Here is a 112,089-nt window from a genome sequence, read left to right as displayed (position 1 = left end):
GGAAGATCCGCTCGGCGATCTGACAGCTCTCCCCAGAAAGGCCGCAACCCCGACACCGGGGTTGCGGCCTTTCTGCGTGAGGCCAGTGGCGGGAGCTCCGGCCCCCGCACTTCCCCGGCGACCGCAACCCCGGCCGATCCCGCCACCGCACCACGGCCGGGCTCGCCGCCGCGCGTCCCAGAGGACCGCAACCCCGGGCGACGGGAGGGACCCTCTCCCGCCGTCCGGGGTTGCGGTCCTTTCGGGGAAAAGGAGCGCGAATGGCCGCGCCCCAGGCGGTCCTTTCGGGGGAAAGGAGCGCGAATGGCCGCGCCTCAGGCGGTCCTTCGGGGAAACGGGCGCGCGTGAGCCGCACCTCAAGCTGTCCCTCGGAGGGACGGACGTGCCGCTCAGGTGGGGCGGTGGGCTCGCCGGGCCGGGAGGGCGGCGGTCAGCCGAGGGCCTTGAGGTAGCGGCGCATGCGGCGCTTGGCCCGGTAGCCGGCCCGCAGCATCGAGGGATGCACCTCCACCCGCAGCCTGGCCCGCCGCCGCGCCGCCGCGTGCTCCGGCCCGTCCAGCAGCGATCGAGCCGGTACGCGCGACCCGCCCGCCACCAGCCCGGCCAGCCGCCCGGCCCAGTCGTTGTGCGCCGGCGGGTGGAAGTAGTTGGCCTCGCACCACCCGGGAGAGGCCGCCCGGAAGCCGCCCTTCGCCAGGTCGTCGAGCGTGCCCAGCAGCCCGCTGCCCTCGAACACCAGGTTGATCATCTCGGCGCTGACGCCGAAGTCCTCCAGCACCAGCGACGGCACGCCCAGCGCGATCGCCTCCAGCGCCGCCGTCGAGCTCACCGTGACGAACCCGGCCGCCCGTTCGAGCTGGTCGTGCATCGACCCCGCCGCGAACTCCACCCGCCCCGGCTCGCCCATCTCCCGCCACAGCCGCTGGTAGTGGTGGCGCTCGTTGTGCGTCTGCCGCTCGTCCTCAAGGGCCCGCAGCTTGACCACCACGTCCAGCTCGGGCCGCAGCCGGGCCAGCTCGGCCAGCGCCAGCAGGATCCGCTCGCGGTCCTGGCGCTCCCGCGGCACCTTGGCCTGGGTGGCGAACACGACCCGGTTCCCGCCCCCGGCGACCACGTCGGAGCGCAGGAACGGCAGCCTGGCCAGCCCCACCGCCCCTCCCCCGCCGAGCCGGCCGGCGATCTCCGAGAACTCGGCCACCTCACGCTCGCTGTGCACCACGAACAGGTCGCACCCGCTGCGGAACAACCACGCCTTCTCCGTCGCCGGCACCGAGATGCCCGGCAGCCCGCTCACGAACACCGGCCGCGGCCGCAGGTCGCCGAGCACGTCGGCCACCAGCACGTCCACCACCGGGCCCGTGCAGGCCACCAGCACCACGTCCGGGCGCATGCGCTCGGCCAGCCGCCGCACGGACCGCGCCGACACCACCGGCGGCGGCTCCAGACCGCCCACGGCGGCGGCGATCTGCTCCGGCGAGGGCGCGATCGGCGTGCGCACCACCACGAGCTCCGCCGTGCCACCGGGGGGAAGGTCGCCGAGCAGGCAGGCCGCCCACTTCAGATACGAGTCGGAGTCGGCGACCGCCAACACTTTCAACCGGACACTCCTGTCAGATGCGAGCGAAGGGCGGGGGCCGCCCTGCTGGTCCACCAGTCGTCTGGAACGTCCACGGGCTCCACGGCGACACCGCGCGGGCTGAGCAGCACCCGCAGCGAGGTGATCGCGGTCGAGGGCAGGCTGAGCACGCGCTGGCCCGCGTCCAGGCCGCGCAGCGTCAGCTCGGCCGGCGCGCCCACGTCGTGCACGGTGATGCCGGGGCGCTCCCTGATCAGGGCCACGTCCACGGGGTCCTCGCGGCGGTGCGGGTAGTACGCGAGCGGCTCCTGGGCCGCCAGGTCCGTCAGCCAGCGCAGGTAGTGGTCGCGGTGCACGAGCCCGTTCCGGACGAGCGAGGTGCCGAGGACGACCGTGCGCTCCGCGGGCCCCTCCGCGCTGGGCGGCTGGGCACGCAGCCAGTCGAACTGGTGGCGTACCAGGTTGATCCCGGCCTGCCGTACGCCGTCCGCCAGAGCCTCGTCCACGGGCAGGGCGGTGAAGACCGACACGTCGCTCAGGCGCAGCCGCAGCGCGGCCGCCAGGCCCAGCACGGAGCGCAGCTTGGTCGGCTGGGCCCTGGCCCGCAGCAGCGGCCGGTACGGCCCCGCGGCCAGCAGCTCCAGCAGCCGGAGCGTGGCCAGCCCGTCGTCCACGATGACGATGCGTCCGGGACGCGAGGTGAGCCAGCGCACCTGCACCCTGCCGGAGAAGGCGTCACCGACGGCCTGCACGCGCCTGGGCATGCGCTCACGCGGCTCCGCCAGCTCCAGGCCGTCGGGCAGCCCAAGCGACCTCAGCTCCCGACGCGTGGCCTTCAACGGCCTCAGACCGGCGCGCGGCACGACCACAGTCTCGGGGCCGAGCACGCCCGCGTAATGGGCCTCGACGGCGCACAGCATCTGGAGCGGTGACTCCACCCAGGCCGACGCCTGTTCGACCACTCCTGTCCTCCCAGCCGGGTGATGGCCCGTTCACGACCGCTTCAAGCTAGCCCCGCCGCCTTAAGCCACCAGAAACGCGACGTGAACAATGGAGAGTATGAACTCGCTCATGCTCAACACCGACGGCGTGCAGATCCCGCAGCTCGGCTACGGCGTCTGGCAGGTCCCCGCCGACGAGGCCGCGCAGGCCGTCACGACCGCGCTCAAGGCCGGTTACCGGCACGTGGACACCGCCGCCGCGTACGACAACGAGGAAGGCGTGGGGCAGGCCGTACGCGAAAGTGAGCTGCCGCGCCGGAAGCTGTTCGTGACCACCAAGCTGTGGAACGCCAACCACGGCCGCGCGGAGGCGGCCTTCGACGAGTCCCTGGCCCGGCTCGGCCTCGACTACATCGACCTTTTCCTCATCCACTGGCCGGTGCCGCAGCAGGACAAGTACGTGCAGGCGTGGAAGGCGATCGAGAAGATCTACCGTGACGGGCGCGCCAAGGCCATCGGCACCTCCAACTTCAGCATCGCCCACCTCACCCGCCTCATGAACGAGACCGACCTCGTGCCCTCCATCAACCAGATCGAGCTGCACCCGTATCTCCAGCAGCGCGAGCTGCGCGCCTTCCACGAGGCCAACGGCATCCTCACCGAGGCGTGGAGCCCGCTCGGCCAGGGCCAGGGCCTGCTGAACGACCCCGCGCTGGCCAAGCTGTCGGACAAGTGCGGCAAGACGCCCGCGCAGATCGTGCTCCGCTGGCACCTGCAGCTGGGCCACGTCGCGATCCCCAAGTCGGTCACCCCGGCGCGCATCGCCGAGAACATCGGCGTCTTCGACTTCATCCTCGACGCCGAGGACATGGCCGCCATCGGCGCGATGAACAGGGGCCAGCGGATCGGACCCGACCCCGACACGTTCAACATGACCTGACTCGTCTACGATCTCCCGCGTGCGGGAATTTGCGTGGGGCATAGCGGCGACAGGGAATATTGCGCGGACCGTCGGGGCGGCCATCGCGGCCGAACCGGGCATGCGGGTGGCCGCCGTCGGATCGAGGAACCTGGGGCGGGCGCAGGCACTGGCCGCCACGCTGGGGGCGGAGTCCGCGTACGACTCCTATGAGCGGCTCTGCGCCGACCCGGCCGTGGACGCGATCTACGTGGCGACGCCGCACGCCCAGCACCTGGAGGTGGCCGAGGTCGCCATCGCCGCGGGCAAGGCCGTGCTGTGCGAGAAGCCGCTGGCCGCCACCGTGGACGACGCGGAGAAGATGGTACGCCTGGCGCGCGAGGCGGGCGTGTTCCTGATGGAAGCGATGTGGATGCGGTTCAACCCGCTCGTCCAGAAGATCGCGGCCGACGAGCGCTTCGGCGACCTCCGCTCGGTGCACGCCTCCTTCGGCTTCGCCAAGCCCTACGACCCGGAGCACCGGCTGTGGGCGCCGGAGCTCGGTGGCGGGGCGCTCCTGGACCTGGGGATCTACCCGTTCGGGCTGGCCCAGCTGATCCTCGGCATGCCCTCCGACCTGCGGATCACCGGCAGTCTGGCGCCCAACGGCGTCGACGCGGAGGCCGGCGGCGTGCTGCTCTACCCCGGTGGCAGGAAGGCTCTCGTGGAGACTTCGTTGCTCGGGAATTACCCGAACCATGCCAGTGTTGTAGGGACTCAGATGCGGGCGGACCTCCAGGCACCGTTCTGGGCTACGCCGCGGATTCTGCTCTCCGGGCCCTCCATGGAGCCGGAGGAGTACATCCTCGATCCGGCCGACAACGGGTACGCCGGGGAGCTCCGCGAGGTCCGGGCCGCGACGGCCGAAGGCAGGACCGAAAGTTCGATCATGCCGCTCGACGAATCCCTTGCCATGATGGGGCTTCTGGCCGAGGCTCGCAGGCAGGTCGCCTAGCTGGGCCTTTATCGATTTGTAACGCTCTTGCCTTATGCATTACGTTTGAGGCATTCTTGAGACATACGTCCGGTTTGTCCGGACTTGTCCGACCATCGCAAGACACATCACAGGAACGTCCTGTGACCGCTGAATCCGCCCTCGGGCGGAACCGGGGACCCACGTCCTTTGGGGTGAATCGGCACTTCGGTGCCGTAGGGCAGCTTCCACGTCCGAACCCGTCAGCTAACCCGGTAAGCGGCATGGAAGCAAGGAGTAAACCCCCTCGATGGCCAACATCCGCTTTACCTCTGCTGCGAAGACCAACATCGCCCGCGCCCTTCTCGGCGCCACCATCCTCGGGACCGCGTTCGGCGCCCACATGACCAGCGCCACCGCAGCGGACAAGCAGCCGATCGACACCGTCGCCGGCACCGCCACCGTCGCCGACCACGCCGAGCGCTCGCGCGAGGCCAAGGTCAGCGCCACCGCCGGCGAGGTCCTGGCCCTCGCCAAGTCCCAGGTCGGCATCACCGAGAACGCGGCCGGCGGCGGCACCAAGTTCCAGCGCTGGTACGCCAACTCGCAGCGCGCCGCGGAGACCATCGCCCGTGACGGCGGCAGCCGCGCCGACTACCTGAACGCCGCCTGGTGCGCGATGTTCGTCTCCTGGGTGGGCGAGCAGACCGGCGCCCGCTCGCAGATCGGCTGGGACGCCTGGACCGTCGCCCACGCCAAGTGGTTCCAGGCCAACCACCGCTTCGGCACCGAGGCCAAGCCCGGCGCCATCGTGTACTTCTCGTGGAGCGGCAGCAAGAACCTCGACGACATCAAGCACGTCGGGTTCGTCGAGAAGGACAACGGCGACGGCACCATCTCGACCGTCGAGGGCAACACCGGCAACGGCAAGGTCGAGGAGCGCGTCCGTCCCAAGTCCCAGGTCGTCGGCTACGGCTACCCCCAGTACCGTTCCTGACCGGGCCGTCCCCCTCCAGGCTGGACTTCCCCCAGGCGCCTACTGACCGGACTCCCCCAGGCACCTCCTGGCCGGCCTTCCCCCGGCGCCGAACGAGCGCGCGTCCCGCAACGGGACGCGCGCTCGTCGCGTTTCACCCCCGCGAGCGCGGCGGGGTGCCGAGCGGAACCCGGCGATCGGTGCCGTTCGGCCGTCGCGTTTCACCCCCGCGAGTGCGGCGGCCCGTCACCGGGGAAGACCCCAGGCGAACCGCCCGCGACCTCGCCAAGGAGCCGCCCACCATGCCAGCCGCGCGCAGACGCCCCGGAAGGCTGGTGCGGAGTGGGCTGCGACGGGTCGCCGACGGGCTCTTCCCGCGCGGCGCCAACCCGCACGGCGTCCTGCCCGCCCTGCTGATCCTCCTGGCCTTCGTCACCGGCCTCGTCGACGCCGTCAGCTTCCTCGGCCTGGGCCGCGTCTTCGTCGCCAACATGACCGGCAACATCGTCTTCCTCAGCTTCGCCCTGGCCGGGGAGGCCGAGATGTCCAGATGGGCCTCCCCGGCGGCCCTCGTCGCCTTCGGAGCCGGCGCCTGGAGCGCTGGCCGGGCGATCAGGCGGACCGCGAACCCGCGACGGGCGTTTGTTGCCGCCACCGCCGTACACGCGCTCCTCGTCGCCGCCGCCCTCACCGTCGCCCTCACGGCCGGACACCGCACGACCTGGTCCCAGGCGGCCCTCATCGTGCTGCTCGCCTGCGGCATGGGCCTGCAGAACGCGTCCGTACGCGCGCTCGGCGTACCCGACCTGGTCACCAACGTCCTCACCACGACCCTCACGAGCCTGGCCGCCGACACGCCGGGCCGGGCCGCCCTGCGTCGATCCGCCTCCATCGCCGCGATGTTCCTCGGCGCCCTGACCGGCGCCCTCCTCCACCTCACGACCGGCCCCGCACCCGCCCTGGCGGCCGCCCTGGCCCTGCTCACCACCGTCGCCCTCGTCGCCCGCGGTGGTCTCAGCCGAGAAAGAACTCCGCCAGCGCCCGGGTGACCCCGGCCGGATCGTTCTCCATCGGGATGTGCCCCGCCCCGGGAACGCGCACCAGCGTCGTGTCCGGCACCTCGGCGGCGAAGCGCTCGGCGTACCGGACCTCCTGGAACGTGTCGTCCTCCCCCCACACCAGCAGCTTCGGCGTCCCATCGGCCTTGAGTGCGGGCACCAGGTCCAGCGTGTAACGGCTGTCGGCCGCGCCCGCCAGCGCCATCCACGACCGGCCCACCCGCGGGTCGTTCCACGGATCAAGGTAATCGGCCAGCTCCGCCTCGGTGGCCGGCCGGGCGAGCGCGGTGGTGACCGCCTTGCGGCGGGCGGCCAGCAGTTCCTCCACGGTCGTGGCCGCCACCACGGCCGGATCCCGGTAACGGGCCACGCCGGGTACCGGCCAGGAGTCGTATGTGACCGAGTTGACCAGCGCCAGCCGCCGCACCTCCGGCTTCCCCTCCACCAGCAGGTGCTGGGCGACCGCACCGCCGATGTCGTGCCCCGCCACCGAGAGCCGCTCCCCCGCGCCGACCGCGGCCGCGAACCGGGCCACCCACGCCGCCAGCGCCGGAACCGCCGCCGTCTCCGCCGTCAGCTCCCCGCCGGAACGCCCCAGCCCCGGCAGATCCACCGCCACAGGACGCAGCCCCGCCGCCGCCAGCCCGTCGATCACCGGCGCCCAGACCCGGCTCCAGTACGTGCCGTGCAACAGCAACACCACCGGGCCCCGCTCGCCCGCCGTCAGATAACTGGCCACGCGGCCGTCGACTTCGATCGTCATTCGCTCGGACATGGACATAACCATCATGTTCTGGAAGCGTCCCGGTCAAATACCAATTAAGGTATGCCGGTATGACATTGGCGCAGCTTAGGGCCCTGGTCGCGGTCGCCGAACACGGCGGCTTCACCGCCGCCGCCGAGCACACCGGCATGTCCCAGCCCGCAGTCAGCCGCGCCATCGCCGCCCTCGAACGCGAGCTCGGCGCCGCCCTGTTCGTCCGCCACCGCGACGGCATCGCCCTCACCGAGGCCGGCCGGCGAGCCCTCGCCCGCGCCCGCGAGACCCTGCGCCACTTCGACCTCATCCGCGCCGACGTGGCCGCCGCCGGCGGCCAGATCACCGGCGAACTCCGCCTGGCCAGTCTCCCCAGCGCCACCGGCACGCTCGTCGCCAAGCTGCTGCGCGCGTTCACCGACCGCTACCCGCAGGTCCGCGTACGCCTCTTCGAGGGCATGGACGACGACATCCGCGAATGGCTGCACCGCGGCGCCGCCGAGGTCGGCGTCGTCACCCTCCCCGCGCCCGGCCTGCACACCGTCCACCTGAGCACCCACGACATGGTCGCCGTGCTGCCCGCCGATCACCCCCTGGCCGCCCGCCCGGCCGTCACTCTCGCCGATCTGGAGGACAGGCCGTTCATCCTGACCACCGCCGGCTGCCGTCCCCTCATCATGGGTGCGGCGCTGACGGCCCAGGTAAAGCTCGACGTCGCCTTCGAGGCCAGCGGACCCGCCGCCATCCTGGAGATGGTGGCCGCGGGGCTGGGCGTCAGCATCGTCCCGACCCTCGGCCTCCCCGCCGACCTGGGCACCGTCGCCACCCGGCCCCTGGAGCCGAAGATGACCCGTTCGCTGGCCCTGGCCGTTCCGTCGGCGGACGACTGCGCCCCGACCGCACGCGCATTTCTCGACCAGCTCGGCTCCTTTACATTGTAGATCAGCGTGTACGTCGTCTACTTTTGATACGTTGTACACCGACGCGTCGAGAGGAGGGCGATCCATGGCTGCCCCGCGCAAGCCCAATGACAGGCCCCCGCTGTGGTCCCGCCTCGAGCGGCCGGCGCCCGCCCCCCGCCAGACCCTGACCCCGCACCGCATCGCCACCGCCGCCGTGGGCGTCGCGGACGCGGAGGGCCTCGACGCCATCACCATGCGGCGGCTGGCCACCGAGCTGGGCGTCGCCCCGATGGCCGCGTACCGTTACGTGTCGGGCAAGGACGAGCTGCTGGAGCTGATGGCCGACCACGCCTACGGCGAGCTGGAGCTGCCCGGCGAGACGGCGGGATGGCGGGAGACGCTGCGGGAGATCGCCGTCAGGACGCGCGAGCTGATGCTGAAGCACCTCTGGCTCGCCCAGCTCCCGCCGAGCGCGATGCTCGCCGTCACCCCCAACCGCCTGGCGGTGGCGGAACGCTCGCTGCGCGCCGTCGACGGCCTGGGCCTGGACGCCGACACCAAGATGGCCGTCGTCAACACCGTCGGCTCCTACACGCAGGGAGTCACCGGCGCCGAGATCGCGATGCGCCGGCTCATGGCGGGTCAGGGCTGGTCCAGCGAGCAGCAGGTCTACCTCAGCATGGCCCCGCAGCTCACGTACCTCCTCGACACCGGCCGCTACCCCGGCTTCCGGCAGTACATCTACGAGGGCAGGCACAAGGACCGGCCGGGCTGGCAGTTCGAGACCGGGCTCGAGTACGTTCTGGACGGCATCGCGGCCCGGCTGTTCGCGAATTGAATCTCTCGCGTATGTGTCGATCCCGCCTGTCGCCGTTCGACGCGTTCGACGAGAGCTCGAACCGGACGAAAGAGAGACACCACCCATGAAATTCATGATCGTCGGCAAGGCCAACGCGGAGACCGAGGCCGGGGCGCTGCCCAGCCAGGAGGTCGTGGACAACATGCACGCCTACAACGAGGCGCTGACCAAGGCGGGCGTGCTGCTGGCGGCCGAAGGGCTCTACCCGAGCTCGCAGGGGGCCCAGATCGCCTACAGCGGCGGCAAGGCGACCGTGATCGACGGCCCCTTCGCCGAGGCCAAGGAGCTCATCGCCGGCTTCTGGCTGATCCAGGTCAAGTCCCGGGAAGAGGCGATCGAATGGGCGATGCGCGTGCCGGTGCCGCCGGGGTACGACGGGATCGGGCTGGACGTGTGGCGGGTGTTCGACGCTTCGGACGTACCGGACGATTCGCTGCCCGCGAGCGAGCGGGAACGCGAACAAGCACTGCGCGACCGCCTCGGCGCCCACACGCCCAACCCCTGACCCACCCGCACGCGCCCGCCCCGGCACTGTCAGGCACGCGCTCAGGGGACGGGACGCGGGTTGCCAGCGGCGCCTTCGGGCTGCTCTCATGGGCCGGTGACGGCTTCCGACACCGACGACCAGGCCACCTCCCGCCGTGGGACGGAGACCCATCGGGCCATCGAGGCGGTGTGGCGGATCGAGGCGGCCCGGCTCATCGCCGGGCTCGCGCGACTGGTGCGCGACGTCGGCCTGGCCGAGGAACTGGCCCAGGACGCGCTGGTCGCCGCCCTGGAGCAGTGGCCGGAGTCCGGCGTGCCCCGCAACCCCGGCGCCTGGCTGATGACGGTGTCGAAGCGCCGCGCCATCGACCTGATCCGCAGGAACGAACGCCTCGAACGTAACCTGATCGAGCTCGGCCACCGGCTCGACACGGACGAGGACCTGCCCGAGGTGGACGAGATCGAGGACGACCTCCTGCGGCTGGTGTTCACGGCGTGCCACCCGGCGCTCTCCGTGGAGGCCCGGGTGGCCCTCACGCTCCGCGTGCTCGGCGGCCTGACCACCGACGAGATCGCCCGCGCGTTCCTGGTCCCGGAGTCCACGGTGGCGCAGCGGATCGTCCGCGCCAAACGGACCCTGGCCGACAAGGAGATCCCCTTCGAGGTCCCCCAAGCCACCGAGCTGTCGGCGCGCCTGGAATCGGTCCTGGAGGTCATCTATCTGATCTTCAACGAGGGCTATTCGGCGACGGCCGGCGACGACTGGATGCGTCCCGCCCTGTGCGAGGACGCGCTCCGGCTGGGCCGGGTCCTGGCCGGCCTGATGCCCAAGGAGCCGGAGGTGCACGGCCTGGTCGCCCTCATGGAGATCCAGGCCTCCAGATCGGCGGCCCGCGTGAGCCCGTCCGGCGAGCCCATCCTCCTCCTCGACCAGAACCGCGCCCGCTGGGACCGGCTCCTCATCCACCGCGGCCTCACCGCCCTGGACCAGGCCGAGAAGCTGGGGGACGGCATGCTCGGCCCGTACACCCTCCAGGCCGCCATCGCCGCCTGCCACGCGCGCGCTCTCAACCCGGAGGACACCGACTGGGTACGCATCGCGAGCCTGTACGAGGCGCTGGCCAAGCTGTCCCGCTCCCCCATCGTCGAGCTCAACCGGGCCGTCGCCCTCTCCATGGCCTACGGCCCGGCGGTCGGCCTCCAGCTCCTCGACCAGATCGCCGACGAGCCGTCCCTCAAGGACTACCACCTGCTGCCGAGCGTACGAGGAGACCTGCTCTTCAAGCTGGGCCGGAAGGAGGAGGCCCGCACCGAGTTCGAGAGGGCGGCGGACATGACCCGCAATGCCCGCGAACGCACCCTCCTCCGGGAACGCGCCACCGCCTGCCGCACATGATCCATCCCGGCGGCCGGCCCTCGGCCACCCACTGGCGCCTCACGCGCAGCGGCGGTCCGGAAGACGAGAGGCGGGTCAGTGGAGCTCGACCTCGACACCACGATCGGAGAAGATCTCCAGGAGGTCGTCCAGTTCGACGTTCGGTCTCCAACACCGCGGGTTGTGGGTGGGCCGATCGTAACCCGGGACCAGATGCCGGCGAGCCACGTCGGAGTGGTGCCAGACCAGCCGGAATGGCCCGGCGGCGCCCCATCCGCCGAAGAGGCAGTCATACAGGCCATCGAGGTTCGAGCCGAAATAGCCGCCGGGACCGTTGATCGCCTCTCCGACGGCGCAGTAGAAGGCGTCGATGTCGGTGACGAAACGGCCGTCGAGGTGACATGTCGTGCCGGCCGGCTTGTCAGGCAGGCCCCGAGGGCGATGGCAGGCCGCCACGCCCAGCCATTCGCGCCGCAGCAGTCGGTCGTAACGTGCCCACAGGTTGGGCTCGGCCGGGCCGCCGTCGTACCACATCTGGAAGATCTCACGGGCGCCGCTCAGCCACGGCTCCTCCACCCCGCCGTCCAAGGCGATGTCCAGCAGACCGTCGCATAACCTCGACGGCCGGGCGGAGACGACAGCGGCTGACAGCAGCCCGCCCCCTCCGGCGATGCGTCCGTCGCGCTGGATGGCCAGGATGGACGCCGTGATCCTGCGTCCCTCGACGGCCCCCACCAGCGGCGCTTCGGGACGGAAGCCGATCAGCGTCACCGGCCGGACGGGCGCGGCGGGGCGCACGCGGAAGACTCCGGCGACGTCCAGGCACTCGCCGAGCTTCTCGTTGTCAAGCGCGGACAGCCGGAACCCCGCCACGTCGGGCTTCACCTCCGGCAACCCGTGCTCCGGAAACAGCCGGATATATCCGCGTAAGTCGAGGTCCACCAGGCCATCCCGCTCCGCCGACGGGCGTCGGCCGACCACGGTGACGTCGATGAGCTCCTCCTCGCACGTGCACCCGTGCTCGTACGTCCAGCACTTGGCGGGCCGGTGCTCCGGCCGGTGGACGGGCGTCAGGGCGACGCTGGGCAGCCACGCCCGCTCGGTCCCCAAATGCCGCAGCGCCTCCAGCAGCGGACCCGCGGGATCGCAACCGAGCAGGGTGAAGGTCTCAGGCGGAGGGACGGGCTCGGGATCCGCGAAGAGGCCGTCGATGTCGTGGCACACGCCCAGCGTGACGTCCGGCTCACCCACCTCTCCGGTGTACTCGTCCAGCAGCAACCACCGCGCGCCCGATAAGGCAGAAGTCATCATCACAACGGACCCTAACGGCTGGGCGGTACCGGCGTTCCGGGGCCCCGTCGTACGATCCACCGGCGTCCCCGTTTCAGCGAGATCGCACCGCCGGAGGCGGCTCGGGGGGCTTACGCTTCCGACTGGGGTTCTCACTGGTGGGGTGACCGGGAGAAAGCGTGGTGGGTGCGGGTGACATGCCCTTGATGCGACACAAAAGATGCCTCTTGAGGTGGGAGCGCTCCCAAGCCGCCCTTTGCGAGGTATAACGCGAAAAATCCGGTTCTAGAGTGACAAACCGCCTCATTGGTAACGGTTGCGTTTCGGTGGATTGACGTGCAGACCACGTAAGTGCACCCTTTGTGGGAGCGCTCCCAAAGACTCCCACCGCGGCGGAGCGCGAGCCGCGGTGCACTCCCCCAACATTCACCCGAGAAGGGGTCCACCCATGATGATCAGCAAGCGTCGCGGCGGTCTCGCCGCGGCCTCTGCCCTGGCCGTGGCGGCGCTGACCGTCGCGTCCTGCAGCTCCGGCGGCGGCACCGCCACGGGGTCCAGCAGCGCTCCCGCCTCCTCCGCGGCGGCTGAGCCGGTCACCATCCGCGTTCAGACCTTTGGCGGCGGCACCAACTTCGGCTACAAGAACGCCATCACGAAGTGGAACGCCGAGCACAAGGACATCCAGATCAAGGAAGAGCACCTGACCGACCAGTTCGAGCAGCAGTACTGGCCGCAGATGATCCAGTGGTTGCAGGCCGGCAACGGCGCTGGCGACGTGGTCGGCATCGACGAGGGCGGCATGGGCCTGGCCAAGGCGCACCCCGAATGGTGGGCCGACCTCAAGGAGTACGGCCTGGAGTCCCGCAAGGCGGACTTCCCGGCGTGGAAGTGGGAGAACGGCGTCACGGCCGACGGCAAGCTGTTCGGCCTGGGCACCGACATCGGCGGCATGAGCCTCTGCTACCGCACGGACCTGTTCAAGAAGGCCGGGCTGCCGACCGAGCGTGACAAGGTCAGCGCGCTCTGGCCGACCTGGGACGAGTTCATGAACGTCGCCAAGACGTTCCAGTCGAAGGTCAAGGGCACCAAGTTCGCCGACGGCACGAACACGCTCTACCAGGTCGTCCTCTACCAGGAGGCGGCCAAGAACGGCAACGTGACGTACTTCGACAAGGACAACAACCTCATCGTCGACAAGAACCCGGCGGTGAAGGCGGGCTTCGACTTCGCCACGAAGATGAGCCAGCAGGGCCTGACCGCCAAGCTGCGCAACTTCACCGACGAGTGGGCGGCGGGCACCCAGAAGGGCGCGTTCGCCACGGTCGGCTGCCCGTCCTGGATGCTCGGCGTGGTCAGCGGCAACGCCGGCGACGGCGGCAAGGGCAAGTGGGACGTGGCCGGCGTGCCGGGCGGCGGCGGCAACTGGGGCGGCTCCTGGCTGGCCGTGCCCAAGCAGTCGAAGCACCCGAAGGAAGCCGCGATGGTCGCCGACTTCCTGACCAACGCGCAGACCGAGGCGAGCATCTTCACGGACTTCGGCAACATGCCGAGCAACACGAAGGCCCAGCAGGACCCGGCCGTGCAGGGCGCGAAGAACGAGTTCTTCGACGACGCCCCCATCGGTGAGATCTTCGCCAAGTCCGCGTCGAGCCTTCAGCCGGTCTTCCTCGGCGTGAAGCACGCCCAGGTCAAGAACGCCATCGAGTCCGTCATCCAGGGCATGGACGACGGCTCCGTCCCGTACGACAAGGCCTGGCAGCAGCTGGTCGACGACGCGGTGAAGGCCGCGGGCTAGTCTCCCCGCCCGGCCCGCGAGCAGCGGGCCGGGCGTGTTGCCGACGACAAGCTGCCGAAAGGTTCCGTTATGAGCCTCGACACCCTTCCGCGGGCGGCGCGGAACAACCATCGCCGCGCCCGTCCGCCCGGCCACCGCTGGCGTTCACGATTCGACGTCAAAGCGATGCCGTACGCCCTGGTGTCCCCTTATTTCCTGCTGTTCGCCGCCTTCGGGCTGTTCCCGTTGGCCTTCACCCTGTACTACTCGCTCTACGACTACGACCTGGCCGGGACCGTGGAGTGGACCGGGCTGGGCAACTACACCGCCCTGCTCGGGGACGAGGACTTCTGGAACGCCGTGGTCAACACGGTGGGCATGTTCCTCCTCGCCACCGTCCCCCAGATGATCCTCGCGCTGCTCCTGGCCAACGCGCTGAACAAGCGCCTGAAGCTCCGCCTGGCCATCCGCATGAGCGTGCTGCTGCCGCTGGTCACGTCGGTGGTCGCGGTCGCGGTGGTGTTCACGCAGCTGTACGCCCGCGACTGGGGCCTGGTCAACTGGATCCTGAGCGGGTTCGGCGTGGACAAGACGAACTGGCGGGCCGAGCGCATCCCGTCGTGGATCGCCATCGCCACCATGGTCGACTGGCGCTGGACCGGCTACAACGCGATCATCTTCCTGGCCGGCATGCAGACGATCCCCCGCGACCTGTACGAGGCCGCCGCGATCGACGGCGCGTCGCGGCGCAGGCAGTTCTGGCAGATCACGCTGCCGATGCTGCGCCCGACGATGATCTTCGTGGTGCTCAACTCCACGATCGGCGGCCTGACGCTGTTCTCCGAGCCGACCACGTTCTACAACGGCAACGTCGACGGCGGCTCGCAGGGACAGTTCCAGACGGTGGCCATGTTCATCGTCAAGCAGGGCTTCCGCGAGTTCGACTACGGCTACGCCGCGGCGGCCGCCTGGCTGCTGTTCCTGCTCATCCTCATAGGAGCGGCGATCAACTTCCTGTTCGTGCGCAGGCTCGGGGGCACCCGATGAACAACTTCTCCCCGACCCTCGCCACCCGGCTCATGCTGGCCCTGGCCGTCCTGCTGTCGGCGTTCCCTCTGTACTGGATGCTCGTCATCGCCTCCCGTACGAACGCCGACGCCGTCGCGATGCCGCCGCCGTTCCTGCCGGGCGGGAACCTGGGCGAGAACATCGTCGCGGTGCTCAACAACGAGGACGCCAAGTTCCTGCTGGGCCTGACGAACTCGTTCATCGTGTCGAGCATCGTCACCGTCTCCGTGGTGATCATCTCCACGCTGGCCGGCTTCGCCTTCGCGAACCTGAGCTTCAAGGGCAGGAACCTGCTGCTGGTGCTCGTGCTGCTGACGATGGCGGTGCCGTTGCAGCAGATGGGCGTGGTGCCCCTCTACCGGCTCATGGTGAGCCTGGAGTGGACCGGCACGCTCAAGGCGGTCATCCTCCCGTACCTGCTCAACGGGTTCGGCGTGTTCCTGATGACGCAGTACACTCGCCAGGCCGTGCCGATGGAGCTGGTCGAGGCCGCCCGGGTGGACGGCGCCGCCACGCTGCGGATCTGGTGGAACGTCGTCCTGCCCGCCGTACGTCCGGGCATGGCGGTGCTCGGCATCAACACGTTCATGCTCATGTGGAACGACTTCATGTGGCCGCTGATCGTGCTGACCCCGGACAACCCGACCGTGCAGATCGCGATCACCTCGCTCAACGCCAGGTTCTCCACGAACTACACGTTGATCTTCGCGGGAACGGCGTTGTCCATCATTCCGCTCATCGCAGTATTCGTCGCATTCGGCCGCCAGATCGTCGGCGGCCTCATGGAAGGTGCGGTCAAGGCGTGACGACACAAGAGGAACAGACGCGTGCCGGGCTGCGCTTCCCTACGGGCTTCACGTGGGGCGCGGCGACCTCGGCGTACCAGATCGAGGGCGCGGTCGACGAGGACGGGCGCGGCGTCTCCATCTGGGACACCTTCACCAAGACGCCGGGCCGGATTCTCAACGGCCACAACGCGGACGTGGCCATCGACCACTACCACCGGTACCGGGAAGACGTCCGGATCATGGCGGAGCTGGGCCTGGCGGCCTATCGCTTCTCGGTCTCCTGGCCCCGCATCCAGCCCACCGGCTCCGGCCAGACCAACCAGAAGGGTCTGGACTTCTACAAGCGGCTCGCCGACGAGCTCCGCCGGCACTCCATCGACCCCTGGCTCACGCTCTACCACTGGGACCTGCCCCAGGAGCTGGAGGACAAGGGCGGCTGGCCCAACCGCGACACGGCCTACCGCTTCGCCGACTACGCCGCGGTCGTGCACGAGGCGCTGAAGGACCACATCCACACCTTCAGCACCGTCAACGAGCCGTGGTGCGCCGCGTTCCTCGGCTACGCCTCGGGGGAGCACGCCCCCGGCAGGCGTGAGCCGCAGAACGCGATCAGGGGCGCGCACCACCTCAACCTGGCGCACGGGCTGGCCGTCCAGGCGATGGACGCCCGGCGCGTCGGCGGCTGCGTGAACCTGTACGCGGTCACCCCCGCCACCGACAGCGCGGAGGACCTGGAGGCCGCCCGGCGCATCGACGGGCTGCAGAACAGGTTCTTCCTGGACGCGCTGCTCACCGGCCGCTATCCGGAGGACGTGCTGGCCGACCTGCCGCTCGAGATCGACTTCATCGAGCCCGGCGACATGAAGACCATCAACGCACCCATCGACCTGCTGCTCGTCAACTACTACAGCCGCTTCACGGTCTCGGGAGCACCAGGCGGCAGGCAGTCGGCGGCGGCGGCCCCCACGGACTCGGCCTCGCCGTGGGTGGGCAGCGAGCACGTGTCGTTCGTCAGCGCCGGCTACCCGGTCACCGCGATGGGCTGGGAGATCGACGAGAGCGGCCTGGTGGAGGTGCTCACGAGGATCGCGCGGGAGTACCCGCCGATCCCCATGGTGGTCTCCGAGAACGGCGCCGCCTTCGAGGACGTGCTCGAGGACGGCCGGATCCACGACCGGGAGCGGCAGGCGTACGTGGAGGCGCACCTCGGCGCCTGCAAGGCGGCCATCGAGGCCGGCGTGCCCCTGGAGGGCTATTTCGCCTGGTCACTGATGGACAACTTCGAGTGGGCCTGGGGCTACGGCAAGCGGTTCGGCCTGGTGCGCGTGGACTTCGAGACGCAGGAACGGCTGATCAAGGACAGCGCGCTCTGGTACTCGGAGATCATCCGGCAGAATAGGCGCCATGAACCGACCGACTCTTGAGGCAGTCGCGGCTCGGGCCGGGGTGGGCCGGGGCACGGTGTCTAGAGTCATCAACGGCTCGCCGAACGTCAGCGCCAAGGCCCGCGAGGCCGTGGAGCTGGCCATCCGCGAGCTGGGCTACGTGCCCAACCGTGCGGCGCGCGCCCTGGTGACGCGCCGCACCGACGCGGTGGCCCTGGTGGTGTCCGAGTCGCAGCTGCGGGTGTTCGACGACCCGTTCTTCGCGGGCACCATCCGCGGCATCGGCTCGGCGCTGTCGGAGACCGGGCTGCAGCTCATCCTGGCGATGGCCCGCACCACCGAGGAGTACGACCGGCTGGAGCACTACCTGACCGGGCAGCACGTCGACGGCGTGCTGCTCCTGTCGCTGCACGGCGCCGACCCGCTGCCGGGGCGGCTCGAGGAGATGGGCGTGCCGACCGTGCTCGGCGGCCGGCCCGTCGGGCTCGACCCCTACAGCTACGTCGACATGGACAACCGGGCGGGGGCCCGGCAGGCGGTCAAACACCTGCTGGGCCTCGGCCGCACGCGCATCGCCGCCATCGCCGGTCATCAGGACATGGGCGTGGGCGTCGACCGTCTGGCCGGCTATCGCGACGCGCTGTTGCCCGCCGGGCTGCCGGAGCTGGTGGTGTACGGCGACTTCTCGGAGGAGAGCGGCTCGGCGGCGATGACCCAGCTGCTGGCGAGCCATCCCGATCTCGACGCGGTCTTCGCCGCGTCCGACCCGATGGCCCTGGGCGCGATGCGCGTGCTCAAGGCGGCGGGGCGGGCGATCCCGGAGGACGTGGCGGTGATCGGGTTCGACGACTCCAAGGCCGCGCTGCACGCCGACCCGCCGCTGACCACCGTCCACCAGCCGACCGAGCAGATGGGCCGGCAGATGGCGCAGCTGCTGGTGGCCCGGATCAACGGCGAGGAACTGCGCCAGCCGGTCGTGATCCTCGACACCCACCTGGTACGCCGGCAGTCAGCGTGAAAGGCTCCCGTGGACAGTAGAACCAAGCGCCGCTTATCCGACGCCGAGCTCGACGCCCTGCTCCGCCGCGCGCTGGGCACGGGCGTCGTGGCCGTCACCGAGCTCACCGACGGCTACGCCAACGCCGTCTGGCGGCTCAAGCTGGACGACGGACGCGAGGTGGTGCTCAAGCTGTCCCCGCCGCCCGACCTCGACCAGCTCAGCTACGAGCGCAACCTGCTGCGTATGGAGGCCGCCGCGTACGAGCTGGCGGCGCAGGCGGGCGTGCCGGTGGCGACGCTGCTGCGCGCCGAGTTCGACGACCCGGTGCTGGGCGGCGACTACCTGCTGCTCGACGCGCTCGACGGGGTCTCGTGGAACGACGTCAAGCCGGAGGGCGAGGAGGCGCTGCGCCGGGAGCTGGGCCGCCACCTGGCCAGGTTCAACGCGGTGAGCGGCGAGGTCTTCGGTTACCCGCACGCCGGGATCGTCGGCGCCACCTGGCGGCAGGCGTTCCTGGCGATGGTGGGGGCGCTGGTCGGCGACACCGAGCGCTATCCGACGCCGCTGCCGCGCTCCCCCGGGGAGATCATGGCGCTGATCGAGGCGGCGTCGCCGGTGCTGGACGAGGTGACGACGCCGCGGCTGGTGCACTTCGACGTCTGGCCGGGCAACGTCTTCCTCGACGTCAGCGGCCCGCCCCGGATCCAGGCCATCATCGACCACGAACGGGCCTTCTGGGGCGACCCGCTCGCCGAGTTCGTCACGCCGACGATCTTCGGCGAGCTGGCGGAGGACGACCCGCTGCTGGCGGGCTACCGTGAGGTGACGCCGCTGGAGCTCACCCCGGCGGCGCGCACCCGCATCGACCTCTACCGCGCCTATCTCTACCTGATCCTGCTGGTGGAGAACGGACCCCGGCAGTATCCGGAGGAGGAGTACGCCAGGCTCCGCGAGGCCTCGTTCGGCTCACTTACCGCGGTGCTCGACCGCCTCGTAGGCGCCTCCCCTGGCGGCCGCGGCTAGCCGGATGCACGCTCTGGCGCCCTTGTTGGGCACGCCGAGGTCGACGGGTTTGTCACCTGTGCACAGCAGCGCGCCGCTGATCGTGCTGCCCGACAGGATCGGCGCGGTGTTGCCGGTCAGCAGGACGGCGCCGCGCAGGTCGGCGCCCACGATGGTCAGCGCCTTGGCGCCGCTGACGTTGAGCGCGCCGGTGAGGGAGGCCTTGAGCAGGTGTACGGCGGCGGGCTGCGCCGCGGTCAGCGTGCCGGCGATCCGGCCGCCCTTGACCACGAGCGAGGCTCCGGGCTTCACCGTGATGGGCCCGCTGATCTGGGCGCCGTCCAGGCAGGTGACGCCGTCGGCGGCGACGAGGGCGCCCTGGTAGACGCCGGTGATCGTGCGGGTGCAGGCGGGCGGCGGGGCGATCGTGGTGACGGTGAAGCTCTTCGGCGTGCCCTGGTTGCCCGCGGCGTCGATCGAGCGGTATTCGATCGTGTGCCGGCCGCGCGGCAGCTTCCCGTACACGAGGGAGTCGATGACCGTGCCCTCCTCGCTGAACGTCCACGGCAGCTCCGAGGAGGTGGGCCAGCCGAAGTAGTTGAACCAGCCGTCCCCGTCCACCCGGGACTCCGAGACCACGTAGCCGCCGCGGTCGTCCTCGCTCGCCAGCCGCATGGAGAAGGGGCCGTTGTAGACGTAGGCGTCGCCGACCGCGGCCAGCGGCTCGGACAGCTCGTAGCGGGTGGCGGGCAGGCTCGCGTCGATCTGCCAGTTGAGGGTCTGGCCGCCGAGGGCGGCGGTGAGGGCGTGCGTGCCCGGTTGCAGGTTCAGCCTGCCCAGGTCGAGGTCGGTGCCGGTGCCCGCCGGGCGGCCGTCCACGGTCCACGTCACCTCGGGCACGGTCGCGGCCGGATGGGCGGTCTCCACGTACACGACGTCGGCGCGGCCCAGCGGCCGGTCGGTGGGGGTGGAGGAGACGAACGCGGGCTCGGCGCCGTCCGGCGGGGTGGTCAGCGACGTGTCCACCGTCCAGGTGCGGGACTTGGTGATGGCCGCCCTGATCGCCGGGTCCCTGACGAACGCGGTCGGGTCCGAGACGGTGGCCGTGACCGTGTGCGTGCCCGGGGTGAGGCCGAGGGTGCGCAGGTCGAGGGCGTCCTCGTGGCTCGCGAGGTCCTTGCCGTCCACGTTCCAGGTGGTCGTCAGCGAGTGGCCGACGGGGCGCATCGGCTCGACCCACAGCACCCGGTCGGCGCCGACGGGCTGCTGGTTGGGCGTGGCGTCCTGGATGACCATGGTCTTGGCGGTGATGCGCTGGACCATGACCTCGCGGCTGACCTGGTCGTAGGCGTAGCCGAGGGTCTTCATCATCGAGTGCCGGCTGGGCCGCCAGACGCCGGTCGTGTAGTACAGGCCGCCCTCGTAGCGGCCGATGGGGCCGCCCGACTCGCTGGGCTCGCCCAGCCAGCGCCACCACTTCTTCTGCTGGTCCTTCATCTGCTGCTCGGTCAGCAGCGTGTGGTGGGGGCTGGACGGCTCGGCTCCCGGGTAGGCGCCGCCGGGGACGCCGCGCTGGTAGTAGTCGTACTCGTCCTGGAGGCCGCCCAGGGAGTGGCCCAGCTCGTGCGGGCTGATCAGGGCGGACATGCTGTTGCTGCCCGAGGCGGTGGCGTACGAGCCGCCGGCGCCGCCGTACGTGCCGCTGTTGCCGAGCGCGAGGATCTGCCGGTTGCCGGAGGAGGTGCCGGTGACCATGTCGGCGTAGCGGGTGGCGGCGGTGTTGTCCATGGTGATCAGGCGCTGGACGCTGCCGGGGTTGCAGCGGCCCCAGAAGCCCATGCCGAGCGGGGTGACCTTCTTCGGCGAGTCCAGTCCGGGGTCGCAGCTGATGCCCGACTCGCCGGAGACGATGTCCACGCGGTAGACGTTGATGTAGTTGCGATACGTCTTGAACGGCTCGATCGACCACATCACGTTGAGGTGCCGGTCCACGTCGGCCCGGAATTTGGCCTGTTCCGGCTCGGTGTAGCCGTCCCCCATGATGATCAGGTTGAATCGCCTGGCCGGGGAGCCCGTGACCTGGACGGGCACCACGGTGGCCGCGCCCGCCTCGGCGGCCGCCGCGGGCACGGGTAACACGGGTAACAGTGCGGCGGCCAGCGCCAGGGCCGCGAAGATACGCATGCCCTGCACTATCTACGATCAAACGCGCGTGACCAAGTCCCTAACTGCGTGTCAGGCCTCAGGGAGCTCGGCCAGCAGGATCGGCTGGGTCGTGGGCCTGCCGGAACCGGCCGCCGGCTCGACCGTGAGCGCCACGCGGTCGTCCCCCCGCTCCGGCGTGATCAGCAGGGGTGCGGTCAGGCCGCCCTCGGCCCGGTCGAGCATCCCGGCGGGGCGGGGGCCGTCCGGGCCCATCAGCCACAATTCGTATCCCTTGGAGCGGGGCAGTTCGGCCAGGCCGGACGAGGCGAACACCATGCGTCCCCTGGCGCGGGAGATCACGACCGTGCCGGTGCCGCCGGAGGTGGCGGGCTGACGTACCGTCTCGGCGTCGGGCGCGGCCAGCACGGCGATCACCTCGTCATTCCTGGCGGTCAGGTCGCTCAGGTCGCGGCGGGCGTCCAGGGCGACGGCTCCGAGCGCGACCGCGGCCGCCGCGGCCACGGCCGCCAGGCCCGCCGTCACCTTGGCCCGGCGGCGCCTGAGGAGCACGACGCGGCCGCCCTCGCGAGCCGCCGGGAGCTCCGGCGCGGTCCTGAACGCGGGGGGCCGCTCGGGCTCGGGCGGGATCCTGAGCGTCGGCGAGTCCTCCGGCGCGGACGGGATCCTGAGCGTCGGCGAGTCCTCCGGCTCGGACGGGGGCGCGGACGGGGACGCGGATGAGGGTACGTGCGGGGCCACAGGCGGGGCTGCGGGCGTGCGTGACGCCGGGGGCCGCCAGATGGTCGGGCTGTCGTCGGGCACCGCTCCTGACCCCCGCTCCGGGCGTTCCTCGGGCCGCCGCAGCTCGTGGGCGGCATCGAGCAGGCGCTGCCGGAGCGTGGCGGGCGGCGGCTCGGCCACCGCCTCGGCGAGCCTGGCCGCCGTCTCCCGCAGCCGCCGGACCTCCATCCAGCAGGCCGAGCACGCCAGCAGGTGCTCCTCGTACAGCACCCACTCGGCGTACGGCAGTGCGTGCACGGCGTAGGCGCCCGAGAGGGTGTGGAGTTCGTCCGTCATCATCCACTCCCTTTGTGAGAGGCGGCTCACGCATGTACTTCGGCGGCTCGGGCATGTCGGATGGCTGCGAGGGCTTGCTCTTTTCTCATGACGTGAGACAATCTCATCGGGTGATGAATTATGAGCTGTGTAGTAGCAGGGGGCGGACCGGCCGGCGCGATGCTGGCGCTGCTCCTGGCCAGGGCAGGAGTCGAGGTCACGCTGCTGGAGAAGCACGGCGACTTCCTGCGTGACTTCCGGGGCGACACGATCCATCCGTCCACGCTGCAGGTCCTCGACGAGCTGGGGCTGGCCGAGGAGTTCCTGAAGATCCCCCATCGCAAGGCGTACGGGCTCAGCATGGTGACCGACCGCGGCGACGCCAGGCTGGCGAGCCTGCGCGGGCTGCCCGGCAAGTACGACTACATCGCGTTCGTACCGCAATGGGATTTCCTCAACCTCATCACGTCGGCCGCCACCCGGTATCCGAGTTTCCGGCTGCTGATGAACGCGGAGGCGTACGACCTGATCCGCGACGGCCAGACCGTGCGCGGCCTGCGCTATCGGGACGAGTCGGGCGAGCACGAGATCAGGGCCGACCTCACCGTCGCCGCCGACGGGCGGCACTCGACCCTGCGCGAGCGCGCCGGGCTCGTGCCGGAGGAGCTCGGCGCGCCGATGGACGTGGTGTGGTTCCGGCTGCCCCGGCACCCGTCCGACCGTGACGACTCGTTCCTGCGGATCTCCGGCGGACGCATGATGGTGTCCATCAACCGGCAAAGTTATTGGCAACTCGCGTACGCGATCCCCAAGGGCGGGTTCGACGAGCTGGTGCGCGCTGGGATCGACGCGCTCCGCGAGCCGGTCGCGGAGCTGCTGCCGTGGCTGGCCGACCGGATCGGGCAGATCGGGAGCTACGACGACGTCAGCGTGCTCACCGTCGCGCTCAACCGGCTGCACCGCTGGCACCGGCCCGGATTCCTGTGCATCGGGGACGCCGCGCACGCCATGTCGCCGGTGTTCGGGGTGGGGATCAACCTGGCCGTCCAGGACGCGGTCGCCACCGCCAACCTGCTGGCCGGCTCGCTCAGGTCCGGCGCGCCGATCCCCGAATCCACCCTGCGCCTGGTGCAGAAGCGGCGGATGCCGCCCACGCGCGTCACGCAGGCGGCCCAGCGGGTGGTCCAGAATCTGGTGATCAAGCGGGCACTCAGTAACAGGCTCGACCCGTCCAGGATGCCCCGCGACCTGACGCGGATCCCCCTGCTCAGGCGGGTGGCCCGGCGTTTCATCGGGCTGGGGGTGCGGCCCGAGCACGTGTCCGTAAAGGAAGTTTGACCGCCTCTGAGTCCTCAGGGGTACAACTGCATTCTCACAACGTGGACAACGAGGTCCGTGGGCCCGTAGCCAGTGGATTACCCTCGTATCTCGTGAGCAGCAATCTCGTGGATCTCGATTCCTGGCGAGCCCTCCCCGCGGCGCAGCAACCTGACTGGCCCGACCGCGGCGAGCTCGACAAGGTCGTCGCCGAGCTCGGCGGCCTGCCCCCACTGGTCTTCGCCGGCGAGTGCGACCAGCTCAAGGAGCAGCTGGCCGCAGTCGCCCGGGGCGAGGCCTTCGTCCTGCAGGGCGGCGACTGCGCGGAGACCTTCTCCGGCGCGACCGCCGACAACGTGCGCAACAAGCTCAAGACGCTGCTGCAGATGGCGATCGTGCTGACGTACGCGGGCAAGGTGCCGGTCGTGAAGATCGGCCGGGTCGCGGGCCAGTTCGCCAAGCCGCGTTCCAAGGGCAGCGAGACCCGTGACGGGATCGAGCTGCCCGCCTACCGGGGCGACATGGTCAACGGGTTCGACTTCACCGCCGAGTCTCGCCGGCCCGATCCGTGGCGGCTGCTCAAGGCGTACCACTCCTCGGCCGTGACCCTCAACCTCGCCCGCGCGTTCACCAAGGGCGGCTACGCCGACCTGCGCCAGGTGCACGCGTGGAACCAGGACTTCGTGGCCGAGTCGCCCGCCGGGCGCCGCTACGAGCAGCTGGCCAGGGAGATCGACCAGGCGCTCGCGTTCATGCGGGCCTGCGGGGCCGATCCCGAGGAGTTCCACACCGTGGAGTTCTACTCCTCGCACGAGGCGCTCATCCTCGACTACGACCGCGCACTCACGCGCATCGACTCGCGTACGGGGCTGCCGTACGACGTGTCGGCGCACATGGTCTGGATCGGCGAGCGCACCCGCCAGCTCGAAGGGGCGCACGTCGACTTCTTCGCCCGCATCCGCAACCCGATCGGCGTCAAGCTCGGGCCCACCACGTCGCCCGACGAGGCCCTGGGCCTCATCGAGAAGCTCAACCCGGGCAACGAGGCGGGGCGGCTCACGTTCATCACCCGCATGGGCGCCTCCAAGATCCGCGAGCACCTGCCGGCCCTGGTCAAGGAGGTCACGGCCACGGGGGCGCGGGTCGCGTGGATCTGCGACCCGATGCACGGCAACACCTTCGAGGCGCCCAGCGGGCACAAGACCCGCCGGCTCGACGACGTGCTGGACGAGGTGGCGGGCTTCTTCGAGGTGCACCGGTCGCTGGGCACGCATCCCGGCGGGATCCACATCGAGTTCACCGGTGACGACGTGACGGAGTGCGTGGGCGGCGGGCACGAGATCGCCGAGGACGACCTCGCGACCCGCTACGAGACGGCCTGCGACCCGCGGCTCAACCGCGGCCAGTCCCTCGACCTCGCCTTCCGCGTCGCCGAGCTCTACCGCGGCTGACCTCACCGCGCCTTCAAGGGGACGCGCCCGCCTTCCAGGCCCGCGTCCCCTTTCTGCTGCCCGCCCCACTTCGACGCCTGCCTTGCCGCCCGCCTCACTTCGACGTGCCGCCCCTGCGCGAGCGGCGCCGGCGCCAGAGGGTCCAGCGCACGGCGGCAGCGCGGCGGCGGTCGGGTGAAACGCGGGGGCCCCTCCCACGACGGCACCCGTCCGATGGCGGCGGCTCACCCACGGCGGCGCGGTCGGGGGTGCGGTGGCGGGTGGGTCTCAGGGGGCCCGCCGGGGGGCTGTGTCACGGGGTGCGAGGGGTGTGGGGCGGGGGGTGATGGTGATACGTGATGTACGTCTCATTGGTGCCGCGAGTAGAACCAAATTCCGGGGAAACCGGGTAAACCGCGGCTATGATCGCCCGCAAATAGGGCGATATTTCAGGAGAAATCGTGGACAGTGCCCCGGAGGGGGTGGACCCTAACGTCCCCAACGTCGCGCGGATGTACGACTACTTCCTCGACGGCAAGGACAACTTCGCGGCCGACCGGGCAGCCGCCGAGCAGATCCTGCAGACGTTCCCCAACACCAGGGAGGGTGCCCGGGCGAACAGGGCGTTCCTGCGCCGCGCCGTGCGGCACCTGGTCGATTCGGGGGTGCGGCAGATCGTCGACCTCGGCGCGGGCCTGCCGACCCAGGGGAACACGCACGAGATCGCCCCTGAGGCGCGGATCGTCTACGTGGACAACGACCCCGTGGTCTGCGTGCACGGCAGGGCGCTGCTGGCCAGGACAGAGGACGTGCACTTCCTGCAGGCGGACGTACGCGAGACCGACACGCTGCTGCACAAGCTGGGCGACGTGATCGACTTCGATCGGCCGGTGGCGTTCCTGATGCTGGCCATCCTGCACTTCATCCCGGACTACGTCGCGTACGACATGGTGGCCAAGCTGCGGGCGGCGAGCGCGCCCGGGAGCCGGCTGGTGATCAGCCATGCCATCGACACCACGCCGGACACCACCCCGCAGGCCATCGAGATCTACCGGAGGGCCACGGCCGCGCTGAGCCTGCGGACGGGTGAGGAGATCCTGCGCTTCTTCGAGGGGTACGAGCTGGAGGAGCCCGGGCTGACGTACCCGAACGGCTGGAGGCCCGACGACCCGGACGCGCCCGGCAACGGGATCACATTCGGGTACGTCGGGGTCGCCCGCAAGCCCTGAGACCCCTGGGAAGGGTCAGTTCTGCTTCATCTCCTCGGCGAGCTCGGCCCTGATGGCGTCCATGTCGAGCGCCCGCACCTGCCTGATCAGGTCCTCCAGTGCGGGCCCCGGGATGGCGCCAGCCTGGGCGAAGACCACGATGCCGTCGCGGATGGCCATGAGCGTCGGGATCGAGGTGATGTCGAAGCCCTGGGCGAGCCCCTGCTCGGCATCGGTGTCGATCTTGCCGAACGTGATGTCCTCGTGCAGGCCCGAGGCCTGCTCGAAGATCGGACCGAACTTCTTGCACGGCGGGCACCACTCCGCCCAGAAGTCGAGCAGCACGATCCCCTTGTCGGCGATGTCGTTGAAGTTCTGCTCTGTTACTTCGATGGTCGCCACAAGTGGCTCCTCGTCCCTCGCTGAAAACTGTCCATCGTTATGAACCCCTACCCTCTCACCGGCATTCCAGCGTCCATGCGGACGGCCGCGGAAGGCCGGGGTCGGGCAGGACCGCGCGCCTGACGTCGTGCATCGGGGATCGGGTGCCGTCGAAGACGACCTCCCGCGGGGCCGGCTCCTCGATCAGCCGCGCCACCTCGCGCGTGCCCGATTGATCGCCACCGTCGTAGGTCCCGACGCGCGCCGCGCGCGTCCGGGGTCGATCAACGTGCGCCAATGCAGGCTCACCCTCTCCCAGGGGGTTCGGAAGATCCATCTTATTTGCGCTGCCCCGCGCGAGACCTGGGCGGGCGGGTGTTGTGACATTCATCACCCCGACAGCGTCAGGCCGATGACCAGCGGGTCGTGGGGTCGGAGGAGCGGAACGCGTCCGGCTGGTAGAGGCCGGGCGGGTTGTACTCCTGGTCGGTCCGCTGGAAGTCGCCGGTGACGACGCCCTCGACCCGTACGGTCTGGCCGGGCAGCGGGGTCGCCTCCCCGCTGCCCGGCACCTGCGCGATCCGGTGGGTGGCAGGGGTGTCACAAGGGGATGCGGGAGCCGCCACGGCGGGCGAGGCGGAGAGAGCCACCACAATCAGGGCAGCAAGGGAGGCTCTGGATAAAGCGCGCATGCCCGGCACTTTGGAGCCTATTTAGAGCGCATATTTCCACATAAAAGCGGATAGAACATTAAAACATCGAACCTTGACGCCGTCTCCGGCGGGTATGACCTCTTCATGGACTGGGTCACCTGCGCGCATTCCGCTGCTTGCACCGGAATCGCCAGCCGGACGACCGGCTTCTGCCTCGCACACCTCGCACCCGACGAACTCCCCCAGGCCCTCGACGAGATCTCCCCCGGCCGCCTGCTCGACCTGCGCGGCACCACCGTCAGCGCCGAGTTGCTGTCCCGGGTGCTCCAAGCCGCCGGCGGCAGGCCCGGCAGGGCCCGGCTCGACCGGGTCAGGTTCACCGGCGACGTACGGCTGTCCGGCGTGACGTTCACGGGCGACGTGTCGCTCGACGGCGCCAGGTTCGAGCGGCTGGCCTCGTTCTTCGGCGCCCGCTTCGAGGGCAACGTGTCGCTGGCCGGCGCCAGGTTCACCCGCGAGCTGTCCTTCCACGGCGTCACCGTGCGCGGGCACGTCTCCCTCGACCGGGCCGTGATGTCCCGCGACGCGCTGTTCAGCCAGGCCGTCTTCGGCCACGGGCTGTCGTGCGAGCGGGCCAGGTTCGACGGGTACGCCACCTTCGACGGGGCCAGGCTGGGCGACGGGGCCGCCTTCAGAGGGGCGCGCTTCGGCCGTACCCTGTCCTTCCGCAAGGTCAGCGGGCACGCCGGGTTCGAGGCCGCGCACTTCGCCGCCGACGCGTACCTCTCGGCCACCGGCAGGCTGTCGGCGGCCAGGGCCCGCGCCGACGGGCTCCTGGACGTGGCGGTGTCCCGGTGCGGCGTCGACCTGCGCGGCGTCGAGGTGGCGGGCACGACGACGCTGCGGCTGACCGACTCCCAGGCCGACCTGGAAGGCGCGGTGCTGCGCGGCCCCGCCACCGTGACCGGCCGGGGCAGGTCCGGGCTGACCTCGCTGCGGCAGGTGAACGCGAGCGACCTGGCACTGTACGGGCTGGACCTTTCGGCGTGCAGGTTCGCCGGGCTGGCCCATCCGTCGGCGGTGCGGGTCAAGGACTGCACGTTCGCGCTGACGCCGCGCGGCCTGCGGGTGAGCCTGCGCTGGCCGATGCTGCGCTGGTTCTCCCGCCGGCGCGCGCTGGCCGACGAGCACACCATGCGCGGCTGGGAGGCGGCGGGCGACCCCGGCGCCACACCCGACCGGCTGGCCGACCTCTACGCCGGGCTGCAGCCCAGCGACCGCGCCACCTCGGCCGACTTCGCGTTCGCGGCCATGGAGATGCGGCGCCAGGCCGGTCACCGCTGGTGGCTGTCCGTCTCCTGGCTCCTGTGCGGGTACGGCATGCGCATGGGGCGGGCGGCGGGCTGGTTCGCGCTGCTGCTGGCGATCACCACGGCCGCCGTCATGTGGACGTCCACCTCGCACGCCGAACGCCGGGCGGAGTCGCCGAGCCCGGCCCTGAACCCTTAGGTGTCCAGCTCCTCCACGACGGCGGCGATCGCGCGGAAGTGGCGCGAGCGCCAGCCGCCGCCCATGATGCGGCGGGAGAGCTGCTGCAACTCGTCGCCCGGGTCGAAGCCCTCGTGGTCGAGGAACAGCCGGGTGCCCTTGCCCTCGGGCTCCAGCCGCCAGGTGACCGTCCAGTCGGCTTGCTTGTGGTCGCTCCAGCTGATCTTGAGCAGCTTCTCCGGCTCCAGCTCCAGCACCTCGCAGTAGACGATCCCGTCGAAGCCCACCTGCGGCTTGGGCTCCGTGGTGAACGTGAACCGGTGCCCCACCTCCGGCTTGAAGTCGTTGGGCATGAGCCAGCGGGCGACCAGCTCGGGCTCGGTGAGTGCCCGCCACACCTTCCTCGGGGGATGTGCGATGAACTGGTCGATCCTGATCGCGCGCAGGTCCTCGGCCGCCGTGTCACGGGGCATGGTTGTCGTCCTCCATCTCGTCCAGCAGGGTCGTGAGGTCGGCCAGCTTCTCCCGCCAGAACCGTTCGTACGGGGTGAGCCAGTCGCGGATCTCCATGAGCGGCGCCGCCTCCAGCCGATAGTGCCGCTCCCGCCCCTTGCGGCTCTCGACCACCAGCCCGGCGTCCCTGAGCACCTTGAGGTGCTCCGACACGCTGGGCCTGCTCATGTCGAACCGCTCGGCCAGCCGGCCGGCGGGCTGGGCTCCCTCGTCGAGCAGCAGGCGCAGCAGCTCCCGCCTGGCCGGGCTGGCCAGCGCGGTGAACACGTGGTCGGCCGTCATGCCTGGCTGACCACGAACCCGTTGCCGAACGGGTCCTGGAACAGCAGCTGACGCCCCCACGGCTCGTCGCTCGGCCCCTCGAACGAGACGCCGTGCTCGCGCAGCCGAGCGGCCAGGACGTCGAGGTCGGGCGCGGCCACCACCAGGCCGCCGATCGGGGCCATGCCGGGGAACCAGGAGGCCAGCAGCAGCGCGGTCCCGGACCCCTTGGGGGCGACGGTGAGCCAGCGGCCCATCGGGAACGGGTTGTCGGTGCGCACCTCGCAGTCGAGGACGCCGGTGTAGAAGGCCAGCGCCCGCTCCTGGTCGGCGACGGGCACGGTGATGGTGAGGATCTGAGATATCGGCATGTCGGACACTATACGTAGGAATTTTCCTACACATCAACCCGGCCCCGGAAATATCGGGGAATTCCCCGATGGGAGACCGAGATCGTCCTCCGTAGACTGGGGTCCATGCGTATCGACGACTACGTGGCGGAGCTCGACAGCGCCCTGGCCGGCCCGCAGGGGGCGAAGCGCGATCTGGTCGTCGAGGCGCGCGACAGCCTGACCGACACCGCCGACGCGCTGGAGGCCGAGGGGCTCGCACGGGCGGAGGCGGAGCGGGTCGCGGTGGCGGAGTTCGGGGAGGTCGCGGAGGTCGCCCCCGGCTACCAGTCCGAGCTGACCGCCGTGGCGGGGCGCCGGCTGGGCTTCCTGCTGTTCATCAGCGTGCCGATCACCGCGCTGATGTGGTCGGTGATCTGGCGCATCTATCCCGGCGACGACCAGGCCTGGCGCCTCGCGCCCGCCTGGTACCGGCCCGTCTCGCGCCTGCTCGACGTCCTGCAGCTCTGCGTCGGGCTCTACGGCGGGCTCGCGCTGTTCGCGCTGAGCCGGGGCGCCCGGTGGATCCGCCGGCCGCGGCTGGTGACCAGGTCGCTGGGCGTGCTCGTCTGGGGCATGCTGCCCGTCACGGTGGCGCTGGGCATGCTGCTGACCCTGGGCTCGAACGGGGCGAGCCATCTGGACGTCCTGCCCTCCATGCTGGCCAACGCGGTGACGTCCGCCTGCTGGGGCCTGCAGATCTACGGCGCGACGCGCTGCCTGCGCATCAGCCGGCCGCCCTTCGCGCGCCGCTGACCTCCCCGGCCTCCACGGCGTCCGCGCGGAGCACGCCGCCGATCACGCTGGCGAACTCCTGCCACGCCGAGCGCTCCCCTTCGAGCTGCTTCCTGCCCGAATCCGTCAGCCGGTAGGTACGGCGCTTGCGCCCGCCCACCGTGGCCCACTCGCTGGACAGGTAGCCGATGCGCTCCAGCCGGCGCAGGGCCGGGTAGACGGTGCCCGTCGGCACGTTCAGCGCGCCGCCGCTGCGCTCCAGCAGCGCCTCGATGATGGCGTAGCCGTGCAGCGGCTCCCGCTCCAGCACGGAGAGCAGGAGCGCGTCCATGTGCCCGCGCAGCGCGTCCGGATTCATGATTCCGATCCTAGACACCGCACGGGCGACCCGGCATGCTCCGCCCGCCGTGCCCCCTCCCGCCGAAGGACCCCGGCCGAAGCCGGCATGGCGCGCCACCCCTCCCTCCGAGGGGCATCGGCCGAAGTGCGGACGTGTGCGCTCATGTAGGCAGTCTACATGTAGGCTCTCTATATGTAGACAGACACAACAACGGAGTTCGCGATGGATGTACTCGAACTGGCCCGGACACAGTTCGCCGTGACGGGAAGCCTCCACTTCCTGTTCGTCGTGCTCACCCTGGGCCTGGCGCCACTGGTGGCGATCATGAACACGCGCTGGGCGATCTCGGGCAAACCGCTCCACGAGGCCATGACCCGCTTCTGGGGCCAGATCTACGTCGTCAACTACGCGCTGGGCATCGTGACCGGGCTGGTGATGGAGTTCCAGTTCGGCCTCTCCTGGAGCGGCCTGTCCCACTACGCCGGTGACGTGTTCGGCGCGCCGCTGGCCATGGAGACCCTGGTGGCCTTCTTCCTGGAGTCCACGTTCCTGGGCCTGTGGATCTTCGGGTGGGGGCGGCTGCCGAAATGGGCGCATCTGGCCTGCATCTGGCTCGTGACGCTGACCGCGTACGCGAGCGCCTTCTCCATCATGCTCGCCAACTCGTTCCTGCAGAACCCGGTCGGCTCCGTCGCCCGCGGCGACCGCCTGGAGCTGGTCGACTTCGGCGCCCTGCTCACGAACAAGAGCCTGATCTTCTCCTTCCCGCACGTCATCGGGGCGGGGCTGTTCACGGGGGCCATGGTGCTGGTGGGGGCGAGCGCGTACCAGCTGCGCCGCCGTACCGAGCACGTGGAGTTCTTCACCAGGTCGCTGCGGACCGGCGTGGTCGCGGCGGCGATCGGGATCTTCGTCACGATCGGGTTCGGGTACGCGCAGTTCGCCGGGATCCAGGACGGGAAGTTCAGCGACAACGTGGGCGCGGCGGTCGCACTCGGGATGATGATCGAGTTCGGGCAGCTGCTCGCGCTGGTCGTGCTGTTCGTGATGCTGCCGATGATCGCCGTGTTGCCGCGCTGGCGGTGGACGCATCCGCTGCTCATGCTGATGACGCCGCTGCCGTTCGTGCTGGCGATCATGGGCTGGCTGGCGCGGGAGGTCGGCCGGCAGCCGTGGATGATCTGGGAGAAGCTCACCGTGGCCGACGCCATGTCCCCCGGGCTGACCTCGGGCATGGTCACGGCCTCGCTCGTCGGGTTCGCGGGCGTGCTGGGGCTGCTGGCGGTCGTCGACTACGTGCTCATCGCCAGGATCGTCCGGCGCGGGCCGCGCGACGTGGCCCTGGGCGCCGTCCCCGCCGGTGAGACCCGCTCCCCCGCGCTGAGTTACTGAGTGAGGTGCCGACATGGAAGTGATCTGGTTCGTTCTCTTCGCCGTGCTGCTGGCCGGATATTTCGCCCTTGAGGGGTTCGACCTGGGGGTGGGGCTGTTGCTGCCGCTGCTGGGCAGGACCCGCGAGGGCCGCGACCGCATGGTGGCCGCGATGGCGCCGTACGTGCTGGCCAACGAGGTGTGGCTGGTGGCGGTCGCCGGGACGCTGTTCGGCGTCTATCCGCTGCTCGAGGGCGAGGTGCTGTTCAAGCTGTACCCGCTGGTGGTGGCCATGCTGCTGAGCTGGATCCTGCGGGACGCGGGGCTGTGGTTCCGGCGCAGGCTGGACGGGTTCAGGTGGCGGGGGTTCTGGGACGCGATGATCGCGTTCGGGTCTCTGGGACTGTCGTTCGGGTGGGGCATGACGATCCACGCGGCGGCCACGGGGTTCGCGGGCCCGGTGGTGCACCCGGTGGGGGTGATGCTGGGGGCGGTCGTGACGCTGCTGTTCGCCTTCCACGGGTGGACGTTCCTGGCGTGGCGGGCGCCCGGGGTCTTCGGGGCGTCCAGGTCGGGGCGGGCCCTGGTGGTGTCGGGAGTCGTGGCGGCGGTCCCGGCGGTGGGCGTGCTCGTGGGCGCGATGCCGTACCTGCTGGCGAACAGCGCGCCGGCGGCCACGTTGAATGTGCTCAGTGTCATGGTGCTGCCGTTCGCACCCATCGTCCTGGGCGCGCAAGTATGGGTGTGGCGCACTTTCCGCCCAGGGAAGGACGCCGTCCCGCTTCCGTCGTTCTTCTGAGGGCTTCTGAGGGCTCGTGCACAAGGATCTCCTACGGCTCATGCGGGCCGAGCGGTCGGTCCGCCGCCACCTGGCCGTGACCATGGTCGCGGCGGTGCTGGCCGGGCTGCTCGTGCTGGTGCAGGCCGAGTTGCTGGCCGGGGTGCTGTCCGGCAGGTTCACCGCCGTCGCCCTGGCGGGGCTGGCGGCGGTGGTGGGCGTGCGGGCGCTGCTGGCCTGGACGCAGGGCGTCTTCGCCGGGCGCACCGCCACCGGCGTGAAGTCGGCGCTGCGCCACCGGCTGCTGGCCCGGCTGCGCGACCTGGGCCCCGGGCGGCTCACGCAGCACCGCTCGGGCGAGCTGGTCACGCTCACGGGGCGCGGCCTGGACGGGCTCGACGCGTACCTGACCGGCTACCTGCCGTCGATCGCGGTGGCCGGGGTGGTGCCGCTCGCGGTGCTGGTACGGCTGTTCGCCGCCGACCTGGCGAGCGCGCTCATCGTCCTGATCACGCTGCCCCTGATCCCCGTCTTCGGCGCCCTGGTCGGCATGACCACCAAGGCCGTCACCGAGCGCCAGTTCCTGGCCCTGTCGCGGCTCGGCGGCCACTTCCTCGACGTGGTGCGCGGGCTGCCCACCCTGCGGGCCTTCGGCCGGGCCCGCTACCAGGCGGGCGTCATCCAGCAGGTCGCGGACGCGCACCGGAACGCGACGATGCGGACGTTGCGGGTGGCGTTCCTGTCGTCGCTGGTGCTGGAGCTGTGCGCGTCGCTGTCGCTGGCGCTGGTGGCGGTGCCGATCGGGCTGCGGCTGCTCGGGGGGTCGCTGGATCTGACGACGGCGCTGCTGGTGCTGCTGCTGGCGCCGGAGGCGTACCTGCCGCTGCGGGCGATGGGGACGCGCTTCCACGCCTCGATGGAGGGGGTGGCGGCGGCCGACGCGGCCTTCGCCGTGCTGGACGGCGCGGACGAGCCCGAGCCCGCATACGGGCGGGTTCATCCGGCCGGGCAGGGGGCACCGGAGATCCGCCTGGAGAACGTGACCGTGCGCTACCCCGGCCGCGACGTCGCGGCCCTGGAGGACGTCTCGCTCACGATCGGCCCGGGGGAACGTGTGGCGCTGGTCGGCGAGAGCGGTGGCGGCAAGAGCACCCTGCTCCATCTCGTCCTCGGGTTCGTCCGGCCGTCGGAGGGCCGGGTGCTCGTCGACGGCACCGATCTTCGCGAGCTCGACCTGGGGAGCTGGCGGGCGCGGCTGGCGTTCGTGGCGCAGCGGCCCCACCTGTTCGCCACCTCCGTGGCCGGCAACATCCGGCTCGGGGCTCCCGCGGCCTCCCTGGAGGAGGTCCGCAGCGCCGCGGCCGCCGCACACGCCGACTTCGTGGACGCGTTGCCGCAGGGGTTCGACACGGTGGTGGGCGAGCGCGGCGCCAACCTGTCCGCCGGTCAGCGGCAGCGGATCGCGCTGGCGCGGGCCTTCTGCCGGCCCGCGGCCTCGGTGCTGCTGCTCGACGAGCCCACGGCCCGCCTGGACGGGCGCAGCGAGGCCGCCGTGGTGGCGGCCACCTCGGACCTGGCCCAGGGCCGTACGGCCGTCATCGTCGCGCACCGCCCGGCCATGATCGACCTGGCCGACCGCGTCATCCGGGTGCACGAGGGCCGCGTCGTCTCCGACACCACCCGCGTGCACCGAAAAGCCGAGCCGGCGGCGCGGCGGGGCGAAGGGAGCGGCCGGTGAACCGGCGCATGGGCACGCGGCTCCTCTGGGCCGTGCTGGCGGGCGCGGCGGCGGACCTGGCGGGGCTCGGGCTCATCGCCGCCGCCGCCTGGCTGATCACCAGGGCCGCGCAGCAGCCAGGCCTGGCCGCCCTGAGCGTGGCCATCGTGGCGACCAGGGCGTTCGCCACGAGCAAGGGCGTCTTCCGCTACGCCGAACGCCTCACCGGCCACGACGTCGCGCTCCGCGCCCAGGCGGGCACCCGCGAGCAGCTCTACCGGGCCCTCATCCCGCCCCAGCAGCCCCGGCACGGCGGCGCGGACCTGCTCAGCCGCATGGTCGACGACACCGAGGCCGTACAGGACCTGCTCGTGCGCTGCCTGCTCCCCGCCGCGGCGGCGGCGCTGGCGGGGCTGGCGGCCGTCGTCATCGGGCTGGCCATCCTGCCGGTGACGGCGCTCGTGCTGGTGGCCGGGCTCGTGCTGGCCGGGGTGGCGCTGCCCGCCGGTACGGCCGCCGCGGCCCGGCGCTGGTCGGCCAGGATCGCCCCGGCCAGGGCGGCGCTGGCGGGCCGGGTGGCCGACCTGGTGCACGGCTCCGCCGACCTGGCCGCCTACGGCGCCGACGAGGAGGCGCTGGCCAAGGCGCTGGCCGCCGACGAGTCCCTGGCCGCGCTCGAACGCCGCCAGGCCCGCGTCCACGCCGCCGCCCTGGCCGGGGGCACTCTCGTGCAGGGCCTGACGGTGGCGGCCGTCGTCCTGCTCGCACAGGGCGCGGGCGCCGGCTCGGTCGCGACGGCCGTGCTCGCGCTGACCTCCCTGGTGGCGTTCGAGCCGGTGCTGCCGCTGGCGGCGGCGGGCGAGCGCCTGGCCGGGATCACGGCGGCGCTGCGCCGCCTGCGCGAGGTCCGCGCCGCCACCCCGGCCGTCGCGGAGCCCGCCCGGCCCGCGCCCCGGCCCGAGACCCCGCTGACCGTCGAGATCGACGACCTGGTGGTCCGCCACGGGTCCGCGCGGGCCGCTCTGGACGGCGTGTCGCTGACGCTCACGCCCGGCAGGCGGGTGGCGATCGTGGGCCCCAGCGGAGCGGGCAAGAGCACGCTGCTGGCCGCCCTGATGCGCCTGGTCGAGCCGGAGTCGGGCAGCATCCGCGTCAACGGCGTGGACGTCCGCGACCTCGGCGGCGACGACGTGCGGGCGCTCATGACCGGCCTCACCCAGGACCCGTACATCTTCCGCGCCAGCCTGAAGGACAACCTGCGCCTCGCGGGCCCGGAGGCCGGCGAGGAGGAGCTGGAGCGGGCCGTACGCGACGCCAGGCTCGACGGCTGGGTCGAGCGGACCGGGTGGGACGCCGAGCTGGGCGAGGACGGCAGGACCGTGTCCGGCGGCCAGCTGCAGCGCCTGGCCCTGGCCAGGGCCCTGCTGTACGACCCGCCGGTGCTGCTGCTCGACGAGCCCGCCGAGGCGCTCGACGAGGAGACCGCCGACCGGCTGATGGGCGACCTGCTCGACGTCACCCGCGACCGCACCACACTCCTCGTGACGCACCGGCTCAAGGGGCTGGAGAGCGTGGACGAGGTCGTGGTGCTCGAAGAGGGCCGGGTCGTCCAGCGCGGACGGCATGACGAGCTCGTCTCGGTGCCCGGCTACTACCGCGATCTGTGGGAGTCCGAGGTCCTGACCAGGCGCTGAACCCCCTGACGAACGAGGGATTGAGTTGGCGCGGCAAGCTGGTTTAAAATACAAACCAGTTTGAGGGACCGAGGGGTTTGCGATGACGAGCGACGACGACCAGGTGACCAGCCCTGAGGAGATGCTGCGCCTCATCGAGGAGCAGCGGGCCGCCACCAGGAGGTGGCTGCACGGCGACCCGCTCCTGCTCTACGCCCCCTGGGGCGTCGCCTGGCTGCTCGGGTTCACCGCGTTCTTCCTGCACTACGGCCTCGACGGCCGCCCGTACGCGCCGATCTCCCAGATGCAGGCGCTGGCGGTGCTGATGGGCGCGCAGATCGTGGCCGGGGCGGTGGCCGCGTTCGGGATCGTGCGGATGAGCAAGGGCGTCCGCGGCGACCACACGGCCAGGGGCACGATGTATGGCTACGCGTGGTTCGCCGGGATGATGCTCGTGGTCGTCATCGCCACCAGGGTGAGCCCTCTGCTGCCACCCGACGAGAGCGGCCTCGTCTGGGGAGGCGGGTCGCTCATGGTCGTCGCGGTCATGCACATGGCCGGGGGCGCGATCTGGCTCAACTGGCCGATGTTCTTCATCGGGGCGTGGGTGGCGGGCGTCGACGCCGTGGGCGTGCTCCTCGGCGCCGGCTGGCACGCGCTGCTGACGGCGGTGCTGCTGGGAGGTGGCTTCATCGTCGCGGGCCTGTGGCTCAGGCGCTGCCGGTGAGCACGGACAACGCACCGCCGGAGCTCGACCCGGTGATCCACGCGCAGGCCAGGCTCCGGGTCGTCGCCGCGCTCAACGTGCTCGGCGAGGGGAACGAGATGGCCTTCCCCTCGCTGAAGGACCTGCTCGGCATGACGGCGGGAAACCTGTCGGTGCACCTCACCAAGCTGGAGGACGCCGGATACGTCCAGATCGTCAAGACGCACAAGGGGCGCACCCCCGTCACGTTCGTGGCACTCACCAAGCGCGGACGGCTTGCCTTCGAGGACTACACCAAGGCGATCCGCGCCTTGCTCGACAATGCTGGAGGAATCTCATGACCATGCTCGCCAGGGCGATCGAGGTCACCCGTCGCTACGGCGACGTGCTCGCGCTCGACGGCGTCTCGCTCGACATCCGGGCGGGCGAGCTCGTCGGGCTGCTCGGCCCGAACGGCGCGGGCAAGTCCACGCTGATCAACCTGTTCGTGGGGCTGCGCCGCCCCACGTCCGGCACGGTCGAGCTGCTCGGCGGCTCCCCGCAGGACCCGGCCATGCGGCGCGGGATCGGCGTGACCCCGCAGGAGACCGGGCTGCCCGAGTCGTTACGCGTCGGCGAGATCGTCGACTTCGTCTCCTCACATTTCACGAAAAAGGCGGATAAAGGGGAGCTGCTGGCCCGCTTCGGCCTCGACGACCTGGTCAAACGGCAGGTCGGCGGCCTGTCCGGCGGCCAGAAGCGGCGGCTGGCCGTGGCGCTGGCCTTCGCGGGTGACCCGCAGCTGGTCTTCCTGGACGAGCCCACGACCGGCCTGGACGTCGAGGCCAGGCGCTCGCTGTGGGAGGGCGTCAGATCCTTCCACGAGGGCGGCGGCACGGTCCTGCTGACCAGCCACTACCTGGAGGAGATCGAGGCCCTGGCCGAGCGGGTCGTGGTGGTGGGCCACGGCCGCGTGCTGGCCGACGACACGGTGCGAGCCGTGCGCGACATGGTGGGCGTGCGGCGCGTCTCGCTCGTCGCCGAGAACCTGCCCGAGCTGCCCGGCGTGATCGGCACCGAACACGAGGACGGCCGGATCCACCTGGTGACCACCGACCCCGACCGGCTGGTCGTCGAGCTGGTGCGCAGCGGCACCCCGTTCTCCGGCCTCGAGATCAGGCCGACCACCCTGGAAGAGGCCTTCCTCACCATCACCTCGAAGGAGACGGCCCATGCCTAGCCTGGTCCTCGCGCACACCCGCTACCTCATGCTGGAGCAGTTGCGGGTGCCCATCAGCCTCCTGGCCAGCGCGTTCTTCCCGGCCGTGTCGATGCTGGCGTTCGTGGTGCCGTTCGCGGGGCAGGATCCGCAGCAGGCCACGATGGCGACGGCGTCGCTGATGTTCTTCGGGGCCATGTCGGGGGCGTTGATCGGGCTCAGCATCACCGTCGCCCAGGACCGCGAGCAGCCCTGGAACCCGTACCTGCGCACGCTCCCGGCGGGCCCGTTCCCCCGCTTCGCCGCGCGGATCCTGACGACGGTGGCCGTCATGCTGATCTCGGTGATCCCCGTGCTGCTGGTGGCGGCGTTCCTCACGGAGGCCACCATCACGCCGGTGAAACTGCTGCTCGGGCTGGCCGTGCTGGTCGTCAGCGGGATCCCGTTCATGCTGCTGGCCCTGTTCATCGGCTTCCGGCTGAGCTCGAAGGCGGCGATCGCCGTGTCGCAGATCCTGTTCTTCCCGCTGGCGGTGCTGGGCGGGCTGCTGCTGCCGCCCCAGGTCCTGCCCGGCTTCATCGAGGCCGTCTCCCCGTACGTGCCGACCCGGGGTGCGGCGGAGCTGCTCTGGGCGGTGACCGCGGACCGCGCCCCGAACGTGGTCGCCGTCGTCATGCTGGCCGTCTGGACGGTCGTCCTCGCCCTCGCCGCGGGCTGGGCCTACCGCCGCGACGAGGGCAGACGCTTCTCCTGAAATGGGGGGGTGTGCCGCCGAGTCCGCAGCGATCTCAACGGCACACCCGTCCGGGAGGGGGTCCTTGTTACTTCTTCTCTTCGAGGGTCACGGTGACGTCGGCCGTCTTGCCGTCCCTCATGTATGTGATCTTGACCTGTTGGCCGGGTTTAAAACCTCTGACCTGCCCAACTACAGTATCTCCCCCATCAACCGCCTTGTCACCGATCTTGGTGATCAGATCGCCCTGCCGCAGTCCCGCCTTGGCCGCCGGGCTCCCGTCGGTGACCTGCCTGACGAGGGCTCCCGGCACGTCGCCGGTCGCGTCGGTGACGCTCACGCCGAGGAACGCGTGGCTGACCTTGCCGCTGCCGATGAGCTGCTCGGAGACCTGCTTGGCGGTGTTGACCGGGATGGCGAAGCCGACGCCGCCGCCCGCGGCGTCCGAGGCGATCGCGGTGTTGATGCCGATCAGCTCGCCCGCGGCGTTCACCAGCGCGCCGCCGGAGTTGCCGGGGTTGATCGAGGCGTCGGTCTGGATGGCGCCGGCGATCGTGGTGGTCCCGCTCCCCTGGTCCTGCTGCTGGCCCCAGCCCCAGCCGGGCGGGATCTGCTGCCGCTGCTCGCCGCCGACGGTGAGCGTGCGGTCGAGCGCGCTGACGATGCCCGCGGTGACGGATCCGTCGAGGCCGAGCGGGCTTCCGATGGCCAGTACGGGGTCGCCGACCTTGACGATGTCGCTGTCGCCGAGCGTGGCCTTGCTCAGCCCCGACACGCCTTCCGCCCTGATGACGGCCAGGTCGGTGGCCGGGTCGGTGCCGACGACGCTGGCCTTGGCGGTCTTGCCGTCGTTGAACTTGACGGTCATCTGCCCGCCGCCCTCGCCGGCGCCCACGACCACGTGGTTGTTGGTGAGGATGAGCCCGTCCTCCGACAGCACGACCCCGGAGCCCTCACCGGTCTGACCCTGGATCATCACGACGGTCGGCTGCACCTTGGCGGCCACCTGCGCGATGGTGAGCTGGTTGGAGGCCGACTTGAAGACGGGACTCGGCGTCGCGCTGCTGGCCAGCTGCGTCGGCTGGAACGCGTTGGCGACGACGGCCCCCACGACGCCGCCGCCGATGGCCGTGGCCGCCAGGGCGAGCCCGGCGACGGTCTTGCGACCCGCGGCGAAGCCGAGCTTCTTCGGTGGCGAGGAAGGCGGGGCCGGCTGGTCCATGATCTGCGTGTCCCGCCGGGGAAAGCCCCCGGCGGCCGGCGGGTTGCTGCCGAACTGGCTCCACCCACCGGTCCCCTGCTCGTGAGGCTCGTTCGCGTTCATCTGTCATCTCCCTCGAGTACCGATGACTCCAGGGTGCCAAGAGACGCGTAAGCGCACGTTAAGCCGCTGATCAGAGCTTTATGAGAAGTCTGAACGGGCGCCTTATCCGCCAAGGTGGAACCACCGGCGACGGTCCGGAGAAAATGCGGAAAATTTACCCGGAAGCCGGCCAGTACTCGTCCCTGAGCAGGCGCTTGTAGAGCTTGCCCGTCGGGTGGCGGGGCAACTGCTCGCGGAAATCCACCGACTTCGGGCACTTGTAGTGGGCCAGGCGCTCGCGGCAGTACGCGATCAGCTCCGCCTCCAGCCCCGGGCCGGCCTCGGCCATGGAGACCGGCTCGACCACGGCCTTGACCTGCTCGCCCATCTCCTCGTCCGGCACCCCGAACACCGCCACGTCGGCCACCTTCGGATGCACCGACAGGACGTTCTCGGCCTCCTGCGGGTAGATGTTCACGCCGCCGGAGATGATCATGTACGAGCGGCGGTCGGTGAGGTAGAGGAAGCCGTCGGCGTCCAGGCGGCCGATGTCGCCGAGCGTGGTCCAGCCCCTGCCCTGGGGATCTTCCGCGGAGCGGGTCTTGCCCGGGTCGTCGTGGTACTCGAACCGGCCGCCCTTCTCGAAGTAGATCGTGCCGTGCTCGCCCGGGGGCAGGTCGTTGCCGTCCTCGTCGCAGATGTGCACGATGCCGAGCAGGGAACGGCCGACCGTGCCCTTGTGCAGGAGCCAGTCCTGGGAGTTGACGTAGAGGAAGCCGTTGCCCTCGGTGCCCGCGTAGTACTCGTGGATGATCGGGCCCCACCAGTCGATCATCTGCTCCTTTACGGGGACGGGGCAGGGGGCGGCGGCGTGGATCGCGTAAGCGAGCGAGGAAATATCGTACTTTGCCCGGGTTTCCTCGGGCAGTTTGAGCATCTTGATGAACATCGTGGGCACGAGCTGCGCGTGCGTCACCCCGTACCGCTCCACCAGCGCCAGGAACTGCTCGGGGTCGAAGCGCTCCATCACCACCACCGTGGCCCCGAGCCGCTGGAACGTCAGGCTGTAGCGCAGCGGGGCGGCGTGGTAGAGCGGGGCCGGCGAGAGGTAGACGCTGTCCGCCGACGGCGCGAACAGCGCCTGGACGAGCTGGAGCAGCATGCCGGGCTCGGTGAGCGGGCCGTGCGCCGAGGGGATCTTGACACCCTTCGGCCGTCCCGTGGTGCCCGAGGAGTAGAGCATGTCCACGCCCATGCACTCGTCGTCGATCGGGGTGGCCGGCTGCTTGGCGACCGCCTCCTCGTACGACGCGAAGCCCTCGGCCGTGCCGTCCAGCATGAGCCGCAGCTCGACCCCGGGCGTGGCGTCGGTGACCGAGGTGGCGACGGCGGCCAGGTCGGCGCTGGAGATGAACGCCCGGGCGCCGCAGTTGCCGATGATGTAGGCCAGCTCGTCGGTCTGCAGGCGGGAGCTGATCGGCGTGTAGTACAGCCCCGAGCGCTGTGCCGCCCAGGCGACGGCCAGGAAGAGGGGGTGGTTGGCGAGCATGAACGCGATGTGGTCACCGGGCCGCAGCCCGGCGGCGCGGAGCAGGTGGGCCAGCCGGTTCGACTCCTCGTCCAGCTCGCGGTAGGTGATGATCCGTCCGGAGCCCGCCATGATCACAGCGGGCTTGTCTGGGGTGACTGCTGCGATGGCTCCCGGATACATGACCGAACACTATTCGGTGCCCCGCGCCCACGCCAGGCCGCGCGCCCGCCCATCCCCTTTGCGTGTCGGTGAGACGGGCGACGCGGCTTCGCGCGCGTGGGGTCACTCGGCGGGGATGACGGAGCCCTCGTACTTCTGCTTGATAAAGTCCTTGACCTTCTGGTCCTGCAGCAGCTTCCCGAGCGTGACGATGTTGGCGTCCTTCTCGTGGCCGGCCTTGACGACGAGGCCGTTCACGTACGGGTTGCCCTCGGTCTTCTCCAGCACCAGCGCCTGCGAAGCCGGCTTGAGCCCCGCCTCGATGGCGTAGTTGCCGTTGATGACGGCGGCGTCCACGTCCTCGAGCGAGCGCGGGAGCTGAGCGGCCTCGAGCGGCTTGAACTGCAGCTTCTTCGGGTTGTCCACCACGTCGCGCTCGGTGGCGGCGGTGCCGGCGCCGTCCTTGAGCTTGACCAGGCCGTTGTCGGCGAGCAGCTTGAGCGCGCGGCCCAGGTTGGTGGCGTCGTTCGGGACGGCCACGGTCGCGCCGGCGGCCAGCGCGGACACGGAGGTGATCTTCTTGGAGTAGAGGCCCAGCGGCTCCAGGTGCACCGGCGTGACAAAGGTCAGCTTGGTGCCCTTGGAGGCGTTGAAGTCGTCCAGGTACGGCTTGTGCTGGAAGAAGTTCGCGCTCAGCTGGCCCTCCTCGAGCTGCACGTTCGGCTGCACGTAGTCGGTGAACTCCACGACCTCGAGCTTGAGCCCGGCGGCCGGGGCCAGGTTCTGCTTGACGAAGTTGAGGATCTCCGCGTGCGGCACCGGGCTGGCGCCCACCTTCAGCACGGTGTCGGCCGACTCGGCGGCCGACCCAGTGGCCGTCGTCGCGGGCTGCGACGATCCGCATGCGGCGAGCGACAAGGCCAGCGCAACAGCACCCGCTATATAACGAAATTTCATGATTTTTCCTTATTTGTGAGATAGGCGCCGAGAGACCCAGTCGCCCAGGCTTTGCAGAAGTTGCACGATGATGAGGAGCAGGACGACCGTCACGATCATCAGCAGCGTCTCGAACCGCTGGTAGCCGTACCGGACCGCCAGGTCTCCCAGCCCGCCGCCGCCGAGCGTGCCGGCCATGGCGCTGTAGCCGATGAGCGCGACGACGGTCACGGTCAGGCCCGCGACCAGCCCGGGCAGCGCCTCGGGCAGCAGGACCTTGCGCACGATGGTGGCCCGGCTCGCGCCCATGGCCTGCGCGGCCTGCACCACGTCCGGGCCGACCTCCCTGAGCGCCGTCTCGACGAGGCGGGCGAAGAACGGCACCGCGCCGACCGTGAGCGGCACCACGAACGCGGCCGTCCCGATGGTCGTGCCGACGACGAGCCGGGTGAACGGGATGATCGCGATCATCAGCACGATGAACGGCAGGGACCGCCCGATGTTGACCACGAACCCGAGGGCCGACTTGAGCGCCGGCGCCGGCCGCAGCCCCTTCCGGTCGAACACCACCAGCGCCACGCCGAGCGGCAGCCCGAGCAGCGCCGTGAACAGCGTCGACCAGCCGACCATCTGCGCCGTCTCCAGCGTCGCCGGACCGAGCAGCGGCAGGATCTCGTCCCAGTTCATGCGCTTTCCTCCACGATCAGGCCCGCGTCACGCAGGTACGCCAGCGCGGCGGCGGTTTCGGCGCCGTCGAGCGCGACCCGGAGCCGGCCCACCGAGCCGCCGGCGAGGTCCTCGATCGAGCCGCCCAGGATGCTCAGGTCCACGGAGAACTTCCTGACCACCTCCGACACCACCGGCTGCCGCGGGTCGCCGGTGAACGTCAGCGTCACCGAACCGGCCGGGGCGGGCTCGGGCAGCGGGAAGATCTCCCTGGTCAAGCGGGATCCGGGGGTGCGGATGAGGTCGGCGATGGCGCCCGACTCCTCGATGCGCCCGTTCGCCATGATGGCGACCGAGTCGCAGACGCTCTTGACGACGTTCATCTCGTGGGTGATGAGCAGGATCGTCAGGCCCAGCTCGGCGTTGAGCCGTTTGAGCAGGGCGAGGATCGACTGGGTGGTGGCCGGGTCGAGCGCCGAGGTGGCCTCGTCCGACAGCAGCACGGACGGGTTGCCCGCGAGCGCCCTGGCGATGCCGACCCGCTGCTTCTGGCCGCCGGAGAGCTGGTTCGGGCGGTCCTTGCCGCGGCCCGCGAGCCCGACCAGCTCCAGCAGCTCGGCCACGCGGCGGTCGCGCTCGGCCCGGGGCACGCCCATGATCTCCAGGGGGAAGGCGACGTTGCCCGCGACCGTGCGCGAGTTCAGCAGCGCGAAGTGCTGGTGGATCATGCCGATGCGCTGGCGGGCGCGGTTGAGCTCCGCGCTGCGCAGCGCGGTCAGGTCCTGCCCCGCGACGGTGACGGTGCCCGCGGTGGGGCGTTCGAGCAGGTTGACGCAGCGCAGGAGGGTGCTCTTGCCGGCGCCGCTCTGGCCGAGCACGCCGTAGATCTCGCCTTCGCGCACGTGCAGATCGACGCCGTCCAGCGCCACGGTGTCCCCGTACTGCTTGCGCAGGCCTGAAGCCTGGATCACGGAATATCCCCACGACTGAGAGCGGCCCGTCTGCGGGCCGCGGAAACGTACATCACATGAAGGAAGGAAAAGGGGCAGGCGTCAGCGGGTGCCGGGGTGGAAGGGCAGGTGGCTCAGCCTGCGCAGCACGAAACAAGGTGCGATCATGGTGACCTTCGAGGAGGAACGGGCGGATCTCTGCTTCAGCTCGGCATTCGCCCCATACGACAACACGAGCCGTCCCGGTGGGCGCTCGTGTCGTACGCGTATGCCTCGTTCACGCCCGATTCAACGGATCCCTTGACTCCCCTTATTCCCTACTTCTTTGGTGATCTGGGTCACGACGCGCCAGCCGTGGCCTGGGACCACGGCCGGATCCCCCCGATCGTCCTGGAAGGCGGCCCGCGCGTCGCCGATGAGGAAGCGGTGCGGCTGGTCGCCGAGGTTCAGCAGCGTCACGACCTCCTCGCCGGGTCCCCCGCGGCTGCGGAGCGCGACGGTGGTGTTGGTGAGCTGTTCGGCGGTGGTCCGGGCTCGGTGCAGCCACGGGTGGCGCCTGCGGAAGCCGATGAGCCGCTGGTGAAGCCGGTAGACCTCGGTCCCGTACGGCGGCAGGCCGCCCGGCTCCGCGGGGAACGCCGGTCTGATCGCGTCGTCGCCGCCCGCCCGTTCCTCCTTCAGCCCCTGGAACGCCTGCTCGTCCCCGTAATAGACGCTGGGCAGGCCCGCGACGGTGAACAGCACGGCCAGCGCGTGGCCCAGGTGGCGGGGGTCGTCGAGCCGGGTGGCGAGCCTGGTGACGTCGTGGTTCCCGACGAACGTGAGCGGCACGAACGTGTCGAGCAGCTTGTCGTGGCGGTCGAGGGCCCAGGCGAGCTCGAAGAGGTTGCGGTCGTTGAGCGAGCTCCAGATGGCCTTCCACAGCTCGTACTGGGTGACCGAGTCGAGCCCCGACTCGCTGACGTAACCGGCGTAATCGCCGTGGATCACCTCGCCGCCGAACCACGCCTCGGGGTGCCGTTGGCGTACCTCCGGCAGGACCTTCCGCCAGAACCACGCCGGCACGGCGTACGCGGCGTCGAGCCGCCACCCCGAGGCGCCGCGGCGGAGCCAGTGGTCGAGCACGCCGGCCACGTACGTCTGCACGGCGGGTTGGGCGTGGTCGAGCGTGACGAGCCCGTGGTGGCCCTCGAAGACCTCGTAGCCGCCGGGGGCGCGCCTGAACCATCGTTCGCCGGCCGCGAAGGAGCGGCCCACGTGGTTGAACACGCCGTCGAGGACGACCCGCAGCCCGCGGTCGCGCGCCTTGGCGACGAGGGAGTCGAAGTCCCGATCGTCGCCGAGGCGCGGGTCGATCCTGAGGTGGTCGACGGTGTCGTACCCGTGGGACTCGGCGGCGAAGATCGGGCCGAGCTGCAGGCCCGAACAGCCCAGCTCGACCGCGTAGTCCAGCCATGACTCGAGATGCCGCAGCCGGTGCCGCATGCCCTCGGCAGGCTCTGCCGTGGCGGGGGCTCCGGTGAAGCCGAGCGGGTAGACGTGCCACCAGATCGCATGTTCAGCCCACGACGGCACGAACGCTCCTTTCCCGGCGTACCGCCCAGGGCAGATACCCGAGCCCCAGGGCCAGTACGCAGCCGATGACCGTGTCCGCCAGCCGGTACCCGATCGTGGCGGGTGGCACACGTGCGCCGCTCTCCATGAGCAGCAGGACGAGCGGGGTCATGACGGTCGCGTACAGGGTGTAGTTGCGCTCCTTGAGCATCGGCCTGACCGCGGCCAGCGCGGCGACGAGCAGCACGAACAGCCACGACGGCGGCACCCACAGCAGCACGGCGGATCCGGCGACGACTCCGGCGGCGGTGCCGGCGGCCCGCTCGACCGACCGCCTGGCCGCGCCGTCCAGGCGGCGCCGGACGACGATCACCACGGTGACGGCGATCCACGACGCGGCCGGCTGCGGCCACAGGAGCCCGACGGCCTCGGCGGCGGCGAGGCAGGTGGTCAGGCGGATGGTGTATTGCCACCCGGGGGCGCTCCCCAGCGTCCGCCACCAGCGCCGCAGCAGCGCTCTCGCCGGAGGAGGAGCCGGCCGGGGCTCCCCCGGCTCGGCGGGCCCCTTCCGGGCGTGCAGGCAGAGCGCGGTGACCAGCAGGCCCCAGGCCGCCCCTCCGGCGAACAGCACGGCGGCGGCGACCGGCTCGACGCCCTTGGCCACGCCGGTGCTGATGACCATGAAGACGATGAAGCGGGTGCTGTGCTCGGCCATGGGGCGGCTGATGCCGCCGGCCACCGCGAGCAGGCCCGCGATCAGCACGACGGCGACGGCGGTGAGCCACCCGCGCCCCGCGACCACGACCCCGGCGAACCCGGCCACAGCCGTGCCCGCCACCGCGGCGGCGCCATGGACCAGGCCCGGCCGGGCCTCGTTGCTGAAGAGGCCGCTCACGGCGAGGGCTCCGATGGCGGCCAGGGCGCCGGGCGCGGGCCACCCCGAGGCGACTCCCCACGCGACCGGCCCGCCGAGCCCCAGCCCGGCGGCGACCATGAGTCGCAGCTCGATCCGCACGTCGGCACCTCCCGACGCGGGAGCCTACCCCAATTTCCTACGCATCACGTAGTAAGTCAGCGCGCTTTCTTCGCTAGATGCTGTCGAATTAGTAAGTGCTATCGTAATAATCATGGACGATGAGGAACTGCGGGCCACAGCCGTGGCACTCCGCCGGGCGACGATCGGCCTGGCGCGGCGGCTGCGCGACGAGCGCCCCGCGCACGGCCTCGGCCGCCTGGCCCTCTCCCTGCTCGGCCACCTGCACCGGCGCGGCGCGATGACGGCGGGAGAGCTTGCCGCCGCCGAGCACCTCCAGCCCCAGTCCGTGACCCGCGTGCTCGCCTCGCTGGAGGAGCAGGGCCTGATCCGCCGCTCGCGCGGCGAGGCCGACCGCCGCAGGCACCACATCGTCCTCACGGAGGACGGCACGGCGGCGCTCACCCAGCAGGTCGGCACCACGGATCTGTGGCTGGCCGAGGCCATGGCCGGCAAGCTCACCCCCGCCGAGTGCCGCATCCTGGCGGTGGCCGCCGACCTGCTCGAACAGCTCCGCTAGCGGTAGGGGTCGCGCAGCGGGGTGACGCGTTCGGCGAAGTCGGCCTTGATCCGCTCCATGCGGGGCCCCGGCGCGTAGAAGCGGCCCTTGGTCTCGCCGTACGGCCGGAGCCAGCCCTTGGCGGCCAGGTCGCGCAGGTCACGCGCGGCCTGCCCCTGGCTGAGGCCCTCGTCGGACTGGTAGCGGCTCCTGCGCAGCCGCCTGTTCACGAAGACCTCGTAGAGCGCGGAGACGGTACGGCTGTTGAGCCCGTCGGCGTCGACCTGCTCCTCCAGGAGCATCCAGATCTCTCCGGCTTCGGCCAGGCGCTGGCGGACCCGCTGGGCCTGCAGGTGATGCGCCTTCAAGCAGAACCGCACCCACCGCAGCGTTTCCCCGTGAGGGCCCCATCGCCGCCCTCCGACCTCGCCCAGCACGTCGTAGTAGTCGAGGGTGACGCGCTGCTGGCCGAGCCACTCCTCGATGGAGCAGAACTCGGGCAGCAGGATCTGCTCCCGGCCGAGGACGAGCGTCTGCAGCGCCCGCGACATCCGGCCGTTGCCGTCACGCCACGGGTGGATCTTGACGAGGTTGAAGTGGGCCATGGCGGCCCGGACATAGCCGGGGACGTCGAGGTCGCCCTCGTTCAGCCAGGCGACCAGCTCGTTCATCGCGCCGGGGACCAGCTCGACGTCAGGGCCCTCGTAGACGACCTCCCCCGTGTCGGAGTCACGGATGAAGATGGCTCCCGGCCGGATGACGCCCGGCCCTTTGTTGCGATGGTGACCGATGACCATGAAGTTGAGCGCGTTGAGCATCCCGGCGTCGTAGCGGAACACCGGCGCCCGCGACAGCACCTGGATGTACGTCAGGGCCTGCTGGTAGCCCGCGATCTCCTGAGCCACCGACGTCGACGTCTCCAGCGGCTCCTCCCCCGCCATGATCGACTGGATGTCCTCGACGCTGGCCTGGTAGCCCTCGATCGAGTTGGAGCCCTGGATCGCCCGCGCCTGCAACTGCCTGCGCAATTGCCCGTCCCACCGGTGAGTCTCGGCGAGCCGGTACTTCAGGTCGCGCCGCATCTCCTCGATCTCCTCGAGGACTGCTTTGTCCGCGGGCTCCAGCGCCGGGGTCTCGTACAACATGCCCACATAACAGCATGGGCGAATCATCCAGTCAAACGACTGAATGATTCGCCCATTTATGCCCCGATTAGGCGGCTGCCGTGGCGGCCACCTGCGCCGGGGTCAGCGCGAGGTCGAGAACCTCGCGCACGTCGCTCACCGCGTGGATGGTCAGCTCGTTGCGAACCTCCTCGGGCACGTCGTCCAGGTCCGGCTCGTTGCGGGCCGGGATGAGGACGGTCGTGATGCCCGCCCGGTGCGCGGCCAGGAGCTTCTGCTTGACGCCGCCGATCGGCAGGACCCGTCCGGTCAGGGAGATCTCGCCGGTCATGGCCACGTCACTGCGTACGAGACGGCCCGACAGGAGGGAGGCCAGCGCGGTCGTCAGCGTCACACCGGCCGAGGGGCCGTCCTTGGGCACGGCGCCCGCAGGGAAGTGGACGTGGACCGAGCGGTCCTTCAGCGCGGTGACCGGCAGCTCCAGCTCCGCCCCGTGCGAGCGGAGGTAGGACAGCGCGATCCTGGCCGACTCCTTCATCACGTCGCCGAGCTGGCCGGTCAGCGTGAGGCCGGTCTCGCCGGTCTCCGGGTCGGCCATGGACGCCTCGACGTACAGGACGTCGCCGCCCGCTCCGGTGACCGCCAGGCCCGTGGCCACGCCCGGCACCGAGGTGCGCTGGGTGGACTCGGGCAGCGACGACTCCGGCACGAACCGCGGCCGCCCGAGGTAGCCCACGAGGTCGCCCTCGCCGACCGTGACGGGCAGCTCGTCCTTGGCCGCCACCTTGCGCAGGATCCTGGCGACCGAGCGCTCCAGCGACCGGACGCCCGCCTCGCGGGTGTACTCGGCGGCCAGCTTGCGCAGCGCGTCGTCCTCGACCTTGACCTCCTCGGCGCTCAGCCCGGCCAGCTCCAGCTGCCTGGGCAGCAGGTGGTCGCGGGCGATCGCGACCTTCTCGTCCTCGGTGTAGCCGTCGAGCGTGACGATCTCCATCCGGTCGAGCAGCGGCCCGGGGATGGCCTCGAGCACGTTGGCCGTAGCCAGGAACAGCACGTCGGACAGGTCCAGCTCGACCTCGAGGTAGTGGTCGCGGAACGTGTGGTTCTGGGCCGGGTCGAGCACCTCCAGCAGGGCCGCCGTCGGGTCGCCGCGGTAGTCGGAGCCGACCTTGTCGACCTCGTCGAGCAGGACGACCGGGTTCATCGAGCCGGCCTCGCGGATGGCGCGGACGATGCGGCCGGGCAGCGCGCCGACGTAGGTGCGCCGGTGGCCGCGGATCTCGGCCTCGTCGCGCACGCCGCCGAGCGCGACACGTACGAACTTGCGGCCCATCGCGCGGGCCACGGACTCGCCCAGAGACGTCTTGCCGACTCCGGGAGGGCCGGCGAGGGCGAGCACGGCGCCGCTGCGGCGGCCGCCCACCACGCCGACGCCCTTGTCCTGGCGGCGCTTGCGCACGGCCAGGTGCTCGATGATGCGGTCCTTCACGTCGGACAGGCCCGTGTGGTCGGTGTCGAGCACGGCCCGCGCGCCGGCGATGTCGTAGTTGTCCTCGGTACGGTCGTTCCAGGGGATGTCGAGCACCGTGTCCAGCCAGGTGCGGATCCAACCGGTCTCAGGGGACTGGTCGGAGGTCCGCTCCAGCTTGTCGACCTCCTTGAGCGCGGCCTCGCGCACCTTCTCCGGCAGGTCGGCGGCCTCGACGCGGGCCCGGTAGTCCTCTTCCTCGGTCTCGGTGTCGCCGTTGAGCTCCTTGAGCTCCTTGCGCACGGCGGCGAGCTGCTGGCGCAGCAGGAACTCACGCTGCTGCTTCTCCATGCCCTCCTGGACGTCCTTGCGGATCGTCTCGGCGACGTCGAGCTCGGCGAGGTGCTCGCGGGACCACTCGATCAGCCTGGCCAGCCGTTCGGCGGGGTCGGCGGCTTCGAGCAGCTCGACCTTCTGCGCCGTGGTCAGCCAGGGGGTGTAGCCGGAGCTGTCGGCCAGCACCGAGGGATCGTCGATCTGGTTGACCTGGTCGACCACCTGCCAGGCGCCGCGCTTCTGGAGGATCGTGGTGGCCAGCGCCTTGTACTCCTTGGCCAGCTCCTGAGCGCGCTCACCGGCGGCGACGGTGTCGATCGTGTCGGCCTCGACCCACAGCGCGGCACCCGGGCCCGTCGTGCCGGTGCCCACGCGGACGCGGTTGACGCCCCGGACCACGGCGGCGGGCTCGCCGCCGGGCAGCCTCCCGACCTGCTCCACAACGGCCTGCACGCCGATGGCGCCGTAACGGCCGTCGATCCGGGGAACGAGGAGGACCCGCGGCTTGTTGCCACCGGATGCGCGGGCCGCGTCGATGGCAGCCCGCACCTCGGAGTCGGACAGGTCCAGCGGAACCACCATGCCCGGCAGGACGACCTCGTCGTCCAGTGGCAGGACCGGAAGGATCAGGCTCTCACTCATGCGAACTCCCAAGGGTTGAGTTATACCGACTCAATTCATTGGAGCCCTCTGTTGTTCCCTCTCTTGCCGATGTTCGCTCACGGCGATCGTAATTGTGTAAGCGATACCTGAGGGGGACGTGCGGGATCAAACCCTGGTGTGACGCCTGGCGGGGCGCGCGCCCGTACCCTTGACCAGGTGATCTCCGTCCCCCGCCGCCGCTTCCTCAGCCGCCGCCGTCGTCGTGGCGCGGCCGCCGAGGATCGGGCCGGCGCGCCAGGCGGGAGCGGCGAGGATCGGGCCGGCGTGCCAGGCGGGGGTGGCGACGAGGCGGCGGCCAAGCCGCACGACGATGACGCGGCAGCCCGGCGGCGTGGCGGCGTGGAGCGTTCGGGCGAGCGGATCGGCCGGTCACCGTCCAGCACGGACGGCATCGGCCGGTCACCGTCGAGCACGGACGGCATCGGCCGGTCACCGTCCAGCACGGACGGCGAACGAAGCGGCGGCGAACGAGGGCTCTTCGGGCTGCTCAGGGCGTGGGCGGAGCGGGGATTCCTCGGGCGGCTCGGGACGTCGGCGGAACGGGGGTTGCTCGGGCGGCTCGGGACGTGGACGGAACGGGGGTTCCTCGAGCGGCAAGGGGCGTCGGCGGAACGGGGGTTCCTCGGGCGGCTCGGGACGTCGGCGGGACGGGCCGTGTGGGCCGTTTCGGGGGCGGTCGGGCTCGCCTTCTTCCAGGGCGACGCCGATCCGCCGCCGAAGGTGCGGCGGCTGGCGTTCGGGGTGCCGCAGCGGCTCAGGCTGCTCGTCCCGTTCACCGTGATCAGCCTCGTCCAGGTGGCGGAGCTGATACTGGCGCTGCTGCTCTACAGGCAGACGCTGAGCACAGTGTGGTCGTGGAACCTCGGCCCACCACAGATCGGCTCATACCGACAAGGGCCGATCTGGGAGGGCTTCGTCTACCTCACCGCCGTGGCGGTCGCGCTGCCCATCGCCCTGCGCGACCGGTGGCCGCTGGCGGCCTGGCGGGTGTCGTTCGCGCTGATGCCCGTGGCCGTCGGGGTGACCAGGACAATCGGATTCCCTCACGGCGAGATGCCGTACACGACGTGGCTGATCGTCTCCTATCTGCTGGTCCTCTACTCCGTGGCCGTGCGCTGCGACCGGCGGATCACGGTGGCCGTCTGGGTCGTCACGTTCCTGGCCACCTGGATCATCGACCCCAACTCGATGCCGGTCGCCATGGTCGTCGTGTCGGTGGCGGTGCTGTTCGGCTACAACGTGCGGGTCCGCCGTTCCGCCACGTCGAAGCTGAAGACGGAGGAGCGGCGCACCCGGCAGGCCGAGAGCGCGCAGGCGGTGCTGGCGGAGCGGGCCCGCATCGCCAGGGAGCTGCACGACGTGGTCGCGCACCACATGTCGGTGATCGCGATCCAGGCGGAGGCGGTGCCGCTCAAGGCCAGGGGCGATCCCGCCCAGTTGGAGGCGGGGCTGGCGGAGATCCGGGGGCTGTCGCTGGAGGCGATCGCCGAGCTGCGCCAGGTTCTCGGCGTGCTGCGCGATCAGGACGGGCGCGTCGACACCGCCCCTCAACCCGGGCTCGACCGGCTCGACGAGCTGGTCTCCAACGCCCGCGCCGCCGGGCTGGCCGTGCTCGTCAAGCGCGCCGGCCCGCTCGACCGGCTGCCTCCGGCCGTGGGGCTGTCGGCGTACCGGATCGTGCAGGAGTCGCTCAGCAACGCGATGCGGCACGCGCCCGGCTCGACGGTGGCGCTGGACGTCGCCCACCGGCGGGGTGAGCTGCGGCTGCGCGTCGCCAACGGCCCGAGTGCCGCGCCCGGCGCGGGGCCCGGCGCCGGTCAGGGGGTGGTGGGCATGCGCGAACGGGCGACGCTGCTCGGCGGCACGCTCGACGTCGGCCCGGTGGCGGGTGGAGGCTTCGAGGTACGCGCCACGCTGCCCGTCACCGACGCCGACGAGGAGGCCCATGAGCACCCCATCACAGGGGACGACGTCGGATGACCATGGAGAGGGAGAGGGCTTGATCCGGGTTCTGATCGCCGATGACCAGGGGATGGTGCGCACGGGGTTCACCGTGTTCCTGAGCGGGCAGCCGGACATCGAGGTCGTGGGCGAGGCGGCCAACGGGCGGGAGGCCGTGGAGCGGGCCTCGGCGCTGCGCCCCGACGTGGTGCTCATGGACGTGCGCATGCCGGTCATGAACGGCCTGGAGGCGACCAGGGAGCTCCTGTCGCGCGGCGGGGCGCCGAAGGTGCTCATCCTGACGACGTTCGACCTCGACGACTACGTCTACGAGGCGTTGCGGGCCGGGGCCAGCGGGTTCCTGCTCAAGGACGCCTCCGCCGCCCAACTCGTGGAGGCGGTGCGGGTGGTCGCGGCCGGGGATGCGCTCATCGCCCCGGCGATCACCAAGCGGCTCATCCACGAGTTCGCCAAGCTGGGTGCGCCGCGACCGGTGACGGGCAAGCGGCCGGCCGAGCTGACCGAGCGCGAGACGGAGGTGCTGACGCTGGTCGCGCAGGCGCTGTCCAACCAGGAGATCGCGGAGAAGCTGTTCGTGGCGGAGCAGACGGTCAAGACGCATGTCGGGCGGGTGCTGATGAAGCTCGGCCTGCGCGACCGCGCCCAGGCGATCGTCTTCGCCTACGAGACCGGCCTGGTCCGCCCCGGCGAGTAACCCTGGGGTGGTGCCCGCTCCTATGCGCGGCCCCGTTCGCCTTCTCCCAACCAGCGTCGTTGCCGGCCTTGCCCGTGCCGCCCCCTCCCTTGCACGGCCGCGTTCCCCCTCACCCGACCCGCATCCGTGCCGGCCTTCCCGATGGCGCCCCCCCCTTGCACAACCCCCGTTCCCCTTCACGGGCCGCCGCCGTACAGTCGGCTGATGGACCCGGTTGAGCTCTTCCATCAGGTGGCGGCGACCGTTCCCGCCTACAGGGCCTTTCTGGCGGAGAACCACATCAACCCCGAGCAGATCTCGACATTTCAGGATTTCGTCGGGCTGCCGATGACGTCCAAGGAGAACTACACCCACCGCCACCCCCTCCCCGATCTGTGCAGGAACGGCACGATCGGGGACATCATCGCCGTGTCCTCCGGCTCGACCGGTGTCCCGTCCTTCTGGCCACGCTCGGCGGCGGACGAGCGCGTGATCGCCGCCCGTTTCGAGGAGGTCTTCAGGGACTCCTTCGACGCCCGCGAGCGCCGTACCCTCGCCGTCGTCTGCTTCGCCCTGGGCACCTGGGTCGGCGGCCTGTTCACCGTCAACTGCTGCCGCCACCTGGCCGAACGCGGTTACCCGATCACCGTGGTCGCCCCCGGCACCGACCGGAGGGAGATCCTGCGGGTCATCCCCGAACTGGCGCCCCACTTCGACCAGGTCGTGCTCCTGGGCTACCCGCCGTTCCTCAAGAACGTCATCGACACCGAGGACCTCCCCTGGGCCGACTGGAACATCAAGCTCGTCACTGCCGGTGAGGTGTTCAGCGAGGAGTGGCGCACGCTGGTCGCGCAGCGGGCGGGGATCGCGGACCCCGTCCGGGGCATCGCCTCCCTGTACGGCACCGCCGACGCGGGCGTCCTGGGCAACGAGACCCCGCTGTCCGTCGAGATCCGGCGCTTCCTGTCCACGCGTCCGGACACGGCCAGGGAGCTGTTCGGCGAGTCCAGGCTTCCGACGCTCATCCAGTACGACCCGCAGGTCCGCTTCTTCGAGGAGCACGAGGGCACCCTGCTCTTCTCCGGCGACAACGGCATCCCGCTCATCCGCTACCACATCGCCGACGAGGGCGGCGTGGTGCCGTACGAGGACATGCTGGGCTTCGTCCGGCGGCACGGCTTCGAGCCGGCGGCCGGAGGGCCGGAGCGGCCGTTTGTATACGTCTTCGGCCGCAGTCACTTCACCGTGTCCTACTACGGCGCGAACGTCTACCCGGAGAACATCGCGGTCGGCCTGGAGCAGCCGGAGGTCAGCGGCTCGGTCACCGGGAAGTTCGTGGTGGAGGTGGTGGAGGACGCCGACCGGGACCGGCACCTGACGATCACGGTGGAGCTGATGCCCGGCGAGAAACCGACCGACGAGATCGCCCAGTCGGTGGGCGGGTCGGTCCTGGCCCAGCTGAGGCGGCTGAACAGCGAGTTCGCCAACTATGTGCCCGTCCCGCAGCAGGTGCCGTTCATCCGGCTACGGGAGTCCGGCGACCCCGAGTACTTCCCCCCAGGTGCCAAGCACCGCTACACCCGCTGACCCGGGGCGGGGTGACGCGGAACTCCGCGACCCGCCGCTCGGCCCTGGCCAGGTCGTAGTCGTGGATGGACGGTCTCTCGCGAGTACGCACGCAGGCCGTCGCCGTACACAGTGCTCGGCACTACCGGTCGGATCGCGGCTGGGCTGGGCAGGGTGACGGGGTACGGGCACCCGTTCCACCCGGCGTTCTCCGACGACGCGAGGCGGCGCAGGAAGCGGCGATCTGTGGCCGACTCGCTGAGCCGCCCTCAAAGCCTGATCCGAAGAACTGCCGGGATGCCGCGCGCTTCCACGCACCGTTGGACGGCCCTGACGGGCACGCCGAGGTGAAGCCCCGTTCAAGGCGATCGCCGGGCATTAGACCGGCCGGGCATTAGGCCGACCGGGCATTAGGCCGGCCGGGCATTAGGCCGGCCGGGCATTAGGCCGGCCGGGCACGCACCGTAGTCCCGTATCCCCCTCCAGTACTACGGGAAAGGTCAAACCCTGCGGTGACGCGGACGACAGGCCACTCTCCGTAACGTTCCCAGCATGCTCAGAAACCTTCTCCTCGCAGGGCTCGTGACGGTGGGGGCGCTCGTGGTGTGGCCGGGGCAACCGGGCGGGCGGCTGGTGCGGGTCTACGGCGACCTGGCCACGGCCGACCGGGTGGCGGTCATCGTGCCCGGCGCCGACACGACGGTCGCCACGTTCGACGACGGCACAAAGCGGCCCGGAGGCGCGGCGAGGGCCCTGCTGGCGGAGGCCGCGCGGCTCGCCCCGCACGAGCGACTGGCGGTGGTGGCCTGGCTGGGCTATGACTCCCCACCTACGCTGAGCCTGGGCGTGCTCACCAGCGACGCGGCGGTCAAAGGTGCCCACGCACTGCGCCGCACCATCACGGAGCTCCACACGCGCACCCCGGCTCCGATCGCATTGCTGTGCCACAGCTACGGCTCGGTCCTGTGCGCCAAAGCCGTCCCCGGCTTACCTGTGACCGACCTCGCGGTCTTCGGCAGCCCCGGCCTCGACACACCCTCCGCCACCGCCCTGACCCAACCAGCCCACACCGCAGAGACCACCCGAGCCACCGCCCTGACCCAGCCAGCCCACACCGCAGAGACCACCCGAGCCACCGCCCTGACCCAGCCAGCCCACACCGCAGAGACCATCCGAGCCGCCGCCCTGACCCCTCCGGTCCGCGCCGCGGAGACGGCCCGAGCCGCCGCCAGCGCGCCGACCGCAGACACCACTCGTGGCATGACAGGCGGACACGACGCTCAAGGTGCAACAGGGGGAAGCTCACAGGACACCCGCGGCACGACCGGCGCGCAGGACGATCAGGACGCGGCAGACTCATACAACGTCCAAAGGGCGACAGGCTCGGTCGGCGCACAGGATCCCAAAGGAGCGCAGGAGGCGGGCTCGCCGGACACCACAGGCACGCCAAGCCCGCCGGATACCGGGGACACCGCAGACTTGCCGGACGCCTGGAGCACGGCAGGTGTCCCAGGCGCTCGGGGCGACGCGAAAGGTGCGGCGATGGTGCCGCTGCGGGTGTGGGCAGGGCTGGGGGAGAACGACTGGGTCAGGTTCGTGCCGAAGGTCAAGCTCGGGCCCGTGGGCTTCGGCGCCGACCCTATGAACCCTTCGTTCGGGGCTCGTGTCTTCGCGGTGGGCTCGGGCGGCCACAGCGACTACTTCACCCCCGGGACCCCATCACTGCGTAACCTGACCCTCATCGCTCTCGGACACGAAGGCGAGGTGACCTCTTGACGTGGTGTTTCCTGGGTACGAGACAGAAGAGCCGGATTTTGATGACATGGTGTCGTCATCAGCTTGACGCCGGATGCCGATGTTTGTGACACTTTGTCATGAAACTTCCGTGCGAGTTGAGGTAGGCCGTGAGCACCCCGTTCTCCGAAACCCTGAAGAACGCCACCTGGGCTGACCACGAGTCCGCCGAAGGCGAGAGCTATCTCGCGGAGCTCATGGGCGGTCGGCTGACCGAGCACGAATACGGCGAGATGGTAGCTCAACACTACTTCGCGTACATAGCGCTTGACGGCGTGTCACGCCAACTCGCCGACCATCCGATGGCGGGCCGGTTCGTCTTTCCTGAGCTGTATCGGGAGCGAGCGCTGGAGCGGGACCTCGCGACGATCTACGGCCCGAGCTGGCGGAGCCGGATCGTGCCGTCCAAGGCCACCCGCACGCTGGTCGCGCGGATCCACCAGGTGGCCGATTGGCCGAGCGGCTACATCGCCCACCACTACACGCGCTACCTGGGCGATCTGTCCGGTGGTCAGTTCATCCGCATGGAGCTGCAGAAAATCTACGGGTACGGCACGGGCGGGGGCGTCGACTTCTACATCTTCGACGGGCTGGGCAGCCTGCCGAGGTTCAAGAACGAGTACCGTGCGCGGCTGGACGAGCTCGAGCTGGACGACCGGGAGCGTCAGCGCATGATCCGCGAGGTGAAGCTGGCGTACCAGCTCAACACCGAGGTACTCGCCGAACTCCTCCACGTCGTCAAGACCGCCGCCTAACCAGCAGGCCTCGCCGCCACGACTGCCGCCCAACGCCCGGCGACCGGCCTCACCACGCCGTCATGACTGCCGCCTAACCACCAGCACCCCGCCGTCGCGACCGCCGCCCAACGGCCCGACAACCGGCCTCACCACGCCGTCACAACTGCCGCCTAACCACCAGCACCCCACCGTCGCGACCGCCGCCCAACGGCCCGACAACCGGCCTCGCCACGCCGTCACTACTGCCGCCTAACAGCAGCGACCCGCCGTCATGACTCGGCCTAGCAGCAGCGGCCCGCTGTCAGGACCGCCGCTTAACCGGCAGGCCTCGCCGTCACGGCTGCCGCCTAACGCCCGGCGACTGGCCTCACCGCGCTGTTACGGCTGTCGCCTCCTACCAACGTGCCTCCGCGCCCCTTGCCCAGCAACCAGCCACCCGTCATCAGGACCCACCACCCAGCGGCCGACCTCACCACGCGGTCACAACAGCCAGCCAATTAGCCACCGACGCCCCCTTACGTGCGCCGCCCAGCCACCAGCGGCCCTTCGTCACGGCCGCCACTTGACGACCGACGACCGGCGACGCCACACCTCCGAGGCTGCCATCCAAACACCGGCGGGCGCCCTCACCACGCCGCCGGAACCGGGACCTGACCCCCGGCAGCCGCACCTCCCCCATCACCGAAATCGCCATCCACGCACCAGCAACCCCTCGCCACGGACGCCACCCAACATCCGACGACCGACCCCGCCGCGCCGTCACGGCCGCCCATCCAAACACCGGCGGGCGCCCTCATCACGTCGTCAGGACAGCCCATTAACCACCGGCGTGCATCTCACCGCATCATCAGGACCGACCACCAGCCACCGGTGGAAGCCCTCGCCACGTCATCAAGACAGCCCACCAACCACCGACAGGCGCCCCACCACATCATCAAGACAGCCCACCAACCACCGACAGGCGCCCCACCACATCATCAGGACCGACCACCAACCGCCGGTGGAAGCCCTCGCCTCATCATCAAGACAGCCCACCAACTGCCGACAGGCGCCCCACCACATCATCAAGGCAAGCCATCAACCGCCGATGGGCCGTTCTCGCTGGTCCGGTGTCCGTTGGCGGTGGGGGGATTCGGAGGGGAGGGTGAATGAGGGGAGTGCGCGTCGGCTTGTGACGATCCAGGCCTACGATGGGCGTATGCCTCGGATCTCCGCCGCCACGATCGGCGAGCATCGAACGCAGACGCGGGACCGGATCCTGCAGGCCGTCTCCCGGCTGTCCAGGGTGCACGGTATCGACGCGATCTCGATGACGGACGTGGCCGGCGAGGCCGGGATCACCAGGACCGTCCTGTACAACTACTTCCCCGACAAGGCGGCGCTGTTGCTGGCATTCACCGAGCGGGTGACCCAGTACTTCATCGACAGCTACGAGCAGGAGCTGCCAGGGGGTGCCTCACCGGCTGATCGGCTGCGGGCGTTCGTGCGGCTGCAGTTGACCGGGCTGGTCGCCCATCCGCACCCGGGTGCCGCTGACCTCAGTGCCGCGCTCGGGCCCGACGCCTACCAGCAGCTGGCCGAGCATGTCGCGCCCATGCAGCGCATTCTGGTGGAGATCCTCGAGAGCGGGGTCGAGTCCGGCGATTTCCGGGTGCTCGACGTGCAGGCCACAGCTCGCATGATCCTCGCTGTCGTCGGCGCCGAGCGGGTTCCGCTGATCAGCGGGAGCGTGACGGTGGACCGGGCCGGGGAGCTGGTGTCCGAGTTCGTGCTCCGGGCCATCGGCGGACTCGCGTGAGCGGTACGGCTGACGGCCCGGGGACGGCGCCCGTGAACGGCCATGTCCAACTCGGGTCCGCCCGCGGCCGCTGGATCCTGGCGGCGACCGTGCTCGGCTCCGGGCTGGCGCTGCTCGACAGCACCGTGGTCAACGTCGCCCTCCCGTTCCTGGGCAAAGAGCTCAACGCGGGCATGGACGGCCTGCAGTGGACGATCAACGCGTACACGCTCACCCTCGCCGGGCTGATCCTGCTGGGCGGGTCGCTGGGCGACCGGTACGGGCGGCGGAAGATCTTCTTGATCGGCACGGTGTGGTTCGCCGTGGCCTCGGCGCTGTGCGGGCTGTCGCCGAACATCGAGTTCCTGATCTCGGCCCGAGCCCTGCAGGGCATCGGCGGGGCGTTGCTCACGCCGGGTTCACTGGCGATCATTCAGGCGTCGTTCGTGCGCCACGACCGGCCCCGGGCCGTCGGGGTGTGGTCCGGGCTGGGCGGTGTGGCCAGCGCGATCGGGCCGCTGCTGGGCGGCTGGCTGGTGCAGAGCGTGGGGTGGCGCTGGGCGTTCCTGATCAACCTGCCGTTCGCGGCGCTGATCGTGCTCGTGACCCTGCGGCACGTGCCGGAGAGCAAGGACGAGGAGGCGGCGGGGCGGTTCGACGTGCTGGGGGCGGTGCTGGCGGCGCTGGCGTTGGCCGGGATCACGTACGGGCTGATCGAGATGGGCGCGCCGATACCGCTGATCGCGGGGCTGGTGCTGGGCGCGGCCTTCGTGGTGACCGAGATCCGCAGGTCGCCCGACGCGCTGGTGCCGGTGGAGATCTTCCGCAACCCGGTCTTCACCGCCGTGAACGTGGTGACGCTGATCATGTACGCGGCCATGGGCGTGGTGTTCTTCCTGCTCGTGGTCCAGCTCCAGGTGGTGTCCGGATTCGGGCCCATCGCGGCGGGGCTGGCGATGCTGCCGACGACGATCCTGATGCTGCTCCTGTCGCCCCGGGCCGGAGAGATCGCCAAGCGACGCGGGCCACGCTGGCCGATGACGGGCGGGATCCTGCTCGCGGCCGGCGGATTCCTCGCGATGAGCACGATCGGGCCGGGCGCCTCCTACGCGCTGCAGGTCCTGCCCGCGGCGACCCTGTTCGGGCTGGGGCTTTCGGCGGCGGTCGCGCCGTTGACCTCGACCGTGCTGGCCACCGCCGAGGAGCGGCATGCGGGCACCGCCAGCGGCGTCAACAACGCCGTGGCCCGCACCGGGAGCCTCCTCGCCGTGGCGGCCGTGCCGCCGCTGGTCGGGCTGGTGGGTGACGCGTTCAGGAACCCGCCGGTGTTCAACGCCGGGTTCCACATGGCGATGCTGGTCAGCGCCGGGATGATGGTGGTGGCGGCGCTGATCACGTTCTTCACGATCAGGACGAACGTGCTGGCGGTCGACGACGACCAGCCCGACTGAGCCCCGTCACAGCGTCAGAAGGTGAACGGCTGGGCGCGGACGCTGTTGTCGAAGTTCGACAGCAGCAGGTCGGGCTCGCCGACCGAGCGGATGTCGGGCAGCCTGGTCAGCAGCTCGCGGAACATCGTCCGCATCTCCTGCCTGGCCAGGTTGGCGCCGAGGCAGAAGTGCGGCCCGGGGCCACCGAAGCCGACGTGCGGCTTGGTCTCGCGGGTGATGTCGAACGTGTCGGCGTCGGGGAAGACCGACTCGTCCCGGTTGGCCGATCCGTAGAACAGGACGACCTTGTCGCCCTTCTTCAGCTCCAGCCCGCGCAGCGAGTAGTCCTCGGTGACCGTGCGCCGGAACTGCATGATCGGCGACACGTACCGGACCATCTCCTCGATCGCGCCGTTGATGTGCGTGTCGAAGTCGCTCATCAGCAGCTCGCGCTGCGCCGGGTTGTCGGTGAGGAGCTTGATGCCGTGCGCCATCGTGTTGCGGGCCGTCTCGTTGCCCGCGACCAGCAGCAGCGAGAAGAACGAGCCGAGCTCCTTGTCGGCCAGCTTCTCCCCGTCGGGGTTGGCGTTGACCAGCAGGGACACCAGGTCGCCCTTGGGGTCGGCGACGCGCTCGTGGCCGAGCTTGATGACCATGCGCTGCAGGGCGAGCAGGGCCAGCATGTTCTGGCCGGCCATCTGGACGCTGCGGGCCAGGCTGGGGCGCACACCGGTGTACGCGGTGGAGATGTCGACGTGCTGGTGGACCTTCTCGCGCAGCTCCTGCGGGATGTCCAGCATGTCGCAGATGACATGGATGGGCAGCCGGGCGGCCACCTGGGCGACGAAGTCGCGCGGCCCGTCCCTGACGACGTCGTCGACGATGCGGGCACAGGCGGCCTCGATGCCGCTCTGCAGGCCGGCCAGCATCTTCGGGCTGAACGAACGGGTGACGATCCGGCGCAGGCGAGCGTGGCGCGGGTCGTCCATGTTGACCATCGACTCCCCGAACACCTGCTTCACCCAGCCGGGCGGCTCCGGGTTGGTGACGGCGGGCTCGCTGGAGAAGATCTTGGCGTTGCGGCTGGCCTCGACCACGTCCGTGTGCCGTACGAGGGCGTAGAAACCCTTGCCTGAGCGCAGGAACGGCACCTTCTTCTCGGGGAAGAACACCGGATGCTCCACCTGCCGGAGCCGGGCGAACGCCTCGTTACGCTCCTTGGGCGGCTTACGCCAGAAATCCAGATCCGCGAGATCGATGTCCACGCGTCTATCCTGGCACGTTCCCACCACGCCGTGGATCGCCAAGCGATGTGCATCCGGCTCTCCTGGGCCGTTCTCGCGCTGTTCAGGCACGGTTCGACCTGTGTGGACATTACTTCCGTTATGAACCTTCTCCTCGCCGCCTGCCTGGTTCTCCCTCTCGCCTCCGGCACGACTCCCGCCGCGGCACGGGCGTGCGGCGGGCACCCTCTCGACTTCGACGGCGACGGACGGCCCGACCTCGCCGTGGCCGCGCCCTACGACGACTCCCGGGCCGGGTCGGTGACCGTGATGTACGGGTCCGGAAAGAAGGTGAAGCTCACCCAGAACGGCGCCGAACCCGGTGACTCGTTCGGATCGGCGCTGGCCGTCGGCGACTTCAACGGGGACAAGTGCGCAGACCTGGCCGTCGGGGTGTCGGAGGAGTTCGTGGGGGCGCGGGTGCCGGGCGGGGACGGGAACGGGGTCGTCCAGATCTTCAACGGTTCGGTCGGCGGGCTGGTCCCGGGCAAGGAGCTGGCGCCGGCCAAGCCGTCCAGCGACCGGTTCGGGGCGGCGCTGGCCGCCGGTGACCTCGACGGGGACGGCAAGGACGAACTGGTCGTCGGCGCGCCCAGCCACCGCTCGGGCGGGGCGGTGACGGTGTACTGGATGAAGGGGCGCAAGCCGTACCAGATCACTCAGAAGACGTCGTGGGTGCGGCAGGCGGCGAACGTGACCGACCAGTGGGGCGCCGCGCTGGCGACCGGGGACTTCGACGGGGACGGCAAGGACGAGCTGGTCGTCGGCGCGCCCGCCGACAGCGTCACTCTGGACGGCCAGGGGTCGGTGACCGTCGTCGACGTACGGGCGAAGCGGGCGCGGGTGCTCACCCAGAGCAGCCCCGGCATCAAGGGGGCCTCCGAGAAGTGGGACGCGTTCGGGGCCTCGCTGGCCACGGGCGACTTCAACGGGGACGGGCGGGCCGACCTGGCCATCGGGGTGCCGAGTGAGGGGCTCAGCGCGAACCAGCGGGCCATGGACTACGGCGACGGCACCGTGGACGTCCTGTACGGGTCGCGCGGCGGGCTGACCACCCGCAAGAGCGAGGCGTGGTCGCAGAACACGCTCAAGGGGGTGCCCCGGTACTACGACCGGTTCGGGGCGTCGCTGGCCGCCGGGGACTTCAACGGGGACGGGCACGACGAGCTGGCCATCGGCGTGCCCGGGGAGAAGGCGGTCCAGGTGCTGGCCGGGCGGGCGTCCGGCGGGCTGACGCGGGTGGGCAACCTGCTGATCAAGGGCGAGGGGCGGGACTTCGGGGCCGCTCTGGCCGCTTTGCCGCTGAGTGAGCGTTATCGGGCGCTGGGGGCGCGGCGGCCGCTGTACGGGCTCGTGGTGGCGGCGCCGGACCAGGGGCTGGTCATGTACGCTCCCGGGTCCCGGAAGACGGGGCTGAAGCTGGGCAAGGTGCGCCGGCTCAGCAAGGGCACGGGGCTGTACGGGTACACCTTCGGCTGAGCCGCTGACGTGCTGAGTGCCGAGCGTGACGTGGGTGGTCAGGTGGGGGGTGGGGTGGCGGTGGTGGGGAGGATGATGCGGAAGAGGGCGCCCTTGCCGGGTGAGCCTTCCGCCATCACGATCCCCCCGTGCGCCTCCACCAGCGTCGCCGCGATCGACAACCCCAGCCCCGACCCGCCCGCGCTCCGCGCCGGATCCGCCCGGTAGAAGCGCTCGAAGACGCGTTCGGCCACCTCCGGCGGGAAGCCGGGCCCCTCGTCGGCCACCTCGACCACGGCCTGGTCACCGTCCAGCCCGACCCGCACCTGGAAGGGCGTGCCGGGCGGCGTGTGGGTGAGGGCGTTCGTGACGAGGTTGTTGATCACCTGCCCGAGCCGCGACTCGTCCCCCGTCACGGTCACGTCCCCCTCACCCCCGAACAGCCGCACCAGCTCGATCCTGCGGTCCGGCGCCAGCGTCTGCGCGTCGATGACGGCGGTGGCGGCCAGGCTGAGCAGGTCCACGGGCCGCCGGGCCAGCTCCCGCCGCTGGTCGAGGCGGGCCAGCTGGAGCATGTCCTCCACCAGCAGCCCCATGCGGGCCGCCTGCCCTTCGATGCGGCTCAGCAGCCGTACGGCCTCCGCCAGGTCCTTCTCCTCCCCCAGCCGGTACAGCTCGGCGAACCCCCTGATCGACGTCAGCGGCGTGCGCAGCTCGTGGGAGGCGTCGGCCATGAACCTGCGCATCAGCTCCTCGGAGCGCCGCGCGGCCGTGGCGGACTGGCGGGCCGACTCTGCGGCCGCCTCGCGCTCGCGCGCCGCCGACTCGATCTGCGCGAGCATGCCGTTGAGGGAGCGGCCGAGCTTGCCGACCTCGGTGGTGGCCGCCCACATGGGCACGCGGCGGGACAGGTCGCCGCCCGCGATGTCCTTGGCCGTACGCGCGATCTCGCGGAGCGGGCGCAGGCTGCGGCGTACCAGCCAGTAGCAGGCGAACCCGAGCACCACCAGCGTGCCGCCGCCGGCGACCCCCACGATCAGGGCGAGCTGCGAGACCGTGGCGTCCACGTCGTTCAGGTTGACGGCGATCACCCGGGTCTCGCCGTCCCGGACCGGCACGGCGGTGACGCGCCAGCTCGGGCCACCGGCGGCGCGCGACTCGACGGTGAAGGGGTGGCCGTGGAGCTCCAGGACCGTGGCGAGGTCGAGCTTGGGCAGGGCGGGCGTGTGGTCCTCGGTGGACTCGCTGAGCGTCCTGATCGGGGCGCCGGCGGAGTCGAGGATCACCGCGTAGAACAGGCCGAAGAAACGCTGCGGGCGGGTGCCGGAACGGGGCTGGTCGGTGGGCGGCGGGGGCGGCTCGCGCAGCGGCCGGCTGGCCGCGAGCAGTTGCTGGTCCACGCGCTCGACGAGGTAGCCGCGCATCAGCCGTACGGCGAACAGGCCGGTCACGGTGATGGCGAGGGTGACCAGCAGGAGGGTCGCCGACACCAGCCGCAGCCACAGCGGGGACCTGGCCAGGTGTTTGCGGACCGCCGCGCCCTTCGCGCGGAGGTGTTGAGCGGGAGAGACGGCGCCGCTCATATGCGGGGCGGGCGCAGGATGTAGCCCACCCCGCGCAGCGTGTGCAGGTATTTGCGGTCCCCCGTGTCCACCTTCCGCCGCAGGTAGGAGACGTACGACTCGACGAGCCCGACGTCGGTGCGCCAGTCGCCGTTCCAGACGTGGTCGAGGATCTGCGTCTTGGACAGCACCCGGCCCACGTTGAGCATGAAGTACCGCAGCAGCCTGAACTCCGTCGGCGACAGCTTCACCGGGATGCCGTCGCGCCACACCTCGTGGCTCTCCTCGTCCAGCTCCAGGTCGGCCACCCGCATCCGGTTGGGCGGCGGCACGCCGCGCCGGGTGCGGCGCAGCACCGCCCGGATCCTGGCGATGACCTCCTCCAGGCTGAACGGCTTGGTCACGTAGTCCTCGCCCAGGCCCAGCCCCGCGATGCGGTCCTCGGGGGTGTCCTTCGCCGTCACGAACAGCACCGGGACCCGGCGGCCGCGGGACCGCAGCCTGCCCGCGACCGCCAGGCCGTCCAGGTCGGGCAGCATGACGTCGAGCATCACCAGGTCAGGTGAGCTCTCCTCGGCCACCCGCAGCGCCTCCATGCCGTCGGCCGCGGTCAGCACCTCGAAGCCGGCCATGCGCAGGCTGGCCGAGAACAGCTCCCTGATGTTGGGCTCGTCGTCGACCACCAGCAGCCGGGCTTCGGGCTCGCGCGTCATCGCGGGCCTCCTCCCAGGTTCCCCTGCGTGATCGACGTCGCGGTCACCGAACCGTCGCCGCCCTGCCGGCCGCGGACGACCACCGTGGTGCCGGTCTGGAGGTCGGTCACCTTCCCGGGCTTGGAGATCTGGACGGTCGTCTGGTCGTCGGTGGCGACCGTGACTGTGGAGCCGTCCATGGTCTTCACGTAGACCTTGCCGCCCTCGACCTTCTCGACGGTGCCGATGGTGCCTCCCCCGCCGCCGCCCATCCGCTGGCCTCCACCGTAACCGGGCGGCTGTCCGGATCCGCCGCGCTGCTGGCCGAAACCGCCCTGCTGCTGGCCGTACCCGCCGCCCATGGGGCGCTGCTGCGCCCCGGCGGCGGAGGCGGCCGGCGAGCCGAACAGGTTGGCGGCCTGAATGCCGATGAGGATACCGGCCACCAGCACGACGCCGGCGGCCAACGCCAGCGTGAGCTTGGAAGCGCCCTTCTTCGGCTGGACGGCGAGCTCCTCCTTCAGGTCGTCGGGGTACGGCGAGGAGTCGTCGAGCTGGGCCATGTCATTCTCCTTACTCGTGGCGCAGGGCCTGGATCGGCCTCAGCTTGGCCGCCCGGTTGGCGGGATAACTGCCGAAGAACAACCCGATCCCCACCGACACGCCCAGCGCGAGCGCCACCGACGACGGCACGAGGACCGGTTCGATGCCGGCCACGGTGAACCTGGTCCCGATGAACGCCACCAGCACCCCGGACAGCCCGCCGACCAGGCTCAGCAGCGTGGCCTCCAGCAGGAACTGGCCCAGGATCGCGCTCCTGGGCGCGCCGATCGCCTTGCGGATGCCGATCTCGCGCGTGCGCTCCGTGACGGTCACCAGCATGATGTTGGTGATGCCGATGCCGCCCACCAGCAGCGAGATCGCGGCCACGGCGCCCAGCAGCACGGTGAAGGTGCCGGTCGCCGCGCTGACGGTCTCCTGCAAGGTGGCCTGGTTGAGGATGCGGTAGTCGGCGTTGTCGTTCTTGATGCCGTGCCGCTGGTTGAGGATGGCCGTGACCTCGGCCTGCGCCGCCGTCGTGGTCTCCGCCCCGGACGCCTGCACGACGATCGAGTTGAGCGAGCCGAACCCGCTCAGGCTCTGCTGTACGGCGGGCAGCGGCGCGATGGCCACGTCGTCGGCGTCCTGCATGCCGGTGGACCCGGCCTCCTTCAGCACCCCGACGACCGTGAACGGCACGCCGGACACGCTGACCTGCTTGCCGATGGGATCGACGGTGCCGAACAGCTCCTCCACGACGGTGTGGCCGAGTACCACGACCTTCCTGGCGGCCAGCACGTCGTCGTTGAAGAAGTACGTCCCCTTCGTGACCGGCTTGTTGACGGCCTCGAAGTAGCTGGGGTAGGTGCCGACGAACTGCGAGATCGCGTGGCTGGCGGCCCCGTACGTGGCCGTCGAGGAGGAGGCGGTCACGACCGGCGAGACGCTCCTGACGGAGGGCGCCAGGGTCTTGTCGGTCAGCGCCTTGGCGTCGGTCAGGCTGAGCTGCCTGGCCTGGGTGCGCGGGCCGGTGTTCGTGCCGCCGCCGGACGCCCGCATGACGCCACCACCACCGCCGCCGCCACCGCCGCCCGAGAACTGCGGGGAGATCGTCAGGGTGTTGGCGCCGAGGCGCTGGATGTTGCGCTGGATGCTCTGCGAGGAGCCCTCGCCGATGGCGACCAGCATGATGACCGCGGCGACGCCGATGAGGATGCCGAGCGTGGTCAGCGAGCTGCGCATCTTGTTGGCCAGCAGGCCGCGCAGCGCGAAGCGGAGGATCTCGAGCTGGTTCACCGGGCCGCTCCCGCCATCCGGGGCGGCGGGCCGTCCACCGGGCCCTGGCGGCGGTCCTCCACGATCTCGCCGTCCACCAGCCTGATCACCCGCTTGGCGTGCGCGGCCACGTCGTTCTCGTGGGTGATGAGCACGATCGTGCGGCCCGACTCGCTGAGCCGGTCCAGGATCTCCAGGACGTCGTGCGTGGAGGCGGTGTCGAGGTTGCCGGTCGGCTCGTCGGCCAGCAGCAGCGCGGGCGCGGTGACCAGGGCTCTGGCCACGGCCACGCGCTGCTGCTGGCCGCCGGAGAGCTGGTTCGGCTCGTGGTGCACGCGGTCGGTCAGCCCGACCTGGTCCAGCGCCGCCAGGGCCCGCCTGCGCCGCTCGGCCTGGCCGATGCCGCCGTACACCAGCGGCAGCTCGACGTTGGCCAGCGCGCTCATGCGCGGGATCAGGTTGAACGACTGGAACACGAACCCGACCCTGCGGTTGCGCAGGATGGCGAGCTGGTGCTCGTCCAGCTGTCCCACGTCGGCGCCGTCGATCAGGTACGTGCCGGAGGTGGGGATGTCGAGGCAGCCGAGGATGTTCATGAGGGTGGACTTGCCGGAGCCGGAGGCGCCCATGATGGCGACGTAGTCGCCGCGCTCGACGTCCACGCTGATGCCGCGCAGGGCGCGGACCTTCGCGTCGCCCTCGCCGTACTCCTTGACCAGGTCCTTCACGCGCAGGACAGGGGGAACGTCCGGGGCCGTCATCGCCCGCCTCCCGGACCGCCGCCGCCGGGCACCCCGCCACCGCCGGGGAAGCCGCCGCCACCGCCGAAGCGCAGGTTGCCGCCCGTGGTGCTCGTCGTGGTCGTCGGAGGCACGATCTGGTCTCCCTCGGAGACGCCCGACTTGATCTCGGTCAGCGTCGTGCCCTGCACGCCGACCTTCACCGGGGTCCTGGTCTGCGTGCCGTTCCTGATCAGGGTGACCGTGGTCTGGCCGCCGCTGGTGGAGACCGCCGTCGAGGGTACGGTGACGACGTTGTCGGCCTGGCCGACCACGACCTCGACCGTGGCCGTCTGGCCCAGCCGCACCTGGCCCGGGACCTTCGTGAACGTCACCGTGACCGGATATTGCACGACATTGTTGCTGGTGGAGGCGACCGGCTGGATCTGGGTGACCTTGCCCGTGGCGGTCACCCCCGGCAGGGCGTCGAACGTGACCGTGGCCTCCTGGCCGTTCTTGAGCTTGCCGACGTCGGACTCGGTGAAGGTGCCCACGAGCTGCAGCTTGCCGGTGTCGGCCAGCTCGACGAAGCCGCCGGAGCTCTGAGTGCCGCCGGAACCCGAGGACTGGCCCGTGCCCTGGCCGGAGGCCGCGCTCGAACCCGACCCGGAGCCGGATCCGGAGCCCGATCCCGAGCTGCTGCCGCCGACCGTGCCGTTCACCGCCGTGATCGTGCCCTTGAACGGCGCCTTCAGCACGGTGGCCGCGACCGTGCGCTGGGCCTCCCGGTAGGCGTTGCGGGCCTTGATGTAGGAGGCGTAGAGCTGGGCCGTCGAGGTCCCGTCGGCGACGGCCTCGTCGTACGTGGCCTTGGCCGCCGACAGGCTCTCCTGCGCGGCGTCGTCGTCGATCCTGGCCAGGAGGTCGCCCTTGCTCACCTTGTCGCCGGCCTTGACGTAGACCTTCTCGACCGTCCCCGTCGTACCGAACGAGAGGGCCCTGGACTTGGAGCTCTCGACCGCGCCCGACGCGGACACCGAGGCCACCACGGAGCCGCGGCTCGCGGTCACGGTCCTGACGGCCGTCTGGCCCGCCGCCTGTCCCGTGCCGAGCTGGGCGTACGCGAGCGCGGCACCGCCCAGCAGGAGCACCACCAGCGCTCCGTTGGTCATCAGCGCTCTGCGCCGTGTGGACACCTTCACAGGCGGTGACCCTTGCACACCAGGCTGCGCCGGAGCCGCGAGCGAGCTGAACGTTCGCTGACAACCTGAGGGTCCCTCCAGGTACACAGGTAACTCTTAGGCTGCTCGCAGCCTGGCGCGAGCCGGCTTCGCCAGGATGGGCCGCCATGAGACCGACTTTCGCGCTGGGCGGCCTCGCCCTCGCCGTGCTCGTGGCCGGGTCCGGCCTGGCGCTGGCGCTGCGCGACGACGCACCGCCCACCGTCCAGGTACGGCTCGCCGCCGCGCAGCGCGGCCAGGTCACGGCCACGGTCAGCGCGGCGGGCAACACCGTGGACGGCTCGCGCAGGGACCTGGCGTTCGGCTCTTCGGGGACGCTGACCAAGGTGTACGTCAAAGTCGGGACCAAGGTGAAGAAGGGGCAGGTGCTGGCCAGGGTCGACGGGCGGTCGGCGCGGGAGGCGTACACGGCGGCCAAGGCCGATCTCGCCGCCGCCGAGGAGGCCCTGGAGGACGCCCAGGAGAAGGCGGCGTCCCCGACCACCGCCGCCAGCCCCGCGGCCTGCACGCCGTCCGGGAACGGCGCCACGCCGGCCACGTCCGCCGGCGGGACACCTGCTGGTTCGGCGACACCCACCAGAGGTGCGACCCCCACAGGCACGGCGACATCCACGAGAGGCGCGACCCCCACGGGCCGGGCGAGCGGTGGCGTGGCCGGCGGCAACGGGGCGCTCGGGCCGGCGGCGCCGCCCACCCAGGGCGTGTCCCTGAACAACGGGAGCCCGGCCACCGGCTCCACCCCTCACCCCACCAGCACGCCGACCTCCGTGCCCACGGACCCCGGCCCCACCGACCCCGGGCCCGAGCCGCAGCCCACGGTCACGGTCACCGTGACGGCCACCGTGACGGCCACCGTCACCACGACCGTCACCGCCACCCCGACCGGCGGCGCTCCCCAAGGCGGCACCCCGGGCGGGGGCTCCGACCAGTCCGGGAGCCGTCCCACCTCGGACGCCACCCCGTCCGCCACGAGCTCCGGCAAGCCGTCCACCAGCGCGAAGCCGTCGGCGACCGGCCGCCCCACGGGCAGCGGCAAGCCGACGGCGAGAGCGAGCACCAGGCCGACCGACGGCGCCGCCCGGCCGAACGCGCAGTCCTCCTGCAACCGCGGCACGGGCTCCGCGGGCCAGAGCCAGAGCCAGGCTCAAGGCCAGGGTCAGGCTCAGGGGCAGGGTCAGGCTCAGGGGCAGGGCGGCGTCAGCGAGGAGCAGGCCGGCGCGAACGTGGACCGCGCGCAGGCCGCCCTCGAACAGGCCGCCGACGCCGTACGGGCGACCCGCATCGTGGCCCCCGCGGCGGGCACGGTGCTGTCGCTGGCGGGCGCGGTCGGCGACCAGGCGGGCACCGGCACCTTCGTCAGCCTCGGCGACCTCAACGAGCTACAGGTCCAGGCCATGGTCACCGAGTCGGACGTGAACCGGCTCAAGCTCGGCCAGAAGGCCCGGATCACCCTGGCCACCCGGAACGGCCGGCGGTACGAGGGGACGATCACGGCCATCGCGCCGACCGCGACGGTAAGCGGCCAGCTCGTCCGCTACTCGGTCACTCTGGCCTTCGACGAGCCGCCCACCGGGCTCATGCTCGGGCAGACCGCCTCGGTGACGGTCACCACGGACACGGCCGCGGACGCGATCTACGTGCCCGCCTCGGCGGTCCGCAGCAGGTCGGACGGCGCCCAGGTGGTCACGGTTCGGGCGGGCGGACGGGACTCGGCGAAGGTGGTGCGGACGGGCGTCCGCGGCGACCAGTACGTGGAGGTGACCTCAGGGCTGCAGGAGAGCGACGAAGTGGTCATGTCGGGCGCGACGAACGGCGAGTTCCCGGACGCGAGCTGGCCTGGCGCCTGACCTCCCTGGACCGGACCGGCGCTTGACCCCCTGGTCCGGCGTCTGACCCCCTGGACCGGCCCGGCACCTCCTCTCCCGCCGGGTCCCGGGCAAGGCCGCACGTGGCGCGTGCCGCCCCGGCCCGGCGCGCCCACCGGCGGCGCCACCCGGCGCCTCCGGTGGGCGCGGCAAACGCGCCCGGAGCGCGGCCGGCCCGCCGGGCGGGCGCGTGGTTGAGCGGATTTTCAGGCTGCTCCCAGCAAACGTTCAGCCGACGCGCGGTGCGCCCGCCCGGCCGGCGGCCGCGGGACCGGTGGTCGCGGGGATGGTGAGCCGGTGAGCGGTCTTCGCCTGCGCGCCCCGCCGGGAGATGTAGTCCAATGTCCGGTAATCGACGGAAAGCTCATCCCGGGTCAGCCGCGCCATCAGATACCCCCGCCGCTGGTCGATGAAGGAGATGTGCGGGTTCTCCTGCAGCGCCTCCGCGATCCACGTCCGGTCCCGGTACCCGTCGCCGTCGCTCGCGATCGACGAGGCGATCAGCTCCTTGGCCACCACCGGCGAGTCCGGGTCGTCGAAGTCGGTCTTGAGCTCGGCCAGGTGGTGCATGTGCGCGTCCCCCGTCAGCACCACCGGGTTCTCGGTGCCCGCCAGCGATCCCAGCAGCCGCGTCCGCTCGGCGGCGTACCCGTCCCAGGAGTCCAGGTTCACCTCGCGCCCGGGCCCTACCTTGTAGTCGCGCTGCGCCATCATGATCTGCTGCCCGAGCAGGTTCCAGCGGGTGGTGGAGCCGCGCAGGCCGCTCTCCAGCCAGCGCCACTGGTCGGACCCGAGCAGCGTCCGCCCCGACGCCAGCCGGTCGTCGCACCCGGCCCGCACGCCGTCCAGGCACGCCTGGTCGTCGCGGAACTGCCGGGTGTCCAGCAGGTGGAAGCGGGCCAGCGTCCCCCAGGAGATCCGCCGGTTCACCCTGAGCACCGCCCCCTGGAGGCTGGCGCGGCGCAGCGGCATGTTCTCGTAGTACGCCCGGAACGCGTGCGTCCTGCGCGTGGTGAAGCCGGGCGCGTTCGTGCTGGAGACGGGGCCGGCCCAGTTGTTCTCCACCTCGTGGTCGTCGAACGCCACCAGCCACGGCGCCACCGCGTGCGCGGCCTGCAGGTCATGGTCGCTCTTGTACTGGGCGTGCCGCAGCCGGTAGTCGGCGAGCGTCTCGCACTTGCCGGGCGTGTGGGTGCGTACGCGGCCGGCCAGCGCCGTGTAGCCGCTGGGGCCGTACTCGTACATGTAGTCGCCGAGGAACACCACCAGGTCGGGCTCCTGCTCGGCCAGGCGGCGGTAGGCCGTGTAGTAGCCGTGCTCGTAGTGCGCGCACGCCGCCACCGCGAAGTTGAGCGGCGTCTCCCCGGCGGGGGTCGTCCTGGTGCGGGCCGCCGGGGAGAGCCTGCCCTCGCTTCTGAAGCGGTAGAAGTACTCGCGCCCCGGCTCCAGCCCGTCCAGCTCGACGTGGACGCTGTGGGCGTCGCGCGACCTGGCGGTGGCCGTACCGGACCTGACGATCTTGGAGAAGCGCTCGTCGGCCGAGACCTGCCAGTCCACGTCCACGTCACGGGCGGGCATGCCGCCGCGGCCGTCGCCGGCCAGCGGGTCGGGCGCCAGCCTGGTCCACAGGACGAAGCCGTCGGCCGACGGGTCGCCGGAGGCCACGCCCAGCGTGAACGGGTCGGATCTGAGGGTTCTGGCCGCTGCCGCCGGTGTGGCGGTCTGGGGGAGGAGGAGTCCGGCTGTCGCCGCTGTCAGGAAGGCTCTGCGGTCCACGTTCACAGGTATGTCCGCCCGCGCTGACCCGGCCGTGACAGCCGAGTCAAGCACGGGTGAACAGCATCAGTCGTCCTGTTCGCGAGGTTTGGCCTCGGCCGATGACCTCACTGAGCGTTCATCCGATGGCTCCGTGAACGCCAGACAACGTTCCGCGGAGCGTGGCCGCGTCCGTGAAGTGCACGCCGGTCATGCCCGCGCGCTCGGCGCCCTCGACGTTCTCCTCGCGGTCGTCGATGAAGACGACCTCGGACGGGTCGGCGCCCAGCGCGCGGGCCATCGCGTCGTAGATCTCCCGGTCGGGTTTGACCAGGCCCATCCTGCCGCTGTAGAAGCGGTGGCCGACCTCGGCGATCCAGGGCAGCTCGTCCAGGCCGTCGCCGACGCAGACGGGCATGTTGGACAGCAGCGCCACGTCACGCCCGGCCCCGATCAGCTCGCCGAGCAGGGTGATCGTGCTCTCGTTCGGGTACGCCCAGCTCGCGACGTCCATGGCGACCAGGCGGGCGAGCTCGGTCCGGGTGACGGGCCGGTCCAGCACGGCCGACCAGTAGTCCAGCGGGCCCAGGCTCCCCCGGTCGAACTCCAGGCGGTGCTCCCAGTAGCCGTGCCGGAACGCGTCCGGGTCCGCGCCCACCGCCCGCGCCATGGCCTCGTTGTCGGACTCGAGCTGGGGCAGGCACAGGACGCCGCCGTAGTCGAACACAATCCACGTCATGCCAGGAATGGTCGCAGATGCGGGTCGAGCGCCGGGCAACCTAGGTACTTCTCGACCGTGTGAAAATCGAGCCAGTCCAGGTTGACCAGCTCTTCGGCGTCGATGCCGGTGAAGCTGACGGCCAGATTGGGCGGGATGGCGGCGATGTCGTCCTTGTCGGCGATGTTCACCCAGCGCCTGACGCCCGGGGGGCGTTCGCCGTGGCCGTTGATGGGGGCGGGCAGGAGGCGCTCGAAGACGACGTTGCGCATGCCGAGCGGGCTGCCCAGGGTGACCAGGAGGTCGATCCGCAGGCTGGGGTCGCCCCACAGCGTCTCGTACGCGACCACGCTGCCGAGCGAGTGGGCGATCACCACCTTGGGCCGGTTGCGCCTGATCGCGTCGGCCACGGCCTGCCGGCACCTCTCGCGCTTGCCCTCGTCCGTGAGGTACGCCGCCACCTCCGGCGCGAACAGCTTGGCGAACGCCGCCGACCTGCCGTCCAGCCGGTCGAGCAGCCAGCCGGTGAACGTCTTGAGCGCCCCCGTCACGTGCTCGCCCACGCCCAGGTTCTTCGCCCAGGCGACGAGCACCTGCTGGATCTGGCCCTCCGTCGCCGCGGCGGCCCTCGCCTCCTCCTCGCCGCCCTTTCCGCTGTGCAGGTGGTGCGAGAAGTAGGCGACCTCGCTGAAGTACGGCCGCGCCTCGCCCCCCAGCGCCACCTGCAGATAGCGGTCCCACTTGACCCGCATGGCCTCGGCCGCCCCGGTCGCGGACCGTCCGGCCTCGAGGTAGTAGTTGTACTTGCCGATCCCGTGCACACCGACGATCGCGGTCACAGTGCCTCCCCCACCCGTGATTTTCACGCGCGATAGTGGCACACGTCACTTGCAGTCCGCCATCGAGAAAACCGGGAAAATGCCGTTGCGCGCGGCATAGATCGCCCCATTTACTGTTAATGCTGGTGAGAGAACAGGAGTCCCGCCCATGCCCGGCCCGCTGATCGTCAACGACTCGATCGTCATTCCCGACGTCGAGCTCGTCTGGCGTTTCTCACGTTCGTCGGGCCCCGGTGGCCAGGGCGTCAACACCACCGACAGCCGCGTGGAGCTCGTCTTCGACGTGGCCGCCAGCACCGCGCTGCCGCCCGCGCTCAAGGCCAGGGCGCTCGACCGGCTGGGCTCCCCGACGATCACGATCGCCGCCTCCGAATACCGCTCCCAGCTGCGCAACCGGGAGGCCGCGGCGCACCGCCTGGCCCAGCGCCTGCGCGAGGCCATCGCCCCGCCGCCGAAGCGCCGCCGCCCGACCAAGCCCAGCCGCGGCGCCGTCGAGCGCCGCATCGCCGCGAAGAAGCAGCGCTCCGACCTGAAGCGCCTGCGCCGCGAACCCTAGCGGGGCTGTGAGCCCCGACCGAGCCCCCAGCCCTAACCGGGCCCTGAGCCCTGGCCGATCAGGCGGGGCAGGTCCGTGATGGTGGTCGACAGGTAGTCCGCCACCGGCTCGGGGACCAGGTGCCGGGAGGTGATCTCCGAACGGTTCAGCCGTACCCGCTCCACCTCGTACAGCCCCCGCGACGGGTCCTCGAACTCGGGCCCGTGCCGCAGCCCCGGATCCATCGCCACCAGGCGGCAGCCGTAGACATGCTGCGTCTTGAGCTCGCCCTGCCACGGGTAGGACAGCGTGACCAGGGGCGTCACCGCCGAGACGGTCGCGCCCAGCTCCTCGAGCAGCTCCCGGTGCAGGGTGTGCTCCAGCGTGTCGTCCCCCGGTTCGACATGCCCTCCGGGGATGCTCCAATAGACGTCGCGTCCCGGAACCGTACGACGGAAGATCACCAGCCACTCGTCGTGGTCGAGCAGGACACCGCGGACACTGGGTCGCATAGGGACACCCTATTTGACCGGTATGTCCTTCCGGTAGCCTAACCTACGGTACCGTAACCTGAAGGAGAAGATCTTTTATGGCGATGACTCAGACGGAGCTGCTGCACGAGCTGGAGCCCGTGGTGGCCGTGGAGCTCGACCGCCATCACACGATGGCGAAAGAGTGGTTCCCGCACGAGTACATCCCGTGGAGCGAGGGCCGCGACTTCGACGGCATCTACGGGGGCGAGGCGTGGCAGGAAGGCGACTCCAAGATCCCCGAGGCGGCCCGCATCTCGCTCATCGTCAATCTCCTGACCGAGGACAACCTCCCCAGCTACCACCACGAGATCGCCAGCACGTTCGGCCGCGACGGCGCCTGGGGCACCTGGGTGCACCGCTGGACGGCCGAGGAGGACCGCCACGGCACCGCGCTCCGCGACTACCTCACGGTCACCCGCGCCGTCGATCCCGTGGCGCTCGAGCGCGCCCGCATGCACCACATGGAGAACGGCTTCACCACCGAGTACGGCACCATGCTCCAGCAGCTCGCGTACGTCTCCTTCCAGGAGCTGGCCACCCGCATCGCGCACCGCAACACCGGCAAGGCCTCCGGCGACGAGGGCTGCGAGCGCCTGCTCGCCAGGATCGCCGCCGACGAGAACCTGCACATGCTCTTCTACCGCAACCTGCTCAAGGCCGCCTTCGAGCTGGACCCCAACCAGACCATGCGCGCGGTGACCGACGTCGTCACCACGTTCCAGATGCCGGGCTCGGGCATCGAGGGGTTCACCCGCAAGGCCATGATCATCGCGAACGAGGGCATCTACGACCTGCGCCTGCACCTGGACGACGTGCTGATGCCGGTGCTGAAGCAGTGGTCGGTGTTCGACAAGACCGGGCTGGACGCCGAGGGCGAGCAGGCCCGCGAGGAGCTGTCCGCGTTCCTGGCCAGGACCGAGACCACGGCCGCCAGGTTCGTCGAGCGCCGCGAGGAGCGCCGGGCGCGCGCCGCCGCCCGCTGATCGGGGCCCCAAGGCACGTCGCTGCCATCCGGCGAGGAGCGCCGCCGTGGAATGATCCTGCCCTATGGATCTCCCCACCCAGCTGTTCCTCAGCGTCTTCACGCTCCTGATGATCATCGGCCTGGCCACGGCGGCGCAGCGCCTGCTGGGCGTCAGGTTCGGCAGGCTGCGCACGTTCCTGGCCGCGCTGGTCGCCTTCGGGCTGGCACAGCCGATGCTGGAGCCGATCCTGACCTCGCTCGGCCCCATCGGCCGCGAGAACCCGCCCGCCGCGCCGGCGCTGGGGATCCTGCTGCTCATCGTCATGAGCGTGGTGCTGATCCCCATGGTGATCCTGGTGATCGCCGAGGCACTGGTGCCGCCGGGCTCGGTGCCGGGGCCGCTGGAGCTCGTCAGGTCCGTACGCGGCCGCCTCTCCCGGGCCAGGCGCTACTCGCAGATCACCAGGATCGCCATCAAGCACGGCCTCGGCCCGTACCTGCGCGGCCGGGGCGAGCGGCTCGACGACCGCCCGGGGAAGGTGCGGCTGGCCAGGTCACTGCGCGAGGCCCTCGACGAGGGCGGCGCCACGTTCGTCAAGCTCGGCCAGGTCCTGTCCACCCGGCGCGACCTGCTGCCCGCCGAGTTCGTCGAGGAGCTGGGCCGGCTGCAGGACCAGGTCGCCCCGGCGCCGTGGCCGGAGATCGAGCCGGTGCTCGCCGCCGAGCTGGGCGGGCCGGTGGACGAGGCGTTCGCCGAGTTCGACCGGACGCCGCTGGCCGCCGCCTCCATCGGGCAGGTCCACGCCGCCCGCCTGCACTCGGGCGAGAGCGTCGTGGTCAAGGTGCTGCGGCCGGGCATCTGGCCGGTGGTCTCGAAGGATCTCGACATCGTCCGGCGGCTGGCGGCCACGCTGGAGTCCAGGACCCGCTGGGGCCGCTCGCTCGGGCTGCGCGACCTGGCCGACGGGTTCGCGACGGCGATCCGCGAGGAGCTCGACTTCCGGGTGGAGGCGGCCAACATGGCGGCCGTCACCGCCGGCGGCGGTGTCACGTACCCCGCCCCGATCAGCGCCATGTGCACCGAACGCGTGCTCGTCATGCGGCGCCTGTCCGGCCGGCCCGTCACCGCCGCCGCCCCGGAGCAGGGCCCGCAGCTGGCCCGCGACCTGCTCGACTGCCTGCTCAGGCAGATCCTGATCGAGGGCGTCTTCCACGCCGACCCGCATCCCGGCAACCTCATGCTGCTCGACGACGGCACGCTGGGGCTGCTCGACTTCGGCGCGGTCGGGCGGCTCGACGACTCCCTGCGCTCGGCGCTGCGGCGCTTCCTGCTCGCCATGAACCGCCAGGACCCGCTGGGCGTCACCGACGCGCTGCTCGAGGTCGTGCCCAGGCCGGAGGACATCGACGAGGCCGCGCTCGAACGGGCGCTCGGCCAGTTCATGGCCAGGCACGTGACGGCCGGCATGGACAGCGCGCAGATGTTCACCGACCTGTTCAGGATCGTCTCGGCGTACGGGCTGTCGATCCCGCCCGAGGTGGCCGCCGTCTTCCGCGCGCTGGCCACGCTGGAGGGCACGCTCGTGCGCCTCTCCCCCGGGTTCGACCTCATCGGCGAGGCCCGGTCGTTCGCCGGCCGCCATCTCGCCGAGCGGATCACCCCGGAGACGATCAAGGAGTCCGCCACCCAGGAGCTGGTCGCGCTGCTGCCGATGCTGCGCCGCCTGCCGCGCCGCGTCGAGCGCATCGCGAGCGCCGCCGAGCACGGCCGGTTCTCCATGAACGTGCGGCTGCTGGCCGACGAGCGCGACCGCCGCTACGTGACGGGCCTGCTCCACCAGGTGCTGCTGACGGTGCTCGGCGCCACGGCCGGGGTGATGGCGGTCATCCTCCTCGGGACGGCCGGCGGCCCGCCGGCGCTGGCGAACACCACGCTGTTCCAGCTCATCGGCTACAACCTGCTGGTGATCGCCGCCATCCTGGTGCTGCGCGTCCTGGCCCTGATCTTCCGCCGCCCGCGCGCCTCGGACGATCATCCGGCGCGGCGATAGGACGCGAACGGGCCCCAGTCGTGTCTTGACCCGGCGCTGGTCTTGGACATCCGAGACATCGGGCAGGTTCCTGGAAACTTCGGAACCGCTCGGGAGCAGAGGGTGAAAATCATCGGGATCGCCGCCAGTCTCCACGCGGGGTCGTTTATCAACAAATTGCTGGACGCGGCGGGTGGCGAGCTGCCCGTGGGCGTCGATTTCGCGGTGTGGCCGGGGCTGGGCGAGATCCCGCCGTACGCGCACGGGCCGGTGCCGGTCATGGCGCGCGAGCTCATCGGGCTGGTCGCCGCGTCCGACGCGGTGCTGCTGACCGCCCCCGAGCACAGCCTGCTGCCCGAGGAGCTGACGTACGCGCTGGACTGGATGTCGGCGCGCAACGGGCTGTCGGGCAAGCACGTGGCGGTGATGAGCGCGAGCGCGCGGGCGTGCGGCGCGATGTGGGCCCAGGCGGAGCTCTACAAGCACCTTCAGGCGGCGGGCGCCGTCGTGATGGGGGCCGAGCTGGTGATCTCCCCGGCCTGCCCGCACTTCGACAAGGACGGCCATCTCACGGATCCCGCCCTGCGCGCCCAGGTGCGCAGGGTGATCGGCCAGCTGTGCCCCTCCGAGGTCATGGAGCCCGCGCTCTCGCTCTGACCCTCCTCAGTCCTTCGCCGGCGACGCGTCGTCCGCCGGGCGGACGAGCTCGATCCGGTGGTCCTCGACCTCGCCGCTGTCGGCCCATCCCGAGGGCAGGGCCGTCGCCTGGGCGGCCAGGCGCAGCCGCATCCAGGTGAGGCCGGTGCGGAATGTCTGCGGCAGGCTCCAGCGCAGCTCCGCGGTGGTGGCGTCCTTGGCGACCTGCGCGGTGGCCCGCTCGTCGGTGTCGAAGCGGCCGTCGTGGTCGGCGTCGATCCACCCGGTGAGGTACGCGGGCGACCCGGCCCGTACGGGCACCGTCAGCGTGCCGGCCCGGTCCTTGACGGTGATCTCCGCCGGGGAGCCGGTCACGGCGTCGTCCTCGTCGGCGCTCACCTCGCGGGCCGCCGTGCTCACCTCGTCCAGATGGTCGGCGGTCGCGGAGGCCCCCAGGAAGGAGTCGGTGATCGCGTGGGAGGCCGCTCCGTACGAGGCGGGCGCGTCGGAGTCGTCCTCGGCCAGCGTGATCTTGAACGCGGCCCACAGCTGCGTGCCCGGGCCCCCGAGCGCGTAGCGCACGTCACGGGCGCTCAGCCGGATCGTGAACGCGGTGACGGTGCCCTTCACCTTGGCCGTGCCGCAGGTGTAGACGACCCCGCAGGTGGTGGACTTGACGGGACGGACCGCTTCCGGCTCGATCGAGTCCGCCGTGACCCGGTAGCCGGGGAAGCCGGCCGCCGCGGAGAAGGCGGGCGTGGCCGGGGTCCCGTCGACCAGGTCGATGGCGGGCCAGTAGTCGTCGCGGCCGCGCCTCGGGTCGCGCGACACGCCGCCCGTGCCGAACACGTGCAGGTGCGGGTCGCGTACCGGCCGGGAGAACGTGAACGTCAGCATGGCCACGCCGCTCCAGCCGCCGGGCCGGGCCGCGAAGTCCTCGTAGAGGTCCCTGAATCCCGCCGTCATCTTGGCGTTGGCCGGGACGAGGAATTCGTCGCCGGGCGCCCACGTGCTCGCGGTCAGCACCTCGGCGGAGGCGACGCGCGTCTCCCCGATCATGGTCTTGCGCACGGTCACCGTCACGCCGGACGGCGTCCGCCCCGAGGCCGTCGCCGGCGAGTTGGTGAAGGACGACGGCGCGTCCTCGGCGACGGCCCCCGGGACGCCGGCGAACACCGTGACCACGCAGGCCAGCACCACGTGAAGAACCATTCTCGCTCCCCCAGAAGCAGCTCTGCCCGGATTCACGCCCGAGCTCCCCGCAGGCGGCCCACCAGGCCCCTGGTCACACGGCGGGCGGCGAAGTCGCAGCCGCACACGAACCGCATGGCCGGTCCGAACGTCGCCGCCGCCGCGAGCCCGACCAGGTGCAGCCCCGCGACGGACGTCTCGAACGCGGGACCGAGCCGCGGCGCCGGGCCGGGCGCCGCCACCGCGCGCCGCAGGTCCTCGTGGAGGATCCCGATCCTGGCCACGTCCACCCGGTAGCCGGTCGCCGCGATGACGTGCTCGGTCTCGAGCATGGTGACCGCGCCCGCGAGGTCCCGCAGCCGCAGCCGGACCCCCTCGCGGTACTCGGAGGCGGCCAGCCGCGCCCCCAGGGTCACCTGCACGGCGCCGTCGAAGCGCTCCTTCAGCCACCAGGACCCGGCCGGTCCGAGGGTGTTGCGCACGATGTGGGCGCGGGCCGCCCGCGGCAGGTACCTGACCGCGTACGGCATCCGCGACCAGGCCACGGAGGGCCAGCCGCTCCCGAGCGCGGAGCGGGGCGCCAGCACGCGCGACATGACCCGGCGCCGCTCGACGGGCACGTCGTTCCAGGCCAGGGCGCCGGTGCGGGCGACGAGCCGGACGGCCGCCCCCGCCTCGGCCAGCAGCGTCGCGGTCTCCAGCGCCGACTGGCCGGCTCCCAGCACGGTCACGTCCCGTCCCGCGAACCCGCTCAGATCGTGGTGGTCGGAGCTGTGCGTGGCCACCTCGGGCGGCAACGCCGCCAGGGCGCGGGGCCGGTGGGCGAACGGCAGGAACCCCAGGGCCAGCACGACGGTCCTGGCCAGCACGGACGCGCCCGACGACAGGGAGAGCGCGAACAGCCCGCCCTCGACGCCGACGGCCGTCACCTCCGTCTCCTCCAGCGCCCGGCCGACCGCCTGCTGACGGAACCACCTGCCGTAGGCGACGAACCTCTCCACCGGCACCGGCTCCCCGTAGGAGTACCGGTGGAAGGCGTCGAGGCCGTGTCTGCGATCCGGGTCGCCGAGATGGGACGCGTCCGGCTCGGACTTCAGCAGCATGCCTCTGGGCATGTGGCGTTCCCACGACCGCATCGGCTCGCCGAACACCCGCGCGTCGAGCCCGGCGTGCAGCGCGTGCGCCGCCACCGACAGCCCGTACGGTCCGGCGCCCACGATCGCCACGTCGATGACCGAGGTAGGCACATTCTCCTCCATTCGCCGTGCTAGGCCCACTGCCGGGCCAGCCGGGTGAATCCGCGTTTCATCGCCTGCCTGGCCATGGCCACGAAGGGCCGGGGGTCGTCGGCGGACAGCCAGGCAAACTCGTCCGCCGAGCACAGGGCGCGCAGGCTCTTCGGGCCGGCGGTGATGAGGTCGTAGTTCTCCACCACGTAGGTCCGGCCGTGACCGGCCCGTCCCCGGGGCGCGCGCCGGCCGGACAGGTGCAGGTGGGCGGCCCGTACCAGGTCCAGGCCGCTGCTGTCGCTGAACAGCCGGAACTGGGCGCCGAGCCGGGGGTTGAAGTCCAGCAGGTGGTAGGCGTCCCGGCCGGCGTCGTGGCGGAAGTCGATGTCCAGCACGCCGCGGTAGCCCAGCCTCTCCGCCAGTTCGCGGGCGGTGCCCTCCACGACGGGGTTGGGCAGCCACCGCCCGTAGGTGGTGAGCCCGGCGCCCTTGGGATGGGCGCGCTCCTTGCGTCCCGCGCCGCCGTACAGGCAGCGGGAGTTCTCGTCGAAGTAGCCGTGGAAGAACCAGTCCGCGTGCGGCCCGCCGGGCACGAAGCGCTGGAACAGCAGGTCGCAGCCGTCCACGTGCTGGAGCAGCCGGGGCACCTGGCCGGCCCTCTGCACCAGGCTGGTGTTGCGCAGCCCGGCGCCGGCGGGCAGGAGCCACGGCTGCGCCCACTTGGCGACCAGCGGCAGCCCGAAGTCGGTGACGGCGGCCGCGGCGTCGCGTTCGCCGGTGATCAGCCGGGTCTCCGGCTGGACGACCCCGAACGCGGAACACAGCTGCGCCAGCAGGCTCTTGTCGGCGAGGGCGCGCGGCAGTCCGGGCACCTGGTCGGGGATGAGGTAGTGCGGGCGCAGCTCGGCCGCGTGCTCCGCGACGGCGATGGCGCCCGCGTCGTCCAGGGCCAGCAGGACGGCCGGGCGGCCGATGCTCTGGGCGACCTGCGTGAGCGTCCGCACGATGTCCCCGGGGTCCCCGCCGCGCGGCCACGCATGCGCGCGCGCCAGGTACTTGGAGCGGGAGGTCGGCGAGTCCGTCTCCCCGAGGAGCCCGTGCACCTCCACTCCGGCCCTGCCGAGGGAGCGAATGGCGCCGAGGGTCCCATGATGAAAGTTATTGGGGTCCAGTCGCAGCACAAGCGCCGGGACAGTGCAATCGAGCATCTTCCTTCTCCTTCGCGAAAAGCTATAAATCAGGCAAATCGCGAGTCGGATATCCGGATTGCCGAAACATGGGGTATGGAGAAGGAAGGAGAGGCGAGAATCGGGGATGTGCGATCGTGGCAGGAACGAGATATCTGCGCTTTTCGCTCGCGATAATCACGGGTGCGGCGGTGGCATCGGTCGGTCTGGGCGCGCCGGCGCCCGCTCCGGCGAGCGGTCCCCCGGCGCTGGGCGTCTTCCTCGCCTCCGACGCGCGCGGTCCCGAGCTCCTGACGGGCTTCGAGGCGTGGCTGGGGCTCAGGGTGACGGTCGGGCGCACCTATCTCCCCGGCGAACGCTGGAAGTCCCTCGAGGGGGGCGACTCCGAGATCCTCGACGCGTGGACGCGCTGGCGGGCCGCCCGGCCGGGCCGCGTCCTGGCGCTGAACGTGCCGATGGTCACTCCGAACGAGTCCATGATGTCCGACCTCGCCGTGGCGCGACGACTGGCCAAGGGGGCGCACGGCGCCCATGACGGCCGCTTCAGGAAGCTCGCCGGGAAGCTGGTCTCCTCCGGCGCCGGTGACACGATCATCGTGCTCGGCTGGGAGATGAACGGCACCACCTACTCCAGCAGGTGCGGACCCGACCCGGAGACGTGGAAGCAGTACTGGCGGCGCATCGTGAAGACCATGCGCGAGACGCCCGGCCAGCGCTTCCGCTTCGACTTCGCCCCCAGCCGCGGGCTCGACGCGGTGCCCTGGACGCAGTGCTACCCGGGTGACGACGTGGTCGACATCATCGGCATGGACAGCTACGACCAGGGGCCCGGGCACGAGTTCGCCGAATACATCGACCAGCCGTACGGCCTGCGGGCGCACGCCGACTTCGCCGCGCAGCACGGCAAGCCCATCTCGTTCCCCGAGTGGGGGCTGTTCCGCAACGGCGACCGTCCCGCCTACGTCGAGGGGATGCTCGACTGGATCGGTACTCACAACGTGGTCTATCACTCGATCTCCGATTACTGTCCGCACGGCGTCTGGCAGTGTTCGTCGAACCCCGGGTCGTCGGAGTCCTTCCGCAGGCGGCTGCTGGAGCACGCCTCCCCGCCCAGCACGGCCAGCGTGTGCGTGGCGAGCCCGTCCAGCGCGCCGTCCACGCCGAACCCGGCCGCCAGCGTGGCGGCGGCCACCCCCTCGGCACCGGCCAGCTCGGGCTGCCCGAGCCTGACCAGCAGCGCCTCGGCCAGCCCCGCGCTGTCCTCCGGCTGAACGAGCGCGCCGACTCCCCCGGTCACCACCTCGGTGAGCCCGGGCACCGCGCAGGCGACCACGGGCCTGCCCGTGGCCAGCGCCTCCAGCGCGGTGAGCGGCAGGCCCTCCCAGCGCGAGGGCAGCACCACCACGTCGGCGGCGGCGTACCAGGGCCGGGCGTCGGCCACGCCGCCGGCGAAGTGAACGCCGGGCACGGCCCGCGACCGCAGCGCGCGCAGCATCGGGCCGTCGCCGACGATGGCCAGCCGGGCCCGCCCGTCGCGGGCGGCGACGCGCTGCCAGGCCGACAGCAGCAGGTCCTGGCCCTTCTGGCGGGTGACCCTGCCCACGCAGACCGCCAGCGGCGTGTCCTCGGCGATGCCGTGGCGGGCGCGCGCCTCGGCCCGCTCCTGCGGCCCCGCCGGTCTGAAGCGGCGCAGGTCCACGCCGTTGCGCACCACGACGAGGTCGCCGGGCACGCCGTACCGTCTGGCCAGCGCGGCTTCGCCCTCGCCCACGCAGATCACCCGGTCGGACCAGCGCGCGGCCAGCCGTTCCCAGGTCAGCGCCGCGGCGGCGACTGGGCCCCGGGCGGCCAGCCAGGACCAGCCGTGCGGCTGGAAGAGCGTGGGCACCCGGCCCCTGAGCGCGGCCCGGCCCGCCAGCCCGGCCTTGGACGAGTGCAGGTGCACCGCGTCGGGGCCGAACTCACGCACGATCCGCCGCAGCCGCGCCGCCTGGACGACGTCGCCGAGCCCGGGCGCGCGGCCGGCCGTCCAGTCCAGCCGGGGCACGCCCAGCCGGTCCAGCTCGCCGGCCAGCGGGCCGGCCAGGACATCGGGCGGGGGGCAGGCGACCGCGACGCGCCAGCCCCGCCGTGCCTGGTCGGCGGCGGCCATGGCCACGTACGCCCCCACGCCGCCGTCCACCGGCTGCGTGACGTGCAGGACACTCGGTCTCACCGCCATGCCGAGACCTTCGCCGCCAGGCGCGGGCAGCGCCTCTTCAGCAGTTCCTTGCCCGTCTTGCTCACGCCCGCCAGCGCGGCGTAGGCGGCCGCGCGGGAGCCGCGCCCGAGCATCACCCGCCGGTTGACCACCGCTTCGGCCTCCCACCTGGCCTTGTGCGGCTCGGCGCCGCGCAGCATGCTGAGCACGGGCTTGCCCAGCCGGTGCGTCAGCTCCAGGTTGGTACGCAGCAGCATCGTGACCAGGTCCACCCGGGCCCGCAGGTCCGGGTGGACGCCGTACAGGTAGCCGCCCACGAAGTCCTTGCCGATCACCGCGAAGTCGCAGGCCAGCAGCCGCCCGTCCACCCGGTACTCCCACAGCGCCCCGTGGTTCTCCGCCACCAGCGCCTGCGCGGCCCCGGCCAGGTGGTCCAGGAAGCGCGGCTGTGTGTGCTGGGCGTTGATCCCCCGGCTCTTCCACTGCATGGTGTGCAACCGCAGCAGCTCGGCCGTCGACGTTCTGACCCGGTCCGCCTCGACCGTCGTCACCGACACGTTCAGGGCGTCGAGCTTGCGCAGCGCGGCCCGCACATGCTGGGCCCGGCGGCTCTGGAGCCCGGCGAGGACCTGCTCGATGGGTTGTCCGGGCAGCTGGAGGCAGGTGGAGGCGGGCAGCGTCCAGGCCCTGCCGTCCCAGATCTCCGCCAGGCGGCGGATCGCCGAGCCGGGCCGCGCCTCGGGCAGGTCGATGACGTCCCAGCCCGGCTGGGCGAGCAGCCCGGCGCGCAGCTCGCGCAGGCCCGCGTCGCCCTCGGAGTCGTCCACCACGATGTCCGTGAAGTCGGACTGCCCTCCGCCGACGGGTGTCAGCACCCGGCAGCCGAGCCGGTGCTCCAGCCTGAGCGGCGCGACCGCGACCAGGCGTCCGTCCCGGTGTGCCAGGAACACCCGCAGCCGCCCCGGGGTCCCGTAGACCCGCCACCAGGAGCTGAGCCAGCCGTACGACTGGAACGGCGTGGCGGCCGAGCTGCGCGCGTACAGATCCGCCCATTCCGCCGACAGCGCGGCCAGCTCCGCGCCCTCCCTGACGACCCGCAGCGTGAGCCCCGCGCGCGAGGTCCCCTGCCGGGCGGCCCTCACGCCGGCGCTCCGGTCAGCGCCGCCGGCTCCGGCCGCGCCTGAGGGCGGGCCTGCGGCGCGGCCAGCCGGACGAGGCCGGCCGCCAGGGCCGCCCCGCAGGCGCCGATGGCCACGCTGATCAGCGGCAGCGGGGACGAGGGGCGCAGCGGAGGCACCGCCGAGGCGAAAGGCACCAGCCGTACGCGGGTGTCGGCGGCATGGGCGTTGGCGTAGGCGATCAGCGCGGCGGCCGCCTGGTTGACGCGGTCGGCGGCCTCCCGCGCGCCGGTCGCCACGGAGGTGAGCCGCACCAGCGGGGCGTCGGGCGAGGCCGCGGCCCGCAGGCTGTCCGGCTCGTCCGCGGCGCGGACGAGGAAGCCGGGATGACTGGATATCCGTGCGTAGGCGGCGGCGAACCCGGCCGCCTGCGCCGGGTCACCGCCGGCCACCGCGACGTAGGCCTCGGCGGCGTAGACGGTGTCGCGGGCCAGCGCGTAGGCCATCCCGCCCAGCGCCCCGAGCGCCAGGGACAGCGGAAGCCACCATCGCACGAGCAGGCCCGTGATGCGGCCCCAGGTCCATGTCATCGTCACTCCTCGGTGGGTTCGGCGCCCAGCAGGCGCAGGTAGAGCCGCTCCAGCTGGTCCGCCTGGCGGCGGACGTCGTAGAGCCGGACGGCATCGGGCGGGGGCAGCCTGAGGGGCGGGCGGGCGGCAAGGCCGGACAGCTCCGCGGCGAGCCGGTGCGGCTCGACACGCCGTGCTCCCGGGGCCGAGCCGGGCGGCAGGTCCTCGACGGCCGGGCAGGCGTCGTACAGGACGGGCAGGCCGGACGCGAGCGCCTCGACGACGGCCACGCCGAACGTCTCCTCGACCGAGGGCGCGACCAGCACGTCCATCGCCGCCATCAGGGCCCCCACGTCGGGCGACTCCCCCGCGAAGATCACCCTGTCCTCGGCCCCGGCCTCGCGGGCCAGCTCCCGCAGCCGCGGCTCGCAGGAGCCGGAGCCGACCAGGAGCAGGACGGCGTGTTCGAGCGGCGGCAGCGCCCTGATCAGCGTGTCGAAGCGCTTGCTCGGCTCCAGGCGGCCGACGCCGCCGATCACGAACGCGTTCTCGGGCAGGCCGAGCCGCTCCCGGGTGCGCCGGCGCAGGGCCGCGTCGAAGCCGAAGGCCTCGCCGTCGACGCCGTTCGGGACCACCGCGATGCGCGAGCGGGGGACGCCCCACCTCGACAGCCGGTCGGCCACCGTCGGCGAGACGGCCACGGTCAGGTGCCCGAGCAGCTCGCTGGCCAGGTACAGCGCCCTGATCGAGCGGGTCAGGCGGCGTCCCTCGACGTGCTCGTGCCCGATCGAATGCTCGGTCGCCACGATCGCCGGCACGTTCGCCAGCCGCGCCGCCAGCCGGCCGTACACGCAGGCGCGGTACAGATGGGTGTGCACCACGTCGTAGCGGCGCCCGCGCATGAGCCGGGCCAGCCGGCCGACGGCGCGCAGGTCCCTGTTGCCGCGCATGCCGACGTGGTGGACGGGCACGCCGGAGCCCTCGATGGCCTCCGCGACCACCCCGTGCCCGGTGAGCACCGCGACCTCGCACCGGACCCGCAGGTACGGCAGCAGGGCCCGCAGCTGCTGCTCCGCGCCGCCCGCGGCCAGGCCGGTGATGACGTGCAGGACCTTCACCAGCCCCACCGGACCCGGTGCCGCGCCCGCTTGGCGTGCAGCCGCAGCGCGCCGTCCCGCTCGCCCACGTACGTGCGCGGCAGCGCGTACGGGCCGGTGAGCTCGGACTTCCAGATGGCGCAGGCGTAGGAGTAGCCCGTCTCGCGGACGGCGGCCAGCTCGCGGGCGTTGACATGCCCGTACGGGTAGCAGAACCCGCTCACCTGGCGGCCCAGCAGGTCCTCCAGCGCCGCCTTGCTGCCGGCCACCTCCTGGTGGAGCTCGTCGTCGCGCAGCCCGGACAGCGAGTAGTGCCCGGCCGAGTGCGAGCCGATCTCCATGCCCTGCCGCGCGGCCCAGCGCAGGCCCTCGGTGTCCATGAGCCGCTTGCGCGGGGAGCCGGCGTCCCAGGCGTTGTGCTCGCCGATCAGGCCGGTGACCACGAAGACCGTGGCCGTGAAGCCGTACTTGCGCAGCACGGGCACGACCTCGCTGAGGAAGTCGCCGTACCCGTCGTCGAAGGTGAGCCCGACCAGGCCGCGCGTGCTCCGGGCGCGCGTGAGCTCGAGCATCGAGACCCCGCTCAGGCCGCGCCGGGCGAGCCAGCGCATCTGCCGGGCGAAGCGGTCGGGCGAGACCGTGACGTGAAGCGGGTCGCTGTCGTATTTGTCCACGGAGTGGTACATGAGCACCAGCGGCATCGCGGTCATGAGCGACCTCGCATCCTGATCAAGTGGGTGATCTTGGTGGTGTCGGTGAGTGTGGCCGTGGCCCCCGAGAGGGCCGCGACAGCGGAGAAGGTGACGGCGATCGCGGCGCCGGTCGAAGCCAGGGCGATCGGCGGCGGCAGGCCCGCCAGCAGCGTCCGCGCGCCCCACCCCGCTCCGACGGCGGCCGCGGTGGCCAGCAGCAGGCCGCTGAGCGGGACCAGCGCCGTGTGGGCGGGCAGGGCGAGGGCCTGCCGCCGCAGTCCCGCGAGCAGCAGCGCGGCGGTCAGCGAGATCCCGGCCGCGTTCGCCGCGGCGATCCCCGTCACGCCCCACTCCGGGCGGGCCAGCACGACCGTCGCGGCCAGCCCCGCGCCCATCGCGAGGGCCGGGTACCAGGACGCGCGGGCGCCGCAGAAGTAGACGCGGCAGACGACCCCGACCACGGCCTGGCCGAGCAGCCCCAGCGCGTACACCCGCATGATCCGCGCGGTGGCGGCGGTGTCGGCCTCGGTGAACGCGCCGTACTGCAGCAGGAGGGCCACGACGTCCGTGGCGCAGACGAGCAGCGCCGCGGTGGCGGCCAGCACGATCGCCGAGGCGCTGACCAGGTCGTCGGCGAGCCTGCGCCGCGCCCGCGCGGTCTCGCCCGCGGCGAGCGCGCGGGCGAGCTGCGGGAAGGTCACGGTCGCCACGATCAGCGACAGGACCATCGGCACCTGGGCGATCTTCTGCGCGTAGTTGAGGTGCGAGATCGATCCTTCGGCCAGCTTCGAGCCGACGAACCTCTCGACGAAGACCTGGCTCTGGCGGACGAGCGTGAAGACCGCGACCGGCAGGAAGGCGATCATCGGCAGCGCCACGCCGCGCGTGGGCCACAGGGGCACCCCGAAGCGCCGCACGAACGCCGGGACCTGGGCCAGCACCATGCCCGCCCCGCCCGCGGCCACCCCGATCGCGGCCGCGTACGCGCCCTGGTCGCGCAGGGCCCACACGCAGGTGACGATCCCCAGGTTGTAGGCCACGTAGATGGCCGCCGGCGGCGCGAACGACTGGTGGGCCCGCAACGCCGCGCTCAGGTACCCGGCCAGCCCGAACGTCAGGATCGTCACCGACGCCATCCGCATGCAGTCCACGGCGAGGTCGGCCCGCCGGATGCCCGGGGCGAGCACCTCGACCAGCCACGGCGCCCCCGCGCCGGTCAGCGCGGTCAGCACCAGCAGCCCGAGGCACAGGTACGGCAGCGTCGACGACGCCAGGCCCCTCAGGTCCTCGCCCGCCTCCATCGCCCGGCTGAACAGCGGGACCAGCACGAAGGCCATCGCCCCCTCGATCAGCAGGGGCGCGGCGGTCTCCGGGATCGTCCAGGCGACGAGGAACGCGTCGGTGCCGGCGTCGGCGCCGAAGAACCGGCCCAGCAGCAGGTCGCGGACGAAGCCGAGCAGCGAGCCCAGCCCGGTCAGCAGGATGGTGACGCCGACGGCCCGCGCCATGGGCGAGGTGGCCGGTGATGTGGACGTGGTCATCGCGCCACGCCCAGCGCGACCGGGGCCTCGCCGGCCCATCCCGTCGCCGGATGCCGGGCGACGAGCGACAGGACCAGCCCCAGGACGACGGACATGACCACGGTCGAAGGTCCGCCGACGTCGCCGTAGAGGAAGTCGATGCCCTGCCAGGCCAGCAGCCCGGCCGCGGCCGGCACCGCCGCCCGCACGGCCCACCAGGCCATGGACCCGAGGCACGCGCCCAGCGCGGCCAGCCCGAGCAGGCCCTGCTCGCTGAGTGTCAGCAGGTACATGTTGTGCGGGGAGAGCAGCGGCATGCGCTGGAAGCCGTTCACCGGGTCGTCGGTGTCGCTGCCGGACGACAGCTCGATCGGCGCGTAGGCGTCGCGCAGCTCCGCGAACCTGCGCGGCCCGGCCCCCGTCAGCGGGTGGTCCAGCCAGATCCTCGTGGCAGTGAGCCACAGGCTGTAGCGGTCGCTCACCGACTGGTCGGGGTGGGAGACGACGGAGGTGATGGAGGCCAGCCGCCGCCCCAGCAGGTCCGGGTCCGAGCCCGCGCCCGGGCCGAGGACCAGCACGGTCGCCGCCGCGGTTCCGAGCAGGATCACCCTGGCCACCAGCGCCCGGCTGTGCACGAAGAGCACGACCAGCGACGCGCCCAGCAGGGCGAGCCAGGCGCCGCGGCTGAGCGACAGGGCGAGCGGCACGCAGAGCAGGGCGGCGCCGCCGAGCGCGGCGGCCCGGCGCCCGCCGCGCCAGGCCAGGCCGGCCGCCAGCAGGACGAGCACGCCGTAGCTGACCACGCTCGCCATGCCCATGATGTCGAGCGCGCCGAAGGTGCCGACAGCCCGTACCCGCTCCCCCGCGTACGACGCGCCGGTGCCGGTGACCGCCTGGACGCAGCCGATCAGGCCCTGCAGGGCGGCCGCCCCTACGAGCGCCCCGCCCACGATCAGGGTGTCGGTACGGTCCCGGACCGCCACCAGGACGGCCAGCGGGACCAGCACGAACACCTGGAGATACCGGAGGTAGCCCGGCATGCTCGTCAGGACGTCGGGAGAGGCCAGCATCGCGATCCCGGCCGCGCCCGCGACCGGAGCGAGCACCAAGGCACGGGCGGGCACCACCGCGGAGGCGGCACGAGCAGGCAGCGCGGCACCGGCAGGCGCCAGGTCGCGGGCGGACAGCGGGCGTGTCAGCCGGTTCGCGAGCGCGACGGTCACCGCGATGGCGACCAGCACCAGCGAGGCCACGTCGGCGGCCGTGACCTGGACGCCGGAGGACAGGTCCTGGCGGCCCGCCGGCAGGCAGGTCAGGAGCACGGTGGCGGCGGCCGCCAGGCTGGGCCGCCGGAAGAGAGCGCGCATGCCTAGCCCCCGCCCGGCCGCAGCAGGGACCAGACCGTCTGCAGCATGATCTTGAGATCCGCCCGGAGGGTCCATCCGTCGATGTAGTGGTTGTCGAACCGGACGCGATCCTCGATCGAGGTGTCGCCGCGCAGCCCGTGGATCTGGGCCCAGCCGGTGATGCCGACCGGCATCCGGTGACGCAGGCCGTAGCCCGGGATCGTCCTCGAGAACTCCTTGACGAAGTGCGGGCGTTCGGGCCGCGGGCCGACGATGCTCATGTCCCCTCTGAGAACGTTCCAGAGCTGGGGAAGCTCGTCGAAGGAGGCCTTGCGCAGCAGCCGGCCCACCGGCCCGATCCGGCTGTCGTGGGCGATGCTCCACAGGGTCTCGGACTCGAGCGCGTCGGTGGGCTTCAGCGTCCGGAGCTTGATCAGTTCGAGCGGCTCGTCCCGGTAGCCCACGCGCCGCTGCCGGAACAGCACCCCGGGGCCGGTCTCCAGCCGGATCAGCGCCGCGCAGAGCGCGAGGATCGGCGCGCTGACGATGAGTCCGGTCAGCGCGACCGCGATGTCCAGGGCCCGCTTCAGCGGCCAGGCGAGGCCGCGCTGCGCCTCCGGGCGCATCCGCACGAGCGGGAAGCTGCGTACGTGCTCGCGCAGCGTCACGAAGTCGATGATGAGCTCGCCCAGGTCGGGCGCGAGGTAGACGTCGCAGCCGAGCGACCTCGCCGTTCTCGCGATCGACTGCTGACCCTGCCCGGCGATGACCACCGCGCGGACCCCGTGGGCCTGGACGACGCGGACGACGTCGCCGGGCCCGCCGAGCACCGGGACGCACGGGTCCTCGCCGGGCGTCTCGTCCAGGAAGCCCAGCGGGAGCAGGCCGTGCTCGGGGTAGGCGAGCAGGTTGCGCGCCAGCCCGTGACCGTGCGGCCCCGCGCCGACCACCAGGGTGGGCGCGGCCCTGCCGCGCCGGCGTGCCCGGCGGACCAGGAAATACAGGATGCTTCTGCCGCACACGGCGAGGAAGGTGAAGAGCAACGCGACCAGGGCGACCACGATGAGCGAGGCCGTCTCCCGGAACGCGATGAGCGCGCCCACGAGTCCGGCCCCGGCGAGCCAGAAGCCGCGGTCCAGACTGGAGGGCAGGACGCGCGGTGCGTACACGTGGCCGAGGCCGCCGACCACGACGACCAGGATTCCCGCCAGCGCGATGCGCGGCACGGCCTGGCCGGCGTTGGCCGCGGCGAACGCCATGCAGATCAGATCGATGCAGATCAGGCCAAGCGGCTGGACAGCCCTCCAGAGCCCTGACCTCTGCCGCCCTCCCCACCGCCTGACCCAGCGGTGGCCCCCAACACTAACAGCCACTACTTCTCCGGAATAAACTAGTTTGACTGGATCGACAGTGAAACTGTCGATCTAATCCCCCCAAAAAGCTAATAGTCCGCCTTCAGGCAATTTGCCACCCCATATTTCCGTAGCAAGGCTTTTCCTACGGAATACGCGAACAATCGCCCAACGAAGCCTTGAGCGTAGCCGCGCGCCTCGCGGAAATCGAGAACGTCACGGGCTTGGAGTCCTTGTTGTCGCGCAAGTTTTCATTGGTCCAGCGTTGGCGATATGGAGGTGGTTACCGGGTTTAAGGTCGGCTTTGGGCAGAGAGTCCGGATTGAGAGGGATGTTCCGGGGGGTGTCCGGATCCGGGAAGCCCGTTCGTCATGCTGGTGACAGCACGACACGCAAGGAGCGATCGATGAAGTACATGATGTTCGTCTGCACCGACGCCGAACCGGACACGGACTCGACCGGCAGCGAGGACATCGAGAAGTGGGTGGCCGACAACGACGGCCGCGGCCGGCGGCTGGACGGGAACGAGCTGGGGCCGGTGTCGGCCGCCACGACGGTCCGCGTCCGCAACGGCGAGCTGCTGGTCTCCGACGGGCCGTTCGCCGAGACCCGGGAGGTGATCGTGGGCTACGACATCCTCGAGTGCGCCCATCTCGACGAGGCGATCGAGGTGGCGCGGGCGCACCCGATGGCCCGGTACGGGCGGCTGGAGCTGCGGCCGTTCGCCGGCCAGTGACGAGGGGACGCCCGGCACGGCCCCCCGCGGCGGCACAGCCCGCCGCGGGGGCCGGCGCGGAGGCTGTCACGGCGGCTGTTGCGGCAGTCGGTGCGGACTCCTACACGAGGATCGTCGCCACCCTGATCCGCGTCACCGGCGACTGGACACTCGCCGAGGACAGCGCCCAGGAGGCGCTCGCGCAGGCCCTGGAGAGGTGGCCGCGCGACGGCGTGCCGGACAACCCCGGCGGCTGGCTCATGACCGTGGCCCGCAACCGCGCCACCGACGTGCTGCGCCGCGCGTCCGTCGAGCGCCGCAAGCTCCACGAGCTGGCGGAGCTCACGCTCACCGCCCCGGCCACGGACGACCCGGAGGAGGAGGTCGTGGACGACCGCCTGCGGCTGATCTTCACCTGCTGCCACCCCGCGCTGGCCCTGGAGTCACGGGTGGCGCTCACGCTGCGAACCGTCTGCGGGGTGCCGACCGCCGACATCGCGCGGGCGTTCCTCGTCCCCCACGCGACCATGACGCGGCGGCTGACCCGGGCCAAGACGAAGATCGCGGACGCGCGCATCCCGTACCTCGTCCCGAGCGGCCCGGCGCTGGCCGAGCGCCTGCCCGGCGTGCTGGCGGTCCTGTACGTGCTCTTCACCCGCGGCTACGACCCCGACGGCGAGCCGGGCTTCGCCGACGAGGCGGTCCGGCTGGCCCGCCTGCTCCACCGGCTGCTCCCGGACCAGCCCGAGGTCGCCGGCCTGCTGGCGCTGTTCCTGTTCCAGCACTCCCGGCGCGAGGCCCGCCGCGACGGGCAGGGCAACCTGCTCACGCTCGACAAGCAGGACCGCACCCGCTGGGACCGCGCGGCGATCCGCGAAGGGCTGGAGACGCTGGCGGCGGCGCCGGCCGACGGCCCCTACGTCCTGCAGGCCCGCATCGCCGCCTGTCACGCGACCGCGCCGGACTCCGGCGCGACGGACTGGCGGGCCGTCGCCCGCTGGTACGACGAGCTCGTGGAGATCCACCCCTCACCGGTGATCGCCCTCAACCGCGCCGTGGCCCACGGCTACGCGCACGGCCCGGCGACCGGGCTGGCGCTGATCGACCAGGTGCTCGCCACCGGCGCGCTGAAGGACTACCCGCTCGCCGTCGCCGCGCAGGCCGACCTCACGGCCCGCCTCGGCCACCGCGACCACGCCGCCGCGCTGTTCCGCCAGGCGGCCGCCCTCCTCGGCCCGGGAGCCGAACGGCGCGCCCTCCTGGAACGCGCCGACGACCTCACGAACCCCGCGCCCGGTCAGCGAAGCGGGGACCCGCACCCGAGACGTCGCTCCGGCCCGGCCGGCCGTCACATGTAGTCGTTCTTGAGCAGGCGATCGAGCTTGATGCCCAGATCGAGCAGCTCGGACCGCATGGCGTCGAACTCCTGCGCGATCTCGGCCCGGACGCTCGCGAACTGGTCGGCGATCAGCGTCGGGATGTAGTCCTCGTCGCCCCCGGCGGGCGTGGCGCGGCAGGCGTTGATCTCCCGCCGGATGGCCGCGATCTCGACGTCGACGGCCGCGAACTGCTCGATCGTCTCGGTGCGGGCCATCGACGTCTCGGCCTTCATGGCCGCGAGCTGCGTCTCCAGGCGCTTGGCGCGGTCGTTGATCTCACGGAGCAGGTCCCGCTCCCCGCCGCCCCCCGGCCTGGCCTCGCCGAGCCGGTCGCACGCCTCGAGCCCATCGACACGGAGCTTCAAGTCGCGAATCTCCGCCTGTACGTCCACGGGTTTTACCTTTGCGCTCGCTGATGGTGCGACCGCCCCGATGACGACCGCGTTTGGTCACCATATGGTTGCAGCCGGTGAGTGATTTTGGCCAGACCTCGAAGAAATCGGGGCCGATTCTTTGCCCTACCGCCCGGCAAGGGTGCTAGCGGCGGTCCTCGATCTCCCAGAGGTGGTCGATGACGTGCCAGGCGATGCGGCGCAGCGCGTAGCGGGGCGGCCAGCCGGTCGTCTGGGGCGGCTCCCAGGCTCGGGACAGCACGTCGGCCAACTCCGCCCGCATCGCGTCCCGGTCCCCGGGCTCCTTGTACGGCTTGTGCCGCACGTCCACCTTCCTGGCGAAGGCGCGTTCGGCCTCCTGCACGTGCCTGACGACCCCCGACAGGTCGCGGCCGCCTCCGCGCGGGCCCTTGCGCAGGTCCTCGGGCGAGGTGGCGGCGGTCTCGTCGAACAGGGCCCAGGCCGCCCGGAGGAGGGCCACGCCGCGGGCCGCCTCGGACGCCGGCACGGGCTCCTGGTCCAGGTCGGGCACGGAGTACGGGGCGCCGAAGTCCGTGATGTCGCTGCCCGGGACGCGGGCCACGACCACCGGGTCACCCGGCGAGAAGTCCAGCCCGGCCCGGGCGGCCACCGTGCCGTACCGGGGGACGTACTCCATGAGCAGGTCGAGGGCCGCCTCCTCGCCCTTGGCGACCCGGCACCAGCCGGGCCAGTCGAGCGAGCAGGCGAACACTTTCTTCGGGCCGATCTCCAGGTAAACGCGGGTCATGGCGTCCAAGGGTGCCACCCGTACCTGTCAGAAGGGGTCAGGTTCAGATGAGGTCGATGAGGTCGGCGACCGAGTCGACCACCAGCGAGGGACGGTAGGGGAAGCGGTCGATCTCGTCGCGCTGGGTCACGCCCGTGAGGACCAGGATCGTGAACAGGCCCGCCTCCATGCCCGACACGATGTCGGTGTCCATGCGGTCACCGATCATGGCGGTCGTCTCGCTGTGGCCCTCGATCTCGTTGAGGGCGCTGCGCATCATGCGCGGGTTGGGCTTGCCGACGAAGTAGGGGGCTACGCCGGTGGCCTTGGTGATGAGGGCGGCCACGGCGCCGCAGGCCGGCAGGGAGCCCTCGGTGGAGGGGCCGATGGGGTCGGGGTTGGTGGCGATGAAGCGGGCGCCGCCCTCGATGAGGCGGATGGCCCGGGTGATCTGCGTGAAGCTGTAGGTGCGAGTCTCGCCGAGCACGACGTAGTCGGGGTCGAGGTCGGTGAGCACGTAGCCGACCTCGTGCAGCGCCGTCGTCAGGCCCGCCTCGCCGATGACGTACGCCGAGCCGCCCGCGCGCTGGTCGTCGAGGAACTGGGCGGTGGCCAGCGCGGAGGTCCAGATGGACTCGGGGGGCACCTCGAGGCCCGCCCCGGCCAGGCGCGCCGACAGGTCGCGCTGGGTGTAGATCGAGTTGTTCGTCAGCACCCTGAACTTCTTGTCCGACTCTCTGAGCCGCTTGATGAATTCGTCCGCACCGGGGATCGGACGACCCTCGTGGACGAGAACGCCGTCCATGTCGGACAACCAGGAGTCAATCCGTTTACGCTGAGTCACACGCACATCGTACCGAGCGCGCCTTATCGACTTCCCGCCCGGTGGATGAACAATGTTCTTCATGTCCTTCACTGAATCCGCCCGTGACATGCGGGACGAACTCATCCAGCTCAGGCACTCGTTGCACACCACCCCGGAGCTCGGCCTGCACCTGCCGCGCACGCAGGAGAAGGTCCTGGCCGCGTTGGACGGGTTGCCGCTGGAGGTGAAGACGGGCACCTCGCTCAGCTCCGTCACCGCCGTGCTGAGGGGTGGCAGGCCGGGCCCGGCCGTGCTGCTGCGCGGGGACATGGACGCGCTTCCCGTGGCCGAGAAGAACGATCTGCCGTACGTCTCCCAGCTCCCCGGCCAGATGCACGCGTGTGGCCACGACCTGCACACCGCGATGCTGGCGGGGGCGGCGCGGCTGCTGAGCGCGCGGCGGGAGGAGCTGGCCGGTGACGTCATCTTCATGTTCCAGCCGGGCGAGGAGGGTTACGAGGGCGCCAAGCACATGATCGCCGAGGGTGTGCTGGACGCGGCGGGCGCGCGGCCCGTGGCGGCGTACGGGATGCACGTGGTGTCGGCGATGTTGCCGCCGGGGCTGTTCGCGTCGCGGCCGGGGCCGATCATGGCGGCGGCGGACACGTTCCTCGTGACGGTCAAGGGGCGCGGCGGGCACGGCTCCAGCCCGCACCGGGCGCTGGACCCGATCGCGGCGGGCTGCGAGATGGTGACGGCGCTGCAGACCATGGTGACCAAGGGGTTCGACGTGTTCGACCCGGTCGTGGTGACGGTGGGCAGCTTCCACGGCGGGTCGGCGGACAACGTGATCCCCGACGAGGCCAGGTTCGAGGCCACGGTGCGCACGTTCAGCAAGGACAACCGGACGAAGGTCAAGCGCAGGCTGGTGGAGGTCGTGCAGGGCATCGCGGCGGCGCACGGGCTGGAGGTCGAGGCGTCGTTCGGGATGGGATATCCGGTGACGGTGAACGACGACGGCGAGGCGGCGTTCGTGGGCAAGACGGCCGACGAGCTGTTCGGCCCGGGGCGGTATTTCGTGTCGCCGCAGCCCATCATGGGCTCCGAGGACTTCTCGTACGTGCTGGAGGAGGTGCCGGGCGCGTTCGTGTTCCTGGGGGCCTGCCCGGCGGACCGCGACCCGGCCACGGCGCCCTACAACCACTCCCCCGAGGCGGTCTTCGACGACGCCGTCCTGGCCGACGGCGCCGCGCTCTACGCCACGCTCGCGCACGCCAGGCTGTCGTGACCATGCGGGCGTGGGTCGTGGCCGAGCCGGGGCCGATGGCGACGCGGCCGCTGGAGCCGGTCGAGCGGGACGTGCCCGAGCCGGGCCCGGGCGAGGTGCTGGTACGGGTCGAGGCGTGCGGCGTGTGCCGTACCGACCTGCACCTGGCGGAGGGCGACCTCCTGCCGCGCCGGCCGCGCACCACGCCCGGTCACCAGGTCGTCGGGCGCGTCGAGGGCACGGGCGAGCGGGTGGGCGTGGCCTGGCTGCGCTCGACCTGCGGCGCGTGCAAATACTGCCTGAGGGGCACGGAGAACCTCTGCCCCTCCTCGGCCTACACGGGGTGGGACGCCGACGGCGGCTACGCCGAATACCTCACCGCACCCCGCGACTACGTCTATCCGCTGCCCGCCGACGTGCCCGCCGAGCGGCTGGCGCCGCTGCTGTGCGCCGGGATCATCGGCTACCGGGCGCTGCTGCGCTGCGACCTGCCGCCGGGCGGGCGGCTGGGGATCTACGGATTCGGCGCCTCGGCCCACCTGACCGCGCAGGCCGCCATCGCCCAGGGCGCGGTGGTGCACGCGGTGACCAGATCCGCGGCCTCCAGGGCGCTCGCGCTGGAGCTGGGAGCCGCCTCCGCCGGGGACGAACCGCCGGAGCCACTGGACGCGGCCATCCTATTTGCGCCGGTAGGTACCCTGGTTCCAGCAGCGCTCGAAGCGCTCGACCGTGGCGGCACGCTGGCCATCGCCGGCATCCACCTGACGGACGTGCCCGTCCTGAACTACGACAGGCACCTCTTCCAGGAGCGCACACTCCGCAGCGTCACGGCCAACACCAGGGCCGATGGGCGTGCCTATCTGGAGCTGGCGCTGGCACACCCGCCACGCGTGACGACGAGCCTCTACCCGTTCGGGCAGGCCGCCCAGGCTCTCACCGATCTGGCAAACGACCAGGTCAGAGGGGCTGCCGTCTTGGTAATGGAATGACGTTTTACTTGACGGCGCTTAGCTCCACTCCGCACACTGATGAAGGAAAGTTACATTAGCCTCACAACCTCTGGAGATTATTGACGCGGATCAGGCACGATCGTAGTGTCCGGTCAATCCCTGCAGAGATCTTTGACAGGTCCGACATCTCCCCGGAGCGGCAAATGAAACGACTGGCAGCGGTAGTAGCGTTGCTGGGCCTTGCCACCGCGACAGCGGCGTGCAGCGGTGGTTCCACCAACAGTTCCGGCGGCTCGGGCGGCGGGGGCGGGCTCTTCACCACGATCGACGTGCTCAAGCCCGGCCTCGACGCGAGCGGCCCGGCCAACCCATGGGCGCCCAAGGGCAACTCTTTCCTGGGCTACAACGCGATGAAGCTGGGCTGGATCAAGAACCACCTGACCGACCCGAACCAGTTCTACCCAGGTATCGCCGCCAGTTGGGAGATCGCTCCCGACAACTCCTCGATCACCCTCCACATCCAGCCGAACGCCAAGTGGTCCGACGGCAAGCCGGTGACGGCCGACGACGTCAAGCTCTCTCTCGGGCTGGCCTCCACCACCGGCAGCACCGCGTTCGCGGTCACGCCGGGCGCGGCGGGCGTGGCCTCCGACGTCCAGGTGGTCGACCAGAAGACCGTCAAGGTCTCCCAGGACATGAAGAACCCGAGCATGAAGTTCGCCCGCGGCATCATGGACAACTGGGTCGTGCCCGCGCACGTCTGGAGCAGCCTGCTGCCGGCCGACTTCTGGGACAAGCTGAAGGCCGCCAGGGAAACCGGCGCCGACGCCGACAAGGCCCGCGAGGAGATCCTCGCCATCGGCCAGAAGGTGCTCGGGTTCGCGCCCCCCAAGGACGTCTCGGCCGGCCCCTTCACGCTGGAGCGGGTCAACCCCGGCGAGGCGCTGCTGGTCAAGAACAAGAACTTCTACAACGCCGCGAACGTCGCGCCCGCGCAGGTGAAGCTCCTCAACTACAACGGCAACGAGCAGATCTGGAACTACCTGAGCGCGGGCAAGCTCGACCAGGCCGGCTTCACCGCCATGCCTTCCGACGTCATGACCCGGATCAAGAACGCCCCCGGCTCCAACGTCATCAGGGGCTTCTCCCCGGTGGCCGTCGGCATGGGCTTCAACCAGTCGAAGAAGCCGTACGACAACGCGCACGTGCGGCGCGGCCTGGCCTACCTGATCGACCGCGACCAGGTGACCAAGGTGGCCTCGCCCGAGGGCGGCACGCCCGCCGTGACCACCTCCGGCATCCACCAGAAGCCGGCCCAGGAGTGGATCGGCTCCGAGCTGGCGAGCCTGAACCCGTACAAGCACGACGTGGCCAAGGCGGAGGAGGAGTTCAAGGCGGCCGGTCTGAAGAAGACGGGCGGCAAGTGGACGCTGGCCGACGGCTCGCCGTGGAAGGTCAGCATGCGCGCGCCCGCGACGTTCTCCGACTGGATCTCCGCCGAGGAGAACATCAAGAGCCAGCTCATCGCGGGCGGCGTTGACGCCGAGGTCGTGACCGTCGCCGACTACCCCGTCTACCTGGAGGAGCTCGCGGCCGGCAAGTACGACGTCGGCTTCTGGCTGATGGCGCTCGGCCCCGCGCCGTACGACATCTTCCAGCGCCTCTACGGCGCCTCCAACGGCTGGACCAACGTCGCCGGCAAGGTCGCGCACAGCGCGCCCGGCAAGGGCGGCAACTGGATGGGCAGCGCGGAGGAGATCGACGTCGAGGGTGTGGGCAAGGTCAACCCGGGTGAGCTCACGGCCAAGCTGAACGCGGCCACTCCCGAGCAGGCCAAGCCGATCATGGCGCAGCTCGCCAAGACGGCCAACCAGGACCTGCCGGCCATCCAGCTCTGGGACTACGTGAACACGCAGTTCACCAACACCACCCGCTTCACCGGCTGGCCGGAGCAGGACAGTGACCTGCTCCGCCTGAACGCCGGCGTCTGGATCCAGCTGGGTCTCATCAAGGCGAAGCAGTAGAGAAGAGCCTATGGTAGTAATCGCACGGCGACTCGCGGGCCACCTGGCCCGCGGGGTCGTCATGATCCTCGTCGTAGCCACGATCAGCTTCTTCATCGTCAGGAGCATTCCCGGCGACCCGGTGGCCGCGAACGTCCAGAAGCTGATCCAGCAGGGCATGGATCAGCAGGCAGCCGAGCAGGCGACGCGCGTGCTCTACGGGTTCCAGCCCAGGGGCTCGCTGTGGGAGCAGTACGTCCAGTACATGTCGGGCCTGCTCCGCTTCGACCTGGGCCAGTCGATCACCCACGCGGGCGCGCCGGTCACCCAGGTGCTGGGCGAGGCGGCCAAGTGGACCGTTCTACCGGTGCTGATCGGAACGCTGCTCAGCTTCCTGGTCGGCGTCCTGATGGGCGTCTACGCGGCCATCAAGCGCTCCGGCAAGCTCGGCGACATCCTGGCCGTCTCGGGGTCGCTGCTGCACGGCATCCCGCAGTACGTGCTGGGGCTGCTGCTCGGCGCCGTCTTCGCGACGCTGATCCCGATCCTGCCGGCCGACGGGCCCGTGGACATCCTGTTCGAGCCCGGGTTCAACGCCGGCTACATCGGCTCGCTGGCCCAGCACGCGGTGCTGCCGGTGCTGACGTACGCGCTGGCGTCCTACGGCGGATGGATCCTGGCGATGAAGTCGAGCGTGGTGACGGTGCTCGGCGACGACTTCATCCTGGCGGCGGAGCTGCGCGGGATGAAGCGGTCGATCATCTTCCGCTACATCGCGCGCAACGCGATCCTGCCGCTGTTCACGATCCTCGCGCTGTCGCTCGGCCTGCTGCTCGGCGGCGCGGTGTTCATCGAACGGATCTTCAACTACCCGGGACTCGGGCTGCTGCTGCTCGACAGCATCACCATGCGTGACTACGCGCTGATGGGCGGGGCCTTCCTGCTCATCACGGCGTCCATCATCGTGGCGAACATCCTCGCCGACCTGTTCTACTCCGCGATCGACCCGCGGGTCCGCAGCGGGGAGGAGGTGTCGTCATGAGCGTCCTGCTCGAGAGCTCTTCGACCAGCGCCGCCATGCGCCGCAACTTCTGGGCGGGCGTCTGGCGGGTGATGAAGCGCAAGCCCAGCCGCATGGTGGGCGTCGTGCTCATCCTCGGGTTCGTGTTCATGGGCGTGTTCGGGCCGATGTTCTACCCCGCCCAGCTGCCCATCGACCCGACCCGGATCACCGCGCCGCCGAGCTGGGAGCACTGGCTCGGCACCGACGACCAGGGCCGGGACGTGATCGCCCTGGTGGTCACCGGGTCGCGGTACGTGCTGCTGGCCGCCCTGGTGACCGCGGTCATCACCGTGGTCGTGGGCGCCGGCATCGGGCTGTTCTCCGGCTTCAAGCGGGGCCGCTGGGACAACGTGCTCATGCGGCTCACCGACATGAAGCTGACCATCCCCGGCCTGCCGCTGCTGCTGGTGCTGTCCACGGTGTGGAAGTTCAGCAGCGCGATCCAGATGGGCCTGGTGCTGGGGCTCCTCAGCTGGGGCGGCGTGGCGCGGGCGGTGCGCTCGCAGACGCTGTCGCTGCGCGAGCGGGGCTTCATCGAGGCGGCGCGCGGGCTCGGCCTGCCCACCAGGCACATCGTGGGCAAGGAGTTGCTGCCGAGCATGGCGCCGTACATCGCGATGAACATGCTCATCGCGGTCACCGGCGGCGTCTACGCGCAGGTCGGCCTGTTCTTCCTGGGCGTGCTGCCGTACGAGTCGAACAACTGGGGGCAGATGCTCAACACGGCCGTGTTCCGTTCCGCCGCGCTCCAGGTGCCGAGCGCGCTGGGCTTCCTCATCGGGCCGCTGCTGGCGATCCTGTTGCTGACGCTGGCCATCGTGCTCGTGGTGGACGCCATGGACGAGATCTTCAACCCCCGGCTGCGGGAGGAGTAGTAAGTGGCTCAGCAAGCACCGGGAGTGCGCATCGACGGCCTCACGGTCGTCTACAAGACCCCCGCGGGCGAGTTGCCCGCCGTCAGGGACGTCAACCTGACCCTGGAGCCGGGCTCGATCACCGGCATCGTCGGCGAGTCCGGTTCGGGCAAGTCGACGATGGCCCTGTCGCTGCTCAACGCCGTCCAGCCCCCGGGCAGGATCTCGGCGGGCAGCGTCGAGATCGACGGGCTCGGCGACGTGGTCGGCCTGAAGGGCGAGCACCTGCGCAAGGCCAGGGGCAAGCACATCGGGTACGTCTTCCAGGCCGCCCAGAACTCCCTGAACCCGCTCAAGACGGTCGGCAAGCAACTGCTCGACCTGGGCCGCTCGCACGGCGTCGAAGACCTGCGCGGCCTGGTGCGCGAGGCCAAGGAGCTGCTGTCGCGGATGGGCCTCGACGGGGCCCGGGTGCTCGACTCGCACCAGCACGAGCTGTCCGGCGGCATGCGCCAGCGGGTCGGCATCATGCTGGCGCTGGTCCTCAACGCCCACCTGGTGGTGCTGGACGAGCCGACGACCGCCCTCGACATGATCACGCAGGCGAACATCCTGAAGATCGTCCGCGAGGTGCACGCGGAGCGCGGCCTCACCACCCTCGTCATCACGCACGACATCGGCGTGGTGGCCGAGGTCGCCGACCGGCTGGCCGTCATGTACGGCGGGCGACTGGTCGAGCAGGGCCCCACCAGGGAGGTGCTCGGCGCGCCGCGGCACCCGTACACCAGGGGCCTGATCCAGGCCATCCCCCGGCTCGTCGGCGACATCGACGAGGCCAGGGCGCTGCCCGGCCGGCCGCCGACGCTGGCGACCGTGCCGAAGGAGGGGTGCGTGTTCAGGGAGCGCTGCGCGCTGCGCATGGACGTCTGCGACACCGTCGATCCGCTGGCGGTCGCCGACGGGTCGCGGGTCGTGGCCTGCCACGCCGTGACCGCGAACGTGAAGGAGCACGCATGATCACTGGGACCGGCGTCGTCAAGACGTTCAAGCAGCGGGGCAAGATGCTCGGCGCCCGCGAGGTGCGCGCGCTGCGCGGCGTGGACTTCGCGATCCCGAAGGGCGGCGCGGCCTCGTTCATCGGCGAGTCCGGGTGCGGCAAGACCACGCTGGGCCGGATCATCGCCGGGCTGGAGACGTACGACGAGGGCGAGATCCTGATCGACGGCGTCTCCATGTCGCCGCTCAAGCAGAAGCAGCGCCAGCCGCACTTCCGCAAGATCCAGATGATCCACCAGGACCCGTACTCGGCCCTGAACCCGACCAGGACCGTCCACCAGACCCTGTTCGCCCCGCTGTCCCTGCGGGCCGGGCAGACCGGGCGGTCGCGGTCGTGGGTCGAGGAGCGGGCGGCCGAGGTGCTGTCGCTGGTCGGCCTCGACCCGGGCACGGTGCTGTCGCGCTACCCGCACCAGCTGTCCGGCGGCATGCGGCAGCGCGTGGTCATCGCCCGCGCGCTGACCGTCGACCCGGAGATGCTCGTCGCCGACGAGGCCGTCTCCATGATCGACGTGTCGCTGCGGCTGGGCATCCTGGCGCTGCTGAAGGACCTGCGCGAGCGGCTCGGCGTGAGCGTGCTGTTCATCACGCACGACGTGGCCACGGCCCGCTACATCGGCGACGACGGCGAGCTGTACGTCATCTACCGCGGCCAGGTCGTCGAGCGCGGCGCCGTGGACACGGTCATCGCCGACCCCGTGCACCCGTACACGCAGTCCCTGCTGTCGGCGATCCCGGTGCTGCACGGCCTGGAGCTGCCCGGCGAGCAGCCGGTGACGCCGCTGGAGTCGCTGGACGAGAGCCGGTCGGACGAGGGCTGCCTGTTCGCCCGCCGCTGCCCGTTCAGGGGCGAGCGGTGCACGAGCGAGCGGCCGCTGCTGCAGCTGACGGAAGGGGTGCCGCAGGAGCACGCGTGCTTCTACCCCGAGCGCCGCAGCGTGATCGCCCGCCCGATGAGCGAGGTGTGATGTCCCACGCCGTGCGGACCTTCACCTCCGCCGCCGGATCCATTGACGGGGCCGGGGTCGCCGAGGCGGCCGAGGTCGCCGCCGCCGCGCTGACGCTGGACGCCGCCGAGGCCGCCGGCCTGGTCGGCTACCTGTCGCGCCCGCCCGCGGAGCGGCGCTGGAGCGCGCTGGCCACCGACGGCGGCGTGGTGATGGCGTCCGTGTCGGGCACGGACCCGGAGGTGGGGCACATCGACCTGCTGGCCGTGCACCCCTCCGCGCAGGGACAGGGGCGCGGGCGGGCGCTGGTGCGGGCCGCCGAGGAATGGCTGAAGAGCCAGGGCGCGCGGCAGTCGCGCTTCGCCGGCAACCCGCCGTGCTACGTCTGGCCGGGCATCGACGTCCGCTACACCGCGGCCGCCTGCCTGGCCGAGAGCCTCGGCTACCACCGCTACGACGTCGCCTGGAACATGACGGCCGACCTGAGCGCCGACCTGTCCGTGGCGGACGACCTTGAGCGGCTGGAGCGCTCCGGAGTGCGCGTGCACGCGGCCGGCGACACCGCGGACCACCCGGCCCGCGCGCACGTCGCCGCGTTCGTCCGTGAGCAGTGGAACGAGCGCTGGGCCTGGGAGGCCGCCCACGCGGCCGGCCTGCACTACGCCGAGCGCGACGGTCACGTCCTGGGCTTCGCCGCCTGGGGCGCCCGGCCGGGCTGGTTCGGGCCCATGGGGACCTCCCCGGACGCCCGCGGGCTCGGCGTCGGACGGGTGCTGCTGCGCAGGTGCCTGGCCGACCAGCGGGCCGCTGGACAGTCCAGCGCCCAGATCGGGTGGGTGGGGCCGTTGCGGTTCTACTCGCACGCCGTGGGCGCGCGAGCGGAACGCGTCTTCTGGCTCTACCGGCGCGATCTGGTGTGATGTCAGTCGTAGATGAGTCGTCCTTCCGGCTTTCCCGGCGGCGGGCAGAGGCCCCGGGGGTCCTCGCCGGCGTCCAGGCAGCGGGTCAGGGTGTCGGAGCCCCACAGGTGGTCCATGAACAGGTCGGGGCCCCACCAGCGCAGGTCGTCCGGGTAGAGGGTGCGGGCCGCGTACAGCATGGACAGGCCCGTCAGGACGGGCCTGAACGCCTCGCGGTCGTGCACGTGGAGCTGGACGCCGCGCACGGCGACGCCCGCGTGCTTGTGGAACGTGGGCATGAACCACGTCTCCCTGAACCGCACGCCCGGCAGGTCCAGCGCGGCCAGCGCCGGGGCGAACCGCTCGTCGGCGTACGGGGCGCCGATCAGCTCGAACGGCCTGGTCGTGCCGCGTCCCTCGGAGAAGTTCGTGCCCTCGAAGAGGCCCGTGCCGGGGTAGACCAGCGCGGTGTCCGGGGTCGGCATGTTGACCGAGGGCATCACCCACGGCAGCCCCGTCTCGGCGAACGTCATGTCGCGCCGCCAGCCCTCCATCTCGATCACGCGCAGCTCCACGTCGAACCCGAACAGCGTGGCCAGCTCCCCCGCCGTCCTGCCGTGCCGGACGGGCAGCGGGAAGCGGCCCACGAAGCTCGCGAACGCCGGGTCGAGCGCCGGCCCCTCCTGGACGGTCCCGCCGAGCGGGTTGGGCCGGTCCAGGACCACGAACCTCAGCCCGAGCCGGGCGGCCGACGCCATCAGGTCGTACATCGTCCAGACGTAGGTGTAGAAGCGCGTGCCCACGTCGGCGATGTCGAACACCAGCGTGTCCACGCCCGACCCCGCGATCGTCCGGTCGAGCGCCTCGCCCTCGAGCTTGTGCGTGTCGAAGACCGGCAGCCCGGTCCTCTCGTCCACCGTGTCGGCCTCGCTGCCGGCCGCCTGGGCGGTACCGCGCATGCCGTGCTCGGGGCCGAACAGGGCCGTCAGGTTCAGTCCTGCGGCCAGCAGCGCGTCCGCGGTGGGGGTGAGATCGGGCAGGACTCCGGTGGGGTTCGTGATCAGGCCGAGGCGGGTTCCGCCCGCGAGGGCGGTATCCACGGCCAGCCGTTCGGCTCCGATGCGTACGTATGGCATGAAAGCCATTGTCTGAAAGATATTTACAAGTGTGAAGGAGAGGGTGGAAATTAGCGTCATGATTGATCCGCTACCCGAGCTGTCCACCGAGCAGAGCGATCCCCGCTACAGCCAGATCGACCGGCTGCCGACCGAGCAGATCGCCCGGCTCATGAACCAGGCCGATGCCGCCGTGCCCGCCGCCGTCGCGGTGGTCATCCCGGCGATCTCGGCCGCCGTCGACGCGATCTCCGCCAGGATGGCAGAGGGCGGCCGGCTGCTGTATGTCGGGGCCGGCACGTCCGGGCGGCTGGCGGTGCTCGACGCCAGCGAGTGCCCGCCCACGTTCGGCACCGATCCGTCGCTGGTGCAGGGCATCATCGCCGGCGGGCCCGAGGCGCTCACCCGATCGGTCGAGGGGGCGGAGGACGACGCCGAGGCCGGCGCCGCCGCGTTGAAGGACCTGGAGGTGGGACCGCTCGACTCGGTGGTGGGCGTGTCCGCCAGCGGCCGGGCTCCTTTCGTCCTGGGCGCGCTGGCGGAGGCGGCCTCCCGGGGCGCGCTCACCGTCGGCCTGTCGTGCAACGACGGCGCGCCGCTGTCGGCCGCCGCCGAGCACGCGATCGAGGTGGTCGTGGGACCCGAGGTGGTGACCGGCTCGACCCGGCTCAAGGCGGGCACGGCCCAGAAGCTCGTGCTCAACATGATCTCCACGATCTCGATGGTCAAGCTCGGCCGTACCTACGGCAACAAGATGATCGAGATGTCGGCGATGAACAACAAGCTGGCCGGGCGCGCGCTGCGCATGGTCAGCGACATCACCGGCGCCGACCTGGAGACGGCCGAGACCGCGCTGGACGCGGCCGGCGGGCAGGCGAAGATCGCCGTGCTGATGATCCAGCACGGGCTCGACGCGGAGGGGGCACGAGCGCTGCTGGAGTCACACGGGGAGCGCCTCAGCGACGCGCTGAGCGGCTGAGGGGACGGGGATGACCGACCGGCTGGGGGCGGTCCTGGCGGGCGCGGTGCCGCGCGTGTGCGCCGCCGCGGTCGCGCTGATCGCCGTGGACGGCTCCGTGGCCGCCGCGGCCGCCACCGGCGAGCTCGTACGCTACGCCGACGCCGAGGGGACCCTGGCCGCGGAGCGCCCGCCCGCCGGCCGCGACTCGATCTTCGACCTGGCCTCGATCAGCAAGCTCTTCACCACGGCCGTGCTGCTCTCGCTGGCCGAGGAGGGCGCGATCGGCCTGGACGAGCCGGTGGCCGCCTGGATACCGGGGCACGACCCGAGGGTCACGCCGCGCCGCCTGCTCACGCACACGGCGGGCCTGCCCCCGACCCGCCGCATCGACCTGGAGCTGCCGGGCGCGGACGCCTCCGAACGCATGGAGGCCATGCTGCGCACGCCGATCGCCCATCCGGTCGGCGGCCCGTACCTCTACAGCGACGTCGGCCTGGTCATCGCCGGCCGGGTCGCCGAGCTGGCGGGCGGCGCGCCGCTCGACGCGCTGGTCCGCGCCCGGGTCACGGACGTGCTCGGCCTGCCCGACACCGGCTACCGGCCCGCCGCGCCGTCGCGGGCCGCCCCCCTTGCGCAAGCCGCTTTTGCGCGGGTCGCCGCGACCGAGTGGAAGCCGGAGCGGACCGGGCCGGGCTGCGTGCGCGGGGAGGTCCACGACGAGACGGCGTACGCGCTGGGCGGCGTGGCGGGGCACGCGGGGCTGTTCGCCACGGCCGGGGACCTGCTGGCCTTCGGCGAGGCGCTGCGGCAGGCCGCAATCCGGCAGGGCGGTGCTGTGCTGCGCCCGGGGAGCGTGGCCGAGATGCTGCGCGACCAGGGCGCCGAAGGGGCCGCCTTCCGGCACGGGCTGGGCGTGCGGATCGGCGACCCGGCCATCGTGGGCCCCCTGACCGGCGCCTTCGGGCATTCCGGCTTCACCGGCACCTCGCTGGTGGTCGATCCCGCCCGCGGGCTGACCGTGGTGCTGCTGACGAACGCCGTCCACCCCGTACGCGGGCGGGACGGCATCCGCGAGCTGCGCCACGCGGTGGCCGGGGAGGCGCTGCGACTGCGCGAGCTCCAGCCCCTGACGTAGCCTGCAGGTATGTCCGTCCAGCTGAACCACACCATCGTGCAGGCGAAGGACAGGGACGAGACTGCCGCGTTCCTCGTGGACGTCCTCGGCCTGGAGCCCGCGCCCGTGTACGGACCGTTCCGCGTCGTCTCGCTCGGCAACGACGTCTCGCTCGACGTCGTCCAGGCGGGTGAGGCCGTGGTGCCGCAGCATTACGCGTTCCTGGTCGGCGAGGAGGAGTTCGACCAGATCTGGGACCGGATCAAGAGCCGCGGCCTGACGTACTGGGCCGATCCGCACCACACGCAGCCGGAGCGGATCAACACCCACGACGGCGGCCGCGGCCTCTACTGGTCCGACCCCAACGGCCACAACCTGGAGATCATCACGGTCCCGTACGGTGGCTGGGGCTAGGGAGCCAGCGCCTCCAGCGCCTCCTCGGCCCGGCGCATCGCCTCCCCGGCGTCGAGCGTGACGAACTCGCGGTCGAAGTTGAGGTCGTGGAAAACATCCGTCACGCCACTGGCGGCCAGCGCGTCCACGTCGCTCCTGATCTTGTCGTACGTGCCCGTCAAGGGCCGGTCGCCGGCCGCCCGGACCTGCGTGACGCCGCGGCACACGAACCGGAACGCGGCCACGTCGCGCCCCGACTCCGCCAGCGTCTCCTTGATGAGCCCCACCCGCGCGGCGATCGCGGACAGGTCCTCCCTGCTGGAGCTCACCCACCCGTCGGCCAGCCGGGCGGCGCGGCGCAGCGCGACCTCGGCGGTGCCGCCCAGCAGGATCGGCGGCGGCCCCGGCACGGGCTTGGGGTCGATGTGGGACGGCGGCACCCGGTAGAACTCGCCGCGGTGCTCGACCACGTCGTCGGCCCAGGCCTCGCGCAGCACCTCGACGAACTCCTCGCCCCTGCGCCCCCGCCGCTCCATGCCGACGCCCGCCGCCTCGAACTCCTCCGGCAGCCAGCCCAGCCCGAGCCCCGCCGTGAGCCGCCCGCCGGACACGGTCTGGAGGGTGGCCAGCTGCTTGGCCAGCACGACCGGCTGCACGTACGCGTTGATGACGGCCACGCCGAGCCGGATCCGCTCCATCACGCCCGCGAGGTGGGCCAGCGTGATCAGCGGGTCGTGCACGCTGCGGTACGTCGGCCCCATCGGGTGCCCGACCGGATACAGCAGCCGCTGGAACGTCCACAGCTCGTGGTAGCCGAGCTCCTCCGCCCGCCTGGCGACGCGGCGCATGTTCTCCGGGGTCGCCCATGGGCCTGACTGGGGCACTGCGAAACCGATCCTCATGACCCCTAGTCTGTAGCAGTGAGTCTGGAGGAGGATCTGGCGGGGATCGCCGGGGCGTACGGGGGGACGGGCGAGCCCGTGCTGCATCCGACGCGTACGGACGTCGTGGTGTTACGTAGAGGCGAGGTCGTGGTCAAGGCCCACTCGCAGCGTGACGACGTGGAGTCGTTGCGGATCCGGTTGCGGGGCGCGGCGTCGGCCGCGGTGACCGGGGTGATGCTGGCCCCGCTCGACCCCCAGGTGCTGGCGGTCGCGGGCCGCGCGGTGACGGTCTGGCCCGCCGGCCGGCCGGTCGCGCAGGAGGACCCGGACTCCGCGCCCTGGGAGGAGGGCGCCAGGCTGCTGGCCAGGCTGCACGCCGTCCCCCTCACCCTGCTGCCCGGCCTTCCCGCCGCCGGCGGGCCCGCGCGGGCCGCCAGGGCGGTGGGCCGGATGACCGGCGACGGCCCGGTGGAGCAGCTCATCAGGCGGACCTTCGAGGAGTTGCCCGAGCCCGACCCGCTGCCCGGCCTGCTCACGCACGGCGACTGGCATCTGGGCCAGCTCGTCCACCGCGACGACTGGCTGCTCATCGACGTCGACGACCTGGGCGTCGGCGACCCGGCGTGGGACCTGGCCAGGCCGGCCGCCTGGTACGCCGCCGGGCTGCTCGACCCGGCCGTCTGGGAGCGGTTCCTGGGGGCCTACCTGGCCTCCGGCGGGCCCGCGCTCGGCCGGGGCGACGACCCGTGGCGGCGGCTCGACGTGCCGGCCAGGGCGCTGACCGTTCAGCTGGCCGCGGTGGCCGTGGTCAACGCCGAGCGCGAGGGCCGGGAACTGGACGAGGTCGAGCATTCGTTGGTTGAGTCGTGCAACAGAATCGTCCGAGCGTGACGGGGTTGCGCGCGGTAGGTTTCAACCCTGAGACCTCGAAGCCAAGGAGAGCGACGTAGATGCAGTGCCCCAAGTGCCGCGGGAACATGCGGACCTATGAGCGCAACGGCGTTCACATCGAGCAGTGCGACAACTGCCGCGGGATC

Annotated in this window: 106 protein-coding genes, 1 pseudogene and 1 riboswitch (2 of these 108 running past the window's edge); of the genes and pseudogenes, 58 read left to right on the top strand and 49 right to left on the bottom strand. The window is 71.4% G+C overall.

From position 1 onward, the window contains the following. Positions 1–23, top strand: partial view of a polysialyltransferase family glycosyltransferase gene (locus tag ABZX61_RS07385; protein ID WP_355192295.1) — the 3' end only. 1,213 nt of this gene lie to the left of the window's left edge; 23 of the gene's 1,236 nt are visible here — the last part of the coding sequence; its start codon lies off the left edge, out of view; the stop codon is at positions 21–23. Positions 24–430: 407 nt separating this feature from the next. On the opposite strand, the gene ABZX61_RS07380 is transcribed toward ABZX61_RS07385, so the two are convergent. Further along, the gene (locus tag ABZX61_RS07380) at positions 431–1,591 is read right to left on the bottom strand and encodes a DUF6716 putative glycosyltransferase (RefSeq protein WP_355192718.1); all 1,161 of its coding nucleotides are present in this window, start codon (positions 1,589–1,591) and stop codon (positions 431–433) included. Positions 1,592–1,593: 2 nt separating this feature from the next. Continuing rightward, the gene (locus ABZX61_RS07375; RefSeq protein WP_350726835.1) at positions 1,594–2,538 is read right to left on the bottom strand and encodes a hypothetical protein; all 945 of its coding nucleotides are present in this window, start codon (positions 2,536–2,538) and stop codon (positions 1,594–1,596) included. 97 nt (positions 2,539–2,635) lie between these two features. Here ABZX61_RS07375 and ABZX61_RS07370 point away from each other — a divergent pair, with 97 nt between their 5' ends. The 4 genes from ABZX61_RS07370 (at position 2,636) to ABZX61_RS07355 (ending at position 6,413) form a co-directional block, all read left to right on the top strand. After that, positions 2,636–3,457, top strand: a complete 822-nt coding sequence (locus ABZX61_RS07370; RefSeq protein WP_355192294.1) for an aldo/keto reductase — start codon at positions 2,636–2,638, stop codon at positions 3,455–3,457. 19 nt (positions 3,458–3,476) lie between these two features. Further along, on the top strand, positions 3,477–4,430 hold the full coding sequence (locus ABZX61_RS07365; protein ID WP_355192293.1) for a Gfo/Idh/MocA family oxidoreductase: 954 nt from the start codon (positions 3,477–3,479) through the stop codon (positions 4,428–4,430). 117 nt (positions 4,431–4,547) lie between these two features. Beyond that, positions 4,548–4,685, top strand: a riboswitch (cyclic di-AMP (ydaO/yuaA leader). A gap of 13 nt (positions 4,686–4,698) precedes the next feature. Next, positions 4,699–5,385, top strand: a complete 687-nt coding sequence (locus tag ABZX61_RS07360; RefSeq protein WP_350726829.1) for a CHAP domain-containing protein — start codon at positions 4,699–4,701, stop codon at positions 5,383–5,385. A 281-nt stretch (positions 5,386–5,666) separates the two neighbouring features. Next, complete coding sequence (locus ABZX61_RS07355) at positions 5,667–6,413, top strand: YoaK family protein (RefSeq protein ID WP_355192291.1); 747 nt, start codon at positions 5,667–5,669, stop codon at positions 6,411–6,413. On the opposite strand, the gene ABZX61_RS07350 is transcribed toward ABZX61_RS07355, so the two are convergent. Then, on the bottom strand, positions 6,379–7,197 hold the full coding sequence (locus ABZX61_RS07350; protein ID WP_355192289.1) for an alpha/beta hydrolase: 819 nt from the start codon (positions 7,195–7,197) through the stop codon (positions 6,379–6,381). The genes ABZX61_RS07355 and ABZX61_RS07350 overlap by 35 nt on opposite strands. A gap of 59 nt (positions 7,198–7,256) precedes the next feature. Here ABZX61_RS07350 and ABZX61_RS07345 point away from each other — a divergent pair, with 59 nt between their 5' ends. The 4 genes from ABZX61_RS07345 (at position 7,257) to ABZX61_RS07330 (ending at position 10,822) form a co-directional block, all read left to right on the top strand. Further along, complete coding sequence (locus ABZX61_RS07345) at positions 7,257–8,120, top strand: LysR family transcriptional regulator (RefSeq protein ID WP_355192287.1); 864 nt, start codon at positions 7,257–7,259, stop codon at positions 8,118–8,120. A 64-nt stretch (positions 8,121–8,184) separates the two neighbouring features. Then, positions 8,185–8,919 carry a TetR/AcrR family transcriptional regulator gene (locus ABZX61_RS07340; protein ID WP_355192285.1) on the top strand — a complete coding sequence of 245 codons (735 nt, stop codon included), beginning with the start codon at positions 8,185–8,187 and terminating at the stop codon, positions 8,917–8,919. An 85-nt stretch (positions 8,920–9,004) separates the two neighbouring features. After that, positions 9,005–9,445 (top strand): YciI family protein, encoded by a 441-nt coding sequence (locus tag ABZX61_RS07335; protein WP_355192283.1) that lies wholly within the window; start codon positions 9,005–9,007, stop codon positions 9,443–9,445. Positions 9,446–9,541: 96 nt separating this feature from the next. Beyond that, complete coding sequence (locus ABZX61_RS07330; RefSeq protein WP_355192281.1) at positions 9,542–10,822, top strand: RNA polymerase sigma factor; 1,281 nt, start codon at positions 9,542–9,544, stop codon at positions 10,820–10,822. A gap of 75 nt (positions 10,823–10,897) precedes the next feature. Here the strand turns inward: ABZX61_RS07330 and ABZX61_RS07325 are convergent, their stop codons facing one another. Next, on the bottom strand, positions 10,898–12,112 hold the full coding sequence (locus tag ABZX61_RS07325; RefSeq protein ID WP_355192279.1) for a barstar family protein: 1,215 nt from the start codon (positions 12,110–12,112) through the stop codon (positions 10,898–10,900). A gap of 427 nt (positions 12,113–12,539) precedes the next feature. On the opposite strand from ABZX61_RS07325, the gene ABZX61_RS07320 reads away from it, so the two are divergent. The 6 genes from ABZX61_RS07320 to ABZX61_RS07295 all read left to right on the top strand — a co-directional run bounded on the left by ABZX61_RS07320 (position 12,540) and on the right by ABZX61_RS07295 (position 19,129). After that, complete coding sequence (locus ABZX61_RS07320) at positions 12,540–13,886, top strand: extracellular solute-binding protein (RefSeq protein ID WP_355192277.1); 1,347 nt, start codon at positions 12,540–12,542, stop codon at positions 13,884–13,886. A gap of 69 nt (positions 13,887–13,955) precedes the next feature. Beyond that, a complete protein-coding gene (locus ABZX61_RS07315; RefSeq protein WP_355192275.1) occupies positions 13,956–14,912 on the top strand; it encodes a sugar ABC transporter permease in 957 nt (318 codons plus the stop codon). Beyond that, positions 14,909–15,739, top strand: a complete 831-nt coding sequence (locus tag ABZX61_RS07310) for a carbohydrate ABC transporter permease (RefSeq protein ID WP_350726814.1) — start codon at positions 14,909–14,911, stop codon at positions 15,737–15,739. The genes ABZX61_RS07315 and ABZX61_RS07310 overlap by 4 nt, the downstream gene beginning before the upstream one ends. Further along, positions 15,736–17,145, top strand: a complete 1,410-nt coding sequence (locus ABZX61_RS07305) for a GH1 family beta-glucosidase (RefSeq protein WP_355192273.1) — start codon at positions 15,736–15,738, stop codon at positions 17,143–17,145. The genes ABZX61_RS07310 and ABZX61_RS07305 overlap by 4 nt, the downstream gene beginning before the upstream one ends. Continuing rightward, positions 17,126–18,124 carry a LacI family DNA-binding transcriptional regulator gene (locus ABZX61_RS07300; RefSeq protein ID WP_350726810.1) on the top strand — a complete coding sequence of 333 codons (999 nt, stop codon included), beginning with the start codon at positions 17,126–17,128 and terminating at the stop codon, positions 18,122–18,124. Before ABZX61_RS07305 ends, ABZX61_RS07300 begins: the two co-directional genes overlap by 20 nt. A 9-nt stretch (positions 18,125–18,133) precedes the next feature. Beyond that, positions 18,134–19,129, top strand: a complete 996-nt coding sequence (locus ABZX61_RS07295) for an aminoglycoside phosphotransferase family protein (protein ID WP_350726808.1) — start codon at positions 18,134–18,136, stop codon at positions 19,127–19,129. Here ABZX61_RS07295 and ABZX61_RS07290 read toward each other — a convergent pair. After that, positions 19,073–21,292 (bottom strand): M64 family metallopeptidase, encoded by a 2,220-nt coding sequence (locus tag ABZX61_RS07290; RefSeq protein WP_355192270.1) that lies wholly within the window; start codon positions 21,290–21,292, stop codon positions 19,073–19,075. The two genes, ABZX61_RS07295 and ABZX61_RS07290, sit on opposite strands and share 57 nt — an antisense overlap. 51 nt (positions 21,293–21,343) lie before the next feature. Then, positions 21,344–22,333, bottom strand: a complete 990-nt coding sequence (locus tag ABZX61_RS07285) for an anti-sigma factor (protein WP_355192268.1) — start codon at positions 22,331–22,333, stop codon at positions 21,344–21,346. A gap of 117 nt (positions 22,334–22,450) precedes the next feature. Between ABZX61_RS07285 and ABZX61_RS07280 the strand changes: the two genes are divergently transcribed. The 3 genes from ABZX61_RS07280 (at position 22,451) to ABZX61_RS07270 (ending at position 26,285) form a co-directional block, all read left to right on the top strand. After that, on the top strand, positions 22,451–23,647 hold the full coding sequence (locus ABZX61_RS07280; protein WP_355192266.1) for an FAD-dependent oxidoreductase: 1,197 nt from the start codon (positions 22,451–22,453) through the stop codon (positions 23,645–23,647). A 92-nt stretch (positions 23,648–23,739) separates the two neighbouring features. Continuing rightward, positions 23,740–25,077 (top strand): class II 3-deoxy-7-phosphoheptulonate synthase, encoded by a 1,338-nt coding sequence (locus tag ABZX61_RS07275; protein ID WP_355192264.1) that lies wholly within the window; start codon positions 23,740–23,742, stop codon positions 25,075–25,077. 440 nt (positions 25,078–25,517) lie between these two features. Then, positions 25,518–26,285 (top strand): SAM-dependent methyltransferase, encoded by a 768-nt coding sequence (locus tag ABZX61_RS07270; RefSeq protein WP_355192262.1) that lies wholly within the window; start codon positions 25,518–25,520, stop codon positions 26,283–26,285. A gap of 15 nt (positions 26,286–26,300) precedes the next feature. Here the strand turns inward: ABZX61_RS07270 and ABZX61_RS07265 are convergent, their stop codons facing one another. The 3 genes from ABZX61_RS07265 to ABZX61_RS07255 form a co-directional block, all read right to left on the bottom strand. Then, positions 26,301–26,666, bottom strand: a complete 366-nt coding sequence (locus ABZX61_RS07265; protein ID WP_355192260.1) for a thioredoxin family protein — start codon at positions 26,664–26,666, stop codon at positions 26,301–26,303. 55 nt (positions 26,667–26,721) lie between these two features. Next, positions 26,722–26,943, bottom strand: coding sequence for a hypothetical protein (locus tag ABZX61_RS07260; protein ID WP_355192258.1), 222 nt, complete (start codon positions 26,941–26,943; stop codon positions 26,722–26,724). A gap of 106 nt (positions 26,944–27,049) precedes the next feature. After that, positions 27,050–27,295 carry a hypothetical protein gene (locus ABZX61_RS07255; RefSeq protein WP_355192256.1) on the bottom strand — a complete coding sequence of 82 codons (246 nt, stop codon included), beginning with the start codon at positions 27,293–27,295 and terminating at the stop codon, positions 27,050–27,052. Between the two features lie 147 nt (positions 27,296–27,442). Here ABZX61_RS07255 and ABZX61_RS07250 point away from each other — a divergent pair, with 147 nt between their 5' ends. After that, complete coding sequence (locus tag ABZX61_RS07250; protein WP_355192254.1) at positions 27,443–28,807, top strand: pentapeptide repeat-containing protein; 1,365 nt, start codon at positions 27,443–27,445, stop codon at positions 28,805–28,807. Here the strand turns inward: ABZX61_RS07250 and ABZX61_RS07245 are convergent. From ABZX61_RS07245 to ABZX61_RS07235, 3 genes are read right to left on the bottom strand one after another with little or no spacing between them, the layout of a single operon-like run. After that, complete coding sequence (locus tag ABZX61_RS07245; RefSeq protein ID WP_355192252.1) at positions 28,804–29,259, bottom strand: SRPBCC domain-containing protein; 456 nt, start codon at positions 29,257–29,259, stop codon at positions 28,804–28,806. The genes ABZX61_RS07250 and ABZX61_RS07245 overlap by 4 nt on opposite strands. Beyond that, positions 29,249–29,581, bottom strand: a complete 333-nt coding sequence (locus ABZX61_RS07240) for a metalloregulator ArsR/SmtB family transcription factor (protein WP_355192250.1) — start codon at positions 29,579–29,581, stop codon at positions 29,249–29,251. The genes ABZX61_RS07245 and ABZX61_RS07240 overlap by 11 nt, the downstream gene beginning before the upstream one ends. Further along, positions 29,578–29,931: a VOC family protein gene (locus tag ABZX61_RS07235; RefSeq protein ID WP_355192248.1), complete on the bottom strand. Its 354-nt coding sequence runs from the start codon at positions 29,929–29,931 to the stop codon at positions 29,578–29,580. The genes ABZX61_RS07240 and ABZX61_RS07235 overlap by 4 nt, the downstream gene beginning before the upstream one ends. A gap of 105 nt (positions 29,932–30,036) precedes the next feature. Between ABZX61_RS07235 and ABZX61_RS07230 the strand changes: the two genes are divergently transcribed. Then, positions 30,037–30,705, top strand: a complete 669-nt coding sequence (locus tag ABZX61_RS07230; RefSeq protein WP_350726788.1) for a permease prefix domain 1-containing protein — start codon at positions 30,037–30,039, stop codon at positions 30,703–30,705. Here ABZX61_RS07230 and ABZX61_RS07225 read toward each other — a convergent pair. Then, a complete protein-coding gene (locus ABZX61_RS07225) occupies positions 30,677–31,042 on the bottom strand; it encodes a helix-turn-helix transcriptional regulator (protein WP_350726786.1) in 366 nt (121 codons plus the stop codon). The genes ABZX61_RS07230 and ABZX61_RS07225 overlap by 29 nt on opposite strands. Before the next feature lie 204 nt (positions 31,043–31,246). On the opposite strand from ABZX61_RS07225, the gene ABZX61_RS07220 reads away from it, so the two are divergent. The 8 genes from ABZX61_RS07220 (at position 31,247) to ABZX61_RS07185 (ending at position 39,221) form a co-directional block, all read left to right on the top strand. Beyond that, positions 31,247–32,416 (top strand): cytochrome ubiquinol oxidase subunit I, encoded by a 1,170-nt coding sequence (locus ABZX61_RS07220; protein WP_355192245.1) that lies wholly within the window; start codon positions 31,247–31,249, stop codon positions 32,414–32,416. 13 nt (positions 32,417–32,429) lie between these two features. Next, on the top strand, positions 32,430–33,194 hold the full coding sequence (locus tag ABZX61_RS07215) for a cytochrome d ubiquinol oxidase subunit II (RefSeq protein ID WP_350726782.1): 765 nt from the start codon (positions 32,430–32,432) through the stop codon (positions 33,192–33,194). Between the two features lie 16 nt (positions 33,195–33,210). Then, complete coding sequence (cydD, locus tag ABZX61_RS07210) at positions 33,211–34,911, top strand: thiol reductant ABC exporter subunit CydD (protein WP_355192243.1); 1,701 nt, start codon at positions 33,211–33,213, stop codon at positions 34,909–34,911. Beyond that, a complete protein-coding gene (cydC, locus tag ABZX61_RS07205; RefSeq protein ID WP_355192241.1) occupies positions 34,908–36,584 on the top strand; it encodes a thiol reductant ABC exporter subunit CydC in 1,677 nt (558 codons plus the stop codon). The genes cydD and cydC overlap by 4 nt, the downstream gene beginning before the upstream one ends. A gap of 82 nt (positions 36,585–36,666) precedes the next feature. Then, complete coding sequence (locus tag ABZX61_RS07200) at positions 36,667–37,290, top strand: hypothetical protein (protein ID WP_355192239.1); 624 nt, start codon at positions 36,667–36,669, stop codon at positions 37,288–37,290. Continuing rightward, positions 37,287–37,610 carry a transcriptional regulator gene (locus ABZX61_RS07195; RefSeq protein ID WP_350726774.1) on the top strand — a complete coding sequence of 108 codons (324 nt, stop codon included), beginning with the start codon at positions 37,287–37,289 and terminating at the stop codon, positions 37,608–37,610. The genes ABZX61_RS07200 and ABZX61_RS07195 overlap by 4 nt, the downstream gene beginning before the upstream one ends. After that, the gene (locus ABZX61_RS07190; RefSeq protein ID WP_350726772.1) at positions 37,607–38,488 is read left to right on the top strand and encodes an ABC transporter ATP-binding protein; all 882 of its coding nucleotides are present in this window, start codon (positions 37,607–37,609) and stop codon (positions 38,486–38,488) included. Before ABZX61_RS07195 ends, ABZX61_RS07190 begins: the two co-directional genes overlap by 4 nt. Then, positions 38,481–39,221 carry an ABC transporter permease gene (locus ABZX61_RS07185; RefSeq protein ID WP_355192237.1) on the top strand — a complete coding sequence of 247 codons (741 nt, stop codon included), beginning with the start codon at positions 38,481–38,483 and terminating at the stop codon, positions 39,219–39,221. The genes ABZX61_RS07190 and ABZX61_RS07185 overlap by 8 nt, the downstream gene beginning before the upstream one ends. Before the next feature lie 67 nt (positions 39,222–39,288). Here ABZX61_RS07185 and ABZX61_RS07180 read toward each other — a convergent pair whose 3' ends face one another. From ABZX61_RS07180 to ABZX61_RS07150, 7 genes are all read right to left on the bottom strand, one after another. Then, on the bottom strand, positions 39,289–40,524 hold the full coding sequence (locus ABZX61_RS07180) for a trypsin-like peptidase domain-containing protein (RefSeq protein WP_355192235.1): 1,236 nt from the start codon (positions 40,522–40,524) through the stop codon (positions 39,289–39,291). A gap of 154 nt (positions 40,525–40,678) precedes the next feature. Next, positions 40,679–42,214, bottom strand: coding sequence for an AMP-binding protein (locus ABZX61_RS07175; RefSeq protein WP_355192233.1), 1,536 nt, complete (start codon positions 42,212–42,214; stop codon positions 40,679–40,681). Positions 42,215–42,316: 102 nt separating this feature from the next. Next, entirely contained in the window at positions 42,317–43,150 is an 834-nt protein-coding gene (locus ABZX61_RS07170) for a MetQ/NlpA family ABC transporter substrate-binding protein (RefSeq protein ID WP_355192231.1), read from the bottom strand. A 9-nt stretch (positions 43,151–43,159) separates the two neighbouring features. Next, complete coding sequence (locus tag ABZX61_RS07165; RefSeq protein ID WP_355192229.1) at positions 43,160–43,816, bottom strand: methionine ABC transporter permease; 657 nt, start codon at positions 43,814–43,816, stop codon at positions 43,160–43,162. Further along, the gene (locus ABZX61_RS07160; RefSeq protein ID WP_355192227.1) at positions 43,813–44,766 is read right to left on the bottom strand and encodes an ATP-binding cassette domain-containing protein; all 954 of its coding nucleotides are present in this window, start codon (positions 44,764–44,766) and stop codon (positions 43,813–43,815) included. The genes ABZX61_RS07165 and ABZX61_RS07160 overlap by 4 nt, the downstream gene beginning before the upstream one ends. Before the next feature lie 267 nt (positions 44,767–45,033). Continuing rightward, the gene (locus ABZX61_RS07155) at positions 45,034–46,320 is read right to left on the bottom strand and encodes an alpha-amylase family glycosyl hydrolase (RefSeq protein ID WP_355192225.1); all 1,287 of its coding nucleotides are present in this window, start codon (positions 46,318–46,320) and stop codon (positions 45,034–45,036) included. Beyond that, the gene (locus tag ABZX61_RS07150) at positions 46,304–47,314 is read right to left on the bottom strand and encodes an FUSC family protein (protein ID WP_355192223.1); all 1,011 of its coding nucleotides are present in this window, start codon (positions 47,312–47,314) and stop codon (positions 46,304–46,306) included. The genes ABZX61_RS07155 and ABZX61_RS07150 overlap by 17 nt, the downstream gene beginning before the upstream one ends. Positions 47,315–47,426: 112 nt before the next feature. Here ABZX61_RS07150 and ABZX61_RS07145 point away from each other — a divergent pair, with 112 nt between their 5' ends. Further along, on the top strand, positions 47,427–47,852 hold the full coding sequence (locus ABZX61_RS07145; RefSeq protein ID WP_355192221.1) for a MarR family transcriptional regulator: 426 nt from the start codon (positions 47,427–47,429) through the stop codon (positions 47,850–47,852). Here ABZX61_RS07145 and ABZX61_RS07140 read toward each other — a convergent pair. Next, complete coding sequence (locus tag ABZX61_RS07140; RefSeq protein ID WP_355192219.1) at positions 47,849–48,976, bottom strand: Fic family protein; 1,128 nt, start codon at positions 48,974–48,976, stop codon at positions 47,849–47,851. The two genes, ABZX61_RS07145 and ABZX61_RS07140, sit on opposite strands and share 4 nt — an antisense overlap. Before the next feature lie 67 nt (positions 48,977–49,043). Then, positions 49,044–51,401, bottom strand: coding sequence for an endopeptidase La (gene lon, locus ABZX61_RS07135; RefSeq protein WP_355192216.1), 2,358 nt, complete (start codon positions 51,399–51,401; stop codon positions 49,044–49,046). Between the two features lie 177 nt (positions 51,402–51,578). Here lon and ABZX61_RS07130 point away from each other — a divergent pair, with 177 nt between their 5' ends. The 7 genes from ABZX61_RS07130 (at position 51,579) to ABZX61_RS07100 (ending at position 61,382) form a co-directional block, all read left to right on the top strand. Next, positions 51,579–53,402: a histidine kinase gene (locus ABZX61_RS07130; RefSeq protein WP_355192214.1), complete on the top strand. Its 1,824-nt coding sequence runs from the start codon at positions 51,579–51,581 to the stop codon at positions 53,400–53,402. Positions 53,403–53,421: 19 nt separating this feature from the next. Further along, a complete protein-coding gene (locus tag ABZX61_RS07125; protein ID WP_355192212.1) occupies positions 53,422–54,078 on the top strand; it encodes a response regulator transcription factor in 657 nt (218 codons plus the stop codon). Positions 54,079–54,282: 204 nt separating this feature from the next. Further along, positions 54,283–55,644, top strand: coding sequence for a phenylacetate--CoA ligase family protein (locus ABZX61_RS07120; protein ID WP_355192210.1), 1,362 nt, complete (start codon positions 54,283–54,285; stop codon positions 55,642–55,644). Between the two features lie 531 nt (positions 55,645–56,175). After that, entirely contained in the window at positions 56,176–57,399 is a 1,224-nt protein-coding gene (locus ABZX61_RS07115) for an alpha/beta hydrolase (RefSeq protein ID WP_355192208.1), read from the top strand. A gap of 128 nt (positions 57,400–57,527) precedes the next feature. Further along, the gene (locus tag ABZX61_RS07110; RefSeq protein WP_355192206.1) at positions 57,528–58,172 is read left to right on the top strand and encodes a biliverdin-producing heme oxygenase; all 645 of its coding nucleotides are present in this window, start codon (positions 57,528–57,530) and stop codon (positions 58,170–58,172) included. Positions 58,173–59,352: 1,180 nt separating this feature from the next. Continuing rightward, entirely contained in the window at positions 59,353–59,952 is a 600-nt protein-coding gene (locus ABZX61_RS07105) for a TetR/AcrR family transcriptional regulator (protein ID WP_350726742.1), read from the top strand. Between the two features lie 32 nt (positions 59,953–59,984). After that, positions 59,985–61,382: an MFS transporter gene (locus ABZX61_RS07100; RefSeq protein ID WP_355192204.1), complete on the top strand. Its 1,398-nt coding sequence runs from the start codon at positions 59,985–59,987 to the stop codon at positions 61,380–61,382. A gap of 14 nt (positions 61,383–61,396) precedes the next feature. Here the strand turns inward: ABZX61_RS07100 and ABZX61_RS07095 are convergent, their stop codons facing one another. Further along, a complete protein-coding gene (locus ABZX61_RS07095; protein ID WP_355192202.1) occupies positions 61,397–62,626 on the bottom strand; it encodes a cytochrome P450 in 1,230 nt (409 codons plus the stop codon). Positions 62,627–62,746: 120 nt separating this feature from the next. On the opposite strand from ABZX61_RS07095, the gene ABZX61_RS07090 reads away from it, so the two are divergent. After that, positions 62,747–64,123 (top strand): FG-GAP and VCBS repeat-containing protein, encoded by a 1,377-nt coding sequence (locus ABZX61_RS07090; RefSeq protein ID WP_355192200.1) that lies wholly within the window; start codon positions 62,747–62,749, stop codon positions 64,121–64,123. A 38-nt stretch (positions 64,124–64,161) separates the two neighbouring features. On the opposite strand, the gene ABZX61_RS07085 is transcribed toward ABZX61_RS07090, so the two are convergent. Genes ABZX61_RS07085 through ABZX61_RS07060 form a run of 6 tightly spaced genes read right to left on the bottom strand, consistent with a single transcriptional unit; the run spans position 64,162 to position 70,062 of the window. After that, complete coding sequence (locus ABZX61_RS07085) at positions 64,162–65,685, bottom strand: HAMP domain-containing sensor histidine kinase (protein ID WP_355192198.1); 1,524 nt, start codon at positions 65,683–65,685, stop codon at positions 64,162–64,164. Continuing rightward, the gene (locus ABZX61_RS07080) at positions 65,682–66,377 is read right to left on the bottom strand and encodes a response regulator transcription factor (RefSeq protein ID WP_350726732.1); all 696 of its coding nucleotides are present in this window, start codon (positions 66,375–66,377) and stop codon (positions 65,682–65,684) included. Before ABZX61_RS07080 ends, ABZX61_RS07085 begins: the two co-directional genes overlap by 4 nt. Beyond that, entirely contained in the window at positions 66,374–66,919 is a 546-nt protein-coding gene (locus ABZX61_RS07075) for a hypothetical protein (RefSeq protein WP_350726730.1), read from the bottom strand. The genes ABZX61_RS07080 and ABZX61_RS07075 overlap by 4 nt, the downstream gene beginning before the upstream one ends. 10 nt (positions 66,920–66,929) lie before the next feature. Further along, positions 66,930–68,192 (bottom strand): ABC transporter permease, encoded by a 1,263-nt coding sequence (locus ABZX61_RS07070; RefSeq protein ID WP_355192195.1) that lies wholly within the window; start codon positions 68,190–68,192, stop codon positions 66,930–66,932. After that, entirely contained in the window at positions 68,189–68,932 is a 744-nt protein-coding gene (locus tag ABZX61_RS07065) for an ABC transporter ATP-binding protein (RefSeq protein ID WP_355192193.1), read from the bottom strand. Before ABZX61_RS07065 ends, ABZX61_RS07070 begins: the two co-directional genes overlap by 4 nt. Then, positions 68,929–70,062, bottom strand: a complete 1,134-nt coding sequence (locus tag ABZX61_RS07060; protein WP_355192191.1) for a biotin/lipoyl-binding protein — start codon at positions 70,060–70,062, stop codon at positions 68,929–68,931. The genes ABZX61_RS07065 and ABZX61_RS07060 overlap by 4 nt, the downstream gene beginning before the upstream one ends. A gap of 176 nt (positions 70,063–70,238) precedes the next feature. On the opposite strand from ABZX61_RS07060, the gene ABZX61_RS07055 reads away from it, so the two are divergent. Continuing rightward, complete coding sequence (locus tag ABZX61_RS07055; RefSeq protein ID WP_355192189.1) at positions 70,239–71,978, top strand: efflux RND transporter periplasmic adaptor subunit; 1,740 nt, start codon at positions 70,239–70,241, stop codon at positions 71,976–71,978. 246 nt (positions 71,979–72,224) lie between these two features. Here ABZX61_RS07055 and ABZX61_RS07050 read toward each other — a convergent pair whose 3' ends face one another. The 3 genes from ABZX61_RS07050 to ABZX61_RS07040 all read right to left on the bottom strand — a co-directional run bounded on the left by ABZX61_RS07050 (position 72,225) and on the right by ABZX61_RS07040 (position 75,308). Continuing rightward, a complete protein-coding gene (locus ABZX61_RS07050; RefSeq protein ID WP_355192187.1) occupies positions 72,225–73,772 on the bottom strand; it encodes an alkaline phosphatase D family protein in 1,548 nt (515 codons plus the stop codon). A gap of 118 nt (positions 73,773–73,890) precedes the next feature. Beyond that, positions 73,891–74,490: an HAD family phosphatase gene (locus tag ABZX61_RS07045; protein ID WP_355192185.1), complete on the bottom strand. Its 600-nt coding sequence runs from the start codon at positions 74,488–74,490 to the stop codon at positions 73,891–73,893. Continuing rightward, positions 74,487–75,308, bottom strand: a complete 822-nt coding sequence (locus ABZX61_RS07040; RefSeq protein WP_350726716.1) for a hypothetical protein — start codon at positions 75,306–75,308, stop codon at positions 74,487–74,489. Before ABZX61_RS07040 ends, ABZX61_RS07045 begins: the two co-directional genes overlap by 4 nt. A gap of 148 nt (positions 75,309–75,456) precedes the next feature. Here ABZX61_RS07040 and arfB point away from each other — a divergent pair, with 148 nt between their 5' ends. Next, positions 75,457–75,864, top strand: a complete 408-nt coding sequence (arfB, locus tag ABZX61_RS07035) for an alternative ribosome rescue aminoacyl-tRNA hydrolase ArfB (RefSeq protein ID WP_185073280.1) — start codon at positions 75,457–75,459, stop codon at positions 75,862–75,864. 32 nt (positions 75,865–75,896) lie between these two features. On the opposite strand, the gene ABZX61_RS07030 is transcribed toward arfB, so the two are convergent. After that, entirely contained in the window at positions 75,897–76,355 is a 459-nt protein-coding gene (locus ABZX61_RS07030; RefSeq protein ID WP_355192182.1) for an NUDIX hydrolase, read from the bottom strand. Positions 76,356–76,432: 77 nt separating this feature from the next. On the opposite strand from ABZX61_RS07030, the gene ABZX61_RS07025 reads away from it, so the two are divergent. The 3 genes from ABZX61_RS07025 (at position 76,433) to ABZX61_RS07015 (ending at position 80,027) form a co-directional block, all read left to right on the top strand. Next, positions 76,433–77,359: an acyl-ACP desaturase gene (locus ABZX61_RS07025; protein ID WP_355192180.1), complete on the top strand. Its 927-nt coding sequence runs from the start codon at positions 76,433–76,435 to the stop codon at positions 77,357–77,359. Positions 77,360–77,423: 64 nt separating this feature from the next. Next, on the top strand, positions 77,424–79,391 hold the full coding sequence (locus ABZX61_RS07020; RefSeq protein ID WP_355192178.1) for an AarF/UbiB family protein: 1,968 nt from the start codon (positions 77,424–77,426) through the stop codon (positions 79,389–79,391). Positions 79,392–79,493: 102 nt separating this feature from the next. Next, positions 79,494–80,027: an NAD(P)H-dependent oxidoreductase gene (locus ABZX61_RS07015; protein ID WP_350726709.1), complete on the top strand. Its 534-nt coding sequence runs from the start codon at positions 79,494–79,496 to the stop codon at positions 80,025–80,027. Between the two features lie 6 nt (positions 80,028–80,033). On the opposite strand, the gene ABZX61_RS07010 is transcribed toward ABZX61_RS07015, so the two are convergent. The 3 genes from ABZX61_RS07010 to ABZX61_RS07000 are packed head-to-tail and all read right to left on the bottom strand — an operon-like array spanning position 80,034 to position 83,529. Then, entirely contained in the window at positions 80,034–81,218 is a 1,185-nt protein-coding gene (locus tag ABZX61_RS07010; RefSeq protein ID WP_355192176.1) for a GEVED domain-containing protein, read from the bottom strand. Positions 81,219–81,250: 32 nt separating this feature from the next. Next, the gene (locus tag ABZX61_RS07005; RefSeq protein WP_355192174.1) at positions 81,251–82,444 is read right to left on the bottom strand and encodes an NAD(P)-binding domain-containing protein; all 1,194 of its coding nucleotides are present in this window, start codon (positions 82,442–82,444) and stop codon (positions 81,251–81,253) included. A 20-nt stretch (positions 82,445–82,464) separates the two neighbouring features. Beyond that, the gene (locus ABZX61_RS07000; RefSeq protein WP_355192172.1) at positions 82,465–83,529 is read right to left on the bottom strand and encodes an ATP-grasp domain-containing protein; all 1,065 of its coding nucleotides are present in this window, start codon (positions 83,527–83,529) and stop codon (positions 82,465–82,467) included. A gap of 173 nt (positions 83,530–83,702) precedes the next feature. Here ABZX61_RS07000 and ABZX61_RS06995 point away from each other — a divergent pair. Beyond that, positions 83,703–84,425, top strand: a pseudogene (locus tag ABZX61_RS06995) (glycosyl hydrolase); the annotation flags it as partial. 209 nt (positions 84,426–84,634) lie between these two features. On the opposite strand, the gene ABZX61_RS06990 reads toward ABZX61_RS06995, so the two are convergent. The 8 genes from ABZX61_RS06990 to ABZX61_RS06955 are packed head-to-tail and all read right to left on the bottom strand — an operon-like array spanning position 84,635 to position 93,414. Next, positions 84,635–85,834, bottom strand: coding sequence for a glycosyltransferase (locus ABZX61_RS06990; RefSeq protein WP_355192170.1), 1,200 nt, complete (start codon positions 85,832–85,834; stop codon positions 84,635–84,637). Then, positions 85,825–86,955: a GNAT family N-acetyltransferase gene (locus ABZX61_RS06985; protein WP_355192168.1), complete on the bottom strand. Its 1,131-nt coding sequence runs from the start codon at positions 86,953–86,955 to the stop codon at positions 85,825–85,827. Before ABZX61_RS06985 ends, ABZX61_RS06990 begins: the two co-directional genes overlap by 10 nt. Then, a complete protein-coding gene (locus ABZX61_RS06980) occupies positions 86,952–87,521 on the bottom strand; it encodes a hypothetical protein (protein WP_355192166.1) in 570 nt (189 codons plus the stop codon). The genes ABZX61_RS06985 and ABZX61_RS06980 overlap by 4 nt, the downstream gene beginning before the upstream one ends. Positions 87,522–87,523: 2 nt before the next feature. Continuing rightward, entirely contained in the window at positions 87,524–88,618 is a 1,095-nt protein-coding gene (locus tag ABZX61_RS06975) for a glycosyltransferase (protein WP_355192164.1), read from the bottom strand. After that, positions 88,615–89,307 carry a polysaccharide deacetylase family protein gene (locus ABZX61_RS06970; RefSeq protein ID WP_355192162.1) on the bottom strand — a complete coding sequence of 231 codons (693 nt, stop codon included), beginning with the start codon at positions 89,305–89,307 and terminating at the stop codon, positions 88,615–88,617. The genes ABZX61_RS06975 and ABZX61_RS06970 overlap by 4 nt, the downstream gene beginning before the upstream one ends. Next, positions 89,304–90,830: a lipid II flippase MurJ gene (locus tag ABZX61_RS06965; protein ID WP_355192160.1), complete on the bottom strand. Its 1,527-nt coding sequence runs from the start codon at positions 90,828–90,830 to the stop codon at positions 89,304–89,306. The genes ABZX61_RS06970 and ABZX61_RS06965 overlap by 4 nt, the downstream gene beginning before the upstream one ends. After that, positions 90,827–92,176: an O-antigen ligase family protein gene (locus ABZX61_RS06960; RefSeq protein ID WP_355192158.1), complete on the bottom strand. Its 1,350-nt coding sequence runs from the start codon at positions 92,174–92,176 to the stop codon at positions 90,827–90,829. The genes ABZX61_RS06965 and ABZX61_RS06960 overlap by 4 nt, the downstream gene beginning before the upstream one ends. Positions 92,177–92,178: 2 nt before the next feature. Beyond that, entirely contained in the window at positions 92,179–93,414 is a 1,236-nt protein-coding gene (locus tag ABZX61_RS06955) for a sugar transferase (RefSeq protein WP_355192156.1), read from the bottom strand. 499 nt (positions 93,415–93,913) lie between these two features. Here ABZX61_RS06955 and ABZX61_RS06950 point away from each other — a divergent pair, with 499 nt between their 5' ends. Then, positions 93,914–94,243, top strand: coding sequence for a YciI family protein (locus ABZX61_RS06950; RefSeq protein ID WP_185073265.1), 330 nt, complete (start codon positions 93,914–93,916; stop codon positions 94,241–94,243). Continuing rightward, positions 94,240–95,580 (top strand): sigma-70 family RNA polymerase sigma factor, encoded by a 1,341-nt coding sequence (locus ABZX61_RS06945; protein ID WP_355192154.1) that lies wholly within the window; start codon positions 94,240–94,242, stop codon positions 95,578–95,580. The genes ABZX61_RS06950 and ABZX61_RS06945 overlap by 4 nt, the downstream gene beginning before the upstream one ends. On the opposite strand, the gene ABZX61_RS06940 is transcribed toward ABZX61_RS06945, so the two are convergent. From ABZX61_RS06940 to ABZX61_RS06930, 3 genes are all read right to left on the bottom strand, one after another. After that, positions 95,571–95,966 carry a hypothetical protein gene (locus ABZX61_RS06940; RefSeq protein ID WP_355192152.1) on the bottom strand — a complete coding sequence of 132 codons (396 nt, stop codon included), beginning with the start codon at positions 95,964–95,966 and terminating at the stop codon, positions 95,571–95,573. The genes ABZX61_RS06945 and ABZX61_RS06940 overlap by 10 nt on opposite strands. Before the next feature lie 172 nt (positions 95,967–96,138). After that, positions 96,139–96,762, bottom strand: a complete 624-nt coding sequence (locus ABZX61_RS06935) for a hypothetical protein (protein WP_355192150.1) — start codon at positions 96,760–96,762, stop codon at positions 96,139–96,141. A gap of 43 nt (positions 96,763–96,805) precedes the next feature. Further along, positions 96,806–97,546: an HAD-IIA family hydrolase gene (locus ABZX61_RS06930; RefSeq protein ID WP_221520889.1), complete on the bottom strand. Its 741-nt coding sequence runs from the start codon at positions 97,544–97,546 to the stop codon at positions 96,806–96,808. 100 nt (positions 97,547–97,646) lie between these two features. Between ABZX61_RS06930 and ABZX61_RS06925 the strand changes: the two genes are divergently transcribed. From ABZX61_RS06925 to ABZX61_RS06890, 8 genes are all read left to right on the top strand, one after another. Then, positions 97,647–98,834: a M20 family metallopeptidase gene (locus ABZX61_RS06925; RefSeq protein ID WP_355192148.1), complete on the top strand. Its 1,188-nt coding sequence runs from the start codon at positions 97,647–97,649 to the stop codon at positions 98,832–98,834. Between the two features lie 2 nt (positions 98,835–98,836). Beyond that, entirely contained in the window at positions 98,837–99,802 is a 966-nt protein-coding gene (locus ABZX61_RS06920; protein ID WP_355192146.1) for a zinc-dependent alcohol dehydrogenase family protein, read from the top strand. 164 nt (positions 99,803–99,966) lie between these two features. Next, positions 99,967–101,787: an ABC transporter substrate-binding protein gene (locus ABZX61_RS06915; protein ID WP_355192144.1), complete on the top strand. Its 1,821-nt coding sequence runs from the start codon at positions 99,967–99,969 to the stop codon at positions 101,785–101,787. 10 nt (positions 101,788–101,797) lie between these two features. Continuing rightward, positions 101,798–102,808 carry an ABC transporter permease gene (locus tag ABZX61_RS06910; protein ID WP_350726674.1) on the top strand — a complete coding sequence of 337 codons (1,011 nt, stop codon included), beginning with the start codon at positions 101,798–101,800 and terminating at the stop codon, positions 102,806–102,808. Next, positions 102,805–103,704 carry an ABC transporter permease gene (locus ABZX61_RS06905; RefSeq protein ID WP_355192142.1) on the top strand — a complete coding sequence of 300 codons (900 nt, stop codon included), beginning with the start codon at positions 102,805–102,807 and terminating at the stop codon, positions 103,702–103,704. The genes ABZX61_RS06910 and ABZX61_RS06905 overlap by 4 nt, the downstream gene beginning before the upstream one ends. A gap of 3 nt (positions 103,705–103,707) precedes the next feature. Beyond that, on the top strand, positions 103,708–104,700 hold the full coding sequence (locus ABZX61_RS06900; RefSeq protein WP_355192140.1) for an ABC transporter ATP-binding protein: 993 nt from the start codon (positions 103,708–103,710) through the stop codon (positions 104,698–104,700). After that, positions 104,697–105,707: an ABC transporter ATP-binding protein gene (locus ABZX61_RS06895; protein WP_355192138.1), complete on the top strand. Its 1,011-nt coding sequence runs from the start codon at positions 104,697–104,699 to the stop codon at positions 105,705–105,707. The genes ABZX61_RS06900 and ABZX61_RS06895 overlap by 4 nt, the downstream gene beginning before the upstream one ends. Further along, positions 105,707–106,606 (top strand): GNAT family N-acetyltransferase, encoded by a 900-nt coding sequence (locus tag ABZX61_RS06890; protein WP_355192136.1) that lies wholly within the window; start codon positions 105,707–105,709, stop codon positions 106,604–106,606. Before ABZX61_RS06895 ends, ABZX61_RS06890 begins: the two co-directional genes overlap by 1 nt. 2 nt (positions 106,607–106,608) lie before the next feature. Here ABZX61_RS06890 and ABZX61_RS06885 read toward each other — a convergent pair whose 3' ends face one another. Continuing rightward, positions 106,609–107,730: a DUF1343 domain-containing protein gene (locus tag ABZX61_RS06885; protein ID WP_350726665.1), complete on the bottom strand. Its 1,122-nt coding sequence runs from the start codon at positions 107,728–107,730 to the stop codon at positions 106,609–106,611. 49 nt (positions 107,731–107,779) lie between these two features. On the opposite strand from ABZX61_RS06885, the gene murQ reads away from it, so the two are divergent. From murQ to ABZX61_RS06870, 3 genes are read left to right on the top strand one after another with little or no spacing between them, the layout of a single operon-like run. Then, a complete protein-coding gene (murQ, locus tag ABZX61_RS06880) occupies positions 107,780–108,679 on the top strand; it encodes an N-acetylmuramic acid 6-phosphate etherase (protein ID WP_350726664.1) in 900 nt (299 codons plus the stop codon). Positions 108,680–108,689: 10 nt separating this feature from the next. Beyond that, the gene (locus tag ABZX61_RS06875; RefSeq protein ID WP_355192133.1) at positions 108,690–109,796 is read left to right on the top strand and encodes a serine hydrolase domain-containing protein; all 1,107 of its coding nucleotides are present in this window, start codon (positions 108,690–108,692) and stop codon (positions 109,794–109,796) included. 9 nt (positions 109,797–109,805) lie between these two features. Next, the gene (locus tag ABZX61_RS06870) at positions 109,806–110,189 is read left to right on the top strand and encodes a VOC family protein (protein WP_350726660.1); all 384 of its coding nucleotides are present in this window, start codon (positions 109,806–109,808) and stop codon (positions 110,187–110,189) included. Here the strand turns inward: ABZX61_RS06870 and ABZX61_RS06865 are convergent. Beyond that, positions 110,186–111,070, bottom strand: coding sequence for a TIGR03619 family F420-dependent LLM class oxidoreductase (locus tag ABZX61_RS06865; RefSeq protein ID WP_355192131.1), 885 nt, complete (start codon positions 111,068–111,070; stop codon positions 110,186–110,188). The genes ABZX61_RS06870 and ABZX61_RS06865 overlap by 4 nt on opposite strands. A gap of 18 nt (positions 111,071–111,088) precedes the next feature. Here ABZX61_RS06865 and ABZX61_RS06860 point away from each other — a divergent pair, with 18 nt between their 5' ends. Together ABZX61_RS06860 and ABZX61_RS06855 are read left to right on the top strand one after the other, a co-directional pair. Continuing rightward, a complete protein-coding gene (locus tag ABZX61_RS06860; protein ID WP_350726656.1) occupies positions 111,089–111,943 on the top strand; it encodes a phosphotransferase in 855 nt (284 codons plus the stop codon). Positions 111,944–112,002: 59 nt separating this feature from the next. After that, a protein-coding gene (locus tag ABZX61_RS06855; RefSeq protein WP_350726654.1) for a zf-TFIIB domain-containing protein crosses the window boundary here: on the top strand, positions 112,003–112,089 show its start. It continues 174 nt past the right edge of the window; the window shows 87 of its 261 coding nt (coding positions 1–87); its start codon is at positions 112,003–112,005; its stop codon lies beyond the right edge, outside the window.

Origin of the sequence: Nonomuraea sp. NPDC003709, assembly GCF_040610775.1 — a bacterium.
GTDB classification, from domain to species: Bacteria; Actinomycetota; Actinomycetes; order Streptosporangiales; family Streptosporangiaceae; genus Nonomuraea; species Nonomuraea angiospora_A.
Note: the sequence above shows the minus strand (reverse complement) of the source record. Positions and strands in the feature narration are given on the sequence as shown.

Excerpts from the sequence above, each read along its gene's own strand:
- ABZX61_RS07370 (WP_355192294.1), top strand. The coding sequence starts at position 2,636 with ATGAACTCGCTCATGCTCAACACCGACGGCGTGCAGATCCCGCAGCTC.
- ABZX61_RS07360 (WP_350726829.1), top strand. The coding sequence starts at position 4,699 with ATGGCCAACATCCGCTTTACCTCTGCTGCGAAGACCAACATCGCCCGC.
- ABZX61_RS07355 (WP_355192291.1), top strand. The coding sequence starts at position 5,667 with ATGCCAGCCGCGCGCAGACGCCCCGGAAGGCTGGTGCGGAGTGGGCTG.
- ABZX61_RS07350 (WP_355192289.1), bottom strand. The coding sequence starts at position 7,197 with ATGTCCGAGCGAATGACGATCGAAGTCGACGGCCGCGTGGCCAGTTAT.
- ABZX61_RS07345 (WP_355192287.1), top strand. The coding sequence starts at position 7,257 with ATGACATTGGCGCAGCTTAGGGCCCTGGTCGCGGTCGCCGAACACGGC.
- ABZX61_RS07340 (WP_355192285.1), top strand. The coding sequence starts at position 8,185 with ATGGCTGCCCCGCGCAAGCCCAATGACAGGCCCCCGCTGTGGTCCCGC.
- ABZX61_RS07335 (WP_355192283.1), top strand. The coding sequence starts at position 9,005 with ATGAAATTCATGATCGTCGGCAAGGCCAACGCGGAGACCGAGGCCGGG.
- ABZX61_RS07325 (WP_355192279.1), bottom strand. The coding sequence starts at position 12,112 with ATGATGACTTCTGCCTTATCGGGCGCGCGGTGGTTGCTGCTGGACGAG.
- ABZX61_RS07320 (WP_355192277.1), top strand. The coding sequence starts at position 12,540 with ATGATGATCAGCAAGCGTCGCGGCGGTCTCGCCGCGGCCTCTGCCCTG.
- ABZX61_RS07315 (WP_355192275.1), top strand. The coding sequence starts at position 13,956 with ATGAGCCTCGACACCCTTCCGCGGGCGGCGCGGAACAACCATCGCCGC.
- ABZX61_RS07310 (WP_350726814.1), top strand. The coding sequence starts at position 14,909 with ATGAACAACTTCTCCCCGACCCTCGCCACCCGGCTCATGCTGGCCCTG.
- ABZX61_RS07300 (WP_350726810.1), top strand. The coding sequence starts at position 17,126 with ATGAACCGACCGACTCTTGAGGCAGTCGCGGCTCGGGCCGGGGTGGGC.
- ABZX61_RS07290 (WP_355192270.1), bottom strand. The coding sequence starts at position 21,292 with ATGCGTATCTTCGCGGCCCTGGCGCTGGCCGCCGCACTGTTACCCGTG.
- ABZX61_RS07285 (WP_355192268.1), bottom strand. The coding sequence starts at position 22,333 with ATGATGACGGACGAACTCCACACCCTCTCGGGCGCCTACGCCGTGCAC.
- ABZX61_RS07280 (WP_355192266.1), top strand. The coding sequence starts at position 22,451 with ATGAGCTGTGTAGTAGCAGGGGGCGGACCGGCCGGCGCGATGCTGGCG.
- ABZX61_RS07250 (WP_355192254.1), top strand. The coding sequence starts at position 27,443 with ATGGACTGGGTCACCTGCGCGCATTCCGCTGCTTGCACCGGAATCGCC.
- ABZX61_RS07245 (WP_355192252.1), bottom strand. The coding sequence starts at position 29,259 with ATGCCCCGTGACACGGCGGCCGAGGACCTGCGCGCGATCAGGATCGAC.
- ABZX61_RS07240 (WP_355192250.1), bottom strand. The coding sequence starts at position 29,581 with ATGACGGCCGACCACGTGTTCACCGCGCTGGCCAGCCCGGCCAGGCGG.
- ABZX61_RS07235 (WP_355192248.1), bottom strand. The coding sequence starts at position 29,931 with ATGCCGATATCTCAGATCCTCACCATCACCGTGCCCGTCGCCGACCAG.
- ABZX61_RS07230 (WP_350726788.1), top strand. The coding sequence starts at position 30,037 with ATGCGTATCGACGACTACGTGGCGGAGCTCGACAGCGCCCTGGCCGGC.
- ABZX61_RS07225 (WP_350726786.1), bottom strand. The coding sequence starts at position 31,042 with ATGAATCCGGACGCGCTGCGCGGGCACATGGACGCGCTCCTGCTCTCC.
- ABZX61_RS07220 (WP_355192245.1), top strand. The coding sequence starts at position 31,247 with ATGGATGTACTCGAACTGGCCCGGACACAGTTCGCCGTGACGGGAAGC.
- ABZX61_RS07215 (WP_350726782.1), top strand. The coding sequence starts at position 32,430 with ATGGAAGTGATCTGGTTCGTTCTCTTCGCCGTGCTGCTGGCCGGATAT.
- ABZX61_RS07200 (WP_355192239.1), top strand. The coding sequence starts at position 36,667 with ATGACGAGCGACGACGACCAGGTGACCAGCCCTGAGGAGATGCTGCGC.
- ABZX61_RS07190 (WP_350726772.1), top strand. The coding sequence starts at position 37,607 with ATGACCATGCTCGCCAGGGCGATCGAGGTCACCCGTCGCTACGGCGAC.
- ABZX61_RS07185 (WP_355192237.1), top strand. The coding sequence starts at position 38,481 with ATGCCTAGCCTGGTCCTCGCGCACACCCGCTACCTCATGCTGGAGCAG.
- ABZX61_RS07180 (WP_355192235.1), bottom strand. The coding sequence starts at position 40,524 with ATGAACGCGAACGAGCCTCACGAGCAGGGGACCGGTGGGTGGAGCCAG.
- ABZX61_RS07175 (WP_355192233.1), bottom strand. The coding sequence starts at position 42,214 with ATGTATCCGGGAGCCATCGCAGCAGTCACCCCAGACAAGCCCGCTGTG.
- ABZX61_RS07170 (WP_355192231.1), bottom strand. The coding sequence starts at position 43,150 with ATGAAATTTCGTTATATAGCGGGTGCTGTTGCGCTGGCCTTGTCGCTC.
- ABZX61_RS07165 (WP_355192229.1), bottom strand. The coding sequence starts at position 43,816 with ATGAACTGGGACGAGATCCTGCCGCTGCTCGGTCCGGCGACGCTGGAG.
- ABZX61_RS07145 (WP_355192221.1), top strand. The coding sequence starts at position 47,427 with ATGGACGATGAGGAACTGCGGGCCACAGCCGTGGCACTCCGCCGGGCG.
- ABZX61_RS07140 (WP_355192219.1), bottom strand. The coding sequence starts at position 48,976 with ATGTTGTACGAGACCCCGGCGCTGGAGCCCGCGGACAAAGCAGTCCTC.
- lon (WP_355192216.1), bottom strand. The coding sequence starts at position 51,401 with ATGAGTGAGAGCCTGATCCTTCCGGTCCTGCCACTGGACGACGAGGTC.
- ABZX61_RS07120 (WP_355192210.1), top strand. The coding sequence starts at position 54,283 with ATGGACCCGGTTGAGCTCTTCCATCAGGTGGCGGCGACCGTTCCCGCC.
- ABZX61_RS07115 (WP_355192208.1), top strand. The coding sequence starts at position 56,176 with ATGCTCAGAAACCTTCTCCTCGCAGGGCTCGTGACGGTGGGGGCGCTC.
- ABZX61_RS07105 (WP_350726742.1), top strand. The coding sequence starts at position 59,353 with ATGCCTCGGATCTCCGCCGCCACGATCGGCGAGCATCGAACGCAGACG.
- ABZX61_RS07090 (WP_355192200.1), top strand. The coding sequence starts at position 62,747 with ATGAACCTTCTCCTCGCCGCCTGCCTGGTTCTCCCTCTCGCCTCCGGC.
- ABZX61_RS07085 (WP_355192198.1), bottom strand. The coding sequence starts at position 65,685 with ATGAGCGGCGCCGTCTCTCCCGCTCAACACCTCCGCGCGAAGGGCGCG.
- ABZX61_RS07080 (WP_350726732.1), bottom strand. The coding sequence starts at position 66,377 with ATGACGCGCGAGCCCGAAGCCCGGCTGCTGGTGGTCGACGACGAGCCC.
- ABZX61_RS07075 (WP_350726730.1), bottom strand. The coding sequence starts at position 66,919 with ATGGCCCAGCTCGACGACTCCTCGCCGTACCCCGACGACCTGAAGGAG.
- ABZX61_RS07065 (WP_355192193.1), bottom strand. The coding sequence starts at position 68,932 with ATGACGGCCCCGGACGTTCCCCCTGTCCTGCGCGTGAAGGACCTGGTC.
- ABZX61_RS07060 (WP_355192191.1), bottom strand. The coding sequence starts at position 70,062 with ATGACCAACGGAGCGCTGGTGGTGCTCCTGCTGGGCGGTGCCGCGCTC.
- ABZX61_RS07055 (WP_355192189.1), top strand. The coding sequence starts at position 70,239 with ATGAGACCGACTTTCGCGCTGGGCGGCCTCGCCCTCGCCGTGCTCGTG.
- ABZX61_RS07045 (WP_355192185.1), bottom strand. The coding sequence starts at position 74,490 with ATGACGTGGATTGTGTTCGACTACGGCGGCGTCCTGTGCCTGCCCCAG.
- arfB (WP_185073280.1), top strand. The coding sequence starts at position 75,457 with ATGCCCGGCCCGCTGATCGTCAACGACTCGATCGTCATTCCCGACGTC.
- ABZX61_RS07030 (WP_355192182.1), bottom strand. The coding sequence starts at position 76,355 with ATGCGACCCAGTGTCCGCGGTGTCCTGCTCGACCACGACGAGTGGCTG.
- ABZX61_RS07025 (WP_355192180.1), top strand. The coding sequence starts at position 76,433 with ATGGCGATGACTCAGACGGAGCTGCTGCACGAGCTGGAGCCCGTGGTG.
- ABZX61_RS07020 (WP_355192178.1), top strand. The coding sequence starts at position 77,424 with ATGGATCTCCCCACCCAGCTGTTCCTCAGCGTCTTCACGCTCCTGATG.
- ABZX61_RS07010 (WP_355192176.1), bottom strand. The coding sequence starts at position 81,218 with ATGGTTCTTCACGTGGTGCTGGCCTGCGTGGTCACGGTGTTCGCCGGC.
- ABZX61_RS06990 (WP_355192170.1), bottom strand. The coding sequence starts at position 85,834 with ATGGCGGTGAGACCGAGTGTCCTGCACGTCACGCAGCCGGTGGACGGC.
- ABZX61_RS06980 (WP_355192166.1), bottom strand. The coding sequence starts at position 87,521 with ATGACATGGACCTGGGGCCGCATCACGGGCCTGCTCGTGCGATGGTGG.
- ABZX61_RS06970 (WP_355192162.1), bottom strand. The coding sequence starts at position 89,307 with ATGACCGCGATGCCGCTGGTGCTCATGTACCACTCCGTGGACAAATAC.
- ABZX61_RS06965 (WP_355192160.1), bottom strand. The coding sequence starts at position 90,830 with ATGACCACGTCCACATCACCGGCCACCTCGCCCATGGCGCGGGCCGTC.
- ABZX61_RS06960 (WP_355192158.1), bottom strand. The coding sequence starts at position 92,176 with ATGCGCGCTCTCTTCCGGCGGCCCAGCCTGGCGGCCGCCGCCACCGTG.
- ABZX61_RS06955 (WP_355192156.1), bottom strand. The coding sequence starts at position 93,414 with ATGGCGTTCGCCGCGGCCAACGCCGGCCAGGCCGTGCCGCGCATCGCG.
- ABZX61_RS06950 (WP_185073265.1), top strand. The coding sequence starts at position 93,914 with ATGAAGTACATGATGTTCGTCTGCACCGACGCCGAACCGGACACGGAC.
- ABZX61_RS06935 (WP_355192150.1), bottom strand. The coding sequence starts at position 96,762 with ATGACCCGCGTTTACCTGGAGATCGGCCCGAAGAAAGTGTTCGCCTGC.
- ABZX61_RS06930 (WP_221520889.1), bottom strand. The coding sequence starts at position 97,546 with ATGGACGGCGTTCTCGTCCACGAGGGTCGTCCGATCCCCGGTGCGGAC.
- ABZX61_RS06925 (WP_355192148.1), top strand. The coding sequence starts at position 97,647 with ATGTCCTTCACTGAATCCGCCCGTGACATGCGGGACGAACTCATCCAG.
- ABZX61_RS06920 (WP_355192146.1), top strand. The coding sequence starts at position 98,837 with ATGCGGGCGTGGGTCGTGGCCGAGCCGGGGCCGATGGCGACGCGGCCG.
- ABZX61_RS06915 (WP_355192144.1), top strand. The coding sequence starts at position 99,967 with ATGAAACGACTGGCAGCGGTAGTAGCGTTGCTGGGCCTTGCCACCGCG.
- ABZX61_RS06910 (WP_350726674.1), top strand. The coding sequence starts at position 101,798 with ATGGTAGTAATCGCACGGCGACTCGCGGGCCACCTGGCCCGCGGGGTC.
- ABZX61_RS06905 (WP_355192142.1), top strand. The coding sequence starts at position 102,805 with ATGAGCGTCCTGCTCGAGAGCTCTTCGACCAGCGCCGCCATGCGCCGC.
- ABZX61_RS06895 (WP_355192138.1), top strand. The coding sequence starts at position 104,697 with ATGATCACTGGGACCGGCGTCGTCAAGACGTTCAAGCAGCGGGGCAAG.
- ABZX61_RS06890 (WP_355192136.1), top strand. The coding sequence starts at position 105,707 with ATGTCCCACGCCGTGCGGACCTTCACCTCCGCCGCCGGATCCATTGAC.
- ABZX61_RS06885 (WP_350726665.1), bottom strand. The coding sequence starts at position 107,730 with ATGGCTTTCATGCCATACGTACGCATCGGAGCCGAACGGCTGGCCGTG.
- murQ (WP_350726664.1), top strand. The coding sequence starts at position 107,780 with ATGATTGATCCGCTACCCGAGCTGTCCACCGAGCAGAGCGATCCCCGC.
- ABZX61_RS06875 (WP_355192133.1), top strand. The coding sequence starts at position 108,690 with ATGACCGACCGGCTGGGGGCGGTCCTGGCGGGCGCGGTGCCGCGCGTG.
- ABZX61_RS06870 (WP_350726660.1), top strand. The coding sequence starts at position 109,806 with ATGTCCGTCCAGCTGAACCACACCATCGTGCAGGCGAAGGACAGGGAC.
- ABZX61_RS06865 (WP_355192131.1), bottom strand. The coding sequence starts at position 111,070 with ATGAGGATCGGTTTCGCAGTGCCCCAGTCAGGCCCATGGGCGACCCCG.